103 protein-coding genes and 1 pseudogene (1 of these 104 only partly in view) are annotated in these 112,632 nt (G+C 63.5%); 49 read left to right on the top strand and 55 right to left on the bottom strand.

Going from position 1 to position 112,632, the window contains the following annotated elements; all coding sequences use genetic code 11:
- Positions 1–288 carry the final stretch of an acetylglutamate kinase gene (argB, locus tag ACQ5BM_RS11830; protein ID WP_429811089.1) on the top strand. The gene continues 600 nt to the left of window position 1, outside the view, so the window shows 288 of its 888 coding nt (coding positions 601–888); its start codon lies beyond the left edge, outside the window; its stop codon occupies positions 286–288.
- An 85-nt stretch (positions 289–373) separates the two neighbouring features.
- On the opposite strand, the gene ACQ5BM_RS11825 is transcribed toward argB, so the two are convergent.
- The 4 genes from ACQ5BM_RS11825 to ACQ5BM_RS11810 form a co-directional block, all read right to left on the bottom strand.
- Positions 374–1,141: an isocitrate lyase/PEP mutase family protein gene (locus ACQ5BM_RS11825; RefSeq protein WP_429811087.1), complete on the bottom strand. Its 768-nt coding sequence runs from the start codon at positions 1,139–1,141 to the stop codon at positions 374–376.
- A 77-nt stretch (positions 1,142–1,218) separates the two neighbouring features.
- Complete coding sequence (locus ACQ5BM_RS11820; RefSeq protein WP_429811085.1) at positions 1,219–2,274, bottom strand: bifunctional transcriptional activator/DNA repair enzyme AdaA; 1,056 nt, start codon at positions 2,272–2,274, stop codon at positions 1,219–1,221.
- A 56-nt stretch (positions 2,275–2,330) separates the two neighbouring features.
- Positions 2,331–3,245, bottom strand: coding sequence for an EamA family transporter (locus ACQ5BM_RS11815; protein ID WP_429811083.1), 915 nt, complete (start codon positions 3,243–3,245; stop codon positions 2,331–2,333).
- Positions 3,246–3,384: 139 nt separating this feature from the next.
- Positions 3,385–4,176, bottom strand: a complete 792-nt coding sequence (locus ACQ5BM_RS11810) for a sterol desaturase family protein (protein WP_429811081.1) — start codon at positions 4,174–4,176, stop codon at positions 3,385–3,387.
- 154 nt (positions 4,177–4,330) lie between these two features.
- Between ACQ5BM_RS11810 and ACQ5BM_RS11805 the strand changes: the two genes are divergently transcribed.
- The gene (locus ACQ5BM_RS11805) at positions 4,331–5,044 is read left to right on the top strand and encodes a pyrimidine 5'-nucleotidase (RefSeq protein ID WP_429811079.1); all 714 of its coding nucleotides are present in this window, start codon (positions 4,331–4,333) and stop codon (positions 5,042–5,044) included.
- A gap of 178 nt (positions 5,045–5,222) precedes the next feature.
- A complete protein-coding gene (locus ACQ5BM_RS11800) occupies positions 5,223–5,744 on the top strand; it encodes an EF-hand domain-containing protein (protein ID WP_429811077.1) in 522 nt (173 codons plus the stop codon).
- Positions 5,745–6,029: 285 nt separating this feature from the next.
- On the opposite strand, the gene ACQ5BM_RS11795 is transcribed toward ACQ5BM_RS11800, so the two are convergent.
- Positions 6,030–6,929, bottom strand: coding sequence for an LOG family protein (locus ACQ5BM_RS11795; protein WP_429811075.1), 900 nt, complete (start codon positions 6,927–6,929; stop codon positions 6,030–6,032).
- 504 nt (positions 6,930–7,433) lie between these two features.
- On the opposite strand from ACQ5BM_RS11795, the gene dapD reads away from it, so the two are divergent.
- From dapD to ACQ5BM_RS11780, 3 genes and pseudogenes are all read left to right on the top strand, one after another.
- A complete protein-coding gene (gene dapD / locus ACQ5BM_RS11790; RefSeq protein ID WP_173515384.1) occupies positions 7,434–8,291 on the top strand; it encodes a 2,3,4,5-tetrahydropyridine-2,6-dicarboxylate N-succinyltransferase in 858 nt (285 codons plus the stop codon).
- A gap of 4 nt (positions 8,292–8,295) precedes the next feature.
- Positions 8,296–8,679: a DUF805 domain-containing protein gene (locus ACQ5BM_RS11785; protein WP_429811073.1), complete on the top strand. Its 384-nt coding sequence runs from the start codon at positions 8,296–8,298 to the stop codon at positions 8,677–8,679.
- Between the two features lie 138 nt (positions 8,680–8,817).
- Positions 8,818–10,736: pseudogene (locus ACQ5BM_RS11780) on the top strand (DEAD/DEAH box helicase).
- A gap of 87 nt (positions 10,737–10,823) precedes the next feature.
- On the opposite strand, the gene ACQ5BM_RS11775 reads toward ACQ5BM_RS11780, so the two are convergent.
- Positions 10,824–11,141, bottom strand: a complete 318-nt coding sequence (locus ACQ5BM_RS11775) for a DMT family transporter (RefSeq protein WP_429811071.1) — start codon at positions 11,139–11,141, stop codon at positions 10,824–10,826.
- Between the two features lie 56 nt (positions 11,142–11,197).
- On the opposite strand from ACQ5BM_RS11775, the gene ACQ5BM_RS11770 reads away from it, so the two are divergent.
- Positions 11,198–11,620, top strand: a complete 423-nt coding sequence (locus ACQ5BM_RS11770; protein ID WP_429811070.1) for a winged helix-turn-helix transcriptional regulator — start codon at positions 11,198–11,200, stop codon at positions 11,618–11,620.
- A 3-nt stretch (positions 11,621–11,623) separates the two neighbouring features.
- Here the strand turns inward: ACQ5BM_RS11770 and ACQ5BM_RS11765 are convergent, their stop codons facing one another.
- Positions 11,624–12,535: a LysR substrate-binding domain-containing protein gene (locus ACQ5BM_RS11765; protein ID WP_429811068.1), complete on the bottom strand. Its 912-nt coding sequence runs from the start codon at positions 12,533–12,535 to the stop codon at positions 11,624–11,626.
- A 140-nt stretch (positions 12,536–12,675) separates the two neighbouring features.
- Here ACQ5BM_RS11765 and ACQ5BM_RS11760 point away from each other — a divergent pair, with 140 nt between their 5' ends.
- From ACQ5BM_RS11760 to ACQ5BM_RS11740, 5 genes are all read left to right on the top strand, one after another.
- Positions 12,676–13,500 carry an alpha/beta hydrolase fold domain-containing protein gene (locus tag ACQ5BM_RS11760; RefSeq protein WP_429811066.1) on the top strand — a complete coding sequence of 275 codons (825 nt, stop codon included), beginning with the start codon at positions 12,676–12,678 and terminating at the stop codon, positions 13,498–13,500.
- Positions 13,501–13,583: 83 nt separating this feature from the next.
- Complete coding sequence (locus ACQ5BM_RS11755) at positions 13,584–14,786, top strand: efflux RND transporter periplasmic adaptor subunit (protein WP_429811064.1); 1,203 nt, start codon at positions 13,584–13,586, stop codon at positions 14,784–14,786.
- A gap of 127 nt (positions 14,787–14,913) precedes the next feature.
- Entirely contained in the window at positions 14,914–18,099 is a 3,186-nt protein-coding gene (locus ACQ5BM_RS11750; protein WP_429811062.1) for an efflux RND transporter permease subunit, read from the top strand.
- 205 nt (positions 18,100–18,304) lie between these two features.
- Positions 18,305–19,498: a succinyl-diaminopimelate desuccinylase gene (dapE, locus tag ACQ5BM_RS11745; RefSeq protein WP_429811060.1), complete on the top strand. Its 1,194-nt coding sequence runs from the start codon at positions 18,305–18,307 to the stop codon at positions 19,496–19,498.
- On the top strand, positions 19,485–20,081 hold the full coding sequence (locus tag ACQ5BM_RS11740; RefSeq protein ID WP_429811058.1) for a hypothetical protein: 597 nt from the start codon (positions 19,485–19,487) through the stop codon (positions 20,079–20,081). Before dapE ends, ACQ5BM_RS11740 begins: the two co-directional genes overlap by 14 nt.
- 10 nt (positions 20,082–20,091) lie before the next feature.
- Here the strand turns inward: ACQ5BM_RS11740 and truA are convergent, their stop codons facing one another.
- The 3 genes from truA to def all read right to left on the bottom strand — a co-directional run bounded on the left by truA (position 20,092) and on the right by def (position 22,461).
- A complete protein-coding gene (truA, locus tag ACQ5BM_RS11735) occupies positions 20,092–20,835 on the bottom strand; it encodes a tRNA pseudouridine(38-40) synthase TruA (RefSeq protein WP_429811057.1) in 744 nt (247 codons plus the stop codon).
- Positions 20,835–21,770 (bottom strand): methionyl-tRNA formyltransferase, encoded by a 936-nt coding sequence (fmt, locus tag ACQ5BM_RS11730; RefSeq protein WP_429811055.1) that lies wholly within the window; start codon positions 21,768–21,770, stop codon positions 20,835–20,837. Before fmt ends, truA begins: the two co-directional genes overlap by 1 nt.
- A gap of 166 nt (positions 21,771–21,936) precedes the next feature.
- The gene (gene def, locus ACQ5BM_RS11725; RefSeq protein WP_429811054.1) at positions 21,937–22,461 is read right to left on the bottom strand and encodes a peptide deformylase; all 525 of its coding nucleotides are present in this window, start codon (positions 22,459–22,461) and stop codon (positions 21,937–21,939) included.
- A gap of 151 nt (positions 22,462–22,612) precedes the next feature.
- Here def and ACQ5BM_RS11720 point away from each other — a divergent pair, with 151 nt between their 5' ends.
- The 3 genes from ACQ5BM_RS11720 (at position 22,613) to ACQ5BM_RS11710 (ending at position 27,552) form a co-directional block, all read left to right on the top strand.
- Complete coding sequence (locus ACQ5BM_RS11720) at positions 22,613–23,806, top strand: DNA recombination protein RmuC (RefSeq protein ID WP_429811052.1); 1,194 nt, start codon at positions 22,613–22,615, stop codon at positions 23,804–23,806.
- 48 nt (positions 23,807–23,854) lie between these two features.
- Positions 23,855–24,754: a ribokinase gene (locus ACQ5BM_RS11715; RefSeq protein WP_429811050.1), complete on the top strand. Its 900-nt coding sequence runs from the start codon at positions 23,855–23,857 to the stop codon at positions 24,752–24,754.
- 401 nt (positions 24,755–25,155) lie between these two features.
- Positions 25,156–27,552 (top strand): methyl-accepting chemotaxis protein, encoded by a 2,397-nt coding sequence (locus ACQ5BM_RS11710; RefSeq protein WP_429811048.1) that lies wholly within the window; start codon positions 25,156–25,158, stop codon positions 27,550–27,552.
- Positions 27,553–27,629: 77 nt separating this feature from the next.
- Here ACQ5BM_RS11710 and ACQ5BM_RS11705 read toward each other — a convergent pair whose 3' ends face one another.
- Complete coding sequence (locus tag ACQ5BM_RS11705) at positions 27,630–28,574, bottom strand: nucleoside hydrolase (protein WP_429811046.1); 945 nt, start codon at positions 28,572–28,574, stop codon at positions 27,630–27,632.
- A gap of 350 nt (positions 28,575–28,924) precedes the next feature.
- Between ACQ5BM_RS11705 and ACQ5BM_RS11700 the strand changes: the two genes are divergently transcribed.
- Positions 28,925–29,356 carry an Hsp20 family protein gene (locus ACQ5BM_RS11700; RefSeq protein WP_173515367.1) on the top strand — a complete coding sequence of 144 codons (432 nt, stop codon included), beginning with the start codon at positions 28,925–28,927 and terminating at the stop codon, positions 29,354–29,356.
- Positions 29,357–29,403: 47 nt separating this feature from the next.
- Positions 29,404–29,661 carry a DUF1150 family protein gene (locus ACQ5BM_RS11695; protein WP_336173194.1) on the top strand — a complete coding sequence of 86 codons (258 nt, stop codon included), beginning with the start codon at positions 29,404–29,406 and terminating at the stop codon, positions 29,659–29,661.
- A 169-nt stretch (positions 29,662–29,830) separates the two neighbouring features.
- On the opposite strand, the gene trmB is transcribed toward ACQ5BM_RS11695, so the two are convergent.
- The 18 genes from trmB to mutS form a co-directional block, all read right to left on the bottom strand.
- Positions 29,831–30,529 (bottom strand): tRNA (guanosine(46)-N7)-methyltransferase TrmB, encoded by a 699-nt coding sequence (gene trmB, locus ACQ5BM_RS11690; protein ID WP_429811044.1) that lies wholly within the window; start codon positions 30,527–30,529, stop codon positions 29,831–29,833.
- Positions 30,530–30,697: 168 nt separating this feature from the next.
- On the bottom strand, positions 30,698–31,966 hold the full coding sequence (gene metK / locus ACQ5BM_RS11685) for a methionine adenosyltransferase (RefSeq protein ID WP_429811042.1): 1,269 nt from the start codon (positions 31,964–31,966) through the stop codon (positions 30,698–30,700).
- Positions 31,967–32,165: 199 nt separating this feature from the next.
- Entirely contained in the window at positions 32,166–32,585 is a 420-nt protein-coding gene (locus ACQ5BM_RS11680; protein WP_429811040.1) for a helix-turn-helix domain-containing protein, read from the bottom strand.
- Positions 32,586–32,732: 147 nt separating this feature from the next.
- Positions 32,733–34,328, bottom strand: a complete 1,596-nt coding sequence (gene lnt / locus ACQ5BM_RS11675) for an apolipoprotein N-acyltransferase (RefSeq protein ID WP_429811038.1) — start codon at positions 34,326–34,328, stop codon at positions 32,733–32,735.
- Positions 34,329–34,583: 255 nt separating this feature from the next.
- Positions 34,584–35,753 (bottom strand): hemolysin family protein, encoded by a 1,170-nt coding sequence (locus tag ACQ5BM_RS11670; RefSeq protein ID WP_429811036.1) that lies wholly within the window; start codon positions 35,751–35,753, stop codon positions 34,584–34,586.
- Positions 35,754–35,765: 12 nt separating this feature from the next.
- On the bottom strand, positions 35,766–36,272 hold the full coding sequence (ybeY, locus tag ACQ5BM_RS11665; protein WP_429811034.1) for an rRNA maturation RNase YbeY: 507 nt from the start codon (positions 36,270–36,272) through the stop codon (positions 35,766–35,768).
- A gap of 18 nt (positions 36,273–36,290) precedes the next feature.
- Positions 36,291–37,346 carry a PhoH family protein gene (locus ACQ5BM_RS11660; protein WP_429811032.1) on the bottom strand — a complete coding sequence of 352 codons (1,056 nt, stop codon included), beginning with the start codon at positions 37,344–37,346 and terminating at the stop codon, positions 36,291–36,293.
- Positions 37,347–37,373: 27 nt separating this feature from the next.
- Positions 37,374–38,774, bottom strand: a complete 1,401-nt coding sequence (gene miaB / locus ACQ5BM_RS11655) for a tRNA (N6-isopentenyl adenosine(37)-C2)-methylthiotransferase MiaB (protein ID WP_429811031.1) — start codon at positions 38,772–38,774, stop codon at positions 37,374–37,376.
- 70 nt (positions 38,775–38,844) lie between these two features.
- A complete protein-coding gene (locus ACQ5BM_RS11650) occupies positions 38,845–39,636 on the bottom strand; it encodes a lysophospholipid acyltransferase family protein (RefSeq protein ID WP_429811029.1) in 792 nt (263 codons plus the stop codon).
- Positions 39,637–39,734: 98 nt separating this feature from the next.
- The gene (locus tag ACQ5BM_RS11645) at positions 39,735–40,232 is read right to left on the bottom strand and encodes a GNAT family N-acetyltransferase (RefSeq protein WP_429811027.1); all 498 of its coding nucleotides are present in this window, start codon (positions 40,230–40,232) and stop codon (positions 39,735–39,737) included.
- 6 nt (positions 40,233–40,238) lie between these two features.
- Entirely contained in the window at positions 40,239–40,898 is a 660-nt protein-coding gene (tsaB, locus tag ACQ5BM_RS11640) for a tRNA (adenosine(37)-N6)-threonylcarbamoyltransferase complex dimerization subunit type 1 TsaB (RefSeq protein ID WP_429811025.1), read from the bottom strand.
- 257 nt (positions 40,899–41,155) lie between these two features.
- Positions 41,156–41,722 (bottom strand): NifU family protein, encoded by a 567-nt coding sequence (locus ACQ5BM_RS11635; protein ID WP_173515354.1) that lies wholly within the window; start codon positions 41,720–41,722, stop codon positions 41,156–41,158.
- A gap of 106 nt (positions 41,723–41,828) precedes the next feature.
- Positions 41,829–42,320 (bottom strand): universal stress protein, encoded by a 492-nt coding sequence (locus ACQ5BM_RS11630; RefSeq protein ID WP_057248011.1) that lies wholly within the window; start codon positions 42,318–42,320, stop codon positions 41,829–41,831.
- A 161-nt stretch (positions 42,321–42,481) separates the two neighbouring features.
- Entirely contained in the window at positions 42,482–43,546 is a 1,065-nt protein-coding gene (trpS, locus tag ACQ5BM_RS11625) for a tryptophan--tRNA ligase (RefSeq protein WP_429811023.1), read from the bottom strand.
- Positions 43,547–43,655: 109 nt separating this feature from the next.
- Positions 43,656–44,048 carry a VOC family protein gene (locus ACQ5BM_RS11620; protein WP_429811021.1) on the bottom strand — a complete coding sequence of 131 codons (393 nt, stop codon included), beginning with the start codon at positions 44,046–44,048 and terminating at the stop codon, positions 43,656–43,658.
- Positions 44,048–45,652 (bottom strand): murein biosynthesis integral membrane protein MurJ, encoded by a 1,605-nt coding sequence (gene murJ, locus ACQ5BM_RS11615; RefSeq protein ID WP_429811019.1) that lies wholly within the window; start codon positions 45,650–45,652, stop codon positions 44,048–44,050. The genes ACQ5BM_RS11620 and murJ overlap by 1 nt, the downstream gene beginning before the upstream one ends.
- Positions 45,649–48,492, bottom strand: a complete 2,844-nt coding sequence (locus tag ACQ5BM_RS11610; protein ID WP_429811017.1) for a [protein-PII] uridylyltransferase — start codon at positions 48,490–48,492, stop codon at positions 45,649–45,651. The genes murJ and ACQ5BM_RS11610 overlap by 4 nt, the downstream gene beginning before the upstream one ends.
- A gap of 238 nt (positions 48,493–48,730) precedes the next feature.
- The gene (gene mutS / locus ACQ5BM_RS11605; protein ID WP_429811016.1) at positions 48,731–51,484 is read right to left on the bottom strand and encodes a DNA mismatch repair protein MutS; all 2,754 of its coding nucleotides are present in this window, start codon (positions 51,482–51,484) and stop codon (positions 48,731–48,733) included.
- 103 nt (positions 51,485–51,587) lie between these two features.
- On the opposite strand from mutS, the gene ACQ5BM_RS11600 reads away from it, so the two are divergent.
- Positions 51,588–53,873: an NADP-dependent malic enzyme gene (locus tag ACQ5BM_RS11600; RefSeq protein WP_429811014.1), complete on the top strand. Its 2,286-nt coding sequence runs from the start codon at positions 51,588–51,590 to the stop codon at positions 53,871–53,873.
- Positions 53,874–54,213: 340 nt separating this feature from the next.
- Here the strand turns inward: ACQ5BM_RS11600 and ACQ5BM_RS11595 are convergent, their stop codons facing one another.
- From ACQ5BM_RS11595 to ACQ5BM_RS11575, 5 genes are all read right to left on the bottom strand, one after another.
- Positions 54,214–55,104 carry a GNAT family N-acetyltransferase gene (locus ACQ5BM_RS11595; RefSeq protein WP_429811012.1) on the bottom strand — a complete coding sequence of 297 codons (891 nt, stop codon included), beginning with the start codon at positions 55,102–55,104 and terminating at the stop codon, positions 54,214–54,216.
- A gap of 120 nt (positions 55,105–55,224) precedes the next feature.
- A complete protein-coding gene (locus tag ACQ5BM_RS11590) occupies positions 55,225–57,501 on the bottom strand; it encodes an ATP-binding response regulator (RefSeq protein ID WP_429811010.1) in 2,277 nt (758 codons plus the stop codon).
- 55 nt (positions 57,502–57,556) lie between these two features.
- Positions 57,557–58,048, bottom strand: a complete 492-nt coding sequence (lspA, locus tag ACQ5BM_RS11585; RefSeq protein ID WP_429811008.1) for a signal peptidase II — start codon at positions 58,046–58,048, stop codon at positions 57,557–57,559.
- On the bottom strand, positions 58,045–58,905 hold the full coding sequence (locus ACQ5BM_RS11580; protein WP_429811006.1) for a TrmH family RNA methyltransferase: 861 nt from the start codon (positions 58,903–58,905) through the stop codon (positions 58,045–58,047). Before ACQ5BM_RS11580 ends, lspA begins: the two co-directional genes overlap by 4 nt.
- Complete coding sequence (locus tag ACQ5BM_RS11575; RefSeq protein ID WP_429811004.1) at positions 58,902–60,056, bottom strand: class I SAM-dependent methyltransferase; 1,155 nt, start codon at positions 60,054–60,056, stop codon at positions 58,902–58,904. Before ACQ5BM_RS11575 ends, ACQ5BM_RS11580 begins: the two co-directional genes overlap by 4 nt.
- A 307-nt stretch (positions 60,057–60,363) precedes the next feature.
- Between ACQ5BM_RS11575 and ACQ5BM_RS11570 the strand changes: the two genes are divergently transcribed.
- Positions 60,364–60,825, top strand: a complete 462-nt coding sequence (locus ACQ5BM_RS11570) for an SRPBCC family protein (RefSeq protein WP_429811002.1) — start codon at positions 60,364–60,366, stop codon at positions 60,823–60,825.
- A gap of 34 nt (positions 60,826–60,859) precedes the next feature.
- Here the strand turns inward: ACQ5BM_RS11570 and ACQ5BM_RS11565 are convergent, their stop codons facing one another.
- From ACQ5BM_RS11565 to sppA, 3 genes are all read right to left on the bottom strand, one after another.
- A complete protein-coding gene (locus ACQ5BM_RS11565) occupies positions 60,860–61,204 on the bottom strand; it encodes a DUF1049 domain-containing protein (RefSeq protein WP_429811000.1) in 345 nt (114 codons plus the stop codon).
- Positions 61,205–61,301: 97 nt separating this feature from the next.
- Positions 61,302–61,604, bottom strand: coding sequence for an integration host factor subunit beta (locus tag ACQ5BM_RS11560; protein WP_025425688.1), 303 nt, complete (start codon positions 61,602–61,604; stop codon positions 61,302–61,304).
- 129 nt (positions 61,605–61,733) lie between these two features.
- Entirely contained in the window at positions 61,734–62,693 is a 960-nt protein-coding gene (sppA, locus tag ACQ5BM_RS11555) for a signal peptide peptidase SppA (RefSeq protein ID WP_429810997.1), read from the bottom strand.
- 263 nt (positions 62,694–62,956) lie between these two features.
- Between sppA and lptC the strand changes: the two genes are divergently transcribed.
- The 6 genes from lptC (at position 62,957) to ptsN (ending at position 68,150) form a co-directional block, all read left to right on the top strand.
- A complete protein-coding gene (gene lptC / locus ACQ5BM_RS11550) occupies positions 62,957–63,625 on the top strand; it encodes an LPS export ABC transporter periplasmic protein LptC (RefSeq protein WP_429810996.1) in 669 nt (222 codons plus the stop codon).
- Between the two features lie 15 nt (positions 63,626–63,640).
- Positions 63,641–64,201, top strand: a complete 561-nt coding sequence (locus tag ACQ5BM_RS11545; RefSeq protein WP_429810994.1) for an LptA/OstA family protein — start codon at positions 63,641–63,643, stop codon at positions 64,199–64,201.
- A 12-nt stretch (positions 64,202–64,213) separates the two neighbouring features.
- Positions 64,214–65,032 (top strand): LPS export ABC transporter ATP-binding protein, encoded by an 819-nt coding sequence (lptB, locus tag ACQ5BM_RS11540; protein WP_113536639.1) that lies wholly within the window; start codon positions 64,214–64,216, stop codon positions 65,030–65,032.
- Between the two features lie 144 nt (positions 65,033–65,176).
- Positions 65,177–66,715 (top strand): RNA polymerase factor sigma-54, encoded by a 1,539-nt coding sequence (gene rpoN / locus ACQ5BM_RS11535; RefSeq protein WP_429810992.1) that lies wholly within the window; start codon positions 65,177–65,179, stop codon positions 66,713–66,715.
- A 225-nt stretch (positions 66,716–66,940) separates the two neighbouring features.
- Complete coding sequence (gene hpf, locus ACQ5BM_RS11530; RefSeq protein WP_429810990.1) at positions 66,941–67,513, top strand: ribosome hibernation-promoting factor, HPF/YfiA family; 573 nt, start codon at positions 66,941–66,943, stop codon at positions 67,511–67,513.
- A 172-nt stretch (positions 67,514–67,685) separates the two neighbouring features.
- Positions 67,686–68,150 (top strand): PTS IIA-like nitrogen regulatory protein PtsN, encoded by a 465-nt coding sequence (gene ptsN, locus ACQ5BM_RS11525; RefSeq protein WP_275022465.1) that lies wholly within the window; start codon positions 67,686–67,688, stop codon positions 68,148–68,150.
- A gap of 43 nt (positions 68,151–68,193) precedes the next feature.
- On the opposite strand, the gene ACQ5BM_RS11520 is transcribed toward ptsN, so the two are convergent.
- Positions 68,194–69,006 (bottom strand): helix-turn-helix transcriptional regulator, encoded by an 813-nt coding sequence (locus ACQ5BM_RS11520; protein WP_429810988.1) that lies wholly within the window; start codon positions 69,004–69,006, stop codon positions 68,194–68,196.
- Positions 69,007–69,158: 152 nt separating this feature from the next.
- Between ACQ5BM_RS11520 and ACQ5BM_RS11515 the strand changes: the two genes are divergently transcribed.
- Both ACQ5BM_RS11515 and ACQ5BM_RS11510 read left to right on the top strand, forming a co-directional pair.
- Positions 69,159–69,926, top strand: coding sequence for an SDR family NAD(P)-dependent oxidoreductase (locus ACQ5BM_RS11515; RefSeq protein ID WP_429810986.1), 768 nt, complete (start codon positions 69,159–69,161; stop codon positions 69,924–69,926).
- A gap of 11 nt (positions 69,927–69,937) precedes the next feature.
- Complete coding sequence (locus ACQ5BM_RS11510) at positions 69,938–71,173, top strand: D-arabinono-1,4-lactone oxidase (RefSeq protein ID WP_429810985.1); 1,236 nt, start codon at positions 69,938–69,940, stop codon at positions 71,171–71,173.
- An 87-nt stretch (positions 71,174–71,260) separates the two neighbouring features.
- Here ACQ5BM_RS11510 and grpE read toward each other — a convergent pair whose 3' ends face one another.
- Positions 71,261–71,878: a nucleotide exchange factor GrpE gene (grpE, locus tag ACQ5BM_RS11505; RefSeq protein ID WP_429810983.1), complete on the bottom strand. Its 618-nt coding sequence runs from the start codon at positions 71,876–71,878 to the stop codon at positions 71,261–71,263.
- Positions 71,879–72,041: 163 nt separating this feature from the next.
- A complete protein-coding gene (gene hrcA, locus ACQ5BM_RS11500) occupies positions 72,042–73,121 on the bottom strand; it encodes a heat-inducible transcriptional repressor HrcA (protein ID WP_429810981.1) in 1,080 nt (359 codons plus the stop codon).
- A 160-nt stretch (positions 73,122–73,281) separates the two neighbouring features.
- On the opposite strand from hrcA, the gene rph reads away from it, so the two are divergent.
- The 4 genes from rph (at position 73,282) to hemW (ending at position 76,361) form a co-directional block, all read left to right on the top strand.
- On the top strand, positions 73,282–74,001 hold the full coding sequence (gene rph / locus ACQ5BM_RS11495) for a ribonuclease PH (RefSeq protein ID WP_113132032.1): 720 nt from the start codon (positions 73,282–73,284) through the stop codon (positions 73,999–74,001).
- Positions 74,002–74,015: 14 nt separating this feature from the next.
- Positions 74,016–74,435 (top strand): VOC family protein, encoded by a 420-nt coding sequence (locus ACQ5BM_RS11490; RefSeq protein WP_429810979.1) that lies wholly within the window; start codon positions 74,016–74,018, stop codon positions 74,433–74,435.
- Positions 74,436–74,452: 17 nt separating this feature from the next.
- A complete protein-coding gene (rdgB, locus tag ACQ5BM_RS11485; protein ID WP_429810978.1) occupies positions 74,453–75,097 on the top strand; it encodes an RdgB/HAM1 family non-canonical purine NTP pyrophosphatase in 645 nt (214 codons plus the stop codon).
- 79 nt (positions 75,098–75,176) lie between these two features.
- Positions 75,177–76,361 carry a radical SAM family heme chaperone HemW gene (gene hemW / locus ACQ5BM_RS11480; RefSeq protein WP_429811167.1) on the top strand — a complete coding sequence of 395 codons (1,185 nt, stop codon included), beginning with the start codon at positions 75,177–75,179 and terminating at the stop codon, positions 76,359–76,361.
- Between the two features lie 75 nt (positions 76,362–76,436).
- Here the strand turns inward: hemW and ACQ5BM_RS11475 are convergent, their stop codons facing one another.
- The 6 genes from ACQ5BM_RS11475 to ACQ5BM_RS11450 form a co-directional block, all read right to left on the bottom strand.
- Complete coding sequence (locus tag ACQ5BM_RS11475; RefSeq protein WP_429810976.1) at positions 76,437–77,051, bottom strand: glutathione S-transferase family protein; 615 nt, start codon at positions 77,049–77,051, stop codon at positions 76,437–76,439.
- Positions 77,052–77,164: 113 nt separating this feature from the next.
- Complete coding sequence (locus ACQ5BM_RS11470) at positions 77,165–77,530, bottom strand: DUF1801 domain-containing protein (RefSeq protein WP_429810975.1); 366 nt, start codon at positions 77,528–77,530, stop codon at positions 77,165–77,167.
- Between the two features lie 34 nt (positions 77,531–77,564).
- Positions 77,565–77,978, bottom strand: coding sequence for a DoxX family protein (locus ACQ5BM_RS11465; RefSeq protein ID WP_429810973.1), 414 nt, complete (start codon positions 77,976–77,978; stop codon positions 77,565–77,567).
- A gap of 76 nt (positions 77,979–78,054) precedes the next feature.
- Positions 78,055–79,329, bottom strand: a complete 1,275-nt coding sequence (locus ACQ5BM_RS11460) for an RNA polymerase sigma factor (protein WP_429810971.1) — start codon at positions 79,327–79,329, stop codon at positions 78,055–78,057.
- Complete coding sequence (locus tag ACQ5BM_RS11455) at positions 79,326–79,700, bottom strand: YciI family protein (RefSeq protein ID WP_429810969.1); 375 nt, start codon at positions 79,698–79,700, stop codon at positions 79,326–79,328. The genes ACQ5BM_RS11460 and ACQ5BM_RS11455 overlap by 4 nt, the downstream gene beginning before the upstream one ends.
- Positions 79,701–79,823: 123 nt before the next feature.
- Entirely contained in the window at positions 79,824–80,756 is a 933-nt protein-coding gene (locus ACQ5BM_RS11450) for a DMT family transporter (RefSeq protein WP_429811165.1), read from the bottom strand.
- 160 nt (positions 80,757–80,916) lie between these two features.
- Between ACQ5BM_RS11450 and gcvA the strand changes: the two genes are divergently transcribed.
- Entirely contained in the window at positions 80,917–81,861 is a 945-nt protein-coding gene (gene gcvA / locus ACQ5BM_RS11445) for a transcriptional regulator GcvA (protein WP_429810967.1), read from the top strand.
- A gap of 244 nt (positions 81,862–82,105) precedes the next feature.
- On the opposite strand, the gene dnaA is transcribed toward gcvA, so the two are convergent.
- From dnaA to mutM, 4 genes are all read right to left on the bottom strand, one after another.
- On the bottom strand, positions 82,106–83,551 hold the full coding sequence (dnaA, locus tag ACQ5BM_RS11440) for a chromosomal replication initiator protein DnaA (protein WP_429810965.1): 1,446 nt from the start codon (positions 83,549–83,551) through the stop codon (positions 82,106–82,108).
- A gap of 1,038 nt (positions 83,552–84,589) precedes the next feature.
- The gene (rpsT, locus tag ACQ5BM_RS11435; RefSeq protein WP_034797494.1) at positions 84,590–84,856 is read right to left on the bottom strand and encodes a 30S ribosomal protein S20; all 267 of its coding nucleotides are present in this window, start codon (positions 84,854–84,856) and stop codon (positions 84,590–84,592) included.
- A gap of 301 nt (positions 84,857–85,157) precedes the next feature.
- Entirely contained in the window at positions 85,158–85,931 is a 774-nt protein-coding gene (locus tag ACQ5BM_RS11430; protein WP_173515320.1) for an enoyl-CoA hydratase, read from the bottom strand.
- A 50-nt stretch (positions 85,932–85,981) separates the two neighbouring features.
- Complete coding sequence (gene mutM, locus ACQ5BM_RS11425) at positions 85,982–86,872, bottom strand: bifunctional DNA-formamidopyrimidine glycosylase/DNA-(apurinic or apyrimidinic site) lyase (protein ID WP_429810963.1); 891 nt, start codon at positions 86,870–86,872, stop codon at positions 85,982–85,984.
- Positions 86,873–87,044: 172 nt separating this feature from the next.
- Here mutM and ubiE point away from each other — a divergent pair, with 172 nt between their 5' ends.
- From ubiE to ACQ5BM_RS11385, 8 genes are all read left to right on the top strand, one after another.
- Positions 87,045–87,821, top strand: a complete 777-nt coding sequence (ubiE, locus tag ACQ5BM_RS11420; protein ID WP_429810961.1) for a bifunctional demethylmenaquinone methyltransferase/2-methoxy-6-polyprenyl-1,4-benzoquinol methylase UbiE — start codon at positions 87,045–87,047, stop codon at positions 87,819–87,821.
- A 5-nt stretch (positions 87,822–87,826) separates the two neighbouring features.
- Positions 87,827–89,401 (top strand): 2-polyprenylphenol 6-hydroxylase, encoded by a 1,575-nt coding sequence (gene ubiB, locus ACQ5BM_RS11415; RefSeq protein WP_429810959.1) that lies wholly within the window; start codon positions 87,827–87,829, stop codon positions 89,399–89,401.
- A 224-nt stretch (positions 89,402–89,625) separates the two neighbouring features.
- A complete protein-coding gene (locus tag ACQ5BM_RS11410; RefSeq protein WP_429810958.1) occupies positions 89,626–90,153 on the top strand; it encodes a GNAT family N-acetyltransferase in 528 nt (175 codons plus the stop codon).
- 159 nt (positions 90,154–90,312) lie between these two features.
- Positions 90,313–90,573, top strand: coding sequence for a hypothetical protein (locus ACQ5BM_RS11405; RefSeq protein WP_429810956.1), 261 nt, complete (start codon positions 90,313–90,315; stop codon positions 90,571–90,573).
- A 162-nt stretch (positions 90,574–90,735) separates the two neighbouring features.
- Positions 90,736–91,515: an SDR family oxidoreductase gene (locus ACQ5BM_RS11400; RefSeq protein WP_429810954.1), complete on the top strand. Its 780-nt coding sequence runs from the start codon at positions 90,736–90,738 to the stop codon at positions 91,513–91,515.
- 476 nt (positions 91,516–91,991) lie between these two features.
- On the top strand, positions 91,992–92,585 hold the full coding sequence (locus tag ACQ5BM_RS11395) for an ankyrin repeat domain-containing protein (protein WP_429811163.1): 594 nt from the start codon (positions 91,992–91,994) through the stop codon (positions 92,583–92,585).
- 109 nt (positions 92,586–92,694) lie between these two features.
- Positions 92,695–93,165, top strand: a complete 471-nt coding sequence (locus ACQ5BM_RS11390; protein WP_429810953.1) for a nucleoside deaminase — start codon at positions 92,695–92,697, stop codon at positions 93,163–93,165.
- A 253-nt stretch (positions 93,166–93,418) separates the two neighbouring features.
- Positions 93,419–94,687: an MFS transporter gene (locus tag ACQ5BM_RS11385; RefSeq protein WP_429810951.1), complete on the top strand. Its 1,269-nt coding sequence runs from the start codon at positions 93,419–93,421 to the stop codon at positions 94,685–94,687.
- A gap of 5 nt (positions 94,688–94,692) precedes the next feature.
- Here the strand turns inward: ACQ5BM_RS11385 and ACQ5BM_RS11380 are convergent, their stop codons facing one another.
- Complete coding sequence (locus tag ACQ5BM_RS11380; RefSeq protein ID WP_429810949.1) at positions 94,693–95,472, bottom strand: hypothetical protein; 780 nt, start codon at positions 95,470–95,472, stop codon at positions 94,693–94,695.
- 201 nt (positions 95,473–95,673) lie between these two features.
- Between ACQ5BM_RS11380 and ACQ5BM_RS11375 the strand changes: the two genes are divergently transcribed.
- Positions 95,674–96,576, top strand: a complete 903-nt coding sequence (locus ACQ5BM_RS11375) for a cation diffusion facilitator family transporter (protein ID WP_429810948.1) — start codon at positions 95,674–95,676, stop codon at positions 96,574–96,576.
- Between the two features lie 9 nt (positions 96,577–96,585).
- On the opposite strand, the gene ACQ5BM_RS11370 is transcribed toward ACQ5BM_RS11375, so the two are convergent.
- On the bottom strand, positions 96,586–98,166 hold the full coding sequence (locus tag ACQ5BM_RS11370; protein ID WP_429810946.1) for an ABC-F family ATP-binding cassette domain-containing protein: 1,581 nt from the start codon (positions 98,164–98,166) through the stop codon (positions 96,586–96,588).
- A 161-nt stretch (positions 98,167–98,327) separates the two neighbouring features.
- Positions 98,328–100,139: a diguanylate cyclase gene (locus ACQ5BM_RS11365; RefSeq protein ID WP_429810944.1), complete on the bottom strand. Its 1,812-nt coding sequence runs from the start codon at positions 100,137–100,139 to the stop codon at positions 98,328–98,330.
- A gap of 345 nt (positions 100,140–100,484) precedes the next feature.
- Between ACQ5BM_RS11365 and coaBC the strand changes: the two genes are divergently transcribed.
- Positions 100,485–101,705 carry a bifunctional phosphopantothenoylcysteine decarboxylase/phosphopantothenate--cysteine ligase CoaBC gene (gene coaBC, locus ACQ5BM_RS11360; protein ID WP_429811161.1) on the top strand — a complete coding sequence of 407 codons (1,221 nt, stop codon included), beginning with the start codon at positions 100,485–100,487 and terminating at the stop codon, positions 101,703–101,705.
- A 243-nt stretch (positions 101,706–101,948) separates the two neighbouring features.
- Here coaBC and ACQ5BM_RS11355 read toward each other — a convergent pair whose 3' ends face one another.
- Positions 101,949–102,755: a class II glutamine amidotransferase gene (locus tag ACQ5BM_RS11355; RefSeq protein ID WP_429810942.1), complete on the bottom strand. Its 807-nt coding sequence runs from the start codon at positions 102,753–102,755 to the stop codon at positions 101,949–101,951.
- Positions 102,756–103,017: 262 nt separating this feature from the next.
- On the opposite strand from ACQ5BM_RS11355, the gene ACQ5BM_RS11350 reads away from it, so the two are divergent.
- The 7 genes from ACQ5BM_RS11350 (at position 103,018) to ACQ5BM_RS11320 (ending at position 111,803) form a co-directional block, all read left to right on the top strand.
- A complete protein-coding gene (locus ACQ5BM_RS11350) occupies positions 103,018–104,145 on the top strand; it encodes a Gfo/Idh/MocA family protein (protein WP_429810940.1) in 1,128 nt (375 codons plus the stop codon).
- Positions 104,146–104,247: 102 nt separating this feature from the next.
- Positions 104,248–105,120, top strand: coding sequence for a MurR/RpiR family transcriptional regulator (locus ACQ5BM_RS11345; protein ID WP_429810938.1), 873 nt, complete (start codon positions 104,248–104,250; stop codon positions 105,118–105,120).
- A 106-nt stretch (positions 105,121–105,226) separates the two neighbouring features.
- Entirely contained in the window at positions 105,227–107,164 is a 1,938-nt protein-coding gene (locus tag ACQ5BM_RS11340) for a bifunctional 5-dehydro-2-deoxygluconokinase/5-dehydro-2-deoxyphosphogluconate aldolase (RefSeq protein WP_429810937.1), read from the top strand.
- A gap of 75 nt (positions 107,165–107,239) precedes the next feature.
- Positions 107,240–109,093, top strand: a complete 1,854-nt coding sequence (gene iolD, locus ACQ5BM_RS11335) for a 3D-(3,5/4)-trihydroxycyclohexane-1,2-dione acylhydrolase (decyclizing) (RefSeq protein WP_429810935.1) — start codon at positions 107,240–107,242, stop codon at positions 109,091–109,093.
- 175 nt (positions 109,094–109,268) lie between these two features.
- On the top strand, positions 109,269–110,168 hold the full coding sequence (gene iolE / locus ACQ5BM_RS11330; protein WP_429810933.1) for a myo-inosose-2 dehydratase: 900 nt from the start codon (positions 109,269–109,271) through the stop codon (positions 110,166–110,168).
- A gap of 256 nt (positions 110,169–110,424) precedes the next feature.
- On the top strand, positions 110,425–111,225 hold the full coding sequence (gene iolB, locus ACQ5BM_RS11325) for a 5-deoxy-glucuronate isomerase (protein ID WP_429810931.1): 801 nt from the start codon (positions 110,425–110,427) through the stop codon (positions 111,223–111,225).
- A gap of 158 nt (positions 111,226–111,383) precedes the next feature.
- Complete coding sequence (locus ACQ5BM_RS11320) at positions 111,384–111,803, top strand: GFA family protein (protein ID WP_429810929.1); 420 nt, start codon at positions 111,384–111,386, stop codon at positions 111,801–111,803.
- 62 nt (positions 111,804–111,865) lie between these two features.
- On the opposite strand, the gene ACQ5BM_RS11315 is transcribed toward ACQ5BM_RS11320, so the two are convergent.
- The gene (locus ACQ5BM_RS11315; protein ID WP_429810927.1) at positions 111,866–112,561 is read right to left on the bottom strand and encodes a DUF2268 domain-containing putative Zn-dependent protease; all 696 of its coding nucleotides are present in this window, start codon (positions 112,559–112,561) and stop codon (positions 111,866–111,868) included.
- Between the last annotated feature and the right edge of the window lie 71 nt (positions 112,562–112,632).

The following is a 112,632-nucleotide window of genomic DNA, read 5'->3' as shown; positions in this document are numbered from 1 at the left end:
GGCGCCATCGCCGGTGCGCTGAACGCCACGCGCCTTCTGTTCCTGACGGACGTTCCGGGCGTTCTCGACAAGCAGGGCAACCTGATCAAGGAGCTCTCGGTTTCCCAGGCGCACGCGCTGATCGCCGACGGCACGATCTCCGGCGGCATGATCCCGAAGGTCGAGACCTGCATCGACGCGATCAAGGCGGGCGTCCAGGGCGTCGTCATCCTCAACGGCAAGACGGCCCACTCGGTTCTGCTCGAAATCTTCACCGAACGCGGCGCCGGCACGCTGATCGTTCCCTGAGCCGCTTAAACGACCTGGTAGCAGACAAAGAAGCGGGAGAGGCTCGATGCCTTCTCCCGCTTTCCTTTTGAAGGGCGATATCCGATCAGCCCTTGTAGACCTCCGTCGCCGCTGCCTTCAGCTTTTCCATCATCGCCCGGTAGGGGCCGGGGCCATAGCTGATGCGCGCGACGCCGGCGCGGGCGAGCGCCTTCAGATCGGGGGCGGCCGGCCGCATCATGATGTTGACCGGCAGGCTGGAGGCGGCGCAGACCTTGGCGATCAACGCTTCATCGACCAGCCACGGCACGAAGAAGCCGTTGGCGCCTGCCTCGGCATAGGCCTTGCCGCGCACGATCGCCTCGTCGACGAGGCCGGCATGCCGCGTCTCGTCGCCTTCCTGCAGGAACAGGTCAGTGCGGGCATTGATGAACAGCGGGATGCCCCGCCAGTCAGCCATCTCGCGGATGGCGCGGATGCGCGCCGTCTGCTTTTCGATCGGATGCACGCCGCCCTTGCCGACGATCTGATCCTCGAAGTTGATGCCGATGGCACCCACATCGAGGATGCGGGAAACGTTGGCCGCACCGGTCGCCGGATCGTCGGAATAGGCACCCTCGAAGTCGACCGTGACGGGCAGTTCCGTGGAGGCGACGATCAGCCGGGCCACGTCGGCGAGCCACGCCATCGGCACCTTCTCGCCATCGCCGAACCCATGGGCCGCCGCCACCGACCAACTCCCGGTCGCAAGCGCCTTGGCGCCGGCTTCGGCCACGGCCTTGGCGCTGCCGGCGTCCCAGATGTTGTAGAGCACCACCGGATCGCCCTTCCGGTGCAAGGCAGCAAAGGCGACCGCCTTTTCCTTCTGGTTCATCGTATTTCCTCCACGAATCCCATGAGCGCGTATTCCCGGAACGGTGACAGCCGCCTTCCGCCCGGAATTGCGCCGTTTCACTGAATGAGAGTCTTGCCTTCGTGCCGGAGCAGCCATTGCTTCCGCCAGAGCCCGCCGCCATACCCCGTCAGTGAACCGTCCGAACCGATGCAGCGGTGGCAGGGGATGACAATGGCGATCCGGTTGGAACCGTTGGCCTTGGCCACGGCACGAACGGCCCGGATCGTATCGACCTCGCGAGCAATGTCACCATAGGATCGCGTCTCACCGGCGGGAATTTTTGCGAGCTGCGCCCAAACGTTGCGTTCGAAGGCGGTGCCGCCGGGCGCAAGCGGCGTTTCGAAAGCACATGTCTGGCCAGAGAAATAGGCTTTCAATTCGCTTTCGATCTGGTCGATCGGCGCTGTCCTGCCAGGCACGATGGCCGAACGTGTGCCTTTTTTCAGTTTCTCCAGTTCCGTTGGCAGCGCCTTGCGGTCGTGAAACTCGAGCAAATGCAGATGCGTGGCATCGGCGACGGCTACCATGGGCCCAAGCGGCGTTTCGATCCAGTCGGAGAAGAGCAAGGCTCTTCCCTGCGCCGCCGCCGGTGCGTCACCCAGCAGGTTCTGGAATGCGGCGCGAAAGCCGCTCGGCGATTCGTAACCGGCTTCAAGCTGGGCATCGATCACCCTTCCGCCGTCTGCGAGCTGGCGGGCGGCGAGCCCCAGGCGACGATGGCGCGCGAGGTCGAGGAAGGTGATGCCGAGATTGCGCTTGAAAGCGCGCCGGACGGTCGACGGATCAAGTCCGCGGCGAACGAGATCGTCCTCGCTCCAGCGGCGCTCCGGTGCCGCCTCCAGCGCCTGCAGCAGGTCCTCGACGAGCGGATCCTTGGCGCCGTAGGTGGCGAGCGGCCGGCAACGCTGGCACGGACGGAAGCCTGTCTCCAGACAGAGCCCGATGGAGCCCACGAAGATCGTGTTCTCACGCTTCGGCTTGCGGGCGGGGCAGGACAGGCGGCAGAAGACGCCTGTCGTCTTGACGCAAACGAAGGCGGCGCCTTCGTATTCGGTGCTTCGCGCAATCAGGGCGTCGTAAAGCGTTTCGTCGGAGGGAAGATCGAACAACATGCCGCCGTTCTACCATGCCTGCATCCGCCGGGGCGCCGGTTTTCGGGCGCCTATTTTCAGATCAGCACCAGCATCACGACGCCGAGCACGATCAACAGGCAGCCGAAAAGTTCGAGCCGGTTGATCCATTCGCGGAAGATGAAGAAGGACGAGGCGAAGGTGAAGAGCATTTCCACCTGAGCCACGACCTTGACGACAGCCGCCTGCTGCAGCGTCATCGCCATGAACCAGCCGAAGGAGGCAGAGGCACCGACGAAGCCGACGACGACGGCCGGTTTCCAGGCGGCGGCGATGCGCGGCAGTTCGTCACGCTCGCGAAGCACGATCCAGATCAGCATGAGCACGGTCTGCAGCAGGATGACGAAACCGAGCGTATAGCTCGCCTGCATAATATAGTCGGGCGCCGGCAGGCTCGGCGCGAGCGCCAGTGAGGCCGAACGATAGGAAACGGCCGAAAGGCCGAAGAACGTGCCCGAGAGCAGACCGATGCCTGCCGTACGGGAGAATACCGAGGTTACCAGCGTGCGCGGGCTCAGGGTCGTGCGCGCCACCGAGATCAGCATCACGCCGACGACCGAGATGGCGATCGCCACCAGGGTCCCCTGGCTTGCCCTTTCCCCGAGGAAGATGAGGCCAAACAACGCCGCCTGCGCCGGCTCCGTACGGGAATAGGCGGTGCCGACGGCGAAGTTGCGGAAGGAGAAGAGGTGGACGAGCAGGAAGGTCGCAGCGATCTGCGCCAGCCCGCCGATGACGGCCCAGAGGAAGAAGGTGCCGTTCGGTACCGGCAGCGGGCGACCCGCCACCTGCCAGAGCAGAAACAGATAGAGGAAGGCGAAAGGCAGGCCGAAGCCGAAGCGCACGAAGGTCGCGCCCGTCGTCCCCATGACGCCTTTCAGGTGTTTCTGCATTGCGGAGCGGACATTCTGAAGGAATGCCGCGGCGACGGTGATGAGGACCCAGGTTTCCATGGCTGCGAGCGAGAGCAATTCAGGAAGAGCGTGAAACGGTCGTTCGCCTGAAATTGCACAATTTCAGAGCGTTGGATCACTTCACTGTTGCAAGGAAGATCGGGCCATCTAACACGCGGGTCCGGCCATTGCCAAGAACTCAGTCCGCCTTCTCGGCGGCCTCCACGGGAAGATTGACCTGCTTGAAGGTGAGCGGCGGCGCTTCTTCTTCAAACGTCTTCACCCGCTGATCGTAGTGCGGCGAGATCGTTCCCAACACGCGGTCCCAGAATGAGAAATAGTTGCCGTAGTTGTAGCGGAACGCGGAATGGTGTTGATCGTGGAACGTCGTGCACAACAGCGGCGAAGGGTAACGCGCCGTCGATGCTGCGAAATATTCGAAGCCGCAATGCCCGAACATGCCGTTGAAATGTTCGAACAGCCGGTGCCCGATGAGGATCACGGGCGGAAACGGGACGATGAAGACGACGGCGGCCGAATAGCTCTGCAAGAGGAAGTTGTCGAAGACATCCTCCGAATAGGTGCTCCAGATCGTTGGCGCGACGCTTTTGTGGTGCAGGGCATGCAACGGATAGAGCCACTTGGTGTGCAGCAACCGGTGCATGAAATAGAACCAGGTGTCGTAGAGGAACATGCACAACACGAAGAGCGGTACTGCTGCCCACCAATTGAAGGCCCAGGGCGCCGGTGCCCAGCCCTTCTGCTGGACGTAGAGGCCGATCGTCAGCGGCAGGCAGGCGCTGAACATGGACGCCAGGCTCTGGCGAATTTCGGCGTTGCGCCGCTTGTCGGAGCCGCGCCCCTTCTGGATCTTTCGCTCGGGATTGCGTTCGTTGAACCAGGTCAGGCCGTAGCCCAGGGCAAAGTAGGTGACGACGGTGAACGTATAGAACCCGAACAGGAAAAGCAGATAGAACAATTCGTCAGACATTGGCACCTGCATCCCCGAGCCAAAACCGCGTGGCGGAAGATGACACGCCGTTTTGACAATTCAAAGTGGAATTCCATGCACTGGCATTGCGGCCCGAGCAGCGATTTGCATTTTTCTCGTTTGCCGCCACCTTTCCCCATGCCATAAGGCGGTCATGAAAAAGCTCGACCGCCTGCCGAACCATTCCGACTTCGCCCATGTCACCGACTGGGTGTTCGATCTCGACAACACGCTCTATCCGCACCACGTCAATCTGTTCGCGCAGATCGACCGCAACATGACGGCCTATGTGGCGAAGCTCTTGTCGCTGGACCCGGCCGATGCGAAGAAGCTGCAGAAAGACTACTACCGCGACCACGGCACGACGCTCAAAGGCCTGATGGTCAACCATGGCGTCGACCCCAACGAGTTCCTCGAGCAGGCCCATGCGATCGACTACTCGATCGTTCCGCCGGATCCGGCGCTTGGTGAAGCCATCAGGTCGCTTCCCGGCCGCAAGTTCATATTCACCAACGGCAGCGTCGCCCATGCGGAGATGACGGCCCGGGCGCTCGGGATCCTCGATCATTTCGACGACATCTTCGACATCGTCGCCGCCGATTTCGTGCCGAAGCCGGCCGGTGAAACCTATGACAAGTTCATGAGCCTGCACCGGGTCGATACCCGGAATGCCGTGATGTTCGAGGATCTGCCACGCAACCTCCTGGTGCCGAAGGCGCTCGGGATGACGACGGTGCTGCTGGTGCCGCGCAATCTCGAATACACCTTTGCCGAATCCTGGGAAAAGTCGAACGACACGGACGAGCAGATCGACTACGTGACGGAAGATCTGACCAGCTTCCTGCGCCGTCTGGTCACCGATCTCTAGATCGGGATTGGAGTGCGAAGCGGGCGGAAGCCCGCAAACAGATTCCCCCGCTTCGACACAATTCGGCCGCCGAAAAACCCCTTTTCGGCCAATGACTTAAATTACAAAAGTTTAACTGGTGCAGCGCGCGCTGCCGGCTATCCTTTCGATCAGGACAACCCGATCGAAAGGAAGCATGATGTCGAAGAAGACCCTGATCCTCGGTGTGACCGCGCTGGCCGTAGCCATCACCGGAATGGCCGCCCCCTCCTTTGCAGCGCGCGAAAAGATGACGCCGGAACAGCGGGCCGAGCGCATGATCCAGCGGCTCGACGCCAACAAGGACCAGAAGGTTTCGCTTGCCGAGTTCCAGGCGCGTGTCGCCACCAACTTCAAAACCTTCGACGCCAACGGTGATGGCCAGATCAGCGCCGACGAGATGAAGGCAAAACGCGAAGCCTTCCGCGAGGCGCGCAAAGCCTGGCACGAGGCCAAGGACAAGAGCGGCACGGAGCGCGAAACGGCACTTGCCAAGCTTAAGGAAGTTCACCCCGCCATGCTGCCGGGTCTACGACCGAAATCTTTCAAGCGTGTCGACACCGACGGCAACGGCTCCCTCAGCACCAGCGAAGTTTCGAGCGCCGCCGAGGCCATGTTCAAGCGCCGTGACAAGAACGGCGACGGTGTCATCGACGCCGCCGACTTCACCAGGAAGATCTGAACCCGGATGACGACACCCTCTTCCGCCCGGTAGAGCGTGTCGTCTGCGTGGCGCCTCCCCCTCGCATCGGACGCGATTGCCAGGGGGAGGCGTGAACTCCCGATCCTCCCAAACGACAATGCCGTGCACCAGCTATGGCGCACGGCATTGTCCTTTCATCTGACGGCCCGATCGGACAGCTATCCCCGGAGCGCCGTGCGTTCGGATGAACGCACCAAGGTCGCCCAGCGCTCTGCTTCCAGAGCACCTTTTTGCCTCCGGTGATTCCGCCTGGACACGGAGGCTCTAGCGTCGTCCGTTCGCCATCGGCACCGACTTCGGATCGACGGTTTCATAGAAGCGGGAAATGATCTCCCAGGCCTCTTCCGCCGTTTCGACGAAATGCACCAGATCAATGTCATTGGGCGCGATCGTGCCGAACTCGGCAAGCGCCTCGAAATTGATGATCGAACGCCAGAACTTTTCGCCGAAGAGAATGAGCGGCACCAGCGCGAGGCGCCCGGTCTGCATCAGCGTCATCGTTTCAAAGAGTTCATCGAGCGTACCGAAACCACCGGGGAAGACGGTGACGGCCTTGGCGCGCAAGAGGAAATGCATCTTGCGGATGGCGAAGTAGTGGAAGTTGAACGACAGTTCCGGCGTCACGAAGCGGTTCGGCGCCTGCTCGTGCGGCAGCACGATGTTGAGGCCGATCGACGGTGCACCGACATCATCGGCGCCGCGGTTGCCCGCCTCCATCACGCCCGGTCCACCGCCTGTGACGACCACATATTCCTTGTAGTGCAGCTTGGCCGAATGCTCGGAGCAAATCCGTGCGAACTTGCGCGCTTCCTCGTAATAGACCGAGGCGGCTTCGAGGTTCTTGCGCTGCGTCTCGTTCTTTGCCGCCCAGGCGTCGCCGCCGGGCTCGGGAATGCGGGCGCCGCCGAACATCACAACCGTCGAGTTGATGCCGCGTTCTTCCAGCATCATTTCCGTCTTCAGCAATTCGAGTTGCAGCCGAACCGGGCGCAATTCCTCGCGGCAAAGGAAATCGTCGTCGATGTAGGCGAGACGATAGGAGGGCGAGGCCGACTGCGGCGTGACCGGAACCGTCAGCACTCGCTGCCGGCTCTGCGAGCTGTCGGCCAGAGGATCCCAAACCCCGTCCTTGCGGCGCAGGGCGCGCTTCTTCATGCGTGCCATCGTGTCGTCTTTCCCGTCGCGTTCCGGACAATCGGCATCTCGTCCAGACGCGTCCTATCCTCATTTCTCGATCATGAAGGCCGTATGCGCATTTCCTGGATCCGATCCGGAAATGGCGCAGCAGACCAAGGCGCTGCCGCGGCCCTTGCGCATCTCGCACAGGTGCGCGGCGCTGTAGTGCCGGAGTCGTCCGACTTTGCCAAGCCCTCGCGGCCCAAGAGACCTGAAAAGCCCTTCAACTTTTCAGGATCACGCGCCGAAGGGCCGCGCATTCCTCCGCTCACGCCAAGGTCGCGCGACGCCTACTGCATGTTTCCTTTAATCGTAGCCGATAAAAGGACAAAAACATGCAGCAATTCAAAGTGCTACAGCGACCTTTGCGCGTCTGATAAGACGCGCGGCGCTGTAGACCTGCTGCATTATTTTGTTCTCAAATCGATTCCGATTTAAGGAATTATGCAGTAGAGCTTTCGCAGGATAACCGCCGAACTTTAAGGAATTCCGATGACCAACCACGACCTCGCCTCCCTGTCGCAGACGATCGAGACCGCCTTTGAAGACCGCGATTCCGTGAACACCGCTACGCGCGGCCCGGTGCGCGATGCCGTCGAGACAGCGCTCAACCTGCTCGACAGCGGCAAGGCCCGTGTCGCTCAGCGCGGCGAGGATGGCGTGTGGACGGTCAATCAATGGCTGAAGAAAGCGGTGCTCCTGTCCTTCCGCCTCAACCCGATGGAGATCGTCAAGGGTGGCCCGGGCCAGTCCGTCTGGTGGGACAAGGTACCGTCGAAGTTCGATGGCTGGAGCGTCAACGAATTCGAGAAGGCCGGCTTCCGCGCCGTTCCGAATTGCGTCGTGCGCCGCTCGGCCTATATCGCCCCCAACGCGATCCTGATGCCCTCCTTCGTCAACCTCGGCGCCTATGTCGGTGAAGGCACGATGGTCGATACCTGGGCGACCGTCGGCTCCTGCGCCCAGATCGGCAAGAACGTGCACCTTTCGGGCGGCGTCGGCATTGGCGGCGTACTGGAGCCGATGCAGGCCGGTCCGACGATCATCGAGGACAATTGCTTCATCGGCGCCCGCTCGGAAGTCGTCGAAGGCTGCATTGTGCGTGAGGGCTCGGTTCTCGGCATGGGTGTCTTCATCGGCAAGTCGACCAAGATCGTCGACCGCGCCACCGGCGAAGTGACCTACGGCGAGGTCCCCCCCTACTCCGTCGTTGTCGCCGGCTCGATGCCGTCGGGCTCGACCATGGCCAACGGCCAGCCGGCGCCCAACCTCTATTGCGCTGTCATCGTCAAGCGCGTCGACGAGAAGACCCGCTCGAAGACCGGCATCAACGAACTGCTTCGAGACTGATGCGATGACACCGGAGGGGCCACAGCCGAGCATGATCTGGCTGTTCTTCAGCCCCTCCGGTCGCATCGGCCGCCTGCCATTCTTTCTATCGTGGCTGTTCTGGTTCCTGATCGGCGGTTTCGTCGTCGCCAGGATGCTCGCCAACGAAGAACACGAGACGGCGCTGGCCCTCTGGACGCTGGCGTTCGTCGTCTCTGCTCTCGTTTCGCTGCCGTCGATCGCCATGCTGGCGATCAAGCGCCTGCACGATATCGGCTACCCTGGCCCGCTGTCGCTCTGTCTGTTCATTCCCGTCCTGAGCCCCGTGGTTTTCATTGCGCTTTGCCTGTGGCCGGGAGAACCGGGACCGAACGAGTTCGGCGCCCATAGCGACGAACCCGGCCCCTGACGTTCGCCCCTGTACAAGAACCGCGCGACCGCGTATGTAGCGCGCCATGACAGGCCCGCGACGTGTTGGCCGCGGCAATTGGCGCCTGTGACGATCCTCTCGTCCAGGGCATGACGACCGAAATCCGAAAGACAAGATATGATTGAGTTCGAAGGGATCGCGCCTGCGATCGCCGAGGCGTTGGCAAAACGCGGTTACAACGAATTGACGCCCGTTCAAAAGGCGATGCGCGATCCGGAACTCGCCGACAGGGACGCCCTCGTCTCGGCGCAGACCGGCTCCGGCAAGACGGTCGCCTTCGGCCTGGCGCTGGCGCCGACCTTGCTCGGCGACGAGCGCCGCTTCGGCCCGGCCGCCGCACCGCTGGCGCTGGCGATCGCGCCGACGCGCGAACTGGCGCTGCAGGTCAAGCGCGAGCTCGAATGGCTCTACGGTGAGACCGGCGCGACCATCGCTTCCTGCGTCGGCGGCATGGACATGCGCACGGAGAAGCGGGCGCTGGAGCGCGGCGCGCACATCGTCGTCGGCACGCCCGGACGTCTCTGCGACCATATCCGCCGCAACTCGCTCGACATTTCGTCGCTCCGCGCCATCGTGCTCGACGAGGCCGACGAGATGCTCGACCTCGGCTTCCGCGAGGACCTCGAATTCATCCTCGAAGAATCGCCCGACGATCGTCGCACGCTGATGTTCTCGGCAACCGTGCCGAAATCGATCGCCACCCTTGCCAAGAACTACCAGCGCGATGCCGTACGCATCAGCACCGCTTCCGAACAGAAGCAGCATGTCGATATCGAATATCGCGCGCTGACGGTGGCGCCGAACGACCGCGAAAATGCGATCATCAACGTGCTGCGCTACTACGAGGCCAGAAACGCGATCGTCTTCTGTTCGACGCGCGCCGCGGTCAACCATCTGACGGCCCGCTTCAACAATCGCGGCTTCTCGGTCGTGGCGCTTTCGGGCGAACTCAGCCAGAACGAGCGCACCCATGCATTGCAGGCCATGCGCGACGGCCGCGCCCGTGTCTGCATCGCCACCGACGTCGCCGCCCGCGGCATCGACCTGCCGGGCCTGGAACTGGTCGTTCACGCGGATCTCCCGACTAACTCCGAGACGCTGCTTCACCGCAGCGGCCGTACCGGACGCGCCGGCCAGAAGGGCGTCAGCGCGCTGATCGTGCCGGTCAACCAGCGCCGCAAGGCCGAGCGGCTGCTCGACGGCGGCCGGATCACCGCGACCTGGGCGCGGCCACCGTCGGCCGACGAAGTCAGCCAGCGTGACGACGAGCGCCTGCTGGCCGATACGAGCTTTGCCGAGCCGATCCGCGAAGACGAAGAGGCGATCGTGGCAGCTTTGCTCGAACGGCACGGCGCCGAACAGATGGCCGCCGCCTTTGTGCGCCAGTTCCGCTCGGGGCGTTCGGCTCCGGAGGATCTGGTCGAGGTCGCCGTTGGCGACAATCGCGCCAAGACGCGCCGCGACGAGCGGTCGGGTCCGCGTGAGGATTTCGGCGCCGAGCGCGCCGACTTCAGCGACGGTAGCTGGTTCTCGCTGTCGGTCGGCCGCAAGCAGAGTGCCGAGCCGCGCTGGCTGATCCCGATCTCTGCCGCCACGGCAAGCTGACCAAGCGCGACATCGGCGCCATCCGCATGCAGCAGGAAGAGACCTTCGTCGAGATGACGGCCGAGGGCGCCGAGCGCTTCCTGTCGGCGATCGGCAAGGACAAGACGCTGGAAAAGGGCATCCGCGTGAAGCCGCTGGCGGGTGCGCCCGATCTTTCGCAGCAGCGTCAGGAAAAACCGGCCTTCGCCAAGAAGCGCCCGCGCGCAGAGGACGGCCCGCGCGACGAGCGCAAGGACTTCAAGCCGAAGCGCAAGTTCGACAAGAAGCCCGCCTATTCCGACGGACCGGCTTACACCGAAGATCGGCCACCGGCGAAGGCTGCCGACAAGCCCTGGGGCAACAAGAAGAAGGGCAAGCCGGATTCCGGCAAGGACGGCGGCTTCAAGCTCAAATCCAAGTCCAAGGGCAACGCCAAGAACCGCCAGGGCTAAGCCGGCATCGGCAGAGTCATAAACAGTCAAAAGCGCCGCGAGCCGATCGCGGCGCTTTTTCGTTTCGAGATCAACGATCCGCGATGTTCAGGCTTCCAGGAAGCGCAGGCCGGCGACGGCGACGATGATCATCGCGATACAGGTGATGCGCATCCAGGAGACCGGGTCGCCGAAGAGCACGATGCCGAGCACCGTGATGCCGACCGAACCGATGCCGGTCCAGGCGGCATAGGCCGTGCCCGCCGGAAGGTCACGCATCGCTATCGTCAGGAGATAGACGCTGCCGAGAGCAGCGGCGATGCCGATGGCGCTCGGTACCAGCTTCGTCCAGCCCTCCGCATATTTCAGTGCCAACCCCATGACGATCTCGATGAGGCTCGCCGCTATCAGAATGATCCATGCCATGTTCGTCTCCGTTTGGAATTCTCACATGGCGAAGAAGCTGGTAGCGTAGGCACCGAATGACAATTACGCACCTTTTGGTAACTATGGAAAATCCCGACAAGCCAGCGTCCGCGACCTCCGTCCCCGACGTCTTCGATCCGACCTGTTCGTCACGCCATGCGCTGGAACTGATCGCCGGAAAGTGGCCGATGCTGATCCTCTCGGCGCTCGAAGGCGGACCGATGCGCAATGCCGGGCTGATGCGAAGGCTCGGCGACATCTCGCAGAAGATGCTGACGCAGACGCTGAAGGAACTGGAGCGCAACGGCCTCGTCATCCGCGAGGACAAGAAGACCGTGCCGCCACACGTGGAATACAGCCTGAGCCCGCTCGGCCGCTCGCTCAGCGAAACCCTGCTGGTGCTCGACCGCTGGGCGGAGACGCATTTCGGCGCACTGGATGCGGCACGCGAGCGCTACGACGCCGAACGGAACCGGTGAGGATCAGGCGGCATCGAGTTGCGACTGGGCAACGACCTTGACCAGCCAATCGGCAAAAACGCGCAGGCGGCTGCTGAGGTGCCGGTTCGGCGGATAGACCAGATAGATTGGCATGGGTTCGACCTCCCAGTCCTGGAGAACCGGCCGCATGGCCCCGGACACCAGATCGTCGCGCACCATGAAGCGTGGCGCCTGGATGACACCCAGGCCAGCGCGTGCGGCGGCAAGATAGGTCGTCGTTTCATTGGCCGCCACCGCGTAGCGGCCATTCACCTCGATCTCCTCATTGCCGCGCTTGAAATAGAACGGCATCTGCTGCCCAGTTTGCGGCCGGAAGTAACCGACGACGTAGCAGTTCTTCGAGAGATCGGACGGGTGCTGCGGCATTGCGTGACGCTGGAGATAGTCCGGAGCGGCGCAGGCGACGAAGCTCATCTCGGTGATGCGGCGCGCGATCAGCGACTGGTCGGTGAGCGTGCCGACACGGATGGCGCAATCGACGTTCTCCGCGACGTAGTCGATGGTTCTGTCGGAAACGCCGAGATCGATCTGGATATCCGGATAGCGCTTATGGAACTCGGGCAAGGCCGGGATGACGATCAGATTGGCAATCGCGCTGGCCATTTCCACCCGCAAACGCCCCTTCGGCAAGGTCTGGGCGCTGGAAAGGCTGCCGTCGAGTTCGTCGAGATCGGTCAAAAGGCGTGCGGCGCGTTCGTAGTAGAGCGCACCATCGGGCGTTACCAGCACGCGGCGGGTGGTGCGGTTCAAAAGTTTTGTGCGCAGGTGCGCCTCCAATCCCTGAATGAGATTGGTGAGGGTCGCCTTGGGCATATTCAGCGAAGCGGAAGCGCGGGTGAAATTACCGGTTTCGACGACCCGGAGGAACGCGCGCATGGCCGTGAGCTGGTCCATTTTCAAGAGCCGTGATTGTTCGAGAATACGAATAGTGTAGTCAGTTTGAAAATACTATTCCAGACAGAAGACAATGTTATTCTCCTATCGTGGCGTGTTGCCGCCACATGTGGGTTGACCTCTGGCCGAAGGCAAGGGAGATGGGCGAACTGTTCAAAGTGGAGACGATGCGGACCGGCCAAGGCTGCTGCACGGCACGCGTCTACCGCGGCGAAGCTTTGCTCAATCCGCCACCGGTCGTGTTGCACCTGCACGGCGGCTCCTTCGTCGGCGGAACGATCGCCGCCGGCGAGCGCGTCGCCGAGGCGCTTGCGGCGGCTGGAGCGGTGGTGATCTCTCCGGAATATTCCGCGGCTTGCCTCAATCCATTTCCCGCGGCGCTCGATGTCGCCTACGCCATGCTGTCGTCGATGCGCTCGCGCTGCCCGCAGTTCGCGCACAAGAAGTCGTCGCTGTTCGTGGCCGGCGAAGAGGCAGGCGGCAATGTTGCCGCCGGCGCCGCGCTGATGGCGCGTGACCAGTATCTGACCGATCTCAAGGGCCAGATCCTGCTGTCGCCGATGCTCGACCCTTGCCTGGCAACGGAATCGTTCCGGCAGTACTGTCCGCAGTCCTCGGCGCAATCGATCGCCGATGGCTGGCAGCGTTACCTCGGGCAAAGCGGTGGCTTCACCCATCCTTACGCCGCGCCGGCCCACTGCACGCGGCTTGCCGGCCTCGTGCCTTCGCTGATCGTGACCAGCGAAGAGTGTCCGATGCGCGACGAGGCTGAGGCCTATGCCGAGCGTCTGCGCAAGGCAGGTGTGATGGTTGAGTCCCATGTCCTGCCCGGACGAGCCGGATGGCTGCCGCAGAATGCGGGTTCCGGCGAAGGCTGGTCGGCACAGCAGAAAGAGATTACCGGCATCTTCTCCCGCTTCTTCCAGAAGGCAGGGGCAAAGCCGGCGGAAATGACGGTGCGTTAGACGAGGGCGGCGGTCACCCAGCCCATTCCCTCGATCTGACGTCGAAAGCAAAGCGCCGGCTCCCAACCGGCAAGGAGAGAAAGATGACATCGACAGTGACCCGTCGGGCCCTCTGGGGCGCCGGCCTGAGTATCCTTTTGTCTGTCGCCGGCGGTGCTGCCGTCATGCTCGGCTTGCCGCAGCATTTCGAGGCCGACGCCGCCACCGAGACCGCCGCGGCGCCACCTCCGGCCGTGCCGGTTTCGGTGGCGCGGGCGCAGTCCAAGCGCATCACCACCTGGGAAGAATTCTCCGGCAGGCTCGAAGCGATCGAGCGCGTCGAGGTTCGCCCGCGTGTCGGCGGCGCCGTCCTCAAGGCGCACTTCCGCGAAGGCGCGCTCGTCAAACAGGGCGATCTTCTGGTGACGATCGATCCGGAGCCCTATGCGGCGGCCGTAGAACGGGCGAAGGCCCAGGTCGAAGCGGCCGAAGCGCGCGTCGCGCTTGCCAAGATCGAACTCGAGCGTGGCCGCAAGCTGGTGACCACCAGCGCCATTCCGCAGAGCGGCGTCGACCAGCGCGCCAGCGCCTATGACGAAGCCCAGGCAGAGGTACGCTCGGCCAAGGCGGCGCTACGCACCGCCGAACTCGATCTGCAATATACCGAGGTGCGCGCGCCGATCTCCGGCCGCGTCGGCCGGCTCGACGTCACCGCCGGCAACCTGGTCGCCGCCGGCTCCGCCTCGCCTGTGTTGACGACGCTCGTTTCGGTCGATCCGATCTATGCGAGCTTCAACGCCAGCGAAGAGGTGGTCACGACGGCACTCGCCAAGCTCGCGGCCTCGGCCGGCGGCAACGCGATCGAACGTCTTCCGGTCCAGGTCGGCACCGCCGCCGACGAGGGCACGCCGATCACGGGCCATATCCAGCTCATCAACAACGAGGTGGATGCGGCAACCGGCACGATCCGGGTGCGTGCGGCGCTCGAAAACGCCGACGGCAAGCTGATCCCAGGCCAGTTCGTCCGCATCCGCATCGGCGAGCCGGACCCCGAGGAAAAGCTCGTGATCAGCGACCGCGCCATCGGCTCCGACCAGGACAAGAAGTTCGTCTTCGTCGTCGGCACCGACAACAAGGTCGAGTATCGCCAGGTGAAGCTCGGGCCGAATTCCGACGGTCTGCGCATCGTCGAAAGCGGCCTGAAGTCCGGCGAGAACATCGTCGTCAACGGCCTGCAGCGGGTCCGCCCCGGCGTCGTCGTCGCGCCGCAGCAGGTCGAGGAAACGACCGCTTCGATCGCCAAGTAGATTAGTCGACCCTTCGTGCAGGCGAAGGGTCCGCCAGCCAAGGCATCACTCAGCAGACAGCGCCGCGCGGCGAGAATTTCGCCGCGCACGCTTGAGGTCTGCCCGAACTCGTCCCAAGGGGGATACCATGAACTTCTCACGCTTCTTCGTCGACCGCCCGGTCTTCGCGGGCGTCCTTTCGGTCCTGATCTTCGTGGCCGGTCTGATCGGCATGACCGGTCTGCCGATCTCCGAATATCCCGAAGTCGTTCCGCCGCAGATCGTCGTGCGCGCGCAATATCCGGGCGCCAACCCGGCGGTCATCGCCGAAACGGTGGCAACCCCGCTCGAAGAACAGATCAACGGCGTCGAAGGCATGCTCTACATGCAGAGCCAGGCGACCGCCGACGGCCTGATGACGCTCACCGTCACCTTCGAGCTCGGCACCGATCCGGACCAGGCCCAGCAGCTCGTGCAGAACCGCGTCTCGCAGGCTGAGCCGCGGCTGCCCGAGGAGGTGCGCCGCCTCGGCGTCACCACCGTCAAGAGCTCGCCCGACCTGACGCTGGTGGTGCACCTGATCTCGCCGAACGGGCAATATGACATCAATTATCTGCGCAACTACGGTGTGTTGAACGTCAAGGATCGGCTGGCCCGCATCGAAGGTGTCGGCCAGGTACAGATCTTCGGCGGCGGCGACTATTCGATGCGCGTCTGGATAGACCCGCAGAAGGCCGCCGAACGCGGCCTGGCGGCAAGCGACATCGCCAATGCGGTCCGCGGCCAGAACGTCCAGGCCGCGGCCGGTGTCATCGGCGCCTCGCCGTCCGTTCCCGGCCTCGACCTGCAGCTTTCCGTCAACGCGCAAGGCCGCCTGCAAACCCCTGAGGATTTCGCCAACATCGTCGTCAAGTCCGGCGCCAATGGTGAAGTCACCCGCCTCGGCGACGTCGCCCGCGTCGAGATGGGCGCCGCCGATTATTCGCTGCGCTCGCTGCTCGACAACAAGCCGGCCGTCGGCATGGGTATCTTCCAGGCACCGGGCTCGAATGCGATCCAGATCTCGGAAAACGTGCACAAGGCCATGGCCGAGCTGAAGCTCACCATGCCCGAGGGCGTCGACTACGAGATCGTCTACGACACCACCCAGTTCGTGCGCGCCTCGATCGAGTCGGTCATCCACACGCTGCTCGAGGCGATCGCCCTCGTCGTCATCGTCGTCATCGTCTTTCTGCAGACTTGGCGCGCCTCGATCATCCCGCTCGTCGCCGTGCCGGTCTCGATCGTCGGGACCTTCGCGGTGATGTATGTCTTCGGCTTCTCGATCAACGCGCTCAGCCTCTTCGGCCTGGTGTTGGCGATCGGCATCGTCGTCGACGACGCGATCGTGGTGGTGGAAAACGTCGAGCGCAACATTGAGCAGGGCCTGTCGCCGGTTCAGGCGACCTATCGCGCCATGCAGGAAGTCTCCGGTCCGATCATCGCCATCGCGCTGGTGCTCGTTGCCGTCTTCGTGCCGCTCGCCTTCATTACCGGCCTCACCGGCCAGTTCTACCGCCAGTTCGCACTGACGATCGCGATCTCGACCGTCATCTCGGCTCTCAACTCGCTGACGCTGTCTCCGGCGCTGGCTGCCCTTCTGCTCAGGGACCATCATGCGCCGAAGGATTGGCTAACGCGGGCGATGGACAAGCTCTTCGGCTGGTTCTTCCGCGGCTTCAACCGCTTCTTCGGAGCAAGCTCGGAAGCCTATGGCCGCGGCGTCGGCCGGATCCTGACGCGCAAGTCGCTGATCATGGTCGTCTATGTCGTGCTGCTCGGCGTCACCTTCACGCTGTTCCGCGCCATCCCCGGCGGCTTCGTGCCGGCCCAGGACAAGCAATACCTGATCGGTTTCGCCCAGCTTCCGGATGCCGCGACGCTCGACCGCTCGGAGGACGTGATCAAGCGCATGAGCGAGATCGCGCTGAAGCATCCGGGCGTCGAAAACGCTATCGCCTTCCCGGGCCTGTCGATCAACGGCTTCACCAACTCGTCGAACTCCGGCATCGTCTTCGTCGCCCTGAAACCCTTCGAGGAACGCAAGACGCCCGAACTGTCAGGCGGCGCGATCGCCATGCAGCTCAACCAGGAATTCGGCGCGATCCAGGATGCCTTCATCGCCATGTTCCCGCCGCCGCCCGTCCAGGGTCTCGGCACGACCGGCGGCTTCAAGCTGCAGATCGAGGACAAGAACGGTCTCGGCTACCAGGCACTCGACGAGGCGGCCAAGGCTTTCCTCGCCAAGGCCCACCAGACGCCGGAACTGGCCGGGCTCTATTCGAGCTACCAGATCAACGTGCCGCAGCTCTATGCCGACCTCGACCGCGTCAAGGCGCGCCAGCTCGGCGTGGCCGTCACCGACGTCTTCGAGACCCTGCAGATCTACCTGGGCTCGCTCTACGTCAACGACTTCAACGCCTTCGGCCGCACCTACAGCGTGCGCATCCAGGCGGACGCCAACTACCGCAGCCATGCCGACGACATCGGCAAGCTGAAGGTGCGTTCGCAGTCCGGCGAGATGATCCCGCTGTCGGCGCTCTTGAAGGTCGAGCAGACGGTCGGCGCCGAGCGGGCGATCCGCTACAACGGCTTCCTGTCCGCCGACATCAACGGCGGCCCGGCACCGGGCTTCTCCTCCGGCCAGGCACAGGCTGCCATCGAGAAGATCGCCGCCGAAACCCTGCCGCCGGGCATCGGCTTCGAATGGACCGACCTTACCTACCAGCAGATCCTGGCGGGCAACTCCGGCATCCTGGTCTTTCCGCTGGCGCTGCTGCTCGTCTATCTCGTGCTCGCTGCCCAGTATGAAAGCCTGACGCTGCCGATCTCGATCATCCTGATCGTGCCGATGGGCATCATGGCGGCGCTGATAGGGGTCTGGCTGACGGGCGGCGACAACAACGTCTTCACCCAGATCGGTCTGATCGTGCTGGTCGGCCTGTCGGCGAAGAACGCTATCCTGATCGTCGAGTTCGCCCGCGAACTGGAACTGTCCGGCAGCACGCCGGTCAAGGCTGCGATCGAGGCGAGCCGGCTGCGTCTCCGCCCGATCCTGATGACCTCGATGGCCTTCATCATGGGCGTGGTGCCGCTGGTGACATCCACCGGCGCCGGTGCGGAAATGCGCTCGGCCATGGGTGTCGCGGTCTTTGCCGGCATGATCGGCGTCACCGCCTTCGGCATCTTCATGACCCCGGTCTTCTACGTGCTGATCCGCAAGCTCACCGGCGAGCGGCCGCTGAAGCACGCCGGAGCCCATATCGAAGCGCCGCATCTCGCGCCCGGCGAGTAAGGCTCCTTCCCTCCTTTCGCGATCTTCAGGCGGGCCGGATCACTCCGGCCCGTCGAAGCTGCGGCGCCGCGCCTCCGCCCAGGCGCGGCGCCGTTTTGCGTCCTGCGTGACGGTTCCTATCCCACGTGACAGTTCCTTGGCGATCGGATAAACCAGCAGCCTCCATTCCATTGGCCCAGCGGCCATGCAGACGGCATAGCGTTAGATGACCCCCACCGATCCGATCGCCAACCTCGCCACCCTCATTCGCTGCCCCTCGGTCACCCCGGCCGAAGGCGGAGCGCTTTCCGCCCTCGAAGCCATGCTGAGGCCGCTCGGCTTTGCGATCGATCGCGTCGTGGCGAAGGACGTCGGCACGCCCGATATCGAAAACCTCTATGCGCGGCTCGGAACCGAGGGTCCGCACCTGATGTTCGCCGGCCATACGGATGTGGTTCCGGTCGGCGACGAAGCCGCCTGGAGCCACGGACCATTCTCGGCCGAGATCGCCGGCGGCGAAATGTACGGCCGCGGCGCCGTCGACATGAAGGGCGGCATCGCCTGCTTTGTCGCTGCGATCGCCCGCCACATCGAAAAGCATGGGTTCCCGAAGGGCTCGGTCTCCTTCCTCATCACCGGCGACGAAGAAGGCCCGGCGATCAACGGCACCACCAAGCTGTTGCAATGGGCGGCTGACAAGGGCGAGCGCTGGGATGCCTGCCTCGTCGGCGAACCGACCAACCCGGAGAGCCTCGGCGACATGATCAAGATCGGCCGGCGCGGCTCGCTCTCCGGCCGCATCACCGTCAACGGCGTGCAGGGACATGCCGCCTATCCGCACCTCGCCGACAATCCGGTGCGCGGTATCCTGCAACTGACGCAGGCGCTGATGGATCCGCCCTTCGACAACGGCACCGAGAGTTTTCAGGCATCGAACCTGGAGGTGACGACGATCGACGTCGGCAATAGCGCGGTCAACGTCATTCCGGCCAAGGCCACTGCCGCCTTCAACATCCGCTTCAACGACACCTGGACGGCCGAAAGTCTGATGGCGGAGATCATCGCCCGGCTCGATCGCGCTGCCGCTGCCGGCAGCCTGCGCCCGGATCGTGCACCCGTCCGCTACGAGATCACCTGGGCCGAGAGGCCGAGCCACGTGTTCCTGACGCGCAACAACGCATTGATCGATTCGCTTTCCGGTGCGGTCGAGGCGGTCACCGGCCGGCAGCCGAAGCTGTCGACGACAGGTGGTACCTCGGATGCGCGCTTCATCAAGGACTATTGCCCGGTGGTCGAATTCGGTCTGGTCGGCCAGACCATGCACATGGTCGACGAGCGCGTCGCCGTCGCCGACCTGGAGACTTTGACCAATATCTACGAGACCTTCATCTATAGCTGGTTCGGTCATGCCGCTGCTTGACGAGGTGCTTGCCTATATCAAGGGCCTCTGGCTCTTGACGCAGGGCAACGAGGAAGGTTTCCGCTGGCTCGACTTCAGCGAGAGCGGCCTCTGGCGATCCTTCACGTCGATGCTCTGGTGCCTGCCGGCGATCGCCGTCACCTGGGCGTCCTGGCGGCTCTATTATCTCTCGGCGATGCCCGCCGGCACGACCATTGGCGCCGGCTTTATCTTCAAGCTGCTCGTCGTCGATCTCGTCAGTTGGCTGCTGCCGCTGGTGCTGATCGCCATTTTGTCGCGTCCGCTTGGTTTTGCCGGGGCCGTCGTGCCGATCGTCGTCACCACCAACTGGCTCTCCGTGCCGCTTTCCTACGCGATGGCGACGCCGGCGGCGATACGGCTCACCATTCCCGGCAGCCAGGGCCTGACGAGCCTGATCTGGCTGACACTGCTCGTCGTCAGCGTCGCCGTGCTCTTCCGGCTTCTGCGCATGGTGACGGGCAACCAGACCCTGCTGGCCTCGGCGCTGACCGCCCTCTTCCTGCTGCCCTCGATGATGATCGGCGATCTCTTGCAGCGCTTCTTCGGCCTGATCCCGAGCTAGAGTTTCGGGATCAGTAATCCACCTGAAGGAAATAAAGCCCCTCGGGCGGGGCTACGGGGCCGCAGGCCTTGCGGTCGCGCGCTTCGAGCGCCGCCTGCAGGTCGTCCGGCGTCCACTTGCCCTCGCCCACCAGCTTCAGCGAACCGGCAAAGGAGCGGATCTGGTTGTGCAGGAAGCTCTGCGCCGTCGCGCGGATCTCGATGACGCCGCCGACGAGCGCGACGTCGAGCCGGTCGAGCGTGCGCATCGGGCTCGTCGCCTGGCAATGAGCGGAGCGGAAGGTGGTGAAATCGTGATGACCGACGAGGCGCTGCGCGCCTTCGTGCATCGCCGCGTGGTCGAGCGGCTTCGGCACCCACCAGGCCCGCTTGGCTTCGAGCGCCAACGGCGCCGGCCGTGAAATGATCCGGTAGAGATAGTGTCGGCGCAGCGCCGAGAAGCGCGCGTCGAACTCCGGCGACACCTCTTCGGCTTCCAGGATCGCCACCCGCTCGCCGGCAAGCCCCAGATGCGCGTTCAGCGCGTTGCGCAGCGTATAGGGTTTCCATGGCCGCGTGAGATCGGCGTGCATGACCTGGCCGCTGGCGTGCACGCCGGAATCGGTACGGCCCGCACCGCGGATCGAGACGGTCTCGCCGGTCAAGGACAGGATCGCCTTTTCGATCGCCCCCTGCACGGATTGGCCGTTGTCCTGCCGCTGCCAGCCGACATAGTCCGAGCCGTCATATTCGACGGTCAGCTTGAACCGTGGCATCAGCCGACCCTCGTACCGGCGGCCACCGGCGTGCCACGCAGGAAGTCGGCGGCGCCGAGCGCCTTGCCACCGGCGCGCTGCAGGCGCGTAAGCCGCACCGCACCTTCGCCGCAGGCGATCGTGAGGTTGTCGTCGAGCACCGTGCCGGGCTCGCCGGAGCCTGAGGCCGGTTCGGAGTTCAGCACCTTGATGCGTTCCGGCTTGCCGGCAATCTCGAGCTCGAACCAGGCGCCCGGGAAGGGCGACAGGCCGCGGATATGGTCGTGCACCTCGCGGGCGGGACGGGCGAAGTCGATGCGGGTTTCCACCTTGCTGATCTTTTGGGCGTAGACGACGCCTTTTTCGGCCTGCTCCGTCAGCGGCAGATCGCCGGCCGCGAGCTTCGCCATCGCCTCCCGCATCAGGGTAGCGCCGACCTGCATCAGCCGATCGTGCAGCTCGCCCGCCGTCATCGTCTCGCCGATCTGGACGGCCTTGGTCAGCGCGACCGGGCCGGTATCCAGCCCCTTGTCCATCTTCATCACCATCATGCCGGTCTCGTGATCGCCGGCCATGATGGCACGCTGGATGGGCGCCGCACCCCGCCAGCGCGGCAGAAGGGAGGCGTGGCCGTTGTAGCAGCCGTATTTGGTGCCGGTGAGAATCGCCTCCGGCAGAAGCAGGCCATAGGCGACGACGACGGCGACATCGGCCTCGAAGTCGCGGAAGGTCTGGCGATCGGCCTCGTCTTTGAAGTTGACCGGCGTCAGCACGCGAACGCCCAGAAGCTCCGCCGCCTGGTGTACCGGCGATTTCTGCAAATCGAGCCCGCGGCGGCCGCCCGGTCGCGGCGGCTGCGTGTAGACGGCGACGATCTCATGGCCGGCTTCGGCGAGCGCTGCCAGCGTCGGCACCGAAAATTCCGGCGTGCCCATGAAGATGATGCGAAGCGACAAGGCGGTGAACTCCGTCCTCTCAGTTCAAATTGCGCAATTCCGGACGGAAAACCGTTTCACACTTTTCCTGGAATTGCTCCAGAGATTCAGGCCTCTTCAAACGGGTTTCCCGCCCGCAAATCAAGCCCTCGGCGCGATATGTCTCGGCCGCTTTCCGTTCGGCGGCTCAGATCGCCTTCGCGCCGCGGGTCTTGGCGGCCTTGGTAAACTTGCGGATCACCATGTCGCGCTTGAGCTTGGAAATATGATCGATGAACAGCACGCCGTTCAGGTGATCGATCTCGTGCTGCAGGCAGGTGGCGAGCAGGCCATCGGCCTCGATCGTCTGCTCCTTGCCGTCACGGTCGAGATGCTTGACGGTGATCGAAGCCGGGCGCTCGACCTCGGCGTAATAATCCGGGATCGACAGGCAGCCTTCCTCGTAAACCGAGCGCGCATCGGACGAAGCGACGATCTCGGGGTTGATGAAGACCAACGGGGACTTCTCCTCACCCTCCTTCGATACGTCGAGCACCAGCATGCGCTTTGCGACGCCGATCTGGATCGCGGCAAGGCCGATACCAGGGGCGTCGTACATGGTTTCGAGCATGTCATCGGCCAGGCGGCGGATGTCCGCGTCGATGGTTTCGATCGGCGTGGAAACCTGCCGAAGCACAGGATCGGGAAGAATGATAAGCGGCTTGATCGTCATGCTGCTCCCATAGCCGATCTTTCCATCGGCGCGCAAGGAAATTGCCTTGCTGCCTGCGCCACCCGCTCGCGCTTCGCTTGACGTTAACCGCCCCATGCAAATGTTCTCGTTTTGATCTACACTTCACGAGAGAATCTGTTAGGTTTGGCGTATGGAACCTGCGCCCCTCCCCCTTGCCCAACCGCTATTTTTCGTCGGCTCCCTGCCTGTCACGCTGGGCCATCTCGCGATTGCCGCCGGGCTTGTGGTCGTCGTCGCCGGCCTGATGGCCCTTGCGCGGCGCCGGGACACCCGCGACGAGGAGCGCCAGGAACAGATGGCGATGCTGCTTGCGGCGCAAACGGAGATGCAAGGGCGGGTCGCCGCCATGGCCGAGGTTTTCGGCGCCCGGCAGGCGGAGCTCAACCAGACGCTCAGCCAGCGCATCGACGGTATGACCCACCGCATCGGCGCATCGATCACCGAGCAGACGAAGGCGACACACGAGAATCTCAGGCGGCTTCAGGAGCGGCTGGCGGTCATCGACACCGCCCAGAACAATATCCAGTCGCTGGCCAAGGACATGGCCGGATTGCAGGCGATTCTGTCGAACAAGCAGACGCGCGGCGCCTTTGGCCAATCGCGCATGGAAGCGATCATCGCCGACGGGCTGCCCATGGGCGCTTTTGAGTTCCAGACGACGTTGTCCAACGGCGCGCGGCCCGACTGCACCATCCGCATGCCGAATGGCCAGCCACCGCTCGTCATCGACGCTAAGTTTCCGCTGGAAGCCTGGAATGCAATGCGTGATGCAGAAACCCCGGAGCGTCGCCAGCAGATCGCCCAGCTCTTTCGCCGCGACATGGAAACGCATGTACGCGATATAGCCAGCAAATATCTGATATCAGGAGAAACGCAGGACACCGCCTTTCTCTTCGTGCCGTCGGAATCGATCTTCGCCGAGATCCACGAGCATTTCGAAGCGATCGTACAGAAGGCGCATCGCCAGCGGGTCGTCATCGTCTCGCCATCGCTGCTGCTGCTCTCGATCCAGGTGATCCAGGCGATCCTCAAGGATGCGCGCATGCGTGAGCAGGCGCATCTGATCCAGGGCGAAGTCGCCAGGTTGATGGAAGATCTGAGCCGCCTTGACGAGCGCGTGCGCAAGCTTCAGGGCCACTTCGCCATGAGCCAGAAGGATGTTGAGGATATCCTGGTTTCCTCCGGCAAGTTGACCCGCCGCGGCGCCAAAATCGAGGCGCTTGAGCTCGAGGCCGAGGGCGGCACGCGAGAAGCAAGCGATCAGCGCGCCGCTGTCGACAACCGCGTCGGGCAATTGCGTCTGCGGGTGGTTGACGAGGACTGACGCAGTCGGGCACTCTCCGGCCACTTTGCCAGCCAACAGGATGTTCACATGATCACTGTTTTTGGGTCCATCAACATGGACCTGATCGCCACCACCGCACGCCTTCCAAAGCCCGGCGAGACCGTCGCCGGAACAGGCTTCTCGACCGCCGCCGGCGGCAAGGGCGCCAATCAGGCGCTTGCCGCACGACGCGCAGGCGCGACGGTGCAGATGGCGGGCGCAGTTGGCGCCGACAGTTTCGCCGACGGTGCGCTGGAACTCCTGAAGGGCGCCGGCACCGATCTGTCGCTGACCAAGACGGTAAACGAGCCGACCGGCACCGCGCACATCCTCGTCGGTGGCGACGGTGAAAACGTCATCGTCGTCGTCGCCAGCGCCAATGCGACCGTCGACGAGGCCGATGCGGTGAAGGCCGTCGACGGCATGACGCCTCGCGACACGCTGATGCTGCAGCTCGAGATCCCGGCCGCCTCGGTCGAGAAGGCGCTCACCGCAGCGAAACAGAAGGGCGTGCGTTCGGTCATCAACATCGCCCCGCTGACGCCGGAGGCAGCGCGCCTCGGCCGCATGGCCGATATCGTGATTGCCAACGAGACCGAGTTCGAACTGCTCGCCGGCAGGAGCGGTATCAGCGCTGCCGAGCGCGAGGAGGCGATGAAAGCACTTCATGCCGAAACGGGGCAGACGGTCATCGTCACGCTCGGCGCCGAGGGCGTCGTGGCCGTACATGAGGGTGAGATCCAGCGAGCCAAGGGCCTGAAGATCGAACCGGTCGACACGGTCGGCGCCGGCGACACCTTCTGCGGCTACCTCGCCGCCAGCCTCGATGCCGGCATCGCCTTCCCCGACGCGCTGCGCCGTGCGGCCGTTGCCGGTTCGCTCGCCTGCCTGAAACGCGGCGCACAGCCCTCGATCCCGCTTGCTTCGGAAGTGGCGGCGCGCCTCTAGTTCGCAATAGGTTTGAGCCGGACCGGCCAAACACGCAAACCGACGCTCGCAAAATGGAGCCGAGTGCGGGCGGAAATCTGCCCGCGCTTTTTCTTTACCGTGCTCTCACGTTACGTTGTTTCACCCCTCGAAATTACCGCTTGCGCAATTCGGACAGCCGATGTCGCGGAGATAAAACTTCGCGCGCAATTTTATCAAAGCAACACGTAAAACAACGTCCGCGTTGGCCCTATCTTAAGATTCTCCAGTCTATTCAGGACCCTGAGAGAGCCGGCTCGAAAGACCCGGTCGCCTCCAACATGCCGGTCGGCATCTGACGCTCCATGATGGAGTTCACCCCCATTGCGAAATGCGTCCGCCGCAGGTGAAGGCCTGCGGACCTCCCAGCACGTGAGGATTTCATGTTCAAGTTCCAAGCCAAATCGCTGGCGACCAAACTGATCGCGGTGACAGGCGGCACGATCGCACTTGTCCTGCTCGCCTCGAATTTCGTTCTCATCTCCCAGACCCAGGATCGCGTCGAAACGCTGGTCCTCGAACAGGCGAGCGGTGAAGCCCGGGCAATCGCCTCGGACATCGCCGGCGACGTCGGCGAGCTTGCCAGCGCTGCCCGCTCGATGGCCGGCATCCTCGGCCGCGCGCATGCCGAAAAGTCGCTGGAGCGTACCGGGGTGATCAACATCCTCAGGGCGAACCTGGAGCAGAACCCCTTCGCCTTTGGAAGCTGGTTCGCGGAGGAGCCCAAGGCCTTTGACGGTCGCCAGGAGGACGTCGTCAACAACAAGGAACTCGGCGGCAACGACCAGGGCATCTTCACGCCCTACTGGTCGAAGAGCCGCACCAATGAAATCCAATACTCCACCTTCGGCGCCGATTACGCGGCCGAGTGGTACAAGCTCGCGGCTAAGAGCGGCAAGGGCGCGATCACCCAGCCCTACACCGCACAGGACACCGACGTTCCGACCGCGATGAGCTCGATCGCCTACCCGGTCATGTCCGGCGGCAAGCTTCTCGGGGTCACCGGCGTCGACATTTCGCTCGCCTCGCTGGCCGACGGCCTCGCGAAGCTGAAGCCCTTCGAAACCGGCCGCGTCTACCTTCTGTCGCAGAGCGGCAAATGGCTGGTCGCGCCGATCCCCGAACTCCTGCTCAAGCAGTATGACGGCGAGGGCAACGACGTCGTCACGAACGCGCTCGCCTCGGGCAAGCCCGGCATCATCTCCAACCTTACCTATGATGGCAACGAGCCCTTCGACCGTCTCGTCTATCCGTTCGCCCTGTCTGGCGTGAACACCAACTGGGTCGTGCTCGTGGACGTGCCGCGCTCGGCGATCAATGCGCCGGTCAAGGACCAGACCTATATGATGATCGTCGGCGGCCTCGTCGTGCTCGGCGCCGTGCTTCTCGGTCTCTATCTCGCCGTCCGCGGCTTCGTGCAGAAGCCCCTCGCCGCGCTCGTCAAGGATGTGAACAGCCTCAGCCACGGCGATTATGGCAAGGCAATCACCGGCCAGGATCGCTCCGACGAAACCGGCGAAGTTGCCAAGGCGCTCGAAGGTTTCCGCCACCAGCTCGCCGATACCAAGCGCCTCGAAGGCGAAGCCCGCCACGAGCGCGAACAGGCCGAGCACGAACGCAACCGCTCGGAAACCGAGCGCGCCGAAAGCAGCGCGCTGCAGCGCGACATCGTCGCCCGGCTCGGCAAGGGCCTGTCGCACCTCTCCTCCGGCGATCTCGCCTTCCGCATCACCGACGAGTTTCCGGGAGAATACGCCCAGCTCAAGCGCGACTTCAACGCGACGATGGAAAGCCTCGAAGAGACGATCCGCACCGTCAACCACTCGGTCGTCAATATCGGCAACGGTACGAGCGAAATCAGCAGCGCCGCCAACGACCTTTCGCACCGCACCGAACAGCAGGCCGCAAGCCTCGAAGAAACCGCGGCAGCCCTCGACGAGCTAACGTCGCAGGTCAATGCCAGCGCCGAAAACGCCAAGGTTGCCGCCAAGTCGGTGGAAGTCGCCAGCGGCGACGCCGAACAGTCCGGCGAAGTGGTGCAGAAGGCGATTGCCGCCATGCAGGGCATCGAGCAGTCCTCGCACGAGGTCAGCCGTATCATCGGCGTCATCGACGAGATCGCCTTCCAGACCAACCTCCTGGCGCTGAATGCCGGCGTCGAAGCGGCCCGCGCCGGCGAGGCCGGCAAGGGTTTTGCCGTCGTCGCCCAGGAAGTACGCGAGCTCGCCCAGCGTTCCGCCAATGCCGCCAAGGAGATCAAGACGCTGATCAATACCTCGGCCGGCCAGGTGCGCGAAGGCGTCGAGCTCGTCGGCAAGGCGGGCGGCGCGCTCGAGAAGATCGCCGAGCAGGTGGTGCAGATCAACGGCCTCATCCGTCAGATCTCGAGCTCGGCCTCCGAGCAGGCCGTCGGCCTCAAGGAGATCAATTCGGCCGTCAACCAGATGGATCAGGTGACCCAGCAGAACGCAGCCATGGTCGAAGAGACGACGGCCGCCGGCATGGCGCTCAACGAAGAGGCGCGCACGCTCAACGCGCTGGTTGCCCGCTTCCGCGTCGCCCAGTCCCCGGCATCGGCCCAGCCCTCGTCCTCCGAGATGCTGCGCGGCACGGCCGAGCGCATGCGTGCGGCCGAACGTCCGGCTTCCGCGCCTGTCCGCGAGACGCGGCCGGCCCCGACAGGCCCGGCACGAAGCAGCTACTCGGCTTCGACACAGCGGGTGCTCACCCAGACCTCGGGCGCCAACGCCCTTGCCCAGGATAACTGGGAAGAGTTCTGATCAACAGATCGGACCAAACGAAAACGGCGCCTCCCGGGGCGCCGTTTGTGCTTCGAGCATAGTGATCGAACCCAGGCTCAAATGCGCGCCAGGCGCTCGGTCAAGAGATCGAAGAAGCCCTGGTCGTCGACGAAGCGCATGACCTTGGCATTGTGCGGCCGGCCGGTGACCTGCCACCAGTCGACAACGGTCATGCCCGCCGTCAGCGGCGATTTGGTTTCAATCTCGACGTTGCAATCCCGGCCGGTGAAGAGCTCCGGCCGCAGCAGATAGGCAATGACCGTCGGGTCGTGCAGCGGGCCGCCATCGGTGCCGTATTTCTCGATGTCGAAGCGCTCGAAGAATTCGAGCATTTCGGCCATGGCGATCGCCGGGCGGCTGCCGATGTCGCGGATCTTCTGCACGCGCGCCTTGTGCGTGAGCACGCGGTGGGTGACGTCGAGCGGCATCATCACGATCGGAATGCCCGAGCGGAAGACGATGTCGGCGGCTTCCGGATCGACATAGATGTTGAACTCGGCCGCCGGGGTGATGTTGCCACCCTCGAAGAAGCCGCCGCCCATCATCACCAGTTCCTTGACCCGCGGCGCGATCTCAGGCGCCTTCTGAAGCGCAAGCGCAATGTTGGTGAGCGGCCCCAGCGTGCAGAGCGTCACCGTGCCCTCCGCCTCGTTGCGGAGCGTCTCGACGATGAAGTCAACCGCGTGCTGCTCCTCGAGCTTCATCTTGGGCTCGTCGAGCGTCGGGCCGTCGAGGCCGGTCTTGCCGTGCACATGCTCGGCGGTTACCAGCGCGCGGGCGATCGGCTTGTCGGCACCGGAGAAAACCCGGACCTTCGGCCGGTCGCAGAGCTCGCAGAGAATGCGCGCGTTGCGGGCCGTCAAGGCCAGCGGCACGTTGCCGGCAACGGTGGTGATGCCGAGCAGGTCGATCTCTTCCGGGCTGCCGAAGGCGAGCATGATGGCGGCGGCATCGTCCTGCCCGGGATCGGTGTCTATGATTATCTTTCTCGGCGCGGGCACTCTTTCGTCCTCCCTGGATCACGTTCGTTTGTTCGATCTGGCCCAAAGCCGACAGCGCCGCGCGTCCGATCAGACGCGCAAAGGCCGCTGTCGCACTTTGAAGTGCTGCATGTTCCGATAAAGGGAACATGCAGTGAGCGCGATCGATTTCAATGTACCGGAGCGGAAACGAGGCAACGTCTGCGGCGCGCTGCTCGCCTCACTCTTGGATTCTGCGAGAGCGGACTATGATTTGCGTGCACGTCGGAGGCAAGCGGCTTGCACTCGTTGCGCACAGCTACCATATTGCGGCGAGGATGCTGCTGGGCAGGTCCGAACAACGGTCGCTTGATCTCGCAAGGACTTGAGGAATGAGCCGAATTACGCCCTTTACGAGCCCGCTGCTGCTGGGTTTCGACACGATGGAAAAGACCCTTGAGCGGATCGCCAAGGGCAATGACGGATACCCGCCGTACAATATCGAGCGCATCCGCGGCGATGCAGCCGTTGACGCTCCGGAGCGTCTCAGGATCACGCTCGCTGTGGCCGGGTTCTCCGAAGAAGACCTCGAAGTCACCACCGAAGAGAACCAGCTCGTCATTCGCGGCCGCCAGGTCGATAACGGCGATCGCGACTATCTGCACCGCGGCATCGCTGCGCGCCAGTTCCAACGTACCTTCGTTCTGGCAGACGGCATGAAAGTGCTCGGCGCCGAGCTGCGCAACGGCCTGCTCTCCGTCGACCTCGTCCGTCCCGAACCGGTACGTATGGTAAAGAAAATTAACATTTCAGTCCCAGAGTAGGATAACCGGCGGGATTTCCCCCTGGCCGGCGACCACGGAGTATCACCATGGGACTGAAAGCCATCAGCTCGTCACTGTCGAAAAACGACCTCGCACATCTCGGCGAAGGCGAAATCGGCTACATCCGGAAAATGCGTTCGGAAGAAGTCTCGCGCTGCTTCCCCGAAGCGCCCGAGATGGGACCGGGCATCGATCTCTGGGCCCTGTTCGGCGCCGACGGCACGCCGATCCTCCTGACCGACAATCGCTCCAGCACGTTCTTCAAGGCTGCCGAGGATGACCTGAAGACGGTCACCCTGCATTGACCTCGCGCCCGTCTTTGACGGTGCGCCCCGATCGAACGGGATGACGACTCCGCTCTCGTGACCCCGCAATTCCGGACGGAAAACCGCTTCGCACTTTTCCTGGAATTTGCTTTCCAGTGCCCCGCAATTCCGGACGGAAAACCGCTTCGCACTTTTCCTGGAATTTGCTTTAGACGCGGCGGAAAGTGAGATAGGCGGAACTGCGCCCTTCCCGGCGTGCCTTGGCCTCGTAGCGTGTGCTCGGCCACCCCTCGTACGGCGTCAGCCAGTCGGCTGCCTTCTCCGCCGTCCATTCGAAGGCCGCGTGATCGCGGCAATGCAGCAGCGTCCAATTGACATAGGTGTCGATATCCGAGGCGAAGCAGAACAGCCCGCCCGGCTTCAGCACGCGCGCAAACCGGTCGAGATTGACCTTGGAGACGAAGCGGCGCTTCCAATGTTTGCGCTTGGGCCACGGGTCCGGATAGAGCAGGTCGATCTGGTCGACGGATGCGGCCGGCAGCCAGTCGAGAACCTGCGTGGCGTCGTCGTCATAGAGACGAATGTTGCTGACGCCGCGATCCTCGATGTGGCCGACGAGTTTGGCCATGGAATTGACGAAGGGTTCGACACCGATGAAACCGGTCGACGGCGCCTCGGCGGCGCGGTGAATCAGGTGTTCGCCACCGCCAAAGCCGATTTCCAGCCGGATACGTTCGACATCCCCGGGAAACAGCGTCTTCAGTTCCGCCGGAGCCGCACTCGAAAGATCGAGCTTCAGCGTCGGCAGCACGGTTTCCAGATGCGCCGCCTGCCGCTCGCGCAACGGCTTGCCCTTGCGGCGGCCGAAGAAGGCCTCGGTTGCTCTGGCGCGGCGCGGTTCAGTCATGTCGTTTGTCCCTTGGTCACGCTGATCCGGGTCAAGGGACCCGGAATCAAAATGAACGAAGCGGGCGCTCCTTGCCGGAGCGCCCGCCCTGAATATCGCAAGCGCCTGATAGCAGGCGGCTGCGCTATCTTCAATGCACGGCGCTAAAGCGCCGCACCAATCGCACGCTTAGGCAGCGACCCGGCCGTTGACCGCGCCGCTCTGCTCGATCGCCGCCTTCAGCGGCTTGACCAGATCGAGCTTCTCCCAGGAGAAGGAACCATCGCGACCGGCCTTGCGGCCGAAGTGACCGTAGGCGGACGTCTTGGCATAGATCGGCTTGTTGAGGTCCAGATGACGGCGGATGCCCGACGGCGACAGGTCCATCGTCTTGCGGATCGCCTGTTCGACCTGGTCTTCCGAGACCTTGCCGGTGCCGTGCAGGTCGACATAGATCGACAGCGGCTGGGCAACGCCGATGGCGTAGGAGAGCTGGATCGTGCAACGGTCCGAAAGGCCGGCAGCAACGACGTTTTTCGCCAGGTAGCGTGCTGCATAGGCGGCCGAACGGTCGACCTTGGTCGTGTCCTTGCCCGAGAATGCGCCACCGCCGTGCGGTGCTGCACCACCGTAGGTGTCGACGATGATCTTGCGGCCGGTGAGGCCGGCATCGCCGTCCGGGCCGCCGATGACGAACTTGCCGGTCGGGTTGATGTACCAGGTGCAATCGTCGGCGATCTTCAGATCGTCAAGCGCTTCGCGGATATAGGGCTCGACGACCGAGCGAACCTTGGCCGAATCCCAGGTGTCATCGAGGTGCTGCGTCGACAGAACGATCGAGGTAACTTCCGTCGGCTTGCCGTCGACATAGCGCACGGTGACCTGGCTCTTGGCGTCCGGGCCGAGCTTCGCGACTTCGCCCTCGCCCTTCTTGCGGGCGGCGGCGAGCAGATTGAGGATCCGGTGCGAGTAGTAGATCGGCGCCGGCATGAGTTCTGCGGTTTCGCGGCAGGCGTAGCCGAACATGATGCCCTGGTCGCCGGCACCTTCTTCACCCTGCTTGTCGGCAGCGCTGTCGACGCCCTGGGCGATATGCGCGGACTGGAAGTGCAGAAGCACGTCGATCTTGGCCGTCTTCCAGTGGAAGCCGTCCTGCTCATAGCCGATCTCGCGGATCGCCTTGCGGGCGGCGGACTTGAACTTCGAGGGGTTGATGACGTCGTTGCCGTCCTTGTCCTTCTTCAGAAGGCTCGGCGGCAGGCGCACTTCGCCGGCGATGACGACGCGATTGGTGGTCGCCAGGGTTTCGCAGGCGATGCGAACGCCCCACGGGTCGACACCGGTCTTGGCCGCTTCGCGGTAGACCAGATCCACGATCTCGTCGGAGATACGGTCACACACCTTGTCCGGATGACCTTCGGCTACGGATTCACTCGTGAACAGGTAGTTTGCACGCATGCGGGAAGTCCCCTCAATGAAGAAAAGCGCTGGCATGGTGTTAGTGGTTTTGCGTCCGAAAAACAAGCGCACAACGACATAAATATATCTTTATATCATCATCGGCGCCAATCACTTTGAGGCGCACGGGAAAAAGCGCGCATGAAAAAAGCGGCACAAAAGGCCGCTTTGTTTTCAAGTCCCGACGGGAACGTTGGAACTATTCGCTTTCCGCTTCCGCAGCGAGCGCCTTGACGAGATCGACGAGGCGGCGACGAACCTTCGGGTCCGTGATCTTGACGAAGGCACGGTTGAGTTGCAGCCCCTCGGAGGACGAAAGGAAATCCACAACGTAGTTGGAGCTGGAGGCTTCCGCCATGCCTGACTGGCCGCTGGTGCCTTCTCCCGGCGCATCTTCGAAGAAGAAGGAAACCGGTACGTTCAGAATGCCCGAAATGTTCTGCAGCCGGCTGGCGCCGACGCGGTTCGTGCCCTTCTCGTACTTCTGAATCTGCTGAAAGGTGATCCCCAGACTTTCGCCGAGCTTCTCCTGGCTCATGCCAAGCATCGTGCGGCGAAGACGAATCCGACTACCGACATGGATGTCGATCGGGTTCGGCTTCTTTTTGTTTTCGATCATAATCTGCGTTCCCAAACACGCTGTTTCGTTGATCCATCGCCTGACACGCGGGCAACGCTCACCGGAGCAGCCGCCACGGTGATTAGTGCAAAGCCGCCACAACAAGGACGATGGTGCGGATCACTATGCAATTTTAGGGGTTTTAGGTCAATTCTTCCTAATATTAAAACCAAAACGCGAAAACACTGCAACCAGAAGGAGGAAGAGTGCAGTCAGCCAGAAGATTCGGCTTCGCATAGCGTCGTCCAAAAGCGTAGGCATCTTTCCCGGCAGAAGTGTGTCGACCACTCCCCTATAATTGTAAGACAATCCTACCATTAAAACCCCACGTGCATCAACAATTGCTGATATACCGCTATTGGCTGCGCGGATAAGGGGGGTTCCGGTCTCGACGGCGCGTAGCTGCGCCTGATGGAAATGCTGGCGCGGACCGGGCGTATCGCCGAACCAGGCATCGTTGGTGATGTTGAGAAGCGCATCCGTTCCGCGGGCGGCGCCGTCGATTTCGTCGGGGAAGATCGCCTCGTAGCAGACCAGCGGGTAGAGTGTCTTGCCGCCGGGCAGCGTCAGCAGCGAGCGGTTCTTTGCAGCCGAGAAGCCGCCGGGCATCGAAGCGGCGACGGAACTCAAGCCCCAGGAGGACAGCACCTCCTCGAATGGCAGATATTCGCCAAACGGGACGAGATGCACCTTGTCGGCCGCACCAACGATCTGGCCGCGACCGTCGATGACATAGATCGAGTTGTAATAGCGCGGCGGCAGTCCGGAGCCCGCATCCTCGGCGCGCACGGCACCGGCGATCAGGATCTGATCGTCGTCGAGCACCTCGGCGATGCGCGCCAGGGCGTCCGGATTGTCGGTGAGGATGAAGGGGATCGATGTCTCGGGCCAGACGACGATGTCCGGTCGCTTGCCGCCGTTTTCGGGCGCGGCGGCGGTGAGCGAAAGATGCTCCTCGAAGACCGTCGCACGCTCGCGGTCGTCGAGCTTTTTCGCCTGGTCGATCACCGGCTGGACGAGACGGACCGTCAGCGCCGGTTCGGGCACGGCCGGGGCCGGCTGCGCCAGGCGATAGAAGCCGAAGCCTACGTGAGCCGTCAGGAGGACGAGCGCTGCCGCCAGCCCGATCCGGCTCCCCCGGCCGGTGGCGATGAGCGCGGGCGCCGCGAAGACGAAGACCGCCAGCATGTTGATGGTCGCCAGGTTGACGACACTTGCCGACTGCATCATCAGCGGCATCGGCGTTGCCGCGTAGCCGATGGCATTCCAGGGAAAGCCGGTGAAGAGGAAGCTGCGCAGCCACTCGCAAAGACCGAAGGCCAGCGCCAGCGCCGCGATCCGCCCCACTCCGTCGGACCAGAACAGGCGGGCGATCAGCGTCGCAAGCGCATAGAAGAGCGCCAGGAAGGCCGGAAGACCGACGACGGCGAGCGGCAACGCCCAGGCGAATTCGTCGGCTTCCACCAGGAGCGCGTTGCCGAGCCACCAGAGGCCGCCGAGGAAGTAGCCGAAACCGAACCACCAGCCGATCGCCGCCGCCGGCCAGAGCCGCCTGACGATGCCTCCATCCGGATTTCCGGTCGCGCCGTCGAGCAGCCAGACGAGGATGGGGAAAGCAACGAAAGCGAAGGCGAAGATGCCGAAGGGCGGCTGCGCCAGAACCGCGAGAAGCCCTGCGAAGAACGCGAGCAATGCCCTGGGGAGCCCGGAGAGAAGCATCACCCTGCCAGCCAGTCTTACCATGCAGCCTCCCCTCGATTCCGGCCGCCCGACACGGCGCCGGAGCGAAACAACAACCGAATCAATCGGCGCCAGTCTTCCAAAAAACGGGCTGCTTGTCCCCGTCAGGGGCGGAATTGGGTGCGGAAGGCATGCCTTGCGGTTCGGTCGGCAATAGGCGACGGGACCTCACGAACCTTGCTCAAGCCGGGAGAGGTCAAGCGGATGGGTGGGAGGCATCTGCCCGCGCACGTGGAACGTGCGCGGGGGGCCGAGCGATCATTGCTCGTCGGCCGTTGCTTCGGTAGGGGCTGCGCCGTCGGCACGATTGACGATGCCCGTCTCCGGAACGGTTTCGCCCTCCGGCCGCGACACGCGGCGGCGCGCCGGCGGACGCTTGCGCATGATGCGAACGCGTTTCACCCGGCGTGGGTCCGCATCGAGGATCTGGAACTCGAAGCCCGGAATGGCCTGGACGACCTCGCCACGCACCGGGATGCGGCCGAGCGAGGCGAAGATCAGACCGCCGAGCGTGTCGACATCTTCGAGCTGCTCGCGCACGTCGAAGTCCGGGCCGATCGCCGCGGCGAACTCTTCCAGCTCGACGCGGGCATCGGCGACGAAAACATCGTCCGAGGTGCGGGCGAACATGACTTCGTCGTCGTCGTGCTCGTCCTCGATGTCGCCGACGACCATCTCGACAATGTCTTCGAGCGAGACGAGGCCATCGGTGCCGCCATATTCATCGATGACGAGAGCCATCTGGATACGGGCGGCCTGCATGCGCTGCATCAGGTCCGAAGCAAGCATCGAAGGCGGCACGAACAGGAGCTGGCGGACGATGCCCGCCTCTTCCAGAGACTTGCCGAGATCGACGCGGGAGAGGTCGAAGTTCGCCTTCGGCGACCGGGGTGTCTTCTCGGTCTTTTCGCTTGACGCCGGCACGGCAGCCGGCGCCTTGCCGTTGCGGCGGCGGTTGCGGGCCTGTTTGGTGACGTAGGAAAGCAGGTCGCGGATGTGCACCATGCCGCGCGGGTCATCGAGGCCGTCGTTATAGACCGGCATGCGCGAGCGGCCGGATTCCTCGAAGATCACCATCAATTCGCCGATGGTGATGCTCTGGTCGACCGCTTCGATGTCGGCGCGCGGAACCATGACGTCCTCGACCCGGATCTCGCGGAAGCGCAGGATGTTGTTGAGCATCGCCCGTTCGCCGGGCGAGAAGGCCGTGTTGCTGTCGGCATCGGTCTGAAGCGCGTCGGCAAGATCCTCGCGCAAGCTCGATGGACTTGCGCCGCGCAACAGGCGCGCGGCCCGGCTCCAGAAGGAAGAAGTGGATTTCGTGCCCTCGTGTCGAGTGGCGGTGCTACTACTGCCCGCCTCCGCCTCTCCGGAGGCGTCTGCCTCCTCGGTCGCCAGCGCGACGGGCTGTGTTTTGTAATCGCTCATCGGTCCAAACTGTTAATCCGGGGTACGATCCCCGTAGGGGTCAGATAAGCCAAGACGCGCCAAAATGCGAGTCTCCAGGCTTTCCATTCTTTCGGCTTCGTCATCTTCCATATGATCATAACCGAAAAGATGCAGGAATCCATGCACGAGAAGATGCGTCAGATGCGCATCGAAGGACTTCTCCAGTTCCACGGCCTCGCGATCAAGCGTCTCACGGGCGACGATGATGTCGCCGAGCATCGGCCCTGGCATCGCGCCCGGCGTCACCGGAAAGGCAGGAAAGGACAGCACATTCGTCGGCTTGTCCTGGTTGCGCCATTCGGCGTTGATCGCCCGCATGGAAGCGTCGTCGGTGAAGACAAGGGAGAGTTCCGGTGGCGTTTTCGGCAGCGGCTGTTTCTCTTCGGCCGCAAGATAGGCTGCTGCCGCTTCGAGAACGGGCGCGCAGAAGGCAAGCAATGCCTCTTCCTCGGGCCAATCGCCTTCTTCCACGCTGATTTGAATGTCCAATGCCGTCATGATCGCAACGACCGCCGATCAGCGGTCGCTTTGCTCGCTTTCGTCGTGAACGGCCGTGTGCGACTCGTATGCCCTGACGATCCGCGCCACCATCGGATGACGGACGACGTCGACGTCCTTGAAGCGGACCACCGAAACGCCTTCGACGCCCCTGAGGATCTGCAGAGCTTCAACCAGGCCCGACTTGACGCCGCGCGGCAGGTCGACCTGGCTCGGATCGCCGGTGACGATCATGCGGCCGTTTTCGCCGAGACGGGTCAGGAACATCTTCATCTGCATCGATGTCGTGTTCTGCGCCTCGTCGAGGATGACGGCGGCATTGGCAAGCGTTCGGCCACGCATGAAGGCGAGCGGCGCGATTTCGATGACGCCGGCGGTAATCGCCCGTTCGACCTTGTCGCCCGGCATCATGTCATAGAGCGCGTCGTAGAGCGGCCGGAGATAGGGATCGACCTTCTCCTTCATGTCGCCGGGCAGGAAGCCCAGGCGCTCGCCCGCTTCGACTGCGGGACGCGACAGGATGATGCGATCGACGGCGCCGCGTTCCAACAACTGCGCGGCATGGGCAACGGCAAGATAGGTCTTGCCGGTGCCGGCCGGGCCGACGCCGAAGACCAGTTCAGCACGCTCCATCGCGCGGATATAGGCATCCTGTGTCGGTGTGCGCGCTGCAATCGTCTTCTTGCGCGTCGAAATCTGCGCCATTGTCAATTTGGCTTTACGCTCCATGGTCGGCAATTGTAGCTGATCGTCGGCGGCAACCGCCATACGGATCGCACCCTCGACATCCGAAGAATCGATCGACGCGCCACTCTGCAACCGCCCATAGAGATAATCGAGGGCACGGCGCGCCTGATTGGTGGCGACGACGTCACCGGAAATCGCGACGGAATTGCCGCGCGGCCGGGCGTCGATGCGCAGGCGCTCCTCGAGAAGCTTCAAGTTCTGGTCGAACTGGCCGAAGAGCTCGCTGGCGAACCGATTGTTCTCGAATGTCAGCACGAAGTGATTGGCGTCTGTCGCAGAGGTTTTCGACTGGCGCGAGGATGAAGAGATCAATTCGTGTCCGTTCAAGCGGTTCAGGCTCCTTGTTTTCGGTCCTTACCCGATCATCTCCGCAAACAGGCTGTTCGGCCCGGCCTTGATGATTCGCACCTTGATAATGTCACCGATTTGCGATGCTTTTGCATCAACATTCACGGGCTGCAGCCAAGGGGAACGCCCGACGAGCTGGCCCGGCATGCGTCCTTCCTTCTCCAAAAGTAGGTCGATTTCGCGGCCGACGCAGGATTCGGCAAAGGCGCGCTGCTGCGAAAACAGCAAAGCCTGCAATTTTTCCAAGCGCTTGGCTTTCACGTCCTCGGGAATCTGGCTGCCGAGTTCGGCGCCGGGCGTTCCGGGACGCGTCGAATATTTGAACGAAAATGCCTGTGCATAACCCACCGCCTCGACGAGGCGCATGGTGTCTTCGAAGTCCTCGTCGGTCTCTCCGGGGAAGCCGACAATGAAATCGCCTGACAGAGCGAGGTCCGGCTGGACGGCGCGGATACGCTCGATCAACGCCAGATACTCGGCCGCCGTATGCCTCCGGTTCATCGCCTTGAGGATGCGGTCGGAACCGGACTGCACCGGCAGGTGCAGATAGGGCATCAGCTTCGCCATCGAGCGGTGCGCTTCGATCAGGCTGTCGTCCATGTCCCGCGGGTGGCTTGTGGTGTAGCGCAGCCGGGCAAGGCCTTCGATCTCGCCAAGCCGCCTCAGCAGATCGCCAAGTCCCCATTCGCGGCCGTCGGGCCCGACGCCGTGCCAGGCATTGACGTTCTGGCCGAGCAGGGTGATTTCACGCACGCCGCCGTCGACCAGCTTTTCCGCTTCCGAGACGATCTGCGCGACCGGGCGGGAGACTTCGGACCCACGGGTATAGGGCACGACGCAGAAGGTGCAGAACTTGTCGCACCCCTCCTGCACCGTCAGGAAGGCGGTGACGCCGCGCGCGCGGGTCTTTGCCTTGTCGGGCGCCGGCAGGTGTTCGAACTTGTCCTCGACGGCATAGTCCGTCTGGACGACGCGTTCGCCGCCGCGAGCACGCCTCAGCGCTTCCGGCAGGCGGTGATAGGTGGTCGGGCCGATCACGAGATCGACCGCCGGCGCGCGCCTGAGGATCTCGTCGCCTTCGGCCTGCGCAACGCAGCCGGCAACGCCGATCACCATCTCGCGGCCTTCCTTGGCTTTTGCTTTCTTGAGGTCGCGCAGGCGGCCGAGCTCGGAATAGACCTTTTCCGCCGCCTTCTCGCGAATATGGCAGGTGTTGAGGAGCACGAAATCGGCATCCTCGAGCACGTCGGTCGAGACGTAGCCATCGCGCGACAAGGCATCCGACATGCGGTCGGAATCATAGACGTTCATCTGGCAGCCGTAGGTCTTGACGAAGACCTTGCGGGCCGGCGCGCGCTCGTCGCCCGTGGCGGGCGTAGTCGACAGAAGGGCTGTTTCCTGGGTCATGGCCGGTTACTTAGTGCAAAGTGGCCCGAAGTTGAAGTATTTTCGGCAAGACTGCCTTTGCCGGCAGACGTCAGGCGCGCCCGCGCAAGCGATCCGACAGCATGCTGCGAATGCGCTGCTCGATCTTGCGGCTCACCTCCTTGCGATTGGTGTGCCGGTCGTAGTCGACCGCTTCGCCGAAATCGACGTCGACCTCGATCGCGCCTTCTCGCAGTATCCCGAGCAAATGCGGAACCAGGCCGATATCGCCCGGCCATGCGGCAATCGGTCTGTTGTAGCGCCCCATGGGCATACCGTGGATGCCGGTATAGGAAATGGCGACTGGCTGCACGTGCACCAGACCGGTCGGCGAGTGCGGCACGGCCGAGGCGGCCGCGCCGAAGAGAGAGGTCTTAATCTCCAGCAGGCGATTGCCGTCCGACGTCGTTCCCTCCGGAAAGAGCACGACGATCTCGCCCGCCGCCATGCGCCCGCCCATCTCGTTGACCTGCTTGCCGGTCGAGCGCTTCTGCTCGCGCTCGACGAAGATCGACGCCTGCAGCCGAGCGAGAATGCCGAAGACGGGCCAGCTCTTCACTTCGGACTTCGCGACGAAGACGACGTCGGCGACCGAGGAGAGCACAAGAATGTCTTTCCAGGAGGCGTGATTGGCGCAGATGAGCAGCGGTCGCCGGCGCTCGGCCTCGCCGTGGACCCGCACCTTGATGCCGAGAAGGTAGCAGGCGAGCCGATGCCAGTATCGCGGCAAGCGGCGGCGGGGTTTCAGATCGAGCCAGAGGCAGACGACCTGGATCGGCATCAGCACGAGCGAAACCAGCGCCAGAAGCGCTGCGAAGATCGCAATCCGTAGCCAATTGATCATCCGGAAAGAGTTCCCGCACGCGACCTTAGAAAGTTAAAGCGGGATGCGGGCGGAAAGCCGCATACACTTTTCCTCATCCCGCTCTTGTGCGCTTGGGACTAGCGAAGATCGAGCCGCATGACAAGCGCGGCGGTCCGTTGACCGGCCTTGTCCTGGTAATAGGCGCGACGTTCGCCGACCTTGTTGAACCCGAGCTTGCGATAGAGCCCGATCGCCGCCTGATTGGTCTCGTCCACTTCGAGGAACAACGCCTCGGAGCCCTTGGCCAGGGCCTCGCGCATGGCCGCCTGCATCAGCCGCCAGCCGAGACCGGAGCGGGCATAACGCGGCTCGACGCCGATCGCCAGGATTTCGGCCTCGCCGGCGACGGCGCGCGACAGGACGAAGCCGCCAAAGGCCGGACGGAAGCTGCCATTGGTCTGCCGCGCGACGAAACCGAACACCGTGTCCTGAACGAGCAGCGCGTGAATCTCGCCATCGCTCCAAGGAGAAGCGAAACGCTGGCGATGCAGCGCCGCCGCCGCGAGCAGGTCGGCTTCCTCCAGCGGGAAGATGTCGAATTCGGTGCGGCGGGTGAAGTAATCGGTGAAGCTCATCTCAGTCTACGCTCGGGCAATCGCGAAGCCCGCCTGCGGCTTGGCATCGGGGCCTCTCAGATATAGCGGTCGCGGCTTGGCCGAGGCTGGATCAGCAGCGGCGCCGAGCGCCGCGACGAAGGCAACATCGATGAGTTCGGGGGGCCTGGGCGGTATGTCCTCAGCGATCAAATGCGCGCCGGAACCGCCGATGACACCATCAAAATCGGCGTAGCGTTCGCGCGCCGCTTCGACGGAGAGCGCCTCCGGCTCGCCCGCCGCAACGCCCGCCGCGTCGAAAGCCTGGAGATAGACTTCATCGCGCTTGGCATCGATGGCAGCGAGAACGGGCTTTCCGGGCGCAGCCGCTCGCAACCCTTCCGCCAGAACCGCAAGCGTCGAGACGCCGACTGCGGGTTTGCCGAGCGCCAGCGCCAGCCCGCGGGCAGCCGCCACGCCGACGCGAATGCCTGTGAACGAGCCCGGACCGACGGTGACAGCGATGCGATCGATATCGGGAAGCGCGCGACCGGCCAAGGCCAGTGCCTCGTCGACGAACTCCATCAGCCGCTCGGCATGGCCCTTGCCGAGATCGGCACCGGAGCGCCCGAGCACAACGGCCGTTTCGCTGTCGTAGACGGCAGCGGAGCAGCCGGAGCCGGACGTGTCGATCGCAAGTACAATCATTTCAACGCTGGATCTTTCAGACGCCACAGGCCGCAAAGCCGACCGGTTTTGCGGCAAATCAATACTACTACAGTGCCGCGCGTCTTAGCAGACACGCAATGGTCGCAGTAGCACTTTTGAAGCGCTGCATGTCTTTGCCGTTAAGCGGCTCGGATTAAAGGAAACATGCACCAGGTTGGGTCCGGATACAGGCGGAAAACCGCGCACACCTTTCCCCACCCCGCCTTCGTTCACGAAACGCCGGACGACGTCCGGGGTCAGACCGACTCGACGGCTTCCACCTCGGGAACGAAATGGCGCAGCAGGTTCTGCACGCCATGCTTTAGCGTCGCGGTGGACGACGGGCAACCGGAGCAGGCGCCCTTCATGTTGAGGAATACGGTGCCGTCCTTGAAGCCGCGGAAGGTGATGTCGCCACCGTCCTGGGCAACGGCCGGGCGCACGCGGGTTTCCAGCAGTTCCTTGATCGTCGCGACGATCGTCTCGTCACCCTCGTCGAAGAACTCGCCCTCCTGGTCCGACTGCTCGGCGCGGCCGCTGCCGGCCATGATCGCCTGGCCCGACATGAAGTGCTCCATGATCGAACCGAGGATCGCCGGCTTCAGATGCTGCCATTCCTGGCCTTCCTTGCTGACGGTGATGAAATCATAGCCGAAATAGACGCCGGTGACGCCCGGGATCGAAAACAGCCGTGCCGCCAGCGGCGAGCCGGCGCGCGCTTCTTCCTCGTCGCGGAACTCGGCGGTGCCGTTTTCCAGAACAACCTTGCCCGGCAAAAACTTCAGCGTGGCCGGGTTCGGCGTGGCTTCGGTCTGAATGAACATGTCTGTCTCCGTTTCGCCGGGAGCGGCTTTCGCCCAGCTCTTTAGAATAATTCAAAAGAATATAAAGGCATGGCCCTGCGGCCGCAAGGGCACATAGCGACGCAGATCAACTGAGCGCGTCGATCTCCTCATCCGTCAGCGCATCAGGGATGACGGTGACGGGAATCGGGAAGGCTGCAGCCTTGCCCGCGATCGACGACACCAGGGGACCTGGGCCCTCTTTCGCCGATCCTGCGGCCAGGACCAGAATGGCGATGTCGCGGTCCTCTTCGATCGCCGCATGGATCTGCTCCGTGGCAGTCCCCTCGCGGATGACGATCTCGGGTTCGATACCGATCCGCTCGCGGACCGACTGAGCCACCTTGGCGAGCGTCGCCTCGGCTTCCTCGCGCGCTTCCGCACGCATGATTTCCTCGACCCCCAGCCATTGCTGGAAGTCGCCATCGGCGATCACATAGAGCAGGACGAGACCGCCATTGGAGTTCTTGGCGCGCATGCCCGCATAGTGCACGGCGCGGCCGCATTCCGGGGTATCGTCTATCACCGCCATGAATTTGCGGCGGTGACCTTCAAGTCGAGAGAGTCGGGTCGAGACCATAGGGTGAACATTACATCCCGGGCGTGCCGCCGCAAGGTCTCATTTTGGCGTTTTGGAGCGGGACGAGGAAAAAGTGCATATGGTTTTCCACCCGTCCCGCTCCGAACCGTGAGGATCGATGATAACGGTGATTTTGGGTCGTGGGACCCAAAATCACCGGATTACTGCAGAAAACCGATGATCTCGCGCACTTCGCGCATCGTCTTTTCCGCGCGCACCCGCGCACGCTCGCCGCCATCGCGGAGAATTGCGTCGATATGGGCGGTGTCGCCCATCAGGCGCCGCATCTCGCCGGTGATCGGCGACAGGACCTCGACCGCGAGGTCGACGAGCGCCGGCTTGAAGACCGAGAACTGCTGCCCGCCGAACTCGGCAAGCACCTGCTCCTTGGTCTTGTCCGAGAGCGCGGCGTAGATTCCGACGAGATTTTCCGCCTCCGGGCGTCCCTTCAGGCCATCGAGCTCGCTCGGAAGCGCGTCCGGATCGGTCTTGGCCTTGCGGATCTTCTTCGAAATCGTCTCGGCATCGTCCATCAGGTTGACGCGCGAAAGATCCGACGGATCGGACTTCGACATCTTCTTGGTGCCATCGCGCAGCGACATGACACGCGGCGTCGCGCCACCGATCAGCGGCTCGACCGGCGGGAAATAGGCATGGATCGGCTCCTCGCCGACGACGATGTCGACACCGTAGCCGGCGCTGCGAATATGCTCCATGAAGTCGATATTGAACTTCTGGGCGATGTCGCGCGTCAGCTCCAGATGCTGCTTCTGGTCATCGCCGACAGGAACATGGGTGGCGCGATAGACGAGGATGTCAGCCGCCATCAGGCTCGGATAGGCGAGCAGGCCGAGCGAGGCGTTCTCGCGGTCCTTGCCGGCCTTGTCCTTGAACTGCGTCATGCGGTTCATCCAGCCGATGCGGGCGACGCAGTTGAAGATCCAGGCGAGTTCGGCGTGCTGCGGCACCGCCGACTGATTGAAGACGATATGTTTCTTCGGATCGATGCCCGAAGCGATGAAGGCGGCGGCGATCGAGCGGATCTGCCCCTTCAGGTCCTCGTGCACGAGTTGCGCGGTGATCGAATGCAGGTCGACGACGCAATAGATGCAGTCGTTGTTTTCCTGCAGCGCCACGAACTTGCGGATCGCGCCGAGATAGTTGCCGAGATGGAGATTGCCCGTCGGCTGAACGCCGGAAAATACGAGCGGCTTGAATTCGTTCATGTCGTCCTCAATAGGCTGGTGGAGGGCCCCAGGGCCGGCTGGCCCATGTTGCTAACGGCATGGCTTATGCACGGGTCACGGGAGGCAATCAAGGGGGGCGAAACGCGGTCTACTCGGCAGGCTGCAACAGGTCCCAGTGGTTGCCGAACGGGTCGCTGAAGACGGCAACGGTGCCATAGGGCTCGTGGCGCGGCGTTTCGAGAAAGACGACGCCTTCGGCAAGCATCGCTGCATGGTCTCGGGCAAAATCGTCGGTAAACAGGAAGAAGCCGACGCGGCCTCCGGTCTGGTTGCCGATCGCCGCCTGCTGGCGTTCGCCATCGGCCTTGGCGAGCAGCAGCGATGTTTCGACGGCCCCCTTGGGACGGACGACGACCCAACGCTTATCTGCGTCGAGTGCGGTGTCTTCGAGGAGATCGAAGCCGAGCTTGCCGCAATAGAAGGCGATGCCCGCGTCGTAGTCCGGCACGACCAAGGCAATGCGTGCGATGGTCTGGCGCATCAGTCCCCCGCCTCCGGTGCGGCGACGGGCGCCGCGGGCGCTTTCGCCCCGCGTTTGAGATTGCGACGGATCATGCCGAGGCTGGCACCACCAAGGCCGAAAGCAAGCGCGAAGTAGATGACCATGGCAACAGCGACCAGACCCGATAGCGTCACCGTCCGGGTGAGCAGCGGCGCGGCAGAGGAGAGCTCGAAGGCAAACCAGTCGATGGCGAAATAGAGCGCCGCGGCCATGCCCGCCGCCGCGATGACGAGCCGCGGGATACGGGTGAGCAGCGGCATGTCCCTGCCCCAATGACCGCGCCAGACGAGTGTCGCAAAGAGCAGGACGGCGTTCACCCAGCCGGCAACGATCTCGGCCGTCGCGATGCCGCTGGCGCCGAGCCGCGGAAACAGGGTGAGCGCAAGCGACACGTTCACAACGACGGAGATGGCAGCGAAGATCATCGGCGTGCGCGTATCCTCGCGCGCGAAGAAGCCGGGAATGAAGGCCTTGATCAGCACGAAAGCCGGCAGGCCGAGACCGTAGATCGCCAGGATGTGACCGACGATGACGGTCGATTCCGGCGAGAACTTGCCGCGCTCGAAGAGCAGCCGGACGATCGGCTCGGACATGACCAATAGCGCGGCCGCGGCCGGAAGTGTCAGGAACAGCGTGAACTCGACCGAGCGGTTCTGCAGGTTCGACGCTTCAGCGAGATTGCCGGAACGCAGCGCCCGGGCGAGTTCCGGCAGAAGCACGGTTGCGACCGCGATGCCGACGACACCAAGCGGAAGCTGGTAGATGCGGTCGGCATAAACCAGTGACGAGACCGCGCCTTCGCTCGCCGAAGCGATGTTGGTGTTGATCAGCAGGTTGATCTGGGTGATGCCGCCCGTGATTGCCGCCGGCAGGGCGAGCACCAGCAGGCGCCTGACGCTGGCGGTCATTTTTGGTCGGCGGAGGCCGATCTTTATGCCGGCGTCGCGTACGGCGAACCAGACAATGGCAAGCTGCACCAGACCGGCCACCATGACGCCCCAAGAAAGGGCATAGCCGACGGCCACCGGATCCTGCCCCGCAAACCAGGCATAGGCCAGTACCCCGATCAGGATGACGTTGAGGAACACCGGCGCAATCGCTGCCGCGAAGAAGCGGTGCAGCGAATTCAGCATGCCGCCCATCATCGCCGCCAGCGACATGCAGGCGAGATAGGGGAACATGATGGCTGCAAAGACGATGGTGTTGCCGAGCTTCTCGGGATCGTCAGCAAAGCCCGGGGCGATCAGGTTGCTGACGATGAAGGGCATTGTCAGTTCCATCGCGATCGTCAGGAACAACAGGACAGTGAAGAGAACGCCGAACACTTCCTCGGAGAAACGCCGCGCGCCCTCCATGCCGTTCGCCTCGATCTCCTTGGCAAAGAGCGGCACGAAAGCGGAGTTGAAGGCGCCCTCGGCAAACAACCGGCGAAAGGTGTTGGGCAGGCGAAAGGCGGTATTGAAGGCGTCGGCGACCGGGCCTGTGCCGAGAGCGGCGGCCATGAAGGTTTCGCGGATGAAGCCGAACAGGCGGCTTCCAAGGGTCGCGCCGCCGACGGTTGCAAATTTCTTGACCAGACTCATGTTTCGGCTTTTGTCGTTCTTTGAGCGGAGGAGACGCCCGGTGGCGGCGCGATGATGCCGGAGGGCATGCGGTCGCGGGCTTCGTCACCCTCGCCGGCCATGACGGCCTTGAGGCGGGCGGCAATGTTCATCTGACGGTTTTCGCTTGTCACCTTCTGGCCGACGAGGTCGGTGACGTAGAAGGTGTCGATCACCTTCTCGCCGAAGGTGGTGATGTGCGCCGAGGCGATGTCGAGCGAGAGATCGGAGAGCACGGCGGTGATCTCGGACAAGAGGCCCGGACGGTCGAGGCCCTCGACCTCGATCACGGTGAACTTGTTCGACAGCGTGTTGCTGATCGTCACCTCGGGCGTCACGGTGAAGGCCCTGGTGCGCTTCTTCACCTTGGTTCTGCTGGCGATCACTTCCGGCAAGCGCTTGCGGCCGGCAAGCACATCCTCGATCAGCTTGCCGATGCTGGCAGCCCGCCGCATCTCGTCCTCGTCCACGGAGAACTCGCGGTTGACCAGGATCGTATCCAGCGCCCGACCGTCCGACGTCGTGAAGATCTGGGCGTCGACGATGTTGGCGCCCGCAGCCGCGCAGGCGCCGGCAATCACGGTCAGGAGACGCGGATGGTCCGGTGAGAGCACCGTGATTTCGGTGATCGCATGGAACTGGTGCGTGCGCACCATGGTCGCCAACGCCTTGCCGGCGGCATCGGCCTCACGGATGAAACGCGCATGGCGCACTTGGTCTTCCAGCGCCACCGTCAGCAGATAGGGCTGATAATGCAGGCGAACATAGGCGTCGCGCTCCTTCTCGGACCAGTCCGTCAGTGCCTCGCCCAACATCGTCGCAGCATGGGCGGCGCGCTCCTTGCGTGACAATTCGGAGAAACCGCCCGACAACAGCAGCTCGGTCTCATAATAGAGCGTGCGCAGAAGCTGGCCCTTCCAGCCGTTCCAGACACCGGGGCCGACGGCGCGGATATCGCAGACCGTCAGCACCAGCAGCATCTTCAGCCGGTCGAGCGACTGCACCCGTTCGGCAAAGTCGACGATCGTCTTGCGGTCGTTGAGGTCGCGCGTCTGGGCGACCATCGACATCGTCAGATGTTCTTCGATCAGCCAGGCGACGAGTTCGGTCTGTTTCGGCGAAAGCCCGAAGCGCGGGCAGAGACGCCGGGCCACCTTGGCGCCGGCGACCGAATGGTCCTCCGGCCGGCCCTTGGCGATGTCGTGCAGGAGCACGGCGACATAGAGCGCCTCGCGATCCTCGATCCCCGGCATCAGCTTGGCGACCAGCGGATGCGCCTCTTCCTCGATGCCGCCCTCGATGCGCGAGAGAACGTCGACGGTGCGCAGCAGGTGCTCATCGACCGTGTAGTGATGATACATGTTGAACTGCATCATCGAGACGATCTTGCCGAAATCCGGAATGAAGCGGCCGAGCACGCCCGCCTCGTTCATGCGCCTGAGGATCAGCTCCGGCTTGCGGCGCGAGGTGAGGATCGACAGGAACAGACGGTTCGCCTCCTCGTTCTCGCGCAGGTGCGGCGTGATCAGGCTCAGCGAGCGCGTCACCTGGCGCAGAGCCGCCGGATGAAACTCGAGCCCGTTGATATCGGCGATGTGGAAGAAGCGCAGCAGGTTGACCGGATCGCGCTTGAAGACATCGGGGCTTGCGAGCGCGATGCGGCCGCCATCGTCGACGAAATCCAGCGTGCCGGCGATCTTGCGGCTGCGATGGGTGAAACGGCCGATGATCCCGGAAATGCCGGGCGCTTCCTTCGCCTGCTGGTCTTCGAGTGCTGCGCAGAAGATGCGCGTCAGGTCGCCGACATCTTTCGCCACCAGGAAGTAGTGCTTCATGAAGCGTTCGACGGCAGAGAGGCCGGGATGGTCGTGATAGCCGAGCGCTTCTGCGATCTCGCGCTGGATGTCGAAGGACAGCCGCTCTTCCGCCTTGCCGGTCAGGAAATGCATGTGGCAGCGCACGGCCCAGAGGAAGTCCTCGGCCTTCTGGAAGAGCTTGTATTCCTGCCGCGACAAGACCCCAAGCTTGACGAGGTCGGCGGTATCCTTGAGCCGGTAGAAATACTTGGCGATCCAGAACAGCGTGTGCAGGTCGCGAAGGCCGCCCTTGCCTTCCTTGACGTTCGGCTCGACGAGATAGCGCGTATCGCCCGCCTTGCGGTGGCGCTCGTCACGCTCGGCAAGCTTGGCGGCGATGAAATCCGGGCCGGTGTTGCGCACGATCTCGTGGTCGAAACGCGTTTCGAGCTCGGTGCTCAGTGCCTCGGAGCCGCAGATGTAACGCGTTTCCAGAATGGCCGTGCGGATCGTCATGTCGGCGCGCGACAGGCGGATGCATTCGTCGATGGTGCGGGTGGCGTGGCCGACCTTGAAGCCCAGATCCCAGAGGATATAGAGCATGAACTCGATCGCCGGCTCCGCCCAGACGGCCTTCTTGACCGGTAGCAGGAACAGAAGATCGATATCCGAACCCGGCGCCAGCGTGCCGCGGCCATAACCGCCGACTGCAGCCACCGCGATGCGCGAGGCCGGCGGCGCGTTGGCGGCGTCGAAGATCTCGTTCAGCACGAAATCATGCAGCACGGTGATCAGCTGATCCTGCAGCCAGGAAATGCGCTCGGCGCAGAGAATACCGGCGCCATCGGCGTTGAACAGCTCGCGCGCCTTCGTCCGGCCAGCGGTATTCGCCTGCTTGAAGGCGGCAAGCAGCGCCTGGCGCATCGGCTCGCGCTGCTCGGCATGGGCCGAGGCGATGAAGTCGCATTTCGCCCGCAGCGCTGCGACGTCGAGGATCTCGGGGAAGAATATTTCGTGTCTGCCCATGAAGTGCCGAGGGGCGTCCTGTCCGACTGGTTGCGTGGTCGCTCTAGCAAGAGCTCCTGCATGATCCTTGCGACCGAGGCCGAAAAAAGACCACACAGCATTTCGATCGCCGCGCCGGCAAAGGCGCGCGGCGCTGTATAGCCTTTTTGCCGGCACCTGCACAGGAAAAAGGCGCGCACCGCTTCAGCCCATTTCAACGGTTGGCGGGATGCGGGCGGAAAGCCGCACACACCTTTCCTCATCCCGCCTTGGCGGCGCTCAGTTCCTTCTTCAGCGCGTAGAGCGCGTCGAGTGCTTCGCGCGGCGTCATGTCGTCCGGGTTCAGCGCCTTCAGCGCCTCCTCGACCTTGGACGGACCAGCGGCCTTCACCTCTTCGCGGCGGATCGCCACCTGGAAGAGCGGCAGATCGTCGATCAGCTGGCTCGCCGGATTCTTGCGGTCGGCATCCTCGAGCTTGGCGAGCACGTCCTTGGCGCGCGCCACCACCGAGGCCGGCAGGCCGGCAAGGCGGGCGACCTGAATACCGTAGGAGCGGTCGGCAGCGCCCGGCCCCACTTCGTGCAGGAAGATCACGTCGCCGTGCCATTCCTTCACGCGCATGGTCGCGTTCGAGAGACGTCCGAGCTTTTCCGAAAGCACGGTCAGCTCATGGAAGTGGGTGGCGAACAGGCCACGGCAGCGGTTCGCCTCGTGCAGGTGTTCGACCGCCGCCCAGGCGATCGAGAGGCCGTCGAAGGTGGCGGTGCCGCGGCCGATCTCGTCGAGGATCACCAGCGAGCGGTCGGTCGCCTGGTTGAGGATTGCCGCCGTCTCGACCATCTCGACCATGAAGGTCGAGCGCCCACGCGCCAGATCGTCGGAGGCGCCGACGCGGGAGAACAGCCGGTCGACGATGCCGATATGGGCGCTCGCGGCAGGAACGAAAGTCCCCATCTGCGCCATGATCGCGATCAGCGCGTTCTGGCGCAGGAAGGTCGATTTACCGCCCATGTTGGGACCGGTGAGCAGCCAGATCGCGCCGCCCTCCTCGCCGTCCGGCGGCGAGAGATCGCAGCCATTGGCGACGAAGGCATTGGCCGCCTGGCGTTTCAAGGCCTGCTCGACCACCGGATGGCGGCCGCCGTCGATGGCGAACATGCGCGAGCGGTCGACGGTCGGGCGGGCATAGGCCTGCTCTTCGGCAAGCACGGCGAGACCGACCGAGACATCGACCGTCGCAAGCGCCAATGCCGCCGCCTTGAGCGTCTCGGCAGCGGCGACGACCTCGGCCGCCATCTGGTCGAAAGCCTCGATCTCGATCGACAGTGCCCGGTCGGCGGCGTTGGCGATCTTGCTTTCGAGCTCGGCCAGTTCCGTCGTGGTGAAGCGCATGGCATTCGCCATGGTCTGGCGATGGATGAAACGGGCACGGCCGGCATCCGTGTCGGTCATCGAGCCGGCATTGCCGGCGGTTACCTCGATGAAATAACCGAGCACGTTGTTGTGCTTGATCTTCAGCGACTTGATGCCGGTCTCTTCGGAATATTGCAGTTGCAGGCCGGCGATCACCCGGCGCGACTGGTCGCGCAGTGCTCGCACTTCGTCGAGCTCGGCATTGGCGCCTTCGCGCAGGAAACCGCCGTCGCGTTTCAGGAGCGGAAGTTCCTCGCCAAGCATGGCGTCGAGCAGGCCGAGCAAACCGGCGGGCAGCGCGTCGATCGCGGCCCGCGCATCCTTCAGCTCGTCCGACAGCGTGCCCGCCGCCATCAAGCGTGAAATCGACGCGGAGGCACGCAAGCCGGCCTGAATGGCGCCGAGGTCTCGCGGGCCGCCGCGGCCGAGCGCCAGCCGCGACAGGGCGCGCGGCATATCCGGCGCCCGCCGCAGCGCGTCGCGCAGGTCGCCCGCGAAGGAAGGCTGGTCCGCAAGGATCTCGATCGAGTCGAGACGCTGGTTGATGCGATCCGGATCGGTCAGCGGCGACATCAGCCGCTCGGCGAGAAGCCGTGCGCCGCCGCTTGTCACCGTTCGGTCGAGCGCCTTCAGAAGCGTCCCTTCGCGCGCGCCCGACAGGGTCTTGACCAGCTCGAGGTTGGCGCGGGTCGCCGGATCGATGAACAGCGTCGATGCGGCGCTTTCGCGCTCGGGGATGCCGAGCGCCGGACGCTCGGCAAGCTGGGTCTTCTCGACATAGGAGATCGCGGCCGAGGCGGCCGCCAGCTCCGCACGCGAGAACGTGCCGAAGCCATCGAGCGTCTTCACGCCGAAATAGCGGGCAATACGCCCCTCGGCCGTCGCGCTGTCGAACAGCACCGCCGGCTGCGGCACCGCCACGCGGCCGAGCACGTCGAAGACAGGCCTCAGCTCCGGGTCGTGGAAGACGGTATCGGCGAGGATCAGTTCGCGCGGCTCGATACGCAGGATATCGGCGAGGAGCCGGCTTTCCGCGGTCTCGGCCAAGCGGAAGATGCCGGTGGAGATATCGATCCACGCAAGCGCGTATGCCGGTTCGGATCCGCTCTTGATCCGCGCCAGCGCCATCAGATAGTTGGTCTCCGACGGCGACAGAAGCTTCTCTTCGGTGATCGTTCCAGGTGTCACCAGGCGCACAACGTCGCGGCGCACCACCGATTTGCTGCCGCGCTTCTTTGCTTCCGCCGGATCTTCCACCTGCTCGCAGACGGCAACACGGAAGCCGAGCCCGATCAGTTTCTGCAAATAATCGTCGGCGGCATGCACCGGCACGCCGCACATCGGGATCTCCTGGCCCATGTGCTGGCCGCGCTTGGTAAGCGTGATGCCGAGCGCCCGCGACGCCTCGACCGCGTCCTGGAAGAACAGCTCGTAGAAGTCGCCCATGCGATAGAACAGGAGCGAATCCGGGTTGTTCGCCTTGATCTCGATGAACTGCTCCATCATCGGCGTCGCCGAGGAGCGGCTCTCCTCGGTCGCCAGATCGGCTGCGGACAACACCTCGCCGGCGCGGTTCGATTGGTCTGACACGAAATTCATGATTGTTCCGAAAAAAGAGATGGCACACTATCCCCAAGCAATTATAGACGACAACCATAAAGAGGCGCGTCGCAAGGCTCGCCCACAGGAGGATGGAGTAAACATGCCGGCTACCGACAAGACCGATCGCGCCGTGACGACCGTCACCGCGCAGGAAGCGCTCGACTTTCACTCGCAGGGCCGTCCCGGAAAGCTGGAGATTTCCCCCACCAAGGCCATGGCCACGCAGCGCGATCTTTCGCTCGCCTATTCGCCCGGTGTCGCCGTTCCGGTAAAGGCCATCGCCGAGGACCCCTCCACTGCCTATGACTATACGACGCGCGGCAACATGGTGGCCGTGATCTCGAACGGCACCGCCATTCTGGGCCTCGGCAATCTCGGGGCGCTCGCCTCCAAGCCGGTCATGGAAGGCAAGTCGGTGCTGTTCAAGCGCTTCGCCGACGTCGATTCCATCGACCTCGAGGTCGATACCGAGAATGTCGACGAATTCATCAACTGCGTGCGCTTTCTCGGCCCCTCCTTCGGCGGCATCAACCTCGAAGACATCAAGGCGCCGGACTGTTTCATCATCGAGCAGAAGCTGCGCGAGGTCATGGACATTCCGGTGTTCCATGACGACCAGCACGGCACCGCGATAATCGCCGCCGCCGGCCTCATCAACGCGCTGGCACTGACGGGTCGCGACTTCAAGACCACCAAGCTCGTCTGCAACGGCGCCGGTGCTGCCGCCATCGCCTGTATCGAGCTCATCAAGTCGATGGGCTTCAACTCGGAAAATGTCATCCTCTGCGACACCAAGGGCGTCATCTTCGAGGGCCGCACCGAGGGCATGAACCAGTGGAAGTCGGCGCATGCGGTCAAGACCGACCGCCGCACGCTCGCCGAAGCGCTCGATGGCGCCGATGTGGTCTTCGGCCTGTCGGCCAAGGGAGCACTGTCGGAAGACATGGTCCGCTCGATGGCGCCGCGGCCGATCATCTTCGCCATGGCCAATCCGGATCCGGAAATCACACCGGAGGAAGTCACTCGCATCCGTGACGACGCGATCGTCGCCACCGGCCGCTCGGACTATCCGAACCAGGTCAACAACGTGCTCGGCTTCCCCTACATCTTCCGCGGCGCTCTCGACGTGCGCGCGACGACGATCAACGACGAGATGAAGATCGCCGCCGCGCAGGCGCTGGCGAGCCTTGCCAAGGAAGACGTGCCCGACGACGTCGCCGCAGCCTATCAGGGCAACCGGCCACGCTTCGGCGCGCAATACATCATTCCGGTTCCCTTCGACCCGCGCCTGATCTCGGCGATCCCGATGGCGGTCGCGAAGGCGGCAATGGAAAGCGGCGTCGCCCGCAAGCCGATCACCGATCTCGAAGCCTATGGCCGCCAGCTCTCCGCCCGGCGCGACCCGATCGCCTCGACGCTGCAGCGCATCTACGAACGCGTCCGGCGCCAGCCGAAGCGCATCGTCTTTGCCGAAGGCGAAGAGGTGCAGGTCATGCGCTCGGCAATCGCCTATGCCAACCAGCAGCTCGGCACCGCCATCCTGCTCGGCCGCGAGGAACGCATGCGCGAGACGGCGGAGCGCGAGGGCATCGACCTCGATCGCCCGGGCATCCAGATCGTCAATGCACGGCTTTCCAAGCGCGTCGGCGCCTATACGGACTATCTCTACGCCCGTCTGCAGCGGAAAGGCTTCCTTTTCCGCGACGCCCAGCGCCTGATCAACAACGACCGCAACCACTTCGCCGCCTGCATGGTGGCGCTTGGCGATGCCGACGGCATGGTCACGGGTATTACCCGCAACTATTCGACGGCGCTCGAGGACGTGCGTCGCTGCATCGATCCGAAGCCAGGTCACCGCGTGATCGGCGTCTCGATCGCGCTCTGCCGCGGCCGCACCGTGCTCGTCGCCGACACGGCAGTGCACGACATGCCCTCTTCGGAAGAGCTTGCCGATATCGCCGAGGAAGCCGCCGGCCTCGCCAAGCGGCTCGGCTATGTGCCGCGCGTGGCAATGCTTGCCTATTCCACCTTCGGTCATCCCTCGGGCGAACGCTCCGAGCGGGTGCGCGAAGCGGTCAACATCCTCGACAAGCGCCGCGTCGACTTCGAGTATGACGGCGAAATGGCGGCAGACGTGGCGCTCAACGCCCGCGTCATGGAGCAATATCCGTTCTGCCGCCTCTCGGGCACGGCCAACGTGCTCGTCATGCCGGCGTTCCACTCGGCATCGATCTCGACCAAGATGCTGCAGGAACTCGGCGGCTCCACCGTGATCGGTCCGCTGCTCGTCGGCTTCGACAAGTCGATCCAGATTGTTTCGATGTCGGCCAAGGATTCCGACATCGTCAACATGGCAGCCATTGCGGCCTACAACGCCGGCATGTGACCCCGACGAATGTACTATTTTGACGCAGGCCTGGCACTCGAAGTCGCCGGGCCTGCCGAAATAGTAACAAATCGGCACAACTTGTAAAAAGAAGAGCTCGCATCTCCAGTAGAGAAGAGGCGAGCTCAAAATCAGGCAACAGTACTACGTTTCAGGTAATGAAAGACGGAGGATTTTGGTCTCTATGCCGACCGATCTCCGGAAATGATCGGCCATTCCTCCGTTATTTTCTCTATTCTCTCGTCATGAAATTAGAGAAGAACTTGACAATACAAGTCTCTCTTTCAGACTAGAAAGTCAAACTGGTCATTAATATTTGGTTAATCCCGACAGGCGCCCGTCAGGAGACGGACGTCGCGAACCGCCCGGCATCGGCGCCGTAATAATTGAGATAGCGGCCGGAAATATTGCTGATCGGCAGCACGATCAAAACATCCGTCGTATGGAAGGCATGATCGACCACCGCGCCGTCGCCAACCATTGCGCCAAGGCGCATGTAGCCCTTGATCAACGGCGGCAGGGCGGCGAGAGCCTTTTTCGCATTGATCGCCTCGGCCGGCATCAGGTCCATGGTCCGATGCAGTTCCGGACGTGCGGTTACCGCCCATTCGTCACGGGCGCGAATGTTGTGGTGCAGGAAGGAGAGCGCCAGCGCGTGCTCGGCCGGCACGACACCGGGGAAGGAGCCGCAGCCGAACATGGCGTCCATGCCGTATTTAAGGGCATAGGCCCAGTTTCCCTGCCAAAGCAGCTCCACCGTCCGCTTGGTGCGGTAGTCCGGCAATACGCAGGAGCGGCCGAGCTCCATGAAGCGCTTGGTCGGGTGGCGCGCGAGAAGCTGATCGATCGCAAATTCGGAAGCCGAATAGAAGCCGCCGGCCCGCTCCGCCACATCCTGCCGCAGCAAGCGATAGGTGCCGACGATCTGATCCTCGGTATCACCCTCGATCGAGGTGTCGAGAACCAGAAGGTGATCGCAGATCGCGTCCCAGCTGTCGACGTCGCGCTTGCGGCGGTCGGCTTCGGCGCCAACCTGCGCCTTCATCTCTTCGACGAAAACCCTGTAGCGGACGGCCTGGGCAGCATCGATCTCCGATGCCGTGCGCGCCAGGCGCGTCTCGAGATTGGCGATCCGGCCAAGAACGTCGGTCGTCGGGACGGCGGCCTTCTTGCCGATGCAAGCTTGAGAAGTGTCTACCACGTTCGCCGAATCCAGTAGCTCGATGGCCATCCGCGTCATCCCGAATCAATTCCGTCTGCCGGGCTTAGACCACGTTTCTGCAACAACATAGTGACATGAAGGCGGCGCACAACCCCCGCTCCCCGATGGATACCGTTACCACTGCCGAAGTTACCGTTTACGCAGCAGGCGGTCGATCTCCGAAGTCAGCAGTTGCGGATCGGCGGGCTTCGACAACACCGCGTCCGCACCGGCGCCCATCAGCTTGTCGCGCATATCGGCGCGCACATCGGACGTCAGGATGATGACGGGCAAGCGTTGCGCCGAACGCGCGGTCTCGTCGGCGCGCAGGTGCTGCAGCAGCGAAAGCCCGTCGCCACCCGGCATGTTGAGATCGGTCACCAGCAATTCCGGAAGCGGACGCTCGCCGGGCGCATGCAGGGCCTCGGCAACGGCGCCGAAGTCGCTGACGACGCGGACCGAATGCCCCGAGCGCTGGAGCACGGTGCGAACGATCAGCGCGTTGACCGGATCGTCTTCGGCCAGAAGGATCCCATTCGCCCTGTTGCGGACGGGAGCGGTCGCCGGCTCCTCCCGCAGGACGGGCCGGTTGTCGTTGATCGCGTCGCGCTTCTCTATGCCCTTCAGGCGACCGAGCAGCACCTCGACCAGGGATTTTTCGCGCAGCGGCCGGATCAGCCAGGCCTCGTAGCCGTCCATCTGGTTGACGGGATGGCTGTTGCGTTCCTCCGGGTTGATCAGATAGGTGCGCCGCACTTCCAACCGCGCGATCGCCGGCTGCAGCGAAAGCAACTGCTTGTATTGCTGGGCGTGGCGGTGGTCGACGATCACGTCGGTCAAGGGCGCACCGCCGGCGAGCACGTCCGCAAGGACATGCTGGGCCGCTGCAAGCGTGGTGGCACGGTGGCACCGACCGCCGAGTGTGGCGATCGTCGCGGCGAGCGCCGCCGAGGCTGGACCATCCGGCGCCATGACGAGGACATGGGAGCCCGCAAGGCACGTCTGGCGCTCCGGTGCCACCGGTTCGATCTCGGCAAATGGCAGGCGAATTTCAAAGCGACTGCCGCGCCCGGGCGCGCTTGCCGCCGTGAGGCTGCCGCCGCAGGCCTGCATGATCCGTCGGGAGATGGCGAGGCCAAGCCCGGTCCCCTTCGCCCGCTGCTCGTCGTTGCCGGCCTGCTCGAACTCCTCGAAGATGCGTTTCAGATCTTCCGGCGACATGCCCGGGCCGGTGTCGTCGATGCGGATCCGAACGCATTCGTCGACCGTATCGGCGCTGACAAAGACGCCGCCGACTTCGGTGAATTTGACCGCGTTGCCGATGACGTTGAAAAGCACCTGACGCAGACGCGCCGCGTCGAACGCCATTTCGGCGGGCACGTCGACGGCGACCGTCGCGCCGATCTCGATGCCTTTTTCATGCGCCCGGTTGGAGAGCATCTCCACCACGCTCTCGACGACGGCGCGCGGATCCTGTCGGGTCGGGCGAAACTGGAAGCGGCCGGCCGAGAGCGACGAGAAATCGATCAGATCCTCGACGAGCTGGACCAGCGCATGGCCGGATTGCTGCATGCCGGCGAGGTAGTTCTTCTGCTCGCTCGACAGTCGGGTCTGGCCGAGAAGATGGCTCATGCCGAGGATGCCGGAAAGCGGCGTGCGGATCTCGTGGCTGACGGTGGCAAGCAGCCGCGACTTCGCCTTGCTCGCCTCCTCCGCCCGCCGGCGTGCCGCTTCGCGTTCGCGCGCGGCCTTCGCCTCCTCAGTGACGTCGCGGGCGATGCTGTGGCGCATGAGCTTGCCGCTGGCCGGATCGCGGGCGATCACGTCATGCCAGTCGTAAAGACGCACGCCATCTGATACCGCAATCCGCACCAGGTAGTGATTGGGCGCGACCTTCGGCTCGAAGCTCAGGCCAAGCGTCGCACAATCGAGGCCGCGGACATCGGAGCGGCCGCAGACCTGATGGAAGACCGCGTTGGCATGAACGATCTTTCCGTCCATGCCGCGCATGATCGCGAGGTCACCGAGCGCATCATGAATGGTCGAGAGCAACGCGGACGTTTCGGAGCGGTGCCAATCGCCATCCCTGTCCGCTTCGTCGCGTGCCTGCCTGCCATCGAAAGACCGTATGGCTTCGACGACGAGCAGGAGCACGCCGACCGAGCCTGCCGCCGCGATCGCCGCGGAGAACAGGTAGAAGCCGGCACTCATGCCGATGACGAGAATGAGCCCGGAAGCGATCAGGCCGAGCAAGGCCAGCGAGGCCTGACTGACCGCATGGCGCTTGCCGTCGACGGGTGCTTCCTGCCCGGGGACCGGAGGCGGCACCTCGACAGGGAGCGGAGCAACCGGCGGCGCTTCTCCTGTCCGGCCCCCTCTCCGGAAGCCGGATTCGATCCGCTCCAGCAATCGTGACGGTTCGCTCATGCGATCCGGCTAACACGACAAGCGTTCCGAATGGCTTCAATGCACCGATAAAATCTTAACGATCGGCCCTTTTCGCGTGCAACAGCTCGTCAAGGATGATCGCGCCTGCGCCGATGGTGATGAAAGTATCGGCCAGGTTGAAGACGGCGAAGGACCAGGTCTCCGTATAGAAAAGGATGTAGTCGATCACGTAGCCGAAGATCAGGCGGTCGACGAGGTTTCCGAGCGCACCGGCGATGATCAGCGCATAGCCCAAATGCGCGAAGAACCGGTCCTTCGGCGTGCGCTTCCAAAGCCAGAGCACGAAGGCGACGACGGTGAGCCGCATGCCGACGATGAACCAGCCCTCCATGCCCGACAGCATCGAGAAGGCGACGCCGTAATTATAGGTGCGGTAGAGCGCCAGCATCGGCACGACATGGACCGCCTGGTTGAAGGGCAGGTAGAGCTCGACTAGGTACTTGATCACCTGGTCGGTGATGAGTGCGAGAAGGATGAAGACCGCGATCGGCAGCGGCCGGGAAAACAGCACCTGCTTCTCGCTCATGCGCGCACGTCCAATGTCAGCAGATGACGGCGTGCCTCGAACAGCATGATGCCGGTGGCGATCGCAAGGTTCAGCGAATCGGCGCGCCCGGCCTGCGGGATGCGTGCGAGCGCACCGGCCTCACGGGCAAGTTCTTCCGGCAGGCCCGCCTGCTCGTTGCCCATCAGGATCACCACGGGCTTCGACTTGTAATCGATGGTGCGGTAGTCGACGGCGCCGGCAAGATGGGTTGCAACCACCTTCGCACCGGCGGATTTCTGCCAGCGGATGAAATCTTCGGCGCTCGCGCGTGCCACCGGCATCGCGAAGACCGAGCCCATGGTGGCGCGTACGGTTTCGAGCGAAAACGGATCGGTGGTCTCGCCGACGAGGATGATGCCGGAGGCGCCGGCGGCATCGGCCGTACGGATGATCGTGCCGAGGTTGCCGGGGTCGCGGACCCGGTCCAGTGCCACATAGGTTTCGCCCAGCTGCGGCTTCAGATCCTTCAGCGACTGGTAGCGCTGCTCGAAGATGCCGACGACCATCTGCGGATTGTCGCGCCGGGTGATCGCCGACAGCACCTTCTCGCTGACTTCGAGCACCAGGCCGCCCTTGGCGAAGGTCTTAGCCGCCACCTGTTCGACATGCGGCTTGCCCTTGGCAGCCTTGCCATAGATCAGCGTCTTGATCTTCCAGCCGAGATCGAGCGCGTCGATCACCAGCTTCAGGCCCTCGGCCATGAAAGACCGCGTCTCGTCGCGGTGTTTCTTCTGTGCCAGCGCGCGGATGTCCTTGATGATCGGGTTGGTGAGGCTCGTGACCTCCTTCACCTGACCGACACGACCGGCGCCGTGTTCGCTTCTGTCGTTCGTCATTGCGGTACCCAGCGGCTGAAGAGAGAGGTCGAAAGCGCCCTGCCCGGCTCGCGGCCGTCAAGCCCGCCCTCGCGGATGATGAGCTCGCCCGATTCCACCCGGCCGCCGCGGCCGCGCATCGTCTCGCGCATCAGTTCATGGATCGAGTAGAAGCTCGCCCGGATCGAATAGGCGGTCAGCACCAGGCCATGCGCTTCCGGCGAGAGGATCTCGCGGCAGATATCGAGCATCGCGGCCAGGTGATCGAAGAGTTGCCAGACTTCGCCGTTCGGACCGCGGCCGAATTTCGGCGGATCGGTCAGGATGATGTCATAGCGGCTGCCGCGGCGCTCTTCCCGCTGGATGAACTTCATCGCGTCGTCGCAGATCCAGCGGATCGGCAGCTTTTCGGCGCGCGCCAGTTGCTGGTTCTCGCGCGCCCAGCCGATCGCCTTCTTCGAAGCGTCGACATGGGTGACCTCGGCGCCGGCCTTGGCGGCGATCAGCGAGGCGACCCCGGTGTAGCCGAAGAGGTTCAGAACCTTGAGCGGCCGTCCCGCAGCTTCCACCTGGTCCTTGACCCAGCTCCAGTGCGCCAATTGTTCCGGAAAGACGCCGACATGGCGGAACGAGGTGAAGCGGCCGTGGAAATCGGTTCCGAGAAGCTGCATCGGCCAGGTTTCGCCGAGCACGGCGCCGGGAAAGCGCCAGCGGCCCATGCCGTCCTCATCGGTGTCGCCGGTGAAGATCGCGTCGGCCTTTTGCCAGACGCCGTCCGGCAGGCTTCGCGGCCATAGCGCCTGCGCCTCCGGGCGCACGATGCGATAGGGGCCGTATTGCTCGAGCTTCTCGCCGGCCCCGCTGTCGATCAGATGGTAACCCGAAGCGCCTGTTGTCTCCAGGATGAGCGGCACGCGTTCGGCCGGCTTTTCGCCGGTTCGCCGGGCGATCACCCGCGCCGGTGCTTCCTGCGCAGGAGCCTGCCTGACAGGCTTGTCGCGCGTCTCCGTGCCCTGCGCTGTCGCTGGCCGCGGCGGCCGTTCCTTGAAGCCACCGCCCTTCGGCGGAACCGGACGCTTCTGGTCATGACGGCCGCCGCCACGCGCCTCGGCGCCGCGGCCCTTGGCCGTCGTCACGGAGGCATTCTTCGACCGCCGGTCCTTTTCCTTCACGTTGAAATCCCTGGGCTTGTTAGAGCATGTGTCGCCTGCCCTCCGCAACATCGAGCGCAAGCGGGCGGACGTCATGAGGTTTGTCGCCGCAGCTTCAAGCCACGGTATCCATTGAACGTGCAAATAGCATCGCTGATGCACTTGGCAAAGTCGTTTCCGTTTTGCGAAGATCAGCGTGGGAGAACCCGCCGCGAATATCCTTGGGCCGGAACCGGCTTGGGGACAAAATTCTGGCAGCAGGCCTAATGTGTTACAGCGATTTTGGCGCGTCGATGCCGACGCGCGGCGTGCAACGGAAGGAAAGCGCATGGACATGACCGGCGAAGAGCGGATTTCTGCGGGGCGCGACGCAGTGTGGCGCGGCCTCAACGATCCGGAAATCCTGAAACGGTGCATCCCCGGCTGTCAGTCGCTGGAGTTGACTTCGCCGACCGAACTTGCAGCGGTTGTGAAGATCAAGATCGGCCCCGTCTCGGCTTCGTTCACCGGCAACGTCGTGCTCTCCAATCTCAACCCGCCGGAAGGCTATACGATCTCGGGCGAAGGAAAGGGCGGCATCGCCGGTTTCGCCAAGGGCGGCGCCGATGTCACCTTGACGGAGGATGGCGCGGAGACGGTGCTGCGTTACGACGTCAAGGCAGAGGTCGGCGGCAAGCTCGCCCAGCTCGGCTCGCGCCTCATCGATTCGACCGCAAAGAAGCTCGCGCAGCAGTTCTTCACCGACTTCGGCGCGGCTGTTAGCGGCGAGCAGGCAGAAGCGGCGAGCTGAACGCTCGCCATTTCCGCAGTATCAACACCAACGGTCAATTCTGAGGGGCGGCCAAAGTTGCCTGGGTGGCGAGCTTTTCGGCCTGGCTGCGATGCTTCTCGGCTTCGCGGTGCCATTTCACCGCCTCGTTCGCCTCGGTGCGCGCGCGGCGGCGATACTTGCCCTGACTGAACCAGGTCGCTGCCGCACCGAGGATCACGCCGACGATGACGGCGAGAAAAAGGAAGACGAAGAAGGGCGCGCTGATCGAAAGCACGCTGTCTTCCGGGCGGAAAGGATTGAGCGCCAGCGTCACGCTCTGGCGGTTGGCGACACTGAGAACGATCAGGATCACGCCAACCGGAATGAGAACAACGATATTGACCAGTTTCTTGAACATTCAATCGCTCCAGCTTGCGGGCAGCCGCACGGTTTCCGGTGGCCACATGGGACAACGGGCGTCAATTGCGCCGGACCGCTGAGACCGAGAAAGACGATCAGTCTTCGTCGTCGCCATTCATGCCGGGATTAAGGCGCTCGCGCAATTCCTTGCCGGTCTTGAAGAACGGCACCCACTTTTCCTCGACGAAAACGGAATCGCCGGTGCGCGGATTGCGCCCGGAGCGCGACGGACGGTTTTTGACGGAGAAAGCACCGAACCCGCGCAGCTCCACCCGATTGCCTGCCGCGAGCGCGTCTGTGATCTCATCGAGAACCGCATTGACGATGTTTTCGACGTCGCGGTGATAGAGATGCGGATTGCGAGCTGCAACAATCTGCACCAGTTCTGACTTGATCACTGTCGCCCCCTCAAATTCTTGTTTGTTTTGCTTTTTCGGTCTGCATTGTGATTGCCGCTAGGATATGGCCGACGCTTACGAAAACGCCAGCATCTCCTGACGGCTCAGGCTGGGCATATGTCGCCTTCCTCATTGGCCATCAACCTGCCAAACCGAAACAAGACCGTCAAGAAACAACTTGTCGCCCGCAATTTTTTCAAGCCCGCTCATTGCCGGAAAAGCGTCATATCCCAACATCTTGATCCAATTCGCAGCCACCGCGCCGAGGCCAAAAGGTAGGGTCTTGCGCGGTGCTTCCCAATCGACGATCGGCAGGTCCTTCGATACCTTTTTCTCCGTGAGGAAGGCGCGGATTTCGTCCTCGCCGCCGAGCGTGTCGACGAGCTTCGCCTTCAGTGCCTGGCGCCCGGTGAAAATGCGGCCGTCGGCAAGCAGCAGGGCCTCGGGACGCGGCAGCTTGCGGCGATCGGCGACCAGGTCGACGAACCAGGCATAGCTGTCGTCGATCATTCCCTGGATCATCGACTTGGCCTCGTCGCTTGCCGGATGGAAGGGTGACGGCTCCGCCTTCAGCGGCCGCGACTTGATCGATTCCAGCGATACGCCGAGCTTGTCCATCAGGTCCTTGATCTGCGGATACTGGAAGATGACGCCGATGGAGCCGGTGATCGAGCTTTCGCCGGCGATGATCGTGTCGCCCGCGAGCGCGATCATGTAACCCGCCGAAGCGGCCAGCGTGCGGACGTCGGAAACGACGGGCTTCTTGGCGGCAACCTTGCGGATCGCCTTATAAAGAACCTCGCCGCCGTAGGTGGTGCCGCCCGGGGACGAAATGGTCACGACCAGCGCCTTGACGCTGTCGTTGTCGGCAATCCTCTGGAGCCGCTCGAGGAGCTCCCGGTCGTCCTGGATCAGGCCGCTGATGCTGACACGCGCCACGTGCGCACGGGTGCGGCTGACGTCGTCCGCAGCGCCGGACCAGACGAAGATGGCGAGCGCCGCCAAGAGAAGCAGGCCTGCCACCATCCAGCGCCAGAAGCTCAGTTTCCGACGCAGGCTGCGGCGATCGGCGATGGCGAGTTCGTCCATGTGGGTTTCTCCCGAATTGTTGGCGCAGCTTCTGTCAGTTTCCGCGGGAACGTGCTATCTGCGCGCGCAGAGGCATATTCCATAAACGCGCTTGGCCACGGTTGAAAGCCGCGGCTGGCGTTTTCGTGCTTCACCCGAGTTTTTTTGCAGCGCCATTGTGCAGCAGCAAAAAATATCCATATTTGCGACGACTTACACCAGTGTATGTATATGACCCTTCGCGGGTCAGCGATAAAAAAGCAGTAGAACCGACAGGCCCTTTCATGTTGAACCACGCGCCAGCCCCGGGCATTTTTGCCGATACGGGCGAGAGCTCCGCCGACGCCTATGCGCTCGCTGCGAGGCACTCCGTGCGCGTTCGGCGGCTGAAGGTCATCCTGCCCGTGGCCGCCGGCATCATTGCCGTGATCTTTGCCGCCGTTTCCTTCGTCAGGGCCTTCATTCCCGTTGATCTGCAACTCGAAACGGCGACCATCGAGGATGGAAAGATCGTCATGCAGAATCCGGCCATCTCCGGCCGAAACAAGCAGGGCATCAGCTATTCGATGAAGGCCCAGCGGGCGCTCCAGGATATCGCCAACCCGGATATCATCACCCTTCAGACGATCCATGCGGAAATGCCGATGAAGGATTCGTTGGTCGCGACGGTGGACGCCACCAACGGCATCTATGACCGTGGCGCCAATACGCTCGACATGAACGCCCCGTTCACCATTTCCGTCAATAATGGCATGAACGCCGACTTCCAGTCGGCCTATCTGAACATCAATGCCGGCGAAATGGAAACGAAGCGGCCCGTTGCGATCAGCATGAAGGGCGGTTCGATCATTGCGCAGACGCTGCGAATGACGGATAAGGGACGTATTGTAATATTTGAGGGCATGGTGAGGGTGAACGTTGAGCCCACCGCCATCCGCAAGAACGCGAAATAGGATCCGGTGCACTCCATGTCGGCCACAACCGCCTCTTTTTTCAGGATTTCCGCCAGTCTGGCGATTGCCGGCGTCGGCGCCTTGATCATTGCCTCCGGCGCTTCGGCGCAGGCCACATCCAGCAAGATGAAGGGCCTTGAACTCTCCAACGACAAGCCGATCCAGATCGAGAGCGATAAGCTCGAGATCAAGGATCCGGAGAGCAAGGCTATCTTTACCGGCAACGTCAAGGTCGTGCAGGGCACGACGACGCTTCAGGCCGGCAACATGGTGGTCTTCTACAAGTCCGGCGGCGGCTCGGTTTCGAGCGGCGACGCCGACATCGACCGCATCGAGGTCAGCGAAAAGGTCTTCCTGAGCTCGGGCACGCAGCAGGCGACGGCAGACACCGGTTCCTTCGACATGACGAAGCAGATCTTCGTGCTCAAGGGCGACAAGGTCGTGCTGTCGGAAGGCAAGAACGTCTTCGTCGGCTGCCAGCTCAATGTCCAGATGGAAACCGGAGAGGCTCAACTCGAAGCCTGTGGCGGCCGCGTGCAGATCCAGCTCGACCCGAAGTCCCGCAAGCAAAAGTGACGTAGACCGCTCGTGCACTTTCCCTTCCTTCACAAGCGCAAACGGGTCCGCAAGCCGTCGGCGACAGTCGCGGCCGTTTCCGGACACGCGGTCGACAAGGCGCGTTACGACGGCACGCTGATCGCGCGCGGCCTGACGAAAGCCTATCGCGAACGCCGGGTCGTCAACGGCGTTTCACTGGTGGTGCGTCGCGGCGAGGCCGTGGGCCTGCTTGGACCGAACGGCGCCGGCAAGACCACCTGCTTCTACATGATCACCGGCCTCGTGCCGGTCGACGAAGGCTCGATCGAGATCAACGGCAACGACGTCACGACCATGCCGATGTACCGGCGCGCGCGTCTTGGCGTCGGCTACCTGCCGCAGGAAGCGTCGATCTTTCGCGGACTGACGGTCGAGGAAAACATCCGCGCCGTGCTCGAGGTCCATGACAAGAACCTGGAGCGGCGCGAGAGCAAGCTCAACGATCTGCTGGGCGAGTTCAACATCACCCACCTACGCAAGTCCCCGGCGATCGCGCTCTCGGGCGGCGAGCGGCGGCGCCTCGAAATCGCCCGCGCGCTTGCGACCGATCCGACCTTCATGCTGCTGGACGAACCGTTCGCCGGCGTCGATCCGATTTCGGTCGCCGACATCCAGGCGCTCGTCCGTCACCTCACTTCGCGCGGCATCGGCGTACTCATCACCGACCATAATGTCCGCGAGACGCTCGGCCTCATCGATCGCGCCTACATCATCCATGCCGGCGAAGTGCTGACCCATGGTCGCGCCAACGACATTGTCACCAATCCTGACGTGCGCCGGCTCTATCTCGGCGACAATTTCAGCCTTTGAGGGCGCTTCGCGGGCGATTCCGCCCGCGACCACGCTTGACCAAACCTTCTCGATAAGCAATTTTTGGGCCAATTGATAAGGGCCCGTCCGATTATCGGAGAAGCATTGCGGCCCCAGGAGATTTCTCGGGAGTTTCGCGTCAGCATGGCACTGTCCGCCAGCCTTCATCTGCGCCAGTCCCAGTCCCTGGTGATGACGCCACAGCTCATGCAGTCGATCCAGCTGCTGCAGATGACGCATCTCGAGCTCAATCAATTCATCGCCCAGGAAGTCGAAAAGAACCCGCTGCTCGAATTTCAGGCAAATGACGATCTGCCGATCACGCCGGAGCGCGGCGAGAACACGGCAGGCGACGAAACCCCGGGTGACGATTTCGGCGCACAGGCAGACGTTTACGACAATGCGACGTCGCCGAACGGCGAACGGCTCGGCGAACAACTCGACGCCGATTTCGCCAATGTCTATCAGGACGACACGGCGCCCCAACGCGCGGACGCGCCCGAACTGCTCGGCCAGTGGAAGTCGATGCCCGGTGGCGGCGAGGGCGAAGATTACGACCTCGACGACTTCGTCGCCGGCCGCAAGAGCCTGCGCGAGACGCTCACGGAACAATTGCCCTTCGCGCTACCCGTCCCCTCGGATCGGCTGATCGCGCAGCACCTCATCGACCAACTCGACGAGGCCGGCTATCTTCAGGCGGACCTTGACGAGGTCGCCGAACGGCTGGGCGCCGCCCATGCCGATGTCGTGCGGGTATTGCTGACGCTACAGCAGTTCGATCCGCCCGGTGTCTTCGCGCGCTCGCTCGGCGAATGCCTTGCGATCCAGTTGCGCGCCCGCGACCGCCTCGATCCGGCGATGGCGGCACTGCTCGCCAATCTCGAACTGCTGGCGCGGCGCGATTTCGCAACACTCAAGAAGATCTGCGGCGTCGATGAAGAGGACCTGATCGACATGCTGGCGGAAATCCGCAAGCTCGATCCGAAGCCCGGGACCAGCTTCGAGACCAGCGTCAGCGAGGCGATCGTGCCCGACATCGTCGTGCGGGCCGCGCCCGACGGCGCATGGATGGTCGAGCTCAATCCGGACGCCCTGCCGCGGGTGCTGGTCAACCAGGACTATTTCGCTGCGGTCTCACGCGGCACACAGAAGAACAGCGCCGACCAGGCCTTCCTCAACGAGTGTCTGCAGAACGCGAACTGGCTGACCCGCAGCCTCGACCAGCGTGCCCGGACGATCATGAAGGTTGCCACCGAGATCGTTCGCCAGCAGGACGCGTTCCTGGCCAACGGCATCGGCCATTTGAGACCGCTGAACCTCAAGACGGTCGCCGATGCGATCAAGATGCATGAATCGACCGTCAGCCGGGTGACCTCCAACAAATACATGCTGACGCCACGGGGGCTTTTCGAGCTCAAGTATTTCTTCACCGTCTCGATCGGCTCGGCCGAAGGCGGCGACAGCCATTCGGCGGAATCCGTGCGCCACCGGATCCGCACGATGATCCAGGAGGAGAGCGCCGAAGCCGTGCTTTCCGACGACGATATCGTCGACAGCCTCAAGAAGGCCGGCATCGACATTGCCCGCCGCACGGTTGCCAAATACCGGGAGGCGATGAGCATCCCCTCCTCCGTGCAGCGGCGACGGGAAAAGCGGGCGCTGGCCAAAGCCTCCGGTTTCTGAGCACCGGAAGTTAAGCCGCATTAACTTTTTTGCGACCTCCAATTGACTCTCCCCGACACAGGCGATATGAGCCCGCCGCAATTGCCGGGGACATGCTCGCCCCGGAAGCGAACCGGTACGACCGGTGGCTGCGACAGAGGCGCGCCCGCAAGTCTGAAAGGCTTGGATGACGGGACCGCTTGGAATAGACTGGCTGCGCAAATCACGAACGAGAGAGGAAACTCCATGAGTGTGCGTGTATCCGGTAAACAGATGGAAATCGGCGATTCGTTCCGTGCCCGCATCGGCGAGCAGATCGAGCAGGCCGTTACCAAATATTTCGACGGAGGATATTCAAGCCAGGTCACTGTGGAAAAATCCGGGTCGCGCTTCAGCGCCGACTGCAAGCTTCATCTCGATACGGGCGTGGTTATGCAGGCGAACGGTCAGGCGAACGACCCCCAGGCTGCCTTTGACGCCGCATCGGATCGCATCGAAAAGCGCCTGCGTCGCTACAAGCGGAAGCTGAAGGACCACCATAACGGCAACGGACAGAACGCTGCCGAGGTAGCCTACACAGTGATGGATTCGGTGCCCTTCGAGGACGACGAAGTCCCGGAGGATTATGCGCCGACGATCGTCGCCGAAAGCACGAAACAGCTGAGGACGATGTCCGTCGCCAGTGCCGTGATGGCACTCGACATGACGGACGAACCCGTCCTGATGTTCCGTAGCCCCGGCAAGGACGATCTGAATATCGTCTACAGACGCAACGATGGAAATATTGGCTGGATTGACGCTGCCAATATCAAGGTATGAGCGGAGAGGGGAGCGCCGGCACGCTGGCGCTCCCTGTTCCCATAATCAGCGGGCAGGCCGGAAAATGTGACTTTTCTGTGCATGGAACCCGCCACGATAAAGATGGTTAGAGCCATTGCGACGCATTTGTGATGATGTTGTCCGGCTCTAACCGGCGAACGAGGACAAAAGAATGGCATTGGCAGGTCTACTGCATCAAAATGCGATCATCCCGGCCATGAGGGCCAACTCGAAAAAGCAGCTCCTCCAGGAATTGGCGGCAAAAGCATCTAAGATCACCGGACTTCCCGAGCGTGAAATCTTCGACGTGATCCTGCAGCGGGAGCGCCTAGGCTCCACCGGCGTCGGCAACGGCATCGCCATCCCGCACGGCAAGCTCAACAATCTTCCCTCGATCATCGGCATCTTCGCGCGACTGGAAACACCTGTCGATTTCGAGGCGCTCGACGACCAGCCCGTCGATCTCGTCTTCCTGCTGCTCGCTCCGGAAGGAGCCGGCGCCGATCACCTCAAGGCCCTGTCGCGCATCGCCCGCGTCCTGCGCGATCAGGACATGGTCGCCAAGATCCGCTCGAGCGATTCCGCCAGCGCGATCTATACGCTCCTCGACGACGACGCGACCTCGCACGCCGCCTGAAGACAGCAAACGGCGCGCGTCCGCCGGACGCGCAGTGCCCGCGTCAGTACAGCTGACGGCCGTTCAAATGATCTATGAAAATCCGGAACAAGGCGCCCTGGCTCGAAATTCCGAGCCGGCGATAGATGTTCTTGCGATGGATCCGGACCGTTCCCTCGGCAATGTTCATGACCTTGCCGATCGAAAGGTTGCTGTGTCCCCTGAGGATGAGGCGCACGATGTTGCGCTGCTGCTTCGTCAGCCGGTCTGAACAAAGGCTCTCGAATGCAGCTTCCATCGCGTCGTCGCCTTCCTCTGATGGCGGCGGCGCAAAGGCTTGGCCCTGCTGGCGCCAGTTCGAACGAACCGCCTCGCGCACGATCGGCTCATAGACCCGCAGACGCTCGAGTTCGGCCTCGCTGAAAGGCTCGCCGCCGCGGCCGCGCATCAGCGAATAGGTCGCCTGCAGGCCACCGTCGAGCGGAATGACGAAGCCGACTTCCTCCACCAGAACACCCGATTCCATCGACACGCAGGGATGCACCTCGGCGGACGACGAAAAATCGGACTGGAAGAACCGGTCCGGCGCCAGCTCGCGCATCCGCCAGAGGCCGGCCGGCTGGCCAGCGCAACAGGCGACGTAGAAGGGATCGAGCAGATAGGCGCCGCCGAGATAGGCGGAAAGCGCGCTCGCCGATACTTTCGCCGTATAGCCGTCGTGCAACACGATCGGCCTCGCATCATAGGGATAGGCAAAGGCGACGGAGAGATCGAAGCTGGCGACCGATCGCAGCATCCGGTCGAGCGCCTGACCGAAATCCTGCGTGCCGATCAGACCGATCATCGCCGATATATCGGCGGACTCCCTTGCCAGCATTCCGGTTTCATCCCCCAATCCTCGTATCCCGCATGGGATATCGACAGGTCCTGCTTCGTCAACAATAATTCCCGTCAGGAGAGAGCAACAGGTCGTCGTAGAACGGGTCGCCATTGGCGATTGCCGCGAGCGACGCCGATCAGGAGGGCGCAATGGCAGGCAGGCTTTCAGGCAAGGTGGCACTGATCAGCGGCGGCGCGGGCGGTTGCGGCCTGGCGGCATCGGAGCTTTTCGCGCGCGAAGGCGCCAAGGTCGGCATCGTCGACCTGCCGCGCAGCAAGGGCGAAGAGGTCGCGGCGTCGATCCGCGCCAAGGGCGGCGAGGCGATCTTCGCGCCCGCCGATGTCTCGGTATCCGCGGAGGTGACATCGGCCGTCAAGGCGGTCGAGGGGGCGTTCGGCGCCATCACCGTGCTCTTCAACCACGCCGGCATCCTTGCCGTCGGCCCCTTCCTCGAGGTCGAGGAGGACGAATGGGACCGGCTGATGGCGGTCAACGTGCGCAGCATGTTCCTGATGACCAAGGCGGTTCTACCCGGCATGCTTTCCGCCGGCGGCGGCAGCATCGTCTGCACCTCGTCGATCTCGGCCGTGGCGGCAACGCCGATGGAGGTGCTCTACGACACGACCAAGGGCGCCTGCCACATGTTCGCCCGCGCCATCGCCGTCGAGTTCCGTGACCGCGGCATCCGCTGCAACGCCGTCTGCCCGGGCTTCATCGCCACCGATCATGGCAAGCGCGAGTTGGTCGGCCTCAGCAAATACGGGGTCGACGTTTCCGAGGCCGCCATCGCCGCGCAGCAGGGCCGCATGTGCGACCCGAAAGAGGTGGCAAACGCGGCGCTGTTCCTGGCGAGCGACGAGGCGAGCTTCATCAACGGCACGCATCTGTTCGTCGACAATTGCTTCACCGCGGTTTGAGGGAGGGGAAAATGCTTCAGGCAGGTGGCCACTGGCGCAACTGGGTCGGAAACCAATCATGCATCGTGCGCCATCGCGGCGCGCCGGAGAGCGAGGCGGCACTGGCAGAAATGGTGCGCGAGGCGACCGCGCAAGGGCTGAACGTGCGCTGCGCCGGCTCCGGCCATTCCTTCACGCCGGTGGCGCTCACCAGCGGGCTGCTGCTGACGCTCTCCAGCATGCAGGGCGTCGTCGGCATCGATTACGCACGCAAGCGGGTGGCGGTGAAGGCAGGCACCACGATCAATCAGCTCGGCAAGGTGCTGAAATCCAGCGGCCTGTCGCTGATCAATCAGGGGGACATCGACAGCCAGGCGCTGGCCGGCGCGTTGACGACCGGCACGCACGGGACCGGCGCGAGGCTCGGCAACATGGCTTCGCAAATCGTCGGCATGCGCCTGGTGCAACCGGATGGCAGCATTCTCGTCGTCGACGAGACCACACCGGATCTGCTCGAAGCGGCGCGGGTGTCGGTCGGCATGCTCGGCGTGATCTCCGAGATCACGCTGCAGGCGATGGACAGCTACAACCTGCATGAAAAACTCTGGCGCTGCACCTTCGACGAGATGATCGAACAGCACGACGAACTGGCGGCCAAGCACCGCCATTTCGGCTTTTTCTGGTGCCCGGTACCGGAGAGCCGGCATTGCTATTGCCTGCCTGACACGGCGTCGGTCTCGACGACGGACAGAACATCCGACGTCTGCGAGATGAAGGTGATCGACATCACCGAGGAAGCACCGACGGAGCGCCGCTTCGAGAAGATCGCCTATTCCTCGGAGATCTACCCGATCGAGTACGTCCCGAATTTCCACGAGCTCGAATACGCGGTGCCCGTCGCCCACGGCAAGGAGGCGGTGAAGGCGGTGCGCAAGCTGATGCTGGAAAAGCACCCGACCTGCATCTACCCGATCGAGTACCGCTTCACCGCCGGCGATACCGGCTGGATCAGCCCCTTCTACGAGCAGGATTCGATCACGCTTTCGGTTTCCGGCGAGCCCGGTACCGACTATTGGGAATACCTGAAGGACGTCGATACGATCCTGCGTCAATACGGCTCCCGGCCGCACTGGGGCAAACTTCACTTCCTCGGCGCCGAAGACGTCACGGCGCTCTATCCCCGCGCCGGCGATTTCCGGGCGTTGAGGGCCAAGGTCGACCCGGAAGGCCGCTTCCTCAACGACCACCTGCGCCAGCTCTTCGGATAGCGATCGCGGGCGCCGCCGCTGTCCTGTCCTCCAAACGAAGACGCCGCGCGAAACTCGCGCGGCGTTTTCAAATTCTGACGGGCTGGATCAGACCGTCGGAGCGTCGCCGTTCTCGGCAGCCACGACCTTCGGGCCGCCCTTGGAAACGCCGACCATGGCCGGACGCAGCACACGGTCACCGATGGTGTAGCCGGCCTGAACGACCTGCAGCACCGTGTTGTTCGGCACATCCGCATTGGGGATCTCGAACATTGCCTGGTGGAAGTTCGGGTCGAACTTCTGGCCTTCCGGCTCCAGCTTCTTGACGCCGTGGCGTTCGAGCGCCGCAAGCATCGAGCGCTCGGTCATTTCCACGCCCTCGATCAGAGCGGTGAGGCCAGCCTCGCCTGCTTCCTTGGCCTCTGCCGGAATGGCATCGAGCGCCCGGCGCAGATTGTCCGAAACCGCGAGCATATCGCGGGCAAAACCGGCGACGGAATAGGACTTCGCATCCTTGACGTCGCGTTCGGTACGGCGGCGTAGGTTGTCCATCTCGGCGGCAAGCCGAAGGTACTTGTCGCGCAATTCGGCATTTTCCGCCTTGGCGAGCTCCAACGGGTCGGGCTCGGCAACCGGCGCGGCTTCAGCAGCTTCGGCAGCGTCCGGCGCGGCATCGCGTACCTCGTCGGTGGCCTCGGGTCCGTGCTTGTTCGTATCGTCGGTCATGACGTTCTCCGCAGTGTCGTCTCTATCGTCCTTCGCATTTCCACGCCGCAAGCGCGAGCCTGCGTTTCAGCAAAAATGCCCTGTGACTGGATTTGAAGCCGATATCGAGGTTTGAGGGCGAAAAATCAAGGGTTCAATCACGCGCGCGACCAAAAGCGCGCCTTCAGCGGGAGAGCCGCGACATAAGCTGCGCGGTATAGTCGACCATCGGCACGATGCGGGAATAGTTGAGCCGCGTCGGGCCGATGACGCCGACCGCGCCGACGATGCGGTCCTCGCCATCGCGATAGGGCGCGACGATCAGCGACGAACCGGAGAGCGAAAAGAGCTTGTTTTCCGAGCCGATGAAGATCCGGACACCCGGGCCGCTCTCGGCAAGATCGAGCAGCTCGATCAGGCTGTCCTTCTTTTCAAGGTCGTCGAAGAGCATGCGAAGCCGATCGATATCCTCGGCTCCCTCCAACCCTTCCAGCAGGTTGGCCCGCCCGCGCACGATCAGCCGCGCCGGTTTCTCGTCGCCTTCGCTGCCCGACCAGATGGCAAGACCACGCTCGACGAGGTCCTGCGACAGTGCGTCGAGTTCGCCGCGCACCGTCTGCTTCACCTTTTCGAGCTCCGTGCGCACCTCGGCGATCGTCTGGCCGGCAAGGTGGGCGTTGAGGAAGTTGGCCGCTTCGGTGAGCTGCGAGCTGGTGACCCCGGCCGGCAGTTCGATGATGCGGTTTTCCACCTGGTCATGCTCGCCGACGAGAACGGCAAGCGCCTTGGTTGGCGCCAGGCGAATGAATTCGACATGCTTCAGGATGGGATCGGCCTTGGCGGTGATGACGAGGCCCGCCCCGCGCGACATGCCCGAAAGCATCTGGCTCGCCTCCGCTAGCAGGGATTCCACCGGCTGCAGATGGTCGTCACGACGGACATGGCGATCGATCGAAGCCCGATCCTCCGCCGAGAGATTGCCGACCTGCATGAAGGCGTCGACGAAGAACCTCAGACCCGTCTGGGTCGGCAGGCGACCGGCGCTGACATGGGGCGAATAGATGAGACCGAGGTCTTCGAGATCGCTCATCACGTTACGTACGGAAGCGGGAGAGAGCGACATCGGCAGAAGCCGCGACAGATTGCGCGAGCCGAGCGGCTCGCCGCTCGTCAGATAGGTTTCCACGATGCGGCGGAAAATCTCACCCGAGCGCTCGTCCAGCGCGGCGGCGATTTCCTTTGCTCCGGGATTGCGCAGTACCATATCACTCCACACTTGCAGGCACATCCTGCCGTGCCCGGAATATAGTGATCCCGCCGCCCGATGGCAAAAGGGAAAAAACGGCCCCACCCCGGGCTATCCACCGGTTCCCTTTAGCTCTGCCATGCTCTAGAAGGCTCACCAGATACGATAGGAGTTGACGATGCGGCCATCCGGCAGAAAAACCGACCAAATGCGCAAGGTTTCCTTCGAACGCAATTTCTCCAAGCACGCAGAAGGCTCCTGTCTGGTGCGGTTCGGTGACACGCACGTGCTCTGCACGGCCAGCCTTGAAGAGAAGGTTCCGGCCTGGCTGCGCAACGGCGGCAAGGGTTGGGTTACCGCGGAATACGGCATGCTGCCGCGCGCCACCGGCGAGCGCATGAAGCGCGAGGCGGCAAACGGCAAGCAGAGCGGCCGCACCCAGGAAATCCAGCGCCTGATCGGCCGGTCGCTGCGCGCCGTTGTCGACCTGCCGGCGCTCGGCGAACGCCAGATCTCGATCGACTGCGACGTCATCCAGGCGGATGGCGGCACGCGCACGGCCTCGATCACCGGCGCCTGGGTGGCGTTGTACGACTGCCTGAAGTGGATGGAAGCGCGCAACATGGTCAAGGTCGAGAAGGTCTTGAAGGACCATGTCGCCGCCATCTCCTGCGGCATCTTCGCCAACCAGTCGGTGATCGACCTCGACTATCTCGAGGATTCCGCCGCCGAGACCGATGCCAACTTCGTCATGACCGGCTCCGGCGGCATCGTCGAGATCCAGGGCACGGCCGAAGGCAAACCCTTCAGCGAAGAGGAGTTCGCGAGCCTGATGGGTCTCGCGAAGTCGGGCATCGCCGAACTGGTCGCGCTCCAGAAGCAGGCGATCGCAGGCTGACCGCAGGAGAAGAGATGGCCCCGGCACTGGAAGGCATACTCGAGACTGCGCTCTATGCGGCCGATCTCGATGCCGCCGAGGCCTTCTACGGCGGCGTGCTCGGCCTGACACGGATCACCCGGGCGGGGAACCGCCATGTCTTCTTCCGCTGTGGCCAGGGCGTGCTGCTGATCTTCAATCCGGCCGAGACGGTGAAACCGCCGGCGCCGGACGCCGCGCTGCCGGTGCCGCCGCACGGCACGACCGGCCGGGGTCACATGTGCTTTCGCGTCGCCGCAGAGGCACTCGACGCCTGGAGGGCGAAACTCGAAGCATCCGGCGTCGCCATCGAAAGCGATCTTCGCTGGCCGAACGGGGCGCGATCCTTCTATTTCCGCGACCCGGCCGGCAACAGCCTCGAATGTGCGGAACCGGGCCTGTGGTCCATCGAATGAACACGAAACGGGACACTATGCGCAAACTGGACAACAAGACGCTGATCGTCGCCAGCCACAATGCCGGCAAGATCCGCGAAATCCGCGACCTGATCGGCCCGCTCGGCTTCGAGGCGAAATCGGCTGCGGACCTCAACTTCATCGAGCCCGACGAAACCGGCACCACCTTCGAGGAGAACGCGACGATCAAGGCGCTCGCCTCGGCCAAGGCTTCCGGCCTGCCGGCGCTTTCGGACGATTCCGGTCTTGCGATCGACGCACTCGGCGGCGCACCCGGCGTCTATACTGCCAACTGGGCGGAGCGCGAGGACGGAAGCCGCGATTTCGCGATGGCGATGGAGAAGGTCGAAAAGGCGCTGCAGGAAAAAGGCGCCATCACGCCGGCCGAGCGCACCGCCCGCTTCGTCTCGGTGCTCTGCCTTGCCTGGCCGGATGGCCATGTGGAGCTGTTCCGCGGCGAGGTCGAAGGCCACGTCGTCTGGCCGCCGCGCGGCAGCCAGGGCTTTGGCTACGATCCGGTGTTCCAGCCGAAGGGTTACGAAACCACCTTCGGCGAGATGAGCGCCGACGAGAAGCACGGCTGGAAACCAGGCGACGCGGAGGCCCTGTCGCACCGCGCCCGCGCCTTCAAGATTTTTGCCGAGACCTGTCTCGGAGCCTGATTGGAGCGAATGAGGAAAAGTGTGGGCGGCTTTGCGCCCACTCCCGCTCCCTGTGAAAGTGACCATGAGAGACGCAACGATGCAGACGGCCACGCTAACGGCGATCGGTGACGGCATGGACCCCGGTTTCGGAGTCTATGTACACTGGCCGTTCTGCGCGGCCAAATGCCCCTATTGCGACTTCAACAGCCATGTGCGTCACCAGCCGGTAGACCAGCCGCGTTTCGTTTCCGCCTTCCTGAAGGAAATGCAGGAAGCGCGTGAGCTTTCCGGTCCGCGCAGCGTCACCAGTATCTTCATGGGCGGCGGCACGCCGTCGTTGATGGAGCCTTCGACGGTCGACGCGATCCTGCAGGGAATTGCCCGCCACTGGCATGTGCCCAACGGCATCGAAATCACCATGGAGGCCAACCCTTCGAGCGTCGAGGCGACGCGCTTCCACGGCTATCGCGCTGCCGGCGTCAATCGCGTCTCGCTCGGCGTCCAGGCGTTGAACGACCGCGACCTCAAGTTCCTGGGGCGGCTGCACAATGTCGAGGATGCGCTGAAGGCGATCCGGCTGGCCCGCGAGATCTTCCCACGCATGTCCTTCGACCTGATCTACGCCCGCCCCAACCAGACGGTCGAGGAGTGGGAGCGCGAATTGAAGGAGGCCGTCTCCTATGCGGTCGACCACCTGTCGCTCTACCAACTCACGATCGAAGAAGGCACGCCGTTCTACGGGCTGCACAGGGCCGGCAAGCTCATCGTTCCTGATGGCGAGCAATCGGCCGTGCTCTACGAGGCGACGCAGGACATCACGGCGTCGATCGGCATGCCGGCCTACGAGGTCTCAAACCACGCCCGACCGGGCGCGGAAAGCCGCCACAACCTCACCTACTGGCGCTATGGCGACTATGCCGGCATCGGCCCCGGCGCCCATGGCCGCCTCAGCGTCGGCCCCGGCAAGATCGCGACCGCAACCGAACGCAAGCCGGAGGAATGGCTGCGTCTTGTCGAGACCTACGGTCACGGCATGATCGAGCGCGAAGCGCTCGATCTCGAAGCGCAGTCCGACGAATTGCTGCTGATGGGCCTTCGCCTCAAAGAAGGCGTCGACCTCGCCCGCTGGCAGAGCCTTTCCGGCCGCGATCCGGACCCGGAGCGCGAACAGTTCCTGATCGACAACGGCTTCATCGAGCGGCTCGGCAACTCGCGCCTGCGCTGCACACCGGCCGGCATGCTGATCCTCGATGCGGTGGTTGCCGACCTCGCCTGCCCCTGAGCCGATAGGACGCAGTTCCGGACGGAAAACCGCGTCACACTTTGCCTGGAACTGCTACCGGCGCTTTTCGCCGGCTCAATCGAACGTCTCACCCGAAAGCGGCGTCACCTGCATGGACGGCCGCCGCTCGAACGCATCGAACCAGTCGCTCAGCCGCGGGCGGTTGCGGAACGACGGCAGGTCGCGAAATGCCATCCAGGAGAGCGTCGTGGCGAGCGCGATCTGCCCGATATCGACACCTTCCTCAGGCGACAGCGCCTGCTCCAGCCAATCGTAAGTCGCCTCGATCTTCTCTTCGTACCCCTTGGCGAGTTCCGGATAACGCAGGTGTTGCGGGCGCCTCTCCCATTCCCACCGCAAACCGATGCCGGTCTGGGCGAGGACCTGCGCCACCGACTGCATGCGCAGGGCCCGCCACCGCGGCTCGCCGCTTTCCGGGATCAGCTTGCGCCCCTCGTGCAGCGTGTCGAGATAGGCGCAGATGACGTCGGAATCGAAGATCGGCTCCTGCCCCGAGCGCAGCAGCACCGGAACCTTACCGAGGGGGTTTTCGGCGTAGACTTCGTCGTTGCGCCGCGTCGGGCTGGTCTCGTGGTGGATGACTTCCAGCCGGTCGGCAAGACCGATCTCGTGCGCGAAGACGAGCGCCTTGCGGGCGAACGGAGAATGGGTCTGATAATAGAGGATCATGTTTGCCTCGCGGGATCCGGCGTGAATTCCTGTTCCCGCGAAGAGATATTGCATTACGGCCGATAAAGGCGCTCTGTTTTACCGGCTGTTCTGCAAGTTTGTATCGCGAGGCGCTACTTCATCGGATCGCCCTTCAGCCGGTTGAGCGCGATGCCTTTGGCGACGAGCCGGGCGACCTGGCCATCGTCGATATCGTCTATCGCGCCCAGACGGATATAGGCCATGTCGCCCTTGCCGCCGCCCTTTTCCAGACGGGAGTCGAGATCGAGCATGTCGGCTCCGCGCCAGAAGCCGAAGGTCACGTGGTCCTTTGCGCCCTTGAACAGGCAGACGAGCCCACCGGCCTCATAGATGGGGTGGCCCCATTTGACGATATCGGTGAGCCCGCCTGCGGCAATGAGCGCCGCATGCAGGCGTTTCGCGACGTCTCCCGGAACGCCCGAAAGGCCGGCAATGTAGTCTTCGACAGTCTTGGTCATGGTCGTTTCTCACTCGTTCGGCTAAAGGCGGCCGTCAGTTCCTGAACGGGATCAGGCTGCGCAGCCGCGAGTCTCTGAGCCACAGGCCGCCCCAGGCGATGACGCCGAGATAGAAGCCGAAGAGCAGGTGGGTGAAGAGCGGGCTATCCGCCCGCAAATGCGTCGCCATGGCGCCACCGAGATAGCCGGTGAGCAGAATGGCACCGAGGATCGAAGTCCGCGGGATCACATAGAGCAGCGTGGAGAGAAGCGTCAGCACACCGAGCAGCCGCGCCAGGCCCGGATCCGCGGAATAGCCGAGGGCAACCATGGTTTCGGTGACGACCTGAAGCGGCACAAGCTTGATTGCCGCATCGAAGACCAAGAACGCGACGAGCACGCCACTCAGAACGCGGCCGAGGATGACGGACCTTGCCGTCGGAACAGACATGACAAGACTGGTGTTCATTGGTGTCTCTCCTTGGATCTCGTTTCGGTCCAAGGACGAAGCTGCGCGACCGATCCCGACAGCAGCCACCGAACTTTTATCTCTTTTCGGCGCGGCCGCTTTCGATGCCCGGCTCCTCACCGAGCTTGTCGAGTTGCATGCGGATATAGGCGCACTCGGCGGCGTTGGTCGCGAGCGCAATGGCATGATCGAATGCGACGCGCGCCTCGCGAACCTTGCCGAGTTGCTTCAGCAGGTGTCCGCTGAGGCCGTGGAAATAGAAATAGCCGGACAGTTTGTCGGCCAGCGGCTCGATCATGGCGAGCGCCGCTTGCGGACCGTCGCGCTTCGACACCGCCACGGCCCGGTTGAGGGTGATCACCGGCGAGGGCTGCAGCCTTTCGAGCGCCTGGTACAGCAGATCGATCTGCGCCCAGTCGGTGTCCTCGGGGCGCTCGGCCCGCGCGTGCAGGGCGGCGATCGCCGCCTGGATCTGATAGGCGCCGGGCTGGCGATGGCGCATCGCCCTGTCGATCAGCGCCAGCGCTTCGTTGATCAGCGGCCGGTTCCACAATCCGCGATCCTGATCTTCGAGCAGGATGACTGCCCCATCGGCATCGAAGCGCGCGCGCGCACGGGAATGCTGGATCATCATCAACGCCGTCAGCCCCATGATCTCCGGTTCCGCGGGAAAGAGCTGCAGCAGCAGGCGCCCAAGGCGGATCGCCTCCTCGCAGAGATCGGCCGAGACGCTTTCCGGGCCGTTCATCGCCGAATAGCCTTCGTTGAAGACGAGATAGATCATCGTTGCGACGGCGGCGAGCCGGTCGGTACGATCGGCTGCATCAGGCGTCTCGAAGGCAAGACCAGCGGCCGCGACGCGGGACTTGGCGCGGGTGATACGCTGCTCCATCGCCGCTTCGCTGACGAGAAAGGCGCGGGCGATCTGCTTGACGGAAAGGCCCGAGACGATGCGCAGCGCCAGAGCGATCTGCTGCGTGGCGGGGAGTGCGGGATTGCTGCAGACGAACAGCAGCCGAAGAATATCGTCGCGATACTGCGACCCATCCAGCCGGTCAGCGAGACCGCTTTCCTGATCCTCGAGATCGGAGAGCATTTCTTCGGGCGGCAGCGCCGTCTCGCGTGACTGGCGCCGGACCTTGTCGATGCCGCTGTTGCGGCCGACGAAGATCAACCACGCCGCAGGATCGCGCGGCGGCCCGCTCTTCGGCCATGTCTTCAAAGCCCGGATGCAGGCCTCCTGAAACGCTTCCTCGGCCGTATCCAGATTGCGGAAATAGCGCAGCAATGCGCCCACAGCCTGCGGCCGGGCTGAAACGAGTGCGAGGTCTATCCAGGCGGTGTCTGTCATGAAGCAAGCTCACTGGGTTTGTAGAGGGCAAGAGGTCGGATTTCGTAGGAGCCGGCGGCCGGGTTGGCAGAACTCAAATCACGAGCGAACTCGAGCGCTTCGTCGAGAGATGCGCAATCGACCACATAGAAGCCGAGTAGCTGTTCCTTCGTCTCGGCAAACGGGCCATCGGTGACGATCGTCTCGCTATGGCTGTGCCGAAGCGTCATTGCCGCCGTTGTCGGCTGCAGGCGCGCCACCGGCCCAAGCCTGCCCGCCTCGGCATATTTGCTTTGGACGGCTGCGAGATCACGCATGACCTTTTCGTCCTGCTCTTTGCTCCAGGCACTCGTGATATCTTCTTGGTTATAGCAAAACACGGCGTAAAGCATGGAACTCACCTGCTCCTCGGTTCAAAGACGATGGCATCGACAGATAGCCGACAACCCCGGTGAAAAAAACAGGGCCGGTAGTGCTTTCGCCTACCGGCCCGCAAGACGTGTGAGCGTGAACGTTCAGGCGTTCTCGCGGCATTCCAAGTTGGGCTCGACAGCCGGCCGACGCAAGAGGCGGAGAAGGCGCCCATCGATCGCCGCGAGGCCCGCTGCAATCAGTGCCATGCCCAAGAAATGCTTGGGTTCCAGCGTCTCGCCCAGGAACATCGCGCCGAGCAGGATGGCGCTGACCGGGATCAGGAAGGTGACAAGCATCAGGTTGGTGACACCGGCCGTCTCCAGGATACGGAAGAACAGGACGTAGGCGAGCGCGGTCGAGACCAGGGCGATACCGACGATCGCTGCCCAGATGTCGGGGCCGGGCATGGCGAGCGTCCAGGGATGATCGACGAGGAGCGACAGCGGTACCAGCATCACACTGGCTGCCGAGACCTGGCCGGTCGCGGTAACCAGGGGTGCAACGCCCATGCGCTTGAAGCGGCGGGCAAATACGCCTGCCAGCGAATAGGAGAGCGCCGCGCCGAGTACGGCGAACTGGGCTAGGAGGTTCGCGCCGAGCCCGCCGAGTGCCGCCGGACCGATCATCATGGCAACGCCGAGGAATCCGACGACCACGCCGGCGAAGCGGTTGATGGTCAGCTTCTCGTCGTCGGTCAGGAGATGGGCCACGAGCACGCCGAAGAGCGGCGTGGTGGCATTGAGGATCGAGGCGAGGCCGCTGGCGATATGCGTCTGACCCCAGACGATCAGCGAGAAGGGAATGAGATTGTTGAGCAGCCCCATGCCGAAGAACGCCAGCCACACGCGCGGATCCCGCGGCATCGACAATCCCGCGAAGCGCACGAAAACGAGCAGCGCGACCGCCGCGAGACTGACCCTCAGCGCCACGATCGTAAAAGGCGGCAGCACTTTGACGGCGATGCCGATGAAAAAGAAGGAGCCGCCCCATAGGATGGACAACAGGATCAACATGCCCCATTCCCGGGCGCCCATGACCTTGGCGTGAGTTTCTTGCACCACGACCGTAACCCTCTTTGTTTGCCTGACTAAATCATAGCGGCTTCGATTGCCTTGACATTGCTTCATTATTCTCAGGATATTAGGCATGGAACAAACGATCATTTCTCGACGCATGATTGAGTTTGACTAAACCATGGCGACATCCCTGCCCTCACTCGCGTCGCTTCGCGCCTTCGAGGCAACGGCGCGACACGCCAGCGTCACCAAGGCGGCGCGCGAACTCAACGTCACGCCCGGGGCCGTCAGCCTGCAGGTGCGGGAACTGGAGCAGACACTCGGCGTGGCGCTCTTCGAGCGGCGGCCGAGGCAACTGGTTCTGACGGAAGACGGCAGCATCTATTTTTCGACGCTCCGGCGGGCATTCCGCATGATGCGGGAGGCGACCGAGGAACTGACCGCACGCAAACGTGCCCCGGTGCTGACGGTGAGTTGCACGCCGACCTTCGCCGCCCAATGGCTGGTGCCGCGCATCGGCGCTTTCGAACAGCAGGTGCCTGGAATCGATGTCCGCATCAGCACCACGAACCGTTTGACGGATTTCGAGAATGACGGCGTCGACGTCGCCGTCCGGCACGGGCTCGGTCGCTATGACGGTCTCGTCAGCGAACGCCTGATCGACGACGACCCGGTGCCGGTCATCCACCCGGCGCTCAGGACCAAGGAGCCGCTCGACACGCCCAGCGACCTCGCCCGCCACGCGCTGCTGCACGACGTGCACCGCCAGGACTGGCGGCTGTGGCTGGAGGCGGCGGGGGTCGAAGGAGTGGACCCCGGGCGCGGGCCGGTCTTCGTCAACAGCAACGGCGCGATCGAGGCGGCGAAAGCCGGAGACGGCGTCGCGCTGGTGCGGCTGTCCCTGGTGGCGCGCGAGCTTGCGGAAGGCCTGCTCGTCGCCCCCTTCCCCGAGGGCGTGATGACCGGCCTTGCCTATCACCTCGTCTACCCGCCGGCCGCCCTCGACCGACCGCCGGTCGTCGCCTTCCGCGCCTGGATCATCGCGGAAGCGCGAGCACAGCAGATCATCGAGGACCAGACGATCAGATCGGCGCAGCGACCGACGCTGAAAGCGTTGCGCTAAAGCTTTTCGCACGCGAGTGCGCAGCGGCCTTGCGACAACGACAGCCGAAACATCAAGAACTTAAAGCGCAAGCGGTGGATCGGAGAGATCGCGACACGCATTGAGAGCCGCTCCAAGCCCAAGAAAAGCGTGAAGCGGTTTCCTTGCGCAATTGCGCCGACTTCATCGTTTCGATGGAGCAAAGAAGTGATCCAAACGAAAAAGGCCCGGAAAGCCGGGCCAATTTCCTGGAACAGTCCCGCGACTATTCGTTGATCAGCCGCTTCAGAAGCTCGATCTCGTGGCTGAGCTTGGTATCGCCGGCGATCAACTCTTCGATCTTGCGCACGGCATGCAGCACCGTCGTGTGGTCGCGTCCACCGAAGCGACGGCCGATCTCCGGGAAGGAGCGCGGGGTCAGTGTCTTCGACAGATACATGGCGATCTGGCGCGGCTTGACGATGACGCGGGTGCGGCGGTTGGAGACGAGCTCCTGGCGCGAGACGTTGTAGTGCTTGGCGACGACGCGCTGAATGTCTTCGATCCGCACGCGGCGCGGCTCGCCGGCGTTGACGAGATGGCCGAGAAGCTCATCGACGCGCTCGATCGAAAGCTGCGGCTCGAAGGACCGGCGGAACAGGAGCTGGTTGAACGCGCCTTCCAGTTCGCGACCGCTCGCCGTCACGTTACGGGCGACATGGCTCAGGATATCGCCGGGAATGTCGAGCGATCCGTCTTCCTGGCGGGCGACTTCCAGCCGGCGCTTCAGCATTTCGAGGCGCATGTCGTAGTCCGGGCCGTCCATCTCGATGGCAACACCGCCCTGCAGACGCGAACGAACGCGGCTGTCGAGCGACTCCAGCTCCCACGGCGCGCGGTCGGCGGCGACGACGACCTGCTTGGCGGAATCGAGCAGCATGTTCAGGAGATGGCAGAACTCGTGCTGGATCGACTTACCCTGCAGGAACTGCATGTCGTCGATGATCAGGAGATCGATGTTGCGCAGCGACTCCTTGAGCGACAGCGCATCGTTGTCGCGAATGGCGGTGGCGAAACGCCACATGAAATATTCGGCCGTCAGATAGACGACGCGCGGTGCACGCGCGCTCTGCAGCGCCTGGATGGCGATCGCCTGCAGGAGGTGCGTCTTGCCGAGACCGACGCTCGAATGGATGAAGAGCGGATTGAACCGCACCGCACCGGCGCCGGCTTCCGCGATCGTCCGGGCGGCGGCAAGCGCCACGCGGTTCGAGGAACCCTCGACGAAGTTCTCGAAGTTATAGCGCTGGTCGAGCGGCGAGCCGAAAAGCGGCGCCTGGGCCGGCTTCTGAACGCTCGCGACCGCGGCTGCGGCAACGGTCGCAACCGGCTGCGCTGCTGCCGGACGGCGCGCCGGTGCGGCCGGCGCCGCTTCGGCTGCCTGCGGCAACGCTTCTTCCTGTGTCGTTGGCCGGGCGCCACGGGTCGCCGTGCGCACCAGGATCTCGACCTTCAGAATCTCGCCGTCTTCCTGCTGGAAGATCGAGGTGATGAGATCGAGATAACGATTGTTGATCCAGGACTTCAGGAATGTGGTCGGCACCGAGAGACGCACGACGCTCTTGGATACGGAATGGAGCTTCAGACGCCCAAACCAGCTTGCGAAGACATCCGGACCGACTTGAGCCTTGAGACGCGCACTTACCCGCTCGAACAGTGCGTCGTGCCTCATGTCGACTTTTTCCCCCGCCGCCTGAGATAGATTGCTTCCGGCTTGGAATGCGTCTCCTTCTTTCTGAAGTGCGCCCGCCGTCACCAAATTCATCTGCATTTTGCCGCCTTCCAATTCATGTTCAGATGCCGTCATCGCTGCCGGCGTCATCTCTTATGTCCGTCGCCCGCGGCGCCTCGGAAGGCCATGCCGCATTCGCCGAACGTCACAGTCGCAGTCGACGCCGGGCTCCTCATCTCCCGCCTCGCCGCGCGCTACGCGCATCCGCCCGCCTCGTGGCCGGAGGATGTCCCCTCGCGCCTCTTGTCAACAATCCTCCGGTGCGCTTCCCGCACCGCCTCGGATCCTCCTCCTCGTCAACAGCTCTTCGCACCCTCGTACGAAGCGTCGAGCCGCGCGTTGGACTTTGCCGTCCGCCGGGTGCCGCTTGCACCCGCCGTCGACATATGAGCACCCCACCACAACCATAGGTCGAAAGCTTCTCATCCGGAGTGGAACGAACCATCCGGTTTTTCACCTTCGACTTGTCTGATTGAACGACGCGGAGCCGCCCTGATACAAAGGACAGAAACATCGAAACCATTTCTTCGAAATGGCGTCTTCTGCTTCCTTTACAGATGTGGTCCGTGTCCCCTGTGGAGGGCATTTAGGCAGGATCGATGGGCAAGATCAATCGCGATTTTTAAGCAACCTTAAGCACTGACCGTTGACTCTCAGCCTGCCTTTTGCTTGCCGCATTCCGAGTCCGCGAAGAATCGCTGTTGAATCAAGGGTTTTGATTTTTCAGCCTTTGCTTAGCTGGCGAAAAAGAAAAAAAATAAAAAATCGCTTGACTCATTCAGGCGTCAAAGGCGCCCCAACCAGAGACATCCTCTTGATAAGGACCTCTCGTAAGTCATTGAATTTATTTCAAAAAATTTGTCATCGCATTGACACAAGGTAATACCGCCGGATTAACCATCGCGATGACAGAAGTATGAATCCGAAAAGCCCGGCGCAAGGGCCGGGCTTTTCATTAACAGATTTTTCTTAGCCGGATTAGGCCGAAAGCGACTTGACGCGCTGTGCAAGACGCGAAACCTTGCGCGATGCAGTGTTGGCGTGCAGAACGCCCTTGGTGGCTGCGCGCATCAGCTCGGGCTGAGCTGCCTTGAGCGCTGCGGCTGCAACTGCCTGATCGCCGGTAGCGATCGCTTCTTCGACCTTGCGGATGAAGTTACGAACGCGTGAACGACGGGCCTTGTTCACTGCGGTGCGGCGTGCGATCTTGCGGGTCGCCTTTTTCGCCGAAGTTGTATTGGCCATTGGTGCCTCTCTTCGAAAACTGACATCAACTCCGCCCTCGCCGTGCCGGGTCACTGCGACCTGTCATCAAAGCAATTCGGGAGTATTTCCGGAAAGCCCAGAATGGCGTTCCAAACTGAGGGCGGCGTATAGCGGGAAACGGCCGCCCCGTCAACGCGCAATTTCCAGAATCTGCGAGTCCCCTTTGGCTTGGATCACGATGATCTTGGGTCTGAGCGACCCAAAACCATAACGTGACCGTTACTCACAAGCTTGAGCGGGATGCGGACGGAAAACCGCGCGCGCTTTTCCTCATCTCACTCTAGCGGTGCTTGAACTCCGGCTTGCGCTTGGCGACGAAGGCGGCCATACCCTCCTTCTGGTCTTCGGTCGCAAACAGCGAGTGGAAGAGCCGCCGCTCGAAACGAAGTCCCTCGGCGAGCGTCAGCTCCAGCGAGCGGTTCACCGCCTCCTTCGCCATCATGACCGCCGGCAGCGAGAAGGATGCGATCTTCTCGGCAGCCGCCAGCGCTTCCTCCATCAGTTTCTCCGGCGCCACCACACGCGAAACGAGTCCCGCGCGTTCCGCCTCCGCCGCATCCATCATGCGACCGGTGAGAACCAGGTCCATCGCCTTCGCCTTGCCGACTGCACGCGTCAGGCGCTGGGAGCCGCCCATGCCGGGAATGACGCCGAGGGTGATTTCGGGCTGGCCGAACTTCGCGGTCTCGGAGGCGATGATGAAGTCGCACATCATCGCCAGTTCGCAGCCGCCGCCGAGCGCATAGCCGGAGACGGCTGCGATCACAGGCTTGCGCGCCGCGGCCACCTGGTCCCAGCCGCCGATGAAATCCCCGAGATAGCTGTCGACGAAATCGAGCGACTGCATCTCCTTGATGTCGGCGCCGGCGGCAAAGGCCTTTTCCGAGCCGGTGACGACCACGGCACCGATCTCCTTGTCAGCGTCGAAGGCTTTCAGCGCCGCGGCGAGCTCGCGCATGACGGTCGAATTCAGCGCATTCAGCGCCTGCGGACGATTGAGCGTCACGAGGCCGACGCGGCCGCGCGTTTCGACCAGCAGCGTTTCGTAGGTCATTCCTGTTTCCTCCGGTTCATTCGAGATGCCAGGCCGCGGACGGCCGGCGTTCATTTCTGGCAATGCGGGCAATAGAAGGTCGAGCGGCCCGCCTGCACGACACGGGCGACCGTACCGTTGCAACCCGGCGTGCGGCAAGCCTCTCCTTCGCGGTCGTAGACGGAGAAGGAATGCTGGAAGTACCCCAGCGATCCGTCCGCCTGGATATGGTCCTTCAGCGACGAGCCCCCGGCGGCGATGGCATCGGCGATGACCTCGCGGATCGCATCCGTCAGTCGCAGCAGCCCGTCTTTCGGCTTGCCGCGCTTGTCGACGAGTTCACCCGCAGGCTTCAAAGGAGACAGATGTGAGCGCCAGAGCGCCTCACAGACATAGATGTTGCCGAGACCGGCGATGTTCTTCTGGTCGAGCAATGCCGCTTTCAGCGGCTGCGCCTTGCCGGAAAAGCGCGCGGCAAGATAGGCGGCATCGAGCGCGTTTCCGGTCGGCTCCTCGCCGAGTGCGCGGAAATAGGCGTGGCTTGCCACCGTGTCGCGGCGGGCAAGATCCATGAAGCCGAAACGCCGCGGGTCGTTGTAGATCACCCGCACCGGGCCGTCGGCACCGTCGAGATGGAAGATGACGTGATCGTGCTTCTCGTCCTTGCCCCGCGGATGATGAAACGCGCCCGGCGTCGCCGCAGCCGGCCCTGCCTCGATACGGAAGGAACCGGACATGCCGAGATGGGCGATGATCACGTCGCCCGCTTCCAGATCGATCATCAGGTACTTCGCCCGGCGCGACAGCGAGACGATGCGCTGTCCGGCAACGGTCGAGGAGAAATTCTCCGGAAACGGGAAGCGCAGGTCCGCTCGGCGCAACTCCGCATTGACGATCCGCGCGCCCTCCATGGTCGGCGCCAGGCCGCGCTTGACAGTTTCGACCTCGGGCAACTCCGGCATAAATGCACTCCTGCGATCTCAGCCACCGGGATACGGCGGCTGGCATTTCCTTGGCGGCCTTCTTATCCTATAGGGTGCGCTATGCCGCAGGCGCGGTCCCGTCCACGAGATAGCGCGGATGGGGCCTTTTCGCTATGGTGCCGGAAAAATTGGTTCAGATGGAGTTCTTCGTATGACGGATCAGCGCGTATCGGCCGATGGCGGCATGGAAACATCTTTCGGTTTCCGCAACGTCGACGCCGGCGAAAAACAGCCGCTCGTCAACGACGTATTCCACAAGGTGGCGAAGCGCTACGACATCATGAACGATGTGATGTCGGCCGGCCTGCACCGCGCCTGGAAGGACGCGATGATCGCCGCGCTCAACCCGCCACGCCGGGAAGACTACAGGGTGCTGGACGTTGCAGGCGGCACCGGCGACATCGCCTTCCGCATCATCGAGGCGTCCGACCGCAAGGCGCATGCGACCGTGCTCGACATCAACGGCTCGATGCTCGCCGTCGGCGCTGAACGCGCGGAGAAGAAGGAGCTTTCCGCCAACCTCGATTTCGTCGAGGCCAATGCCGAGGAACTGCCCTTCGAGGCGAATTCCTTCGATGCCTATACGATCGCCTTCGGTATCCGCAACGTGCCGCGCATCGACGTGGCGCTGAAGGAGGCCTACCGCGTGCTGAAGCGCGGTGGTCGCCTGCTGGTGCTGGAATTCTCCGAAGTGGAGATGCCGCTGCTCGATCGCTTCTATGACGCCTGGTCGTTCAACGCGATCCCGAAGTTCGGCAAGCTGATTACCGGCGACGAGGCTCCCTACCAGTATCTGGTGGAATCGATCCGCAAGTTCCCGAACCAGCGCGACTTCGCCACCATGATCAAGGAAGCCGGCTTCTCGCGCGTCTCCTTCACCAATTACACCGGCGGCATCGCAGCGCTGCATTCCGGCTGGAAAATCTGATCCCGATGAGCACGCCTGGAGCATATGTCCGCCTCGCGCGGATCGGCTGGGTTCTCGTGCGCGAAGGCGTCGTCTCGGCCATCCCATCGGAGCATCTGCCGCCCTTTGCCCGCTTCGCGCAGAAGGTGGCGGGGCTGCTCGCGCGCCGCAGGGTGCTGGGTGAGGAACGCAGCGACCGGCTGTCGCGCGCTGTCGCCCGCCTCGGCCCTTCCTATGTGAAGATCGGCCAGTTCCTGGCGACCCGCCCCGATGTCGTCGGCGCGGAGTTCGCAGCCGACCTGTCGCTTTTGCAGGACCGCATGGCGACCTTCCCGCAGACAGAAGCGAAGGCCGCGATCGAAGGTTCGCTCGGCCGGCGGGTCGATGACCTCTATGCCGAATTTTCCGAGCCGATGGCGGCCGCCTCGATCGCGCAGGTGCATCCGGCCATCGTGATGCGCGAAGGCGGGCCGGAAAAGGTCGCGGTCAAAGTCATCCGCCCCGGTGTTCGCCAGCGCTTCGCTTCCGACATCGAGGCGATGTATCTCGTCAGCCACATGCAGGAGCGCTTCCTGCCCTATACGCGGCGGCTGAAGCCGGTCGAGGTCACCAAGACGCTGGAGCAGACGACCAAGATCGAAATGGATCTCCGGCTGGAGGCGGCAGCCCTCTCCGAGCTCGGCGAGAACACCAAGGACGATTCCGGCTTCCGCGTGCCGAAGGTCGACTGGGAACGGACCGGCCGCGACGTCGTCACCATGGAGTGGATCGACGGCGTCAAGATGTCGGATATCGAGGGGCTGAAGGCTGCCGGCCACGACCTCAACCAGCTCGCCGAAACGCTCATCCAGTCCTTCCTGCGCCACACGCTGCGCGATGGCTTCTTCCATGCCGACATGCACCAGGGCAACCTTTTCGTCGATGAAGCCGGCCATATCGTCGCCGTCGACATGGGCATCGTCGGAAGACTTGGAAAGAAGGAGCGCCGCTTCCTGGCGGAGATCCTGTTCGGCTTCATCACCCGCGACTACCAGCGCGTCGCCGACGTGCATTTCGAGGCGGGCTACGTGCCATCGCACCATGATGCGGCGAGCTTCGCCCAGGCAATCCGCGCGATCGGCGAGCCGATCCACGGCCAGCCGGCCGAAACCATCTCGATGGCGAAGCTCCTCACCCTGCTCTTCGAGGTCACCGAACTCTTCGACATGCAGACGCGCCCTGAACTGGTGATGCTGCAGAAGACCATGGTGGTCGTCGAAGGGGTCGCGCGCACCCTCAACCCGCGCTTCAATATGTGGAAGGCCTCCGAACCGGTCGTCGGCAAGTGGATCCGCGACAATCTCGGACCGAAGCGCATCGTCACCGATTTGCGCGACGGACTGCATGCGGCACTGCGGCTCGCGGAGGCCGCCCCAGAAATCGCCGCCCGCACGGAAAAGTTCTCCAGCGAGATCATGGCGATGAGCGCGAACGGCCTGCGCTTCGACGCGGAGACCGCGCACGCGATCGGCAAGGCGGAAGCCAGGCACACGCGTTCCGGCCGTGTGGCGCTGTGGCTGATCGCCGCCACACTCGTCTACATCGCCTGGCAGGTGACCTGATCGACCTTCACGCCGGGCATCCGACGTGTGCGCACTTGTCTTTCTACTTTCGCTTGCTATTCTTTCGCCATGGACAATCGCTCGATGATCGCAATGGTGCTTTGCACGCATACCCTAGGGGGTGTGTGGAGACCTGTTGCGCTAAGCTAAGCGAAAGTCCCCCACCAACCCTGCCGAGGCGAGCAGGGTTGGGTCCTGTTTCCTCGGACGAAAGAGAGGAAACAATGACCGAAACGCACGCTCCTCCTAAAATCAGCATCCGCGCGGCGCGCGTCGTCGACTGGGAGGCCGTTGCCGCCTTGATGAACCAGCCGGGCATCCGATCCGGAACACTCCGTCTGCCCTTTTCCACCCCGGAGCAGACACGCAAGTGGATGGAAACCCGATCGGACGACGACGCGGTCATCGTTGCCGAACGCGATGGTCGGATCGTCGGCATGGCGGGCCTGCATCGCAGCAAGGGACGCCGACACCATTCGGCCGCCCTCGGCATCAGCGTCGACGACAATCACCGTGGCGAAGGTATTGGTAAGTCTCTGCTTACAGCCCTGATCGACGCTGCCGACAACTGGCTGGGCATCAGCCGTATCGAACTCACCGTGTTCACCGACAACGAGCCTGCGATCGCACTCTACCGCAAGGCGGGCTTCGAGATGGAGGGCACGCACCGGGCCTATGCGCTCAGGAACGGCGTGCTGGCGGACGTTTTCGCCATGGCGCGTATCCGCACGCCAGCGGCACAGCGCATCTAGAGTCGGCGGTCGACAACCGCTACAGCCGGTGGATCGCGGTCCTCCGCAACCACCGGCTTCAGCCTGTTCCATCCGGAACTGCGAATATATCGGCCCCATGCGATCTTCTCCTCATGGATGACGAAGGCTCATCCCAACCAACCCAGAGGAGAGAACATCATGCGCAAGTTCATCATCGCAGCCGCTGTTGCCGTCACCGCCGCCGTCTCCTTTGCCGCGCCGTCGCAGGCCGGCGGTTTCTCGATCGGCTTCAGCGACGGCCATTACGGCCATGGCTGGGGCGGACATATCGGCTATGTCGGCGACTACTACGACGGACCCTACTACTACGAAGACGAGCCCTATTGCTTCATCAAGAAGGTCAAGCGCTACGACCACTACGGCAACGTTTACTTCAAGAAAATTCGCATCTGCCGTTGATCAGCGGCAAAGAGGGCGAGGGGCAAAAGCCCGGCCGGTTCTCCAGCCGGGCTTTCCGTTGTCCGCCCTCGTGATTTGCCGACGGTAATTCGATTCCGCTTCGCGCAAAACTGTAGTAGCTCCAAGTCCTGGTCATTCTTGAAACATCGAGGAGAAGCGGTCATGGATCTTGGTATTGCTGGAAAACGCGCGCTGGTGCTCGGCGGCAGCCGGGGTTTGGGCCGCGGTATCGCTGAGGCGCTGACAAATGAAGGCGTCGCCGTTGCATTGACCGGTCGCGATGCGGCATCGGCCGCCAAGGTGGCAAGCGACATCGGCCCGTCGGCGCGGGGCTACGCGCTCGACCTCTCGAAATCTGAAATGCTCGACGACCTGCTGGATCGTCTCGAAGCCGATTTCGGCGCGATCGACATTCTGGTGCTGAATGGCGGCGGACCGCCCCCTTCGGCTGCCTCGACGATCGAACCCGAATTCTGGCGCGCGCAATTCGAAACCATGGTGCTGGCCGGCATGCGCATCACCGGACGGCTGCTGCCTCACATGCGGGAGCAGCAGTTCGGACGCATCATCGCCGTCGCCTCCACCAGCATCCGCGAGCCGATTGTCGGGCTGACCGCTTCGAATGCGCTCAGAAGTGCGGTCGCTGGCTGGCTGAAGACGCTTGCCGGCGAGGTCGCAGCCGATGGCGTGACCGTCAATCTGCTTCTCCCCGGGCGGCTTGCCACCGACCGCACGCTGAGTTTCGACCGGATGGATGCGGAGAGCGAAGGCGTCGATATCGCAACGGTCGCGGCGCGCAGTCAGCGGGAGATCCCGCTCGGACGCTACGGCACACCGGCGGAATTCGGGGCAGCCGCGGCCTTCCTCGCCAGCCGTCAGGCAAGCTACGTCACCGGCGTCGCGCTCCCGGTCGACGGTGGCCTCAGCCGCTCGATGCTCTGACGCCATCCACCTGTGGCAGGTGTGATCCAAGCGTCGGATCACACCTCGCCTGCTGCCTATTTCCTTAAATCAACCTCGATTTAAGGAGGACTTGCAGCCGGCCGCCACAGGCAAGATCATTCAGATTTCCACTTTTACTCATTCATAGATTTAATTTCCAAATAGAAGCTCGGCCACCTATGGTCCGCGCGGAGGGGCAATGCTGGGCGCGGGAGACGTTCGGCAAACACGCGTGTCTTGCGCCCTTGAAAAGGTCACGGACCAGCTCAAGTAAGCACGAGCGCAATGAGCGAGAGCGTACCCAGGGGCAACCACTCCCAGGTTCCGAACCCGCGCTCAACCGAAATCGCTGCGGTCGGTGGGGCGTCCGACCGATTGCATGATCGGAAAGACGAATGCGACAAAGACTTTTCGGCTCGCTGGTCGGCGCATCGATCGCCGCCCTCGGCCTTTCACCTGCAGCCGTAGGGGCCTCAATGCTCGAAACCCAACTCATTTCTGCTGCCGAAGCCGGTGATGCGGACAAGATCAAATCGCTGCTGCAGCAAGGCGCGAGCGTCGAGACCCGCGATGCCAGCGGCGCAACGGCCCTGCTCGTCGCCACCCATGAAAACCGCGTCGATGCGGCGCGCGCCCTGATCGAGGCCGGCGCCGACGTCAACGCCAAGGACAAGATCCAGGACAGCCCCTATCTCTACGCCGGCGCCCGTGGCCATCTCGAAATCCTGAAGCTGACGCTCGCGAATGGCGCCAACCTCAAGAGCACGAACCGCTATGGCGGTACGGCACTCATTCCCGCGTCCGAGCGCGGCCATGTCGAGACCGTCAAGACGCTGATCGATGCCGGCGTCGACATCGATCACATCAATCGGCTCGGCTGGACGGCGCTGCTCGAGGCAATCATCCTCGGCACCGGCGGCGAAAAACACACCGAAATCGTGCGGCTGCTGATCAAGGCCGGCGCCGACGTCAACCTTGCCGATGGCGACGGCATCAGCCCGCTGAGCCATGCGCGCCAGCGCGGCTACGACCGCATCGAAAAGCTGCTGGTCGACGCCGGTGCCCGTTAGACCGTTTCGCTCTTGGAACCGGCGGAACGATCGAACCTCTGAATTTACGCAATTCCGGACGGAAAGCCGCTTCACACTTTTCCGGGAATTGCTCTAGCGGGAGTCTCCCATGAACCAGGAACAGACCTATCTGGCCGAGGCGGTAACGCTCGCCCGTCGCAACATCGAGAAAGGCGGTCGCCCCTTCGGCGCGATCGTCGTCAAGGACGGCGAGATCGTCGGCCGCGGCGTCAACGAGATGCTGTCGACCGGGGACCCGACTTCGCATGCGGAACTCAACGCGCTGCGCGCCGCCGCTCGAAATCTTCGCTCCCCGCGGCTCGAAGGTGCCGCTGTATACGCCAGCGGCCAGCCTTGCCCGATGTGTCTGGCGGCCATGCGCATGGCCGGGATCACCGAGATCGCCTATGCGAACTCGAACGCCGATGCAGAACCCTTCGGGCTCTCGACGGCGGCGATCTACGCCGAACTGGCAAAGCCGCTTGCCGAGCAGGCCATGCGCTTCCGCCATGTGCCGGTCGACGATATCGGCGCGGTGCCGCTCTATGCGGCCTGGCAGGAACGGCAGGGGACGAAATAACCGGCAGCCCAATACCGGGGACATTGCGAGACTGTCCTGAGGTGGCCACGACCGGTGGCGGCCTCGGTATTCTGTACTGGTCGAAGCGGAGTGGGAAAGCCAGTGCCCCTCGCCGGTTCATCGGCTGACGATGGCTGATCCCCCTTGCCTTGCACACGCGCTGGATGTAGTCGCAAAGGGAATCTCGCGTTCGATTTCCCTCGTTCCGCATTCCGCAAGGAGCGGAGCGACCTCCAGCCTGCAGGTGCCTGCGATGAATGCCTATTCCGAAAACGCCGGCCGCCGTGTCGCGCTGCTCCTCATCGCAGGCTCCGGCGTGGTGACCATCGCCAAGGGCATGAGCCTGACATTTCTGGCGATCCGACTGCAGCGTGATTTTGGCCTCGGTCCCGCGGGCATAGGCGCCCTGATCGGCGCCGGCCCGCTGCTCGGCGCCATCGTCAGTCCTTTTGCCGGCACGCTGTCCGACGGTATCGGCCGAAAAGGGATGCTGACCGCAGCGCTTCTCATGGCCGGCCTGGCGCTGGCGGGGCTCGGGCTGGCGCAATCGATCGCTGCTTTCGCGCTGGCGCACATCGTTTCCGCCGTAGCCGCCGCCGTTTATGAACCGGTTGCGCGCGCCCTGATGAGCGACGCGGCGCCGGCGCATCTGCGCCTCAAGGTCTTCTCCTGGCGCTATCTCGCCATCAATGCCGGCTGGGCCATCGGGCCGTTGATCGGCGTGTGGGTGGGCGCCGCCTACTCGACGCTCTTCGTCAGCGCCGGCGTCATGCATGCAGCCTTCGGCCTGACGCTCTTCTTGACGATACCCGAAGCCGCCAGCAGGCAGATGATGCAAACCAAGGAGGCATCACAGGCCGCCGGTGGCTGGCGCGAGCTTGTTGCCGCCCTGCGCGACCGGCGGCTGGTCTTCTTCGTGATCGGCGGCACGCTGCTGCTCGCCGTTCATGGTCAGTGGTCGGTGACCCTGTCGCAGTATATCAACACCGGTTTCGAGGATGGCATCGCGCTCTTTGCGCTCCTGGTTTCGACCAATGCTGCAACGGTGCTGATCGCCAGCACGCCGGCTCGATTCGTCATCGAGAGGATCGGCGCCCTGCCGGCGCTGTCGCTCGGCTGCCTCTTGTTTCTGATTGGCGAGATCGGTTTCGCAGCCTCGTCCGGAGCGGACATGCTCATCGCCTCGATGATCCTCTTCACCATCGGCGAGGTGCTCGTCGTGCCCTCGGAATATGTGTTGGTCGACGGTATTTCCAATGCCGGCAACCGGGGTACCTATTTCGGCGCGCACTCGCTGTCGTCGGTCGGAAATTTCCTCGGGCCGCTCATCGGCGGCCTCGCACTTGGCGCCGTCGGAGGCGCCGGCATGTTCCTGCTGTTCGCGCTGCTTTCGGCGGCCAGCGCGCTTCTGTTTGCGGTCGGTCACGCCATGCCGCCACCGCGCCCCGGGGCGGCACGCGCCGATGCGTCCGACAGCGGCGCCATCCACGGGGACCTTCTGCGGCTGGGTCAATTCGCATAGCGCCGTTATCCGCCGTTTGTTGGCCGCGACGCGCTGATCTGCTGCTGCACCCGCTCGAGCGGTCCCGGGGCAAGGGCAGCCGGAGGCTGGTACGGATTGGAGAAGGCATAGATCAGGAACAGGATGATGCCGGTATAGGCGCCGAAGAGACACAGCAGCAGCAGATTGCGCCGCATCGGCGGGAAGGAATAATAGGCGAGCGCGATGAAGATGACGCCGGAAAGTGCCGCGAACCAGAAGATGCTGTCGATCGAGTCCGCGACGTTGCTTTCCCGCTTGGTTCGGCTTTGCGATATGTCATGCAGGCGCTCCAGCATCTGGCTGCGCAGGCTCTCCTGGCGCTTGTCGGCCGGTATGAGGTTCAGCACTTGCTGGTAGGCATGATCCCATTGAACCCAGGCCTCAGATGAAAGCCGACCCTTGTCCGCCAGCGACTGCCATTCGCCATCGATCACCTCCGCCGCATAGGCGGCAATCGCCTGCTGGATCGGCGTCTTGATGGCTTCGCCGTAACGTGCGGCATCGTAGAAAATATCGGCGATCGCACCGGCTTCCGTCGCCATCTCGTACTTGAGCTGCTGGTACTCGACCATCTCCTGCGCGAAGACGAGCGCGAGGATCAGGCCGTGCAGCGCCGAGATACGGAAGATGACGGAACTCGCAAGTTCCTTTTCGTGCCCTTCCGCCTCGCCGCCCATGATCAACCGCATCAGGAAATAGGCCGCGAGCGTCAGGCCGACCGTACCCAAGACAAACAGGGCACCAAGAAACATTTCGCCAATCATTTTCCCTCCACGTCCTTCGCCACGGGTGACCTCCGGCAATACTGGGCGTGCAGCCCTCGAAACACAACGCTGAGCTTTATTAGCGCGTGCGCGCGGCGACTGTCCTACGAAGGGGCGAAACGCTATGTTTGCACTGGCTGCCACAATTTCGCACCGCCAGCCCCTACGGTGCCACGCCGAAACAGGAGTAAAAACAACATCATGACGACTCAGACCGAACAGACCGTGCTCAAACGATCGATCGCCGCGACCATCGTCGTCGGCACGACGGGCGTGCTGTTCGGCCTGTTGTCCGGATCGGTCTCGATCGTGTTCGACGGGGTGTTCTCCGCCGTCGACGCCTCCATGACGCTGCTGGCGCTCGGCGTGACGCAACTGATCCCGAAGCAGAGCAAGCGGTTCCAGATGGGCTTCTGGCACATCGAACCGATGGTCCTGCTCTTCAATGCCGGGCTGCTGACGCTGCTTTCGTTCTACGCGATGATCAACGCCGTAGGGTCAATTCTGTCGGGCGGCAACCACCTCGCCTTCGATTGGGCGATCGCCTATGCCGCCGTCGTCGTCGTGATCTGCCTCGTCATGTTCTTCTATATACGCCGGGCGAACCGGCCGATCGGTTCGGAGTTCCTGGCGCTCGACGTGCGTGCCTGGGCGATGTCCGGCGTGATCACGGCCGCCCTCCTGATCGCGTTCCTGACCGCCGCCACGCTGAAGGGCACGGCATACGAGCACTGGACACCCTATGTCGACCCGACGACCCTGATCGTGCTGACGCTCTGCCTGATCCCGCTGCCGATCCGCACGGTTTTCCAGGCATTGAAGGAGATCTTCCTGGTCGCGCCCGCTGAACTCGACGAGCGCGTGCGCAAGGCGGCCGCCAGCGCTGTTGCGCGCCACGGCTTTGCCGATTATCGCACCTATGTCGCCAAGGTCGGCCGCTCCAAGACGATCGAGATCTATCTGATCGGCACGCCGGAAACCAAGCTCGGCACGCTTGCCGAGCTCGACCGGATTCGCGCCGAGATCGGTGAAGAGATCGGCGACCCCGGCCACGACCGCTGGCTGACGATCGCCTTTACCGGCGAAGCGCGCTGGGCGGAGTAGTTCTCCCTTTCAGGAAAGCTCGATGCGCCGCGTGATCCCGATCGCCTCCAGAAAGGCGTGGTCGTGGCTGACGACCAGCAGCGCACCGTCATAGGCCCGCAAGCCCGCCTCGACCGCCTCGATCGAATCGATGTCCAGATGGTTGGTCGGCTCATCGAGGATCAGGAGTTGCGGCGGGCTGCTGCCGCCGAGCACGCAGGCGAGACCGGCGCGCAGCATCTGGCCGCCGCTGAGGCTCGAGACGACCTGCAGGGCAGCATCCGCCCGGAACATGAAGCGGGCCAACGCCGCGCGGCAGGCATTCTCGCTTGCTCCAGGGTTGATGCGTCGGAAATTGTCGCGAATCGAGAGCGCGGGATCGAGCAGGCTCACCCGCTGGTCGAGCATGGCGTGATCGACCAAGACGCGGACGCTGCCCGACCACGGCTGACGTTCGCCCGTCAATAGCGACAAGAGCGTCGTCTTCCCGGAGCCGTTGCGGCCGGTAAGCGCCACGCGTTCCGGTCCGACGATCGAAAGCGACAGGCGATCGACGACAGGCGTCCCCGCCTCATAGCCCACGCTGGCATCGCCGATCTGCAGCACGCTGCGCCCGGCGGGGAGCCCGGTCGGAGGCAGGCGAACGCTCAGTGGCTGCAGGATCTCGATGCGTTCCCGCGCGTCCGCCAGGTCCCCGACCGCCTGATCGCGCCGGCGTTCCACCAGGCGGGCATTATCGCCGCCGGTCTTCTCGCTGCGCTCCTTCCTGGCGTCGAGGAGCAGCAACGGTTCGTCGCCCCTGGCGCGCTTGCGGCGGCCGGCGGCATCCTTGCGCGCCTTGCGTTCGGCCGTTTCCTGGGCCTTGCGGTCGACCTCGGCCAGACGCCGCTCGGCATCGGCCAGATCGTGGCGGGCCGAGGCCAGCTCGATCGCCTTGCGCTCGCGGTAGTGGCTCCAATTACCGCCATAGGTCGTCGCGCCAAGTGTCGTCAGCTCGACGATCGCGTCCATCGTTTCCAGAAGTTCGCGATCGTGGCTGACGACGACGGCGCCGCCGCGCCAACCGGCCATCAACGCGGCAACGGCGGCTCGCCCTTCACGGTCGAGATTGTTGGTGGGTTCGTCGAGCAGGATGAAATCCGGCTCCTGGAAGACGAGGGCCGCGAGTTTCACGCGCGTCATCTGGCCGCCGGAAAGGGCGGCAAGGCGCGTCTCTGCCGCAGCGTCGAGACCGACGCGGGCGAGCGCGGCTTCCAGCCGGGATTCGAGCGTCCAATCGGCGGCGGCAAGCTCGTCCATGTCGGCCAACCCCTCTTCCGCTCGCTTGAGGACGGCGAGCGCCCTGGAGACGCCGAAGAGGTCGGCTACGGTCTCATCGGCCGCGACCTGCACCGTCTGGCTCAAGACGCCAAGGCTGCCTTCGGCGGAGACCCTGCCTTTCTGCGGCACCAGCGAACCTTCGATCAAGCGCAAGAGCGTGGATTTGCCGACGCCGTTGCGGCCGACAAGGCCGGTGCGCAGCGGACCGAAGGTGAGGTCGAGATCGGAAAAGAGGCTTCGGCCCTCAGGCGTGGACCACGAAAGTTGGGAGAGTGAAATCGAAGCAGGCATGGATACGGTTTTCCCTGATGGCAAGACGGTTCGGCTTGGCGGTCAGGGTGAAATCCATCGATGCGTGTATCCTGTTCAAATTTCTATCGGCGTCATAGATAACATCGAATGCGCCCGTTTCAAGGCGGAACATTCGATGTGGCGGGGCGAGGACGAGGCTGTCAGGCGAGGCTGCGCCGTTCCGTGCCCTCGCCGAAGCTCAGCCCCGAAGCGCAGACGCTGCGGTTGCGTCCGTGGCTCTTGGCATCGAGAAGAGCGGCATCGGCCCGCGTCAACAGCGTGGTGACGGGACCGTCGTCCGGGGCCGAGGCAATGCCGATCGAGACCGACACGGTGCCCAGAATCCGGCCGCGATGCGAGAGCGGCGTGGTGCCGATCTTGGTTCTGAGCCGCTCTGCAAGCTCGAAGCCAGCAGCTTCGCCGGCCTCCGGCAACAGAACGGTGAATTCCTCGCCGCCGAACCGATAGGCGCCACCGGCATCGGCCACCGTGTTGACGATGATCTGGGCGACATATTGCATGACCACGTCGCCGGCATCGTGGCCGAATTCATCGTTGAAGCGCTTGAAGTGATCGATGTCGATCATGAGGCAGGTGAGCGGCCCGCCGCCCTGCCCGCGCGGCTGCCGATTCAGCGCCTCGTCCAGGCAGCGCCGGTTGAGCAGCCCTGTGAGCGCGTCGCGCACCGCCATATTGGTGAGTTTCTCGCGCAGTTGCAGGTTGGCGACGGCAAGCCCGATATTCTCGGCGATCAGTTCCAGATAAAGGCGCGACGCCTCGACGGCGAACTTCTCCTGCGAATGCTCCTCGAAATAGAGAAGCCCGATCGTGTCGCCCTGTGCCGTCAGCGGGACGCAGAGGCCTACCGCGCCGTGGTCGTCGAGATGCTGGCAGGCGATGTCGCTCTGGCCGCGATTGCTGACATGCGGCCGACCGCGGCGAAGGCCCCAGCAGGCGCTCGACGGGAAAGATGGCGCCGAATGCTGCGGATCGAGCCAGGTGCCGACGCGCGTCAACAGCGTCCGGCTGTCATTCAGCACATAGAGATGACCAGCGAGATTCGGGAAAACCTGCGGCGCAAAGCGGGCCACGACCTCGGCCAGTTCGTCCTGACTCTGGCATGCCTGCAGCCGGTGCATCATCTGCAGGATCAGATCCTTCGTTTGCTGGTCCAGCCGCCGTTCGGCATCGAGCCGATCGCGCTCGAGGCCGTTCTTGCGGAAGATGTGGATCGCCTGGTTCATCTCGCCGATCTCGTCGCGGCGCCGATCGACCGGGACCTCCACCGCATAGTCCTGCCTGGCGAGCCGCGTGACGATCCCGCTCATGCGCGTGAGCGGCATGGCGACGCGACGCTTGAGGATGAAATAAAGCACGCTGAGGAACAGCACGGCGGTCACGCCCAGCATCGCCTTGGCGGCGAGCGCGAACCAGTCGCTGCGGCGCTGTGCCTCGCCGAGCGCCGCACTCGTCCGGGTCGTGGTCAATTCACGAAATCGCGCGACAGTCTCCAACAGCGCCGTCTGCAGGCGCTCATGCTCGGGTCCGAACAGCATCTGCTGGCCGCCGGCGCGGTCGCCCTTCTGGTAGGTTGCGATGGCGGCCACCTCGACCTTGTCGAGCGCTTCCGCCTCGCGCCCCATCTCATGCAACGCCGCGAGTTCGCCCGGCGTGGCACCGAAGTTCGTCGCGGTCTTGATCGCCTCCTCGCGCCGCCGTTCTTCCCCTTCCGCGCGATGGAAGGCTTCGAGGTGGCGCTCATCGCCGCGCATGACGTAAAGGCGCGCCTCGTCGGTTCGTACTTCCGCGCCGAGCGCAAGCTCTTCGCCGAGCGTATCGAGCACAAGATGCTGCTCGACCGCCTGGCGTTCCTCGATCGCGCTGTTTGTCGACAGGATGAAAGCCGTGCCGGAAAGCCCCGTCAGGAGCACGGTCACGCCATAGGCCCAGTTGGTGATCGCATTTATTCGCATGGTAAAAAGCTTAGCCCCCGCGGATTGAGAGCGCATTAATCGTGATGCCCGGCTTCGGCAACAGGCCCGGAGCATGTCGACGCCGCCAGTGCAGCTTTTGTTCCATTCTTTGCCGCCGGTCGGCGCGAATCGTCGATGATGCCTGGAGGCGTAAACTATCGAAACGCCGTATCGTGCTGATGTCAGCATCACCAATCCCGCTCCGCGCGACACGTTGCGCCCGGCGGATCGCTCAAGTAGGTTCGACGCCAGAGACGCGGTGAGGCTGGCCGTGGGATAGTTCTGGTATAGCGTAGGCTCGGCGGCCCATGCCGGGCAAGAGGGCGGCCGAAAGGCCGGGTGCAAATGACACTGTCGGGCAAGCGCATTCTCCTGATCATCTCCGGTGGTATCGCGGCTTACAAAAGCCTTGATCTCATTCGGCGCCTGCGCGAACGCGGCGCGAGCGTGCGGCCGGTGATGACGGCCGGCGCGCAGCAATTCGTCACACCGCTTGCCGTCGGCGCGCTTTCCGCCTCGCATGTCTACCTCGACCTCTTTTCGCGCGAGGACGAACAGGATGTCGGCCATATCCGGCTGGCGCGCGAATGCGACCTCGTCGTCGTTGCGCCGGCAACTGCCGACCTGATGGCGAAGATGGCGAACGGCCATGCCGACGATCTGGCCTCCACCATCCTGCTCGCGACCGACCGGCCTGTGCTGGTTGCGCCGGCGATGAATCCGAAGATGTGGGCGCATCCGGCCACCCGCCGCAACCGCGCGACGCTTGCCAGGGACGGCATCCGCTTCATCGGTCCGGAGGCCGGCGAGATGGCGGAAAGCGGCGAGGCCGGCGAAGGCCGCATGAGCGAGCCGCTTTCGATCGTGGCGGCCGTCGAGGATCTTCTCGCGGGCGCGCCGAAACCGCTTGCTGGGCGCAGCGCCATCGTGACCTCCGGGCCGACGCATGAGCCGATCGACCCGGTGCGCTACATCGCCAACCGCTCCTCCGGCAAGCAGGGCCATGCAATCGCCGCTGCGCTCGCGAAACTTGGTGCAAGCGTCACGCTGGTCTCCGGCCCGGTGACGATCCCGGATCCGGCGGGTGTGAAGGTCGTGCATGTGGAGCGGGCCGAGGAAATGCGTGATGCGGTGCTTGCCGCCCTCCCCGCCGACGTCGCCGTCATGGTTGCCGCCGTTGCCGACTGGCGGGTGGCGACGGCTGCCGGCAACAAGATCAAGAAGAAGCCGGGCGAAGCCCCGCCGCCGCTGCAGCTTGCCGAAAACCCCGATATCCTGAAGACGGTCGGGCATCACGCCAAGCGGCCGAAACTGGTGATCGGCTTTGCCGCCGAGACCGAGAACGTCGCCGATAACGGCCGCGCCAAGCTCGAGCGCAAGGGCGCCGACTTCATCCTCGCAAACGACGTGTCGCCGGCGACCGGGATCATGGGCGGCGACCGCAACAAGGTGAAGCTGATCTCGGCTGCCGGTAACGACGACTGGCCGGAGATGGACAAGGACGCTGTGGCGGAGAAGCTTGCGGCGATGATTGCGGCCGAACTGGCGCGGATGGAGCGGGGCTAAGCGGCCCCCAAATTGCCCTCACCCTAATCCTCTCCCCGCGGGCGGAGTGAGGGGACGTGGCAAACGCGAATGCCCCACTTTGTGGCTAGGCGGCAGAGGTTCGGTCGTTAGAGGACAAATCGCGAAGGGTTGTTTTGCGGTCGAGCGAGCGCCGCGGGTCTTCTTCTCCTCGCAGGCGGGGAGAAGGCGGCGGCAGCCGGATGACGGGCCGATGCCTTCCGCTGCGATCCTCTATGCGATGCCTTAGGCGAATTGACGGGACTTCGCCGGCGCTCCTTGCGTGGAGAACAGCCGGACATCCACGCCGTTTTCGCCGACGATAACTGCCGTCCCGTCGGGGATTTCGACCCAGGCGTTGTCATCATCGTTGAGTGGCTCGGAGACGAGGCAATAGCCGCCGCTCGGCCCCATCGGCGCGGCGTAGAGCGTCGGCGCCTTCCAGTCGGAGGCGTAGCGCACCGCGTAGAGATCATGGCCGTCGGAGAAGGCGGCGGTGAAGCGGACCAGCACCTGGCGTTCCAGATGTTCGGCAAGCTGCTCGACGAAGGCGAGCGCCTCGGCGATCGCGCCCAGCGGATCGCGGTCGAGCCCGAACTGCATGGCAAGCAGGAACAGGAGTTCCGAATCCGTCGTGCCGGTGCGTGCCGAATAGAGGTCGTTGTCGAGCATGCTCTCCATCGGTCGGCGCAGATGCTCGAAGTCGCCGATCTGGCCGTTGTGCATGAAGGACCAGCGGCCGAATACGAAAGGGTGACAGTTGTCGCGCCGCGTGCCGCCACCGGTCGCGGCGCGCACATGGGCGAGGAAGAGCGGCGAGCGGATCTGCCTTGCGATGCTCTTCAAGTTGCAATCGGACCAGGCCGGCAGGATATCGCGGTAGCGCCCGGGCTCCGGATGATCCCCGTACCAGGCGACGCCGAAGCCGTCGCCATTGGTGGCGGTCTTCGCCCGTGTCGCGCAATGGGACTGTTCGATCAGCGAGTGCGCCGGGGAGGTCACCAGTTCCTCAAGATAGAGCGGCTCCCCGCGATAGGCTGCCCAGCGGCACATGCTGATTTCACTCCAGCTCCGCCCCGTTCACACAGAGGCGATTCGTTAACCATGACGAAGTGCGATGTTCCAACGGAACATGGTAAAAATGCGTTAACACATTTCCCCTTCGTCAAGATCCCCCTGGCTGGAACGCACAGATTTGGCTGTTTCCGCCGGCACAGATCCAGTCTTGCGCCCCATTTCGAATAAACATTCCATATTGACAAATCATGCACAAAACATTTCATTTCGAGCCATTACGGCCAGGGAGGAATTCAAAATGGGCAGCAAGCGCAAACTCGGGATCGGCCTGATCGGCACGGGCTTCATGGGCAAGGCCCATGCGCTCGGCTTCACCATCGCGGCGCGGGTCTTCGACCTGCCCTTCGAGCTCGACCTCGTTACGATCGCAGACGTCACCGTCGAGAGCGCCGAGCGGGCCCGCGGCCAGCTCGGCTTCCGCAAGGCGAGCGCCGACTGGCGCGAACTGCTCACCGATCCGGATATCGACATCATCGACATCACCACGCCGAACCTCCTGCACAAGGAGATGGCGCTGGCGGCGATCGCCCACGGCAAGCATGTCTATTGCGAAAAGCCGCTGGCGCCGACGGTCGCCGAATGCCGGGAGATGGTCGAGGCGGCCGAGAAAGCCGGCGTCGTCACCCAGGTCGGCTTCAACTATCTCAAGAACCCGCTGATCTTCCTCGCCAAGGACATCATCGAAAGCGGCGAGATCGGCGAGATCCGCTCGATGCGCGGCATTCATGCGGAAGACTTCATGGCCGATGCGAGCGTGCCGTGGGGCTGGCGTCTCAATCCGGCCAGCGGCGGCGGCGCGCTTGCCGATATCGGCAGCCACGTCATCGCCTCCATGCGCCATCTCGTCGGCCCCATCAAGCAGGTACTCGCCGAAACCATCATCCAGATCCCGGAACGCCCGATCGCCGCCGGCTCCAGCGAGACCCGCCCGGTCGAAGTGGACGACATCACCCGCGCTTTCGTGCGCTTCGAAAATGGCGCCACCGGCAGCTTCGAGGCGAGCTGGATCGCAACGGGCCGCAAGATGCAGCACGATTTCGAGATCTACGGCTCGAAGGGCAGCATCGTCTTCACGCAGGAGCGGCTGAACGAGATCCGCCTCTACAAGACCGGCGACGACATCCGCACCCGCGGCTTCCGCACCATCTGGGCGGGGCCCGAACATCCGCCCTATGGCGCCTTCTGCGTGGCGCCCGGCCACCAGATCGGCTTCAACGACCTGAAGGCGATCGAGGTCAAGGAATTCCTCGACGCCATTGCCGGCGGCACGTCGCCTTCGACCGATTTCCGCGAAGGCTTCGAGGTGCAGAAGGTTCTTTCGGCCACCTATCAGTCGGCCAAGACCAACGAATGGGTGCAGATCTAGAGCGGGATAAGGAAAATGGAATGCCTGTTCTATCCCGTTCCCGACTAATCGATTAAGGTGAGGTAACGAACCAGACTTATCCAGAGTGGAGACAAACGAGACATGGCGATGCCGGAAACGACGACAGAGGTGCCGCAGGATTTCGAGGCGCTGAAGGCCGCCATTCTGGAACGCAAGGCGGAGCTGCCGAAACGGCTGCGCCAGGTCGCCGCCTATTCGCTCGACAATCCCGACGAGATCGCCTTCGGCACGGCGGCGAGCATCGCAACCTCCGCCGAGGTACAACCCTCGACGCTGGTGCGCTTCGCCCAGCATTTCGGCTTCGAAGGCTTTTCCAGCCTGCAGCAGATCTTTCGCGCGCGGCTGCGCGAGCGCACGCCCGGCTATGAAGACCGGTTGAAGGCATTGAGCGCCAATGACCACAGCAAGCTCGAAAGCGGCTCGATCTTCAACGGCTTCGTCGCTGCCGCCCACCGCTCGCTCGACAACATCGCCTCGTCGGTCGATCCCGAAGCGTTCGAGCGCGCCGTCGACATCCTGGCCAAGGCAGACACGATCTACCTGATCGCCAAGCGCCGCTCCTATCCGATCTCCAGCTACATGGCCTATGCGTTCGGCAAGCTGAAGGTGAGGTATCAGCTCGTCGGCACGGCCGCCGGCATCGACGACGACATGCTGGCGATGGCGACGAAGAACGACGCAGCCTTTGCCGTCAGCTTCTCGCCCTATGCGTCCGAAAGTGCGGCCCAGGCGCGGCTGCTCGCCGAGCGCAAGGTGCCGGTGGTGTCGCTGACGGATTCCGCCTTCTCGCCACTGGCTGAATCCTCGAAGGTCTGGTTCGAACTGGTCGAGGCCGATCATGCGGGCTTCCGTTCGCTTTCCGCCAGCATGGCGTTTGCCATGGCGCTCACGGTCGCCATTGCCGAGAAACGCCAGCGCCTTGCCGAGGGCAATCAGGCCGAACGGAATGAATAGAATGAAAATTCCATATTGACGAAACGTCGGAATTTATGTTTCATACAGCCATCACCCACAGTACGAAAATGGTCGGGCCCGCCAAGGTGTCCGCGGGGAGGAAGCAGTGAGCCAGAACGTTTCGGCACAGGGAGCAAAGCCGCTCGACCTGATCACCATCGGCCGGGCCTCGGTCGATCTCTATGGCCAGCAGATCGGCACGCGCCTTGAAGATGTTTCGAGCTTTGCCAAATCGGTCGGCGGCTGCCCCTGCAACATCTCTGTCGGCACCGCCCGCCTTGGCCTGAAGTCGGCGTTGCTCACCCGCGTCGGCGACGAGCAGATGGGCCGCTTCATCCGCGAGCAGCTCACCCGTGAAGGCGTCGAGACGCGCGGCATCGTCACCGATCCGGAACGGCTGACGGCGCTCGCCATCCTCGCCGTCGAGAACGACAAGTCCTTCCCGTTGCTCTTCTATCGCGACAATTGTGCCGACAACGCGTTGTGCGAGGATGACGTTTCGGAAGAGTTCATCCGCTCCGCCCGCGCCGTCCTGGTCTCCGGCACGCATTTCTCCAAGCCGAACACCGATGCCGCCCAGCGCAAGGCGATCCGCATCGCCAAGGAAAACGGCGCGAAGGTCGTCTTCGACATCGACTATCGCCCGAACCTCTGGGGCCTTGCCGGCCATGACGCCGGCGAAAGCCGCTACATCGCTTCCGACCGCGTCTCGGCGCATCTCAAGACGGTTCTCGCCGATTGCGACCTGATCGTCGGCACGGAAGAGGAAGTGCTGATCGCCTCGGGCGAGAGCGACCTGCTCCAGGCGCTGAAGACGATCCGTGCGCTGTCCAAGGCGACGATCGTCTTGAAGCGCGGGCCGATGGGCTGCATCGTCTATGACGGCCCGATCACCGAGGATCTCGAAGACGGCATCGTCGGCAAAGGCTTCCCGATCGAGGTCTATAACGTGCTCGGCGCCGGTGACGCCTTCATGTCCGGCTTCCTGCGCGGCTGGCTCAGGGACGAACCGCATGCGACGTCCGCCACCTGGGCCAATGCCTGCGGCGCCTTCGCCGTCTCGCGCCTGCTCTGCGCCCCGGAAATCCCGACCTGGACCGAACTGCAGTTCTTCCTCGCAAACGGCAGCCAGGAACGGGCGCTGCGCAAGGACGAGGCGATCAACCACGTGCATTGGGCGACCACCCGCCGCCGCGAAATCCCGCTTCTGATGGCGCTTGCGATCGACCACCGCAGCCAGCTCGAAGACATGGCCGCGGGCGACCAGGCCCTGCTTGACCGCATTCCGGCGTTCAAGGTGCTGGCAGTCAAGGCGGCTGCGCAGGTCGCGGCCGGACGTTCCGGGTTCGGCATGCTGATTGACGACAAATACGGCCGCGACGCGCTCTATGCCGCCGGCGCATACCGCGATTTCTGGATCGGCAAGCCGATCGAGCTTCCGGGTTCGCGGCCGCTGCAGTTCGAATTCAGCCAGGATCTCGGCAGCCGCCTGATCGATTGGCCCGTCGACCATTGCATCAAAGTGCTTTCCTTTTACCACCCGGACGATCCGGCCGAACTCAAGGCGCAGCAGGTCGCGAAGCTCCGCTCGGCCTTCGAGGCAGCCCGCAAGGTCGGCCGCGAAATCCTGATCGAGATCATAGCCGGCAAGCACGGCAAGCTTGACGACCAGACCATTCCGCGGGCTCTCACCGAACTCTATGATGCCGGCCTCAAGCCGGACTGGTGGAAGCTCGAGCCGCAGGCAAGCCGCGGCGCCTGGACGGCGATCGACGCCGTCATCGAGGCGCGCGATCCGCTCTGCCGCGGCGTGGTGCTCTTGGGTCTCGAAGCGCCCTATGAGCAGCTCAAGGATGGCTTTGCAGCCGCGCGTACCTCGAAGACCGTCAGGGGCTTCGCTGTTGGCCGCACAATCTTCGCCGATGCCGGCAGGGCCTGGCTCGGCGGTACGATGAGCGACGAGCAGGCGATCGACGACATGGCCGGAAAGTTTGCGGCATTGGTGGATCTCTGGCTGCAACTGGGTGAAACGAAGGCGGCATAAGGTCGACAGGTACCAGTCGATAATGCTGCAGACAGGGTGGAACGGGACGATTCCGCCACGAGGAGGAAACAGATTATGAGCCAGAAGACCGTGCGCCTGACCATGGCACAGGCCGTGGCGCGGTTCCTGACCCGCCAGATGACTGTCATCGATGGCAAAAGGGTGCCGATTTTCGGCGGCGTCTTCGCCATCTTCGGCCATGGCAATGTCGCGGGCGTGGGCGAAGCGCTGCATGCGATCAAGGATACGCTGCCGACCTATCGCGCCCAGAACGAGCAGGGCATGGCGAACGCGGCAATCGCCTTCGCCAAGGCGAGCTTCCGCCGCCGCTTCATGGCTTGCACAACCTCGATTGGCCCAGGCGCGCTCAACATGGTGACCTCGGCGGCACTCGCCCATGTCAACCGCCTGCCGGTGCTGCTCCTGCCCGGCGATGTCTTCGCCAATCGCCGTCCTGACCCGGTGCTGCAGCAGGTCGAAAGCTTCGGCGACGGCACGATCTCGGCAAACGACTGCTTCCGTCCCGTGTCGCGCTATTTCGACCGCATTACCCGGCCCGAACAGATCATCCCGGCGCTCCGCCGCGCCATGCAGGTGCTGACGGATCCCGCCGATTGCGGCCCGGTGACGCTGTCGCTCTGCCAGGACGTGCAGGCGGAAGCCTATGACTATCCGGAAAGCTTCTTCGACGAGAAGGTGTGGGTGCCGCGCCGCATCGAGCCCGATCTCGACGAGCTGGCGAGCGCGATCGCGGCACTCAAGCAAGCGAAGAAGCCCATCATCATCGCCGGCGGCGGCGTGCTCTATTCAGAGGCAACGAAGGCGCTCGGCGACTTCGCCGAACGTCATGGCATTCCGGTCGTCGAGACGCAGGCCGGCAAGTCGGCGCTGCCGCACTCGCATTCGCTCAACATGGGCTCGGTCGGCGTCACCGGAACCTCGGCGTCCAACGCGCTTGCCGAGGAAGCCGATGTGGTTCTCGCCGTCGGCTCGCGCCTGCAGGACTTCACCACCGGCTCCTGGGCGCTCTTCAAGAACGAAGGCCTGAAGATCATCGGCCTCAACGTCCAGCCCTTCGATGCCGGCAAGCACAACGGCCTACCGCTGATCGCGGACGCCCGCGCCGGTCTCAACCGCATCTCCGGCGGCCTGGGCAGCCACAAGGCCGATCCGAGCTGGACCGCCAAGGCGAAGGCCGGCAAGGCCGAATGGCTGACGGCTGCCGACAAGGTGACGGCCACGACCAATGCGGCGCTGCCCTCCGATGCCCAGGTGATCGGCGCCGTGCAGCGCGCCCGCGGCGGCAAGAACACAACGCTCGTCTGCGCCGCCGGCGGTCTGCCCGGCGAACTCCACAAGCTCTGGCAGGCGGAAGAACCCGGCGGCTACCACATGGAATACGGCTTCTCGACCATGGGCTACGAGGTCGCCGGCGGCCTCGGCGTCAAGCTTGCCAAGCCCGACAGCGACGTCATCGTCATGGTCGGCGACGGCAGCTACATGATGCTGAACTCGGAGATCGCCTCCTCGATCATGCTCGGCGCCAAGTTCACCATCGTGCTGCTCGACAATGCCGGCTATGGCTGCATCAACCGGCTGCAGATGGGCACCGGTGGCGCCAACTTCAACAATCTCCTGAAGGACACGCACCACGTGGAGCTGCCGCAAATCGACTTCGCGGCGCACGCCGCCGCCATGGGTGCCATCACCCGCAAGGTCGGCTCGATCTCCGAGCTGGAAGCGGCGCTCAAGGAGACCGCGGGCGAGACGCGCACGACAGTTATCGTCATCGACACCGATCCGCTGATCACCACCGAGGCCGGCGGCCACTGGTGGGATGTCGCGGTGCCCGAGGTGTCCGGCCGCAAGCAAGTGAATGAAGCGCGCGAGGGCTATGAGAAAGCCCTGCTCGCGCAGCGTTTCGGCTAATTCAGAGCTAGCGCTCGCGTTATCCATGCGAGCGCTTTTTCATGTTCGACGACGCCGGATGGATGAGACGGCCCCGCATCGCGCGGATGAGGGGCCACGTTCCCCTCCCCTTCCGCCACAACGAGACTGACAAACCTTCCGCCCCAAGCGGACGACGCAAGAGAAAGTGAAAGACATGATCCGCTACGGAACCAACCCGATCGCCTGGAGTAACGACGACGATCATTCGATCGGCGCGCATCTGACGCTCGAGGACTGCCTCTCCGATTGCCAGAAGATCGGCTTCGACGGCATCGAGAAGGGCCACAAGATGCCTGCTGATCCCGAGGCGCTGAAGCAGAAGCTTGCCTCCTACGATCTCGTCTTCGTTTCCGGCTGGCACTCGACCAACCTGCTCACCCATGACGTCGAGGCCGAGAAAAGGGCGATCCAGCCGCATCTCGATCTCCTGAAGCACAATGGCTGCAAGGTGGCGATCGTCTGCGAGACCTCGAACGCCATCCATGGCGACGATACGAAGTCGGTCGCCAACGACAAGCCGGTTCTGCCGGCCGACCAGTGGAAGAAGTTCGGCGCCGATCTCGAAGCGATCGCTAAGTATTGCGTCGATCAGGGCATCGACCTCGTCTACCACCACCACATGGGCACGATCGTCCAGACCGGCGAGGAGATCGACCTCCTGATGCAGAATACCGGCCCGGCCACCAAGCTGCTGCTCGACACCGGTCACGCCTGGTTCGGCGGCTCCGATCCGGCCGAGGTCGCGAAGAAATACATGCACCGCGTCCGCCACATCCATTGCAAGAACGTGCGCCCGGCCGTGCGCAGGCAAGTCGAGGGCGAAGGCCTCTCCTTCCTCGAAGGCGTACGCCGCGGCGTCTTCACCGTTCCCGGCGACAGCGAGGGCGGCGTCGACTTCCTCCCCGTCCTGAAAATCGCCGCCGAGCACGACTATTCCGGCTGGCTGGTGATCGAGGCGGAACAGGATTCGGCCGTGCGCAACCCGTTCGAATACCAGTCGCTCGGCCTGAAGTCGCTGAAGGCCTTTGCAAAGGAAGCCGGGCTCGACAAGTAAGCCCAGACTTTCGGTCGCCGGACTTGGAGTGAGTGCCCCTCATCGGCGCGGTGAGGGAAACGCAGCGCCCCTCATCCGGCTGCCGCCACCTTCTCCCCGCGCGCGGGGAGAAAGGATATGCTGCAACCGCTCGATCCTCTCAACGGCAGCGGTAAAGTGCAAACGGTGTCCCCTCTCCCCGCAAGCGGGGAGAGGGCTAGGGTGAGGGGTAGACCGCACGACCGGCACCCCATGATAAAGAGTTAGGGAGACCGACATGTCCAAGCTGCTCGTCAAACCGAAAGCCAAATCGGGCCTCATGCAAAACGTGACGCCAGAGAGTGCCGGCTGGACCTATGTCGGTTTCGCGCTCGAACGGCTGAAGGCCGGGGAGACGACCGAAGGCGAGACGGGCGACAGGGAAGTCTGCCTGGTGCTGGTTTCCGGCAAGGCAAAGGTCACCGTCGACGGCGAGAGCTTCGGCGAGCTCGGCGAGCGCATGACGCCGTTCGAGGGCCAGCCCTATGCCGTCTATGTGCCGAAGGGCAGCCGCTGGCAGGCAACAGCGACCTCGGACCTCGACCTCGCTATCTGCTCGGCGCCGGGCGGCGACGGCTTCAAGGCCAAGGTGATCGCGCCAGGCACGCATCCGCAAATGACCCGTGGCAAGGGCACCAACACGCGCTACGTCACCAACATCATGCCGGAGGACGACGGCTCGGCACAATCGCTGCTCGTCGTCGAGGTGATCACGCCCGGCGGCCACACCTCTTCCTACCCGCCGCACAAGCACGACCAGGACGACCTGCCGGCCGAGAGCTACCTGGAAGAGACCTATTACCACAGGCTGAACCCGCCGCAGGGTTTCGCCATGCAGCGCGTCTATACCGACGACCGCTCGCTGGACGAGACCATGGCGGTCGAGGACGGCGACGTGACGCTGGTGCCGAGGGGCTATCACCCCGTTGCCGCGGTGCACGGCTACGACGTCTACTATCTCAACGTCATGGCCGGACCGACGCGCATCTGGAAATTCCACAACGCCCCCGAACACGAATGGCTCTTCACCGGCGTGTAAGCTTCTACTTACGCAATCGCAGCGCCACGCTTCCAGCCGCTCCGCCAGTGGCGACCGTCGTCGATCGTTCGGCGTGAGCCATTCCGAGCTCCAACGCGGAAAGCGGCATACACTTTTTGCCGCGCCGCTCTAGCTTCCCTGCTTTCAGGGAGGCCTCCATGCATATCGACGGGCAATGCCACTGCGGCTACGTAACCTATGAGGCCAAGATCGATCCGGCCGATGTCGCGATCTGCCATTGCACCGATTGCCAGCAACTGACGGGATCCGCCTATCGCGTGACCGCAGGCACGGCGCGCGAGAATTTCCGGCTGACCGGCGGCGAACCGAAGCTCTACGTCAAGGTCGCCGACAACGGTCGCCAGCGGTTGCAATTTTTCTGCCCGAACTGCGGCTCGCCGATCTATACGACCGGCACGGGCGAGGACGCGCTGGAAGTCGGCATCCGGGTCGGCACGATCAACCAGCGCCGGGAGCTCAGACCGAGATCGCAAATCTGGTGTTCTTCGGCACTGCCCTGGATCGGCGATGTCAGGAGGTTGCCCGGCCGCGATCGCGACGAGGCGCCTTACGCTTAGATCACGGTGGTTTGGGGCGGGATACCGGCGGAAACCGCACACATTCTTCCCGCTCCAGCCGCTCAAGCGGCGGCCAGCGGGCCTTCCTTCAACAACGCCCAGGCTTCTCCGATGACAACCGATGCAGGTGTCGCCGTCATCTGCGACGGGCGTGCATCGGGGTTTGCAGCGAGATAGGTCTTCACGAGGTGATAGCCGATCGTATAGCCGGCCCAGCGCGGCAATGCGCGATCGCTGCCGAAGAACCAGCCGGCATGATCGTAGCTTTCCGCCCAGAGTTCCCGCTCGGCACGCTCCAGCAAACCTGCCCAATCGCCCGCGGTAATCGCGTGGTTCCAGGCATGACCGTCGCCGCCATTGATCTCGACATCGAAAGCATCCGCAAGGCCTTCGGTGACCAGAGCTTCGCCCAGCTTGGAGCCATAGCCGCAGGTCGCGTGGCGGAAGGAATGGTGCAGCTCGTGCGTCAGCATTTTCCGCAGTTCGCCGGCTGCCAGGCTGGCTTCGAAATTGTCGTTGCCGGGATCGAGCGTGAGGAAGACCAGCCCTCGGCGATAGCAGCCGCCCGCCACGCCAAGTTCGGGAATGGTCTCGCCCGGCCTGTTTTCGACGGCGATATCAATGGGAGCGGCACTGTCCGACGCAGGAACACGGGCGCCAACCCGTTCGGCGGTCTCGTGCACCTGACGCAGAATTTCCTCGCGCCAGCGCTCAAGCGATCCATACGCTTCAAGGAAGTGAACACGCAGGTCCAGCATCTGGCGAATCTCCCGTCGTCGACATCACTCTACCGCGCGGCAAGGTAAGCATGCGGCCGGTGATTGCAATG

Origin of the sequence: Ensifer sp. B1-9 (assembly GCF_050474445.1) — a bacterium.
GTDB lineage: Bacteria > Pseudomonadota > Alphaproteobacteria > Rhizobiales > Rhizobiaceae > Ensifer.
The sequence above is the reverse complement of the archived record's forward strand: the minus strand, read 5'-3'. Positions and strand labels throughout refer to the sequence as shown.

Excerpts from the sequence above, each read along its gene's own strand:
- ACQ5BM_RS11825 (WP_429811087.1), bottom strand. The coding sequence starts at position 1,141 with ATGAACCAGAAGGAAAAGGCGGTCGCCTTTGCTGCCTTGCACCGGAAG.
- ACQ5BM_RS11820 (WP_429811085.1), bottom strand. The coding sequence starts at position 2,274 with ATGTTGTTCGATCTTCCCTCCGACGAAACGCTTTACGACGCCCTGATT.
- ACQ5BM_RS11815 (WP_429811083.1), bottom strand. The coding sequence starts at position 3,245 with ATGGAAACCTGGGTCCTCATCACCGTCGCCGCGGCATTCCTTCAGAAT.
- ACQ5BM_RS11810 (WP_429811081.1), bottom strand. The coding sequence starts at position 4,176 with ATGTCTGACGAATTGTTCTATCTGCTTTTCCTGTTCGGGTTCTATACG.
- ACQ5BM_RS11805 (WP_429811079.1), top strand. The coding sequence starts at position 4,331 with ATGAAAAAGCTCGACCGCCTGCCGAACCATTCCGACTTCGCCCATGTC.
- ACQ5BM_RS11800 (WP_429811077.1), top strand. The coding sequence starts at position 5,223 with ATGTCGAAGAAGACCCTGATCCTCGGTGTGACCGCGCTGGCCGTAGCC.
- ACQ5BM_RS11795 (WP_429811075.1), bottom strand. The coding sequence starts at position 6,929 with ATGGCACGCATGAAGAAGCGCGCCCTGCGCCGCAAGGACGGGGTTTGG.
- dapD (WP_173515384.1), top strand. The coding sequence starts at position 7,434 with ATGACCAACCACGACCTCGCCTCCCTGTCGCAGACGATCGAGACCGCC.
- ACQ5BM_RS11785 (WP_429811073.1), top strand. The coding sequence starts at position 8,296 with ATGACACCGGAGGGGCCACAGCCGAGCATGATCTGGCTGTTCTTCAGC.
- ACQ5BM_RS11775 (WP_429811071.1), bottom strand. The coding sequence starts at position 11,141 with ATGGCATGGATCATTCTGATAGCGGCGAGCCTCATCGAGATCGTCATG.
- ACQ5BM_RS11770 (WP_429811070.1), top strand. The coding sequence starts at position 11,198 with ATGACAATTACGCACCTTTTGGTAACTATGGAAAATCCCGACAAGCCA.
- ACQ5BM_RS11765 (WP_429811068.1), bottom strand. The coding sequence starts at position 12,535 with ATGGACCAGCTCACGGCCATGCGCGCGTTCCTCCGGGTCGTCGAAACC.
- ACQ5BM_RS11760 (WP_429811066.1), top strand. The coding sequence starts at position 12,676 with ATGGGCGAACTGTTCAAAGTGGAGACGATGCGGACCGGCCAAGGCTGC.
- ACQ5BM_RS11755 (WP_429811064.1), top strand. The coding sequence starts at position 13,584 with ATGACATCGACAGTGACCCGTCGGGCCCTCTGGGGCGCCGGCCTGAGT.
- ACQ5BM_RS11750 (WP_429811062.1), top strand. The coding sequence starts at position 14,914 with ATGAACTTCTCACGCTTCTTCGTCGACCGCCCGGTCTTCGCGGGCGTC.
- dapE (WP_429811060.1), top strand. The coding sequence starts at position 18,305 with ATGACCCCCACCGATCCGATCGCCAACCTCGCCACCCTCATTCGCTGC.
- ACQ5BM_RS11740 (WP_429811058.1), top strand. The coding sequence starts at position 19,485 with ATGCCGCTGCTTGACGAGGTGCTTGCCTATATCAAGGGCCTCTGGCTC.
- truA (WP_429811057.1), bottom strand. The coding sequence starts at position 20,835 with ATGCCACGGTTCAAGCTGACCGTCGAATATGACGGCTCGGACTATGTC.
- def (WP_429811054.1), bottom strand. The coding sequence starts at position 22,461 with ATGACGATCAAGCCGCTTATCATTCTTCCCGATCCTGTGCTTCGGCAG.
- ACQ5BM_RS11720 (WP_429811052.1), top strand. The coding sequence starts at position 22,613 with ATGGAACCTGCGCCCCTCCCCCTTGCCCAACCGCTATTTTTCGTCGGC.
- ACQ5BM_RS11715 (WP_429811050.1), top strand. The coding sequence starts at position 23,855 with ATGATCACTGTTTTTGGGTCCATCAACATGGACCTGATCGCCACCACC.
- ACQ5BM_RS11710 (WP_429811048.1), top strand. The coding sequence starts at position 25,156 with ATGTTCAAGTTCCAAGCCAAATCGCTGGCGACCAAACTGATCGCGGTG.
- ACQ5BM_RS11700 (WP_173515367.1), top strand. The coding sequence starts at position 28,925 with ATGAGCCGAATTACGCCCTTTACGAGCCCGCTGCTGCTGGGTTTCGAC.
- ACQ5BM_RS11695 (WP_336173194.1), top strand. The coding sequence starts at position 29,404 with ATGGGACTGAAAGCCATCAGCTCGTCACTGTCGAAAAACGACCTCGCA.
- trmB (WP_429811044.1), bottom strand. The coding sequence starts at position 30,529 with ATGACTGAACCGCGCCGCGCCAGAGCAACCGAGGCCTTCTTCGGCCGC.
- metK (WP_429811042.1), bottom strand. The coding sequence starts at position 31,966 with ATGCGTGCAAACTACCTGTTCACGAGTGAATCCGTAGCCGAAGGTCAT.
- ACQ5BM_RS11680 (WP_429811040.1), bottom strand. The coding sequence starts at position 32,585 with ATGATCGAAAACAAAAAGAAGCCGAACCCGATCGACATCCATGTCGGT.
- lnt (WP_429811038.1), bottom strand. The coding sequence starts at position 34,328 with ATGGTAAGACTGGCTGGCAGGGTGATGCTTCTCTCCGGGCTCCCCAGG.
- ACQ5BM_RS11670 (WP_429811036.1), bottom strand. The coding sequence starts at position 35,753 with ATGAGCGATTACAAAACACAGCCCGTCGCGCTGGCGACCGAGGAGGCA.
- ybeY (WP_429811034.1), bottom strand. The coding sequence starts at position 36,272 with ATGACGGCATTGGACATTCAAATCAGCGTGGAAGAAGGCGATTGGCCC.
- miaB (WP_429811031.1), bottom strand. The coding sequence starts at position 38,774 with ATGACCCAGGAAACAGCCCTTCTGTCGACTACGCCCGCCACGGGCGAC.
- ACQ5BM_RS11650 (WP_429811029.1), bottom strand. The coding sequence starts at position 39,636 with ATGATCAATTGGCTACGGATTGCGATCTTCGCAGCGCTTCTGGCGCTG.
- ACQ5BM_RS11645 (WP_429811027.1), bottom strand. The coding sequence starts at position 40,232 with ATGAGCTTCACCGATTACTTCACCCGCCGCACCGAATTCGACATCTTC.
- tsaB (WP_429811025.1), bottom strand. The coding sequence starts at position 40,898 with ATGATTGTACTTGCGATCGACACGTCCGGCTCCGGCTGCTCCGCTGCC.
- ACQ5BM_RS11635 (WP_173515354.1), bottom strand. The coding sequence starts at position 41,722 with ATGTTCATTCAGACCGAAGCCACGCCGAACCCGGCCACGCTGAAGTTT.
- ACQ5BM_RS11630 (WP_057248011.1), bottom strand. The coding sequence starts at position 42,320 with ATGGTCTCGACCCGACTCTCTCGACTTGAAGGTCACCGCCGCAAATTC.
- trpS (WP_429811023.1), bottom strand. The coding sequence starts at position 43,546 with ATGAACGAATTCAAGCCGCTCGTATTTTCCGGCGTTCAGCCGACGGGC.
- ACQ5BM_RS11620 (WP_429811021.1), bottom strand. The coding sequence starts at position 44,048 with ATGCGCCAGACCATCGCACGCATTGCCTTGGTCGTGCCGGACTACGAC.
- murJ (WP_429811019.1), bottom strand. The coding sequence starts at position 45,652 with ATGAGTCTGGTCAAGAAATTTGCAACCGTCGGCGGCGCGACCCTTGGA.
- ACQ5BM_RS11610 (WP_429811017.1), bottom strand. The coding sequence starts at position 48,492 with ATGGGCAGACACGAAATATTCTTCCCCGAGATCCTCGACGTCGCAGCG.
- mutS (WP_429811016.1), bottom strand. The coding sequence starts at position 51,484 with ATGAATTTCGTGTCAGACCAATCGAACCGCGCCGGCGAGGTGTTGTCC.
- ACQ5BM_RS11600 (WP_429811014.1), top strand. The coding sequence starts at position 51,588 with ATGCCGGCTACCGACAAGACCGATCGCGCCGTGACGACCGTCACCGCG.
- ACQ5BM_RS11595 (WP_429811012.1), bottom strand. The coding sequence starts at position 55,104 with ATGGCCATCGAGCTACTGGATTCGGCGAACGTGGTAGACACTTCTCAA.
- ACQ5BM_RS11590 (WP_429811010.1), bottom strand. The coding sequence starts at position 57,501 with ATGAGCGAACCGTCACGATTGCTGGAGCGGATCGAATCCGGCTTCCGG.
- lspA (WP_429811008.1), bottom strand. The coding sequence starts at position 58,048 with ATGAGCGAGAAGCAGGTGCTGTTTTCCCGGCCGCTGCCGATCGCGGTC.
- ACQ5BM_RS11580 (WP_429811006.1), bottom strand. The coding sequence starts at position 58,905 with ATGACGAACGACAGAAGCGAACACGGCGCCGGTCGTGTCGGTCAGGTG.
- ACQ5BM_RS11570 (WP_429811002.1), top strand. The coding sequence starts at position 60,364 with ATGGACATGACCGGCGAAGAGCGGATTTCTGCGGGGCGCGACGCAGTG.
- ACQ5BM_RS11565 (WP_429811000.1), bottom strand. The coding sequence starts at position 61,204 with ATGTTCAAGAAACTGGTCAATATCGTTGTTCTCATTCCGGTTGGCGTG.
- sppA (WP_429810997.1), bottom strand. The coding sequence starts at position 62,693 with ATGGACGAACTCGCCATCGCCGATCGCCGCAGCCTGCGTCGGAAACTG.
- lptC (WP_429810996.1), top strand. The coding sequence starts at position 62,957 with ATGTTGAACCACGCGCCAGCCCCGGGCATTTTTGCCGATACGGGCGAG.
- ACQ5BM_RS11545 (WP_429810994.1), top strand. The coding sequence starts at position 63,641 with ATGTCGGCCACAACCGCCTCTTTTTTCAGGATTTCCGCCAGTCTGGCG.
- rpoN (WP_429810992.1), top strand. The coding sequence starts at position 65,177 with ATGGCACTGTCCGCCAGCCTTCATCTGCGCCAGTCCCAGTCCCTGGTG.
- hpf (WP_429810990.1), top strand. The coding sequence starts at position 66,941 with ATGAGTGTGCGTGTATCCGGTAAACAGATGGAAATCGGCGATTCGTTC.
- ptsN (WP_275022465.1), top strand. The coding sequence starts at position 67,686 with ATGGCATTGGCAGGTCTACTGCATCAAAATGCGATCATCCCGGCCATG.
- ACQ5BM_RS11520 (WP_429810988.1), bottom strand. The coding sequence starts at position 69,006 with ATGCTGGCAAGGGAGTCCGCCGATATATCGGCGATGATCGGTCTGATC.
- ACQ5BM_RS11515 (WP_429810986.1), top strand. The coding sequence starts at position 69,159 with ATGGCAGGCAGGCTTTCAGGCAAGGTGGCACTGATCAGCGGCGGCGCG.
- ACQ5BM_RS11510 (WP_429810985.1), top strand. The coding sequence starts at position 69,938 with ATGCTTCAGGCAGGTGGCCACTGGCGCAACTGGGTCGGAAACCAATCA.
- grpE (WP_429810983.1), bottom strand. The coding sequence starts at position 71,878 with ATGACCGACGATACGAACAAGCACGGACCCGAGGCCACCGACGAGGTA.
- hrcA (WP_429810981.1), bottom strand. The coding sequence starts at position 73,121 with ATGGTACTGCGCAATCCCGGAGCAAAGGAAATCGCCGCCGCGCTGGAC.
- rph (WP_113132032.1), top strand. The coding sequence starts at position 73,282 with ATGCGGCCATCCGGCAGAAAAACCGACCAAATGCGCAAGGTTTCCTTC.
- ACQ5BM_RS11490 (WP_429810979.1), top strand. The coding sequence starts at position 74,016 with ATGGCCCCGGCACTGGAAGGCATACTCGAGACTGCGCTCTATGCGGCC.
- rdgB (WP_429810978.1), top strand. The coding sequence starts at position 74,453 with ATGCGCAAACTGGACAACAAGACGCTGATCGTCGCCAGCCACAATGCC.
- hemW (WP_429811167.1), top strand. The coding sequence starts at position 75,177 with ATGCAGACGGCCACGCTAACGGCGATCGGTGACGGCATGGACCCCGGT.
- ACQ5BM_RS11475 (WP_429810976.1), bottom strand. The coding sequence starts at position 77,051 with ATGATCCTCTATTATCAGACCCATTCTCCGTTCGCCCGCAAGGCGCTC.
- ACQ5BM_RS11470 (WP_429810975.1), bottom strand. The coding sequence starts at position 77,530 with ATGACCAAGACTGTCGAAGACTACATTGCCGGCCTTTCGGGCGTTCCG.
- ACQ5BM_RS11465 (WP_429810973.1), bottom strand. The coding sequence starts at position 77,978 with ATGAACACCAGTCTTGTCATGTCTGTTCCGACGGCAAGGTCCGTCATC.
- ACQ5BM_RS11460 (WP_429810971.1), bottom strand. The coding sequence starts at position 79,329 with ATGACAGACACCGCCTGGATAGACCTCGCACTCGTTTCAGCCCGGCCG.
- ACQ5BM_RS11455 (WP_429810969.1), bottom strand. The coding sequence starts at position 79,700 with ATGCTTTACGCCGTGTTTTGCTATAACCAAGAAGATATCACGAGTGCC.
- ACQ5BM_RS11450 (WP_429811165.1), bottom strand. The coding sequence starts at position 80,756 with ATGGGCGCCCGGGAATGGGGCATGTTGATCCTGTTGTCCATCCTATGG.
- gcvA (WP_429810967.1), top strand. The coding sequence starts at position 80,917 with ATGGCGACATCCCTGCCCTCACTCGCGTCGCTTCGCGCCTTCGAGGCA.
- dnaA (WP_429810965.1), bottom strand. The coding sequence starts at position 83,551 with ATGAGGCACGACGCACTGTTCGAGCGGGTAAGTGCGCGTCTCAAGGCT.
- rpsT (WP_034797494.1), bottom strand. The coding sequence starts at position 84,856 with ATGGCCAATACAACTTCGGCGAAAAAGGCGACCCGCAAGATCGCACGC.
- ACQ5BM_RS11430 (WP_173515320.1), bottom strand. The coding sequence starts at position 85,931 with ATGACCTACGAAACGCTGCTGGTCGAAACGCGCGGCCGCGTCGGCCTC.
- mutM (WP_429810963.1), bottom strand. The coding sequence starts at position 86,872 with ATGCCGGAGTTGCCCGAGGTCGAAACTGTCAAGCGCGGCCTGGCGCCG.
- ubiE (WP_429810961.1), top strand. The coding sequence starts at position 87,045 with ATGACGGATCAGCGCGTATCGGCCGATGGCGGCATGGAAACATCTTTC.
- ubiB (WP_429810959.1), top strand. The coding sequence starts at position 87,827 with ATGAGCACGCCTGGAGCATATGTCCGCCTCGCGCGGATCGGCTGGGTT.
- ACQ5BM_RS11410 (WP_429810958.1), top strand. The coding sequence starts at position 89,626 with ATGACCGAAACGCACGCTCCTCCTAAAATCAGCATCCGCGCGGCGCGC.
- ACQ5BM_RS11405 (WP_429810956.1), top strand. The coding sequence starts at position 90,313 with ATGCGCAAGTTCATCATCGCAGCCGCTGTTGCCGTCACCGCCGCCGTC.
- ACQ5BM_RS11400 (WP_429810954.1), top strand. The coding sequence starts at position 90,736 with ATGGATCTTGGTATTGCTGGAAAACGCGCGCTGGTGCTCGGCGGCAGC.
- ACQ5BM_RS11395 (WP_429811163.1), top strand. The coding sequence starts at position 91,992 with ATGCTCGAAACCCAACTCATTTCTGCTGCCGAAGCCGGTGATGCGGAC.
- ACQ5BM_RS11390 (WP_429810953.1), top strand. The coding sequence starts at position 92,695 with ATGAACCAGGAACAGACCTATCTGGCCGAGGCGGTAACGCTCGCCCGT.
- ACQ5BM_RS11385 (WP_429810951.1), top strand. The coding sequence starts at position 93,419 with ATGAATGCCTATTCCGAAAACGCCGGCCGCCGTGTCGCGCTGCTCCTC.
- ACQ5BM_RS11380 (WP_429810949.1), bottom strand. The coding sequence starts at position 95,472 with ATGATTGGCGAAATGTTTCTTGGTGCCCTGTTTGTCTTGGGTACGGTC.
- ACQ5BM_RS11375 (WP_429810948.1), top strand. The coding sequence starts at position 95,674 with ATGACGACTCAGACCGAACAGACCGTGCTCAAACGATCGATCGCCGCG.
- ACQ5BM_RS11370 (WP_429810946.1), bottom strand. The coding sequence starts at position 98,166 with ATGCCTGCTTCGATTTCACTCTCCCAACTTTCGTGGTCCACGCCTGAG.
- ACQ5BM_RS11365 (WP_429810944.1), bottom strand. The coding sequence starts at position 100,139 with ATGCGAATAAATGCGATCACCAACTGGGCCTATGGCGTGACCGTGCTC.
- coaBC (WP_429811161.1), top strand. The coding sequence starts at position 100,485 with ATGACACTGTCGGGCAAGCGCATTCTCCTGATCATCTCCGGTGGTATC.
- ACQ5BM_RS11355 (WP_429810942.1), bottom strand. The coding sequence starts at position 102,755 with ATGTGCCGCTGGGCAGCCTATCGCGGGGAGCCGCTCTATCTTGAGGAA.
- ACQ5BM_RS11350 (WP_429810940.1), top strand. The coding sequence starts at position 103,018 with ATGGGCAGCAAGCGCAAACTCGGGATCGGCCTGATCGGCACGGGCTTC.
- ACQ5BM_RS11345 (WP_429810938.1), top strand. The coding sequence starts at position 104,248 with ATGGCGATGCCGGAAACGACGACAGAGGTGCCGCAGGATTTCGAGGCG.
- iolD (WP_429810935.1), top strand. The coding sequence starts at position 107,240 with ATGAGCCAGAAGACCGTGCGCCTGACCATGGCACAGGCCGTGGCGCGG.
- iolE (WP_429810933.1), top strand. The coding sequence starts at position 109,269 with ATGATCCGCTACGGAACCAACCCGATCGCCTGGAGTAACGACGACGAT.
- iolB (WP_429810931.1), top strand. The coding sequence starts at position 110,425 with ATGTCCAAGCTGCTCGTCAAACCGAAAGCCAAATCGGGCCTCATGCAA.
- ACQ5BM_RS11320 (WP_429810929.1), top strand. The coding sequence starts at position 111,384 with ATGCATATCGACGGGCAATGCCACTGCGGCTACGTAACCTATGAGGCC.
- ACQ5BM_RS11315 (WP_429810927.1), bottom strand. The coding sequence starts at position 112,561 with ATGCTGGACCTGCGTGTTCACTTCCTTGAAGCGTATGGATCGCTTGAG.